The organism is Cupriavidus sp. GW823-FHT06D04 (assembly GCF_058795055.1).
Map to the genome: position 1 here is coordinate 55313 of NZ_JBXAHL010000013.1, position 111053 is coordinate 166365.

The 111053-nt window shown below is 65.7% G+C and carries 105 protein-coding genes and 4 pseudogenes (2 of these 109 running past the window's edge); 61 read left to right on the plus strand and 48 right to left on the minus strand.

The window, feature by feature from the left end:
- The 3 genes in view from AC1Q7H_RS17790 to AC1Q7H_RS17800 are tightly spaced (at most 32 nt apart) and all read left to right on the plus strand, a layout consistent with a single transcriptional unit that may run on beyond the window.
- Positions 1–236: the final stretch of a thiamine pyrophosphate-binding protein gene (locus tag AC1Q7H_RS17790; RefSeq protein WP_211981849.1), read on the plus strand. It extends 298 nt beyond the left edge of the window; 236 of the gene's 534 nt are visible here — the last part of the coding sequence; its start codon lies beyond the left edge, outside the window; its stop codon occupies positions 234–236.
- Positions 237–240: 4 nt separating this feature from the next.
- On the plus strand, positions 241–837 hold the full coding sequence (locus tag AC1Q7H_RS17795) for a thiamine pyrophosphate-dependent enzyme (RefSeq protein ID WP_013953415.1): 597 nt from the start codon (positions 241–243) through the stop codon (positions 835–837).
- Between the two features lie 32 nt (positions 838–869).
- A complete protein-coding gene (locus AC1Q7H_RS17800; protein WP_211981847.1) occupies positions 870–2339 on the plus strand; it encodes an aldehyde dehydrogenase in 1470 nt (489 codons plus the stop codon).
- A gap of 78 nt (positions 2340–2417) precedes the next feature.
- Here the strand turns inward: AC1Q7H_RS17800 and AC1Q7H_RS17805 are convergent, their stop codons facing one another.
- Positions 2418–3341, minus strand: coding sequence for a LysR family transcriptional regulator (locus tag AC1Q7H_RS17805; RefSeq protein WP_211981844.1), 924 nt, complete (start codon positions 3339–3341; stop codon positions 2418–2420).
- Positions 3342–3568: 227 nt separating this feature from the next.
- On the opposite strand from AC1Q7H_RS17805, the gene AC1Q7H_RS17810 reads away from it, so the two are divergent.
- From AC1Q7H_RS17810 to AC1Q7H_RS17820, 3 genes are all read left to right on the plus strand, one after another.
- Positions 3569–4747 carry a CaiB/BaiF CoA transferase family protein gene (locus tag AC1Q7H_RS17810; protein ID WP_492381514.1) on the plus strand — a complete coding sequence of 393 codons (1179 nt, stop codon included), beginning with the start codon at positions 3569–3571 and terminating at the stop codon, positions 4745–4747.
- Positions 4748–4869: 122 nt separating this feature from the next.
- Positions 4870–5718: an HTD2 family dehydratase gene (locus tag AC1Q7H_RS17815; protein ID WP_492381515.1), complete on the plus strand. Its 849-nt coding sequence runs from the start codon at positions 4870–4872 to the stop codon at positions 5716–5718.
- 30 nt (positions 5719–5748) lie between these two features.
- A complete protein-coding gene (locus AC1Q7H_RS17820) occupies positions 5749–6909 on the plus strand; it encodes an acyl-CoA dehydrogenase family protein (RefSeq protein WP_013953410.1) in 1161 nt (386 codons plus the stop codon).
- A gap of 78 nt (positions 6910–6987) precedes the next feature.
- Here the strand turns inward: AC1Q7H_RS17820 and AC1Q7H_RS17825 are convergent, their stop codons facing one another.
- On the minus strand, positions 6988–7935 hold the full coding sequence (locus tag AC1Q7H_RS17825) for a PDR/VanB family oxidoreductase (protein WP_492381535.1): 948 nt from the start codon (positions 7933–7935) through the stop codon (positions 6988–6990).
- Positions 7936–7939: 4 nt separating this feature from the next.
- A complete protein-coding gene (locus AC1Q7H_RS17830; protein ID WP_013953408.1) occupies positions 7940–8995 on the minus strand; it encodes an aromatic ring-hydroxylating dioxygenase subunit alpha in 1056 nt (351 codons plus the stop codon).
- A gap of 101 nt (positions 8996–9096) precedes the next feature.
- Between AC1Q7H_RS17830 and AC1Q7H_RS17835 the strand changes: the two genes are divergently transcribed.
- Positions 9097–10101 (plus strand): LysR family transcriptional regulator, encoded by a 1005-nt coding sequence (locus tag AC1Q7H_RS17835; RefSeq protein ID WP_249221306.1) that lies wholly within the window; start codon positions 9097–9099, stop codon positions 10099–10101.
- A 12-nt stretch (positions 10102–10113) separates the two neighbouring features.
- On the opposite strand, the gene AC1Q7H_RS17840 is transcribed toward AC1Q7H_RS17835, so the two are convergent.
- The 4 genes from AC1Q7H_RS17840 to AC1Q7H_RS17855 form a co-directional block, all read right to left on the minus strand.
- On the minus strand, positions 10114–11118 hold the full coding sequence (locus AC1Q7H_RS17840; RefSeq protein WP_153953407.1) for a tripartite tricarboxylate transporter substrate binding protein: 1005 nt from the start codon (positions 11116–11118) through the stop codon (positions 10114–10116).
- Between the two features lie 70 nt (positions 11119–11188).
- The gene (locus AC1Q7H_RS17845) at positions 11189–12271 is read right to left on the minus strand and encodes a hydroxyacid dehydrogenase (protein WP_249221305.1); all 1083 of its coding nucleotides are present in this window, start codon (positions 12269–12271) and stop codon (positions 11189–11191) included.
- Entirely contained in the window at positions 12268–12948 is a 681-nt protein-coding gene (locus tag AC1Q7H_RS17850; protein WP_211981836.1) for an RraA family protein, read from the minus strand. Before AC1Q7H_RS17850 ends, AC1Q7H_RS17845 begins: the two co-directional genes overlap by 4 nt.
- Positions 12945–14246, minus strand: coding sequence for an alpha-hydroxy acid oxidase (locus AC1Q7H_RS17855; RefSeq protein WP_492378088.1), 1302 nt, complete (start codon positions 14244–14246; stop codon positions 12945–12947). Before AC1Q7H_RS17855 ends, AC1Q7H_RS17850 begins: the two co-directional genes overlap by 4 nt.
- 133 nt (positions 14247–14379) lie before the next feature.
- On the opposite strand from AC1Q7H_RS17855, the gene AC1Q7H_RS17860 reads away from it, so the two are divergent.
- Entirely contained in the window at positions 14380–15282 is a 903-nt protein-coding gene (locus tag AC1Q7H_RS17860; protein WP_013953402.1) for a LysR family transcriptional regulator, read from the plus strand.
- 223 nt (positions 15283–15505) lie between these two features.
- Positions 15506–16006: a DUF6496 domain-containing protein gene (locus AC1Q7H_RS17865; protein WP_211982200.1), complete on the plus strand. Its 501-nt coding sequence runs from the start codon at positions 15506–15508 to the stop codon at positions 16004–16006.
- A 165-nt stretch (positions 16007–16171) separates the two neighbouring features.
- Here the strand turns inward: AC1Q7H_RS17865 and AC1Q7H_RS17870 are convergent.
- Positions 16172–16357 (minus strand): annotated as a pseudogene (locus AC1Q7H_RS17870) (biotin carboxylase N-terminal domain-containing protein); the annotation flags it as partial.
- Positions 16358–16437: 80 nt separating this feature from the next.
- Here AC1Q7H_RS17870 and AC1Q7H_RS17875 point away from each other — a divergent pair.
- The gene (locus tag AC1Q7H_RS17875; RefSeq protein WP_211981832.1) at positions 16438–17400 is read left to right on the plus strand and encodes a Bug family tripartite tricarboxylate transporter substrate binding protein; all 963 of its coding nucleotides are present in this window, start codon (positions 16438–16440) and stop codon (positions 17398–17400) included.
- A 48-nt stretch (positions 17401–17448) separates the two neighbouring features.
- Here AC1Q7H_RS17875 and AC1Q7H_RS17880 read toward each other — a convergent pair whose 3' ends face one another.
- From AC1Q7H_RS17880 to AC1Q7H_RS17925, 10 genes are all read right to left on the minus strand, one after another.
- On the minus strand, positions 17449–18264 hold the full coding sequence (locus tag AC1Q7H_RS17880; protein ID WP_211981830.1) for a shikimate dehydrogenase family protein: 816 nt from the start codon (positions 18262–18264) through the stop codon (positions 17449–17451).
- 24 nt (positions 18265–18288) lie between these two features.
- Entirely contained in the window at positions 18289–19278 is a 990-nt protein-coding gene (locus tag AC1Q7H_RS17885; RefSeq protein ID WP_492381516.1) for a 2-hydroxyacid dehydrogenase, read from the minus strand.
- A gap of 20 nt (positions 19279–19298) precedes the next feature.
- Positions 19299–20243, minus strand: a complete 945-nt coding sequence (locus tag AC1Q7H_RS17890) for a sugar kinase (protein ID WP_492381517.1) — start codon at positions 20241–20243, stop codon at positions 19299–19301.
- On the minus strand, positions 20240–21028 hold the full coding sequence (locus AC1Q7H_RS17895; protein ID WP_211981823.1) for a sugar phosphate isomerase/epimerase family protein: 789 nt from the start codon (positions 21026–21028) through the stop codon (positions 20240–20242). The genes AC1Q7H_RS17890 and AC1Q7H_RS17895 overlap by 4 nt, the downstream gene beginning before the upstream one ends.
- Positions 21025–21759 carry an amino acid ABC transporter ATP-binding protein gene (locus AC1Q7H_RS17900; protein ID WP_211981821.1) on the minus strand — a complete coding sequence of 245 codons (735 nt, stop codon included), beginning with the start codon at positions 21757–21759 and terminating at the stop codon, positions 21025–21027. The genes AC1Q7H_RS17895 and AC1Q7H_RS17900 overlap by 4 nt, the downstream gene beginning before the upstream one ends.
- Positions 21746–22396: an amino acid ABC transporter permease gene (locus AC1Q7H_RS17905; protein ID WP_211981819.1), complete on the minus strand. Its 651-nt coding sequence runs from the start codon at positions 22394–22396 to the stop codon at positions 21746–21748. Before AC1Q7H_RS17905 ends, AC1Q7H_RS17900 begins: the two co-directional genes overlap by 14 nt.
- Positions 22393–23151, minus strand: a complete 759-nt coding sequence (locus AC1Q7H_RS17910) for an amino acid ABC transporter permease (RefSeq protein WP_211981817.1) — start codon at positions 23149–23151, stop codon at positions 22393–22395. Before AC1Q7H_RS17910 ends, AC1Q7H_RS17905 begins: the two co-directional genes overlap by 4 nt.
- A 54-nt stretch (positions 23152–23205) precedes the next feature.
- Positions 23206–24009 carry a transporter substrate-binding domain-containing protein gene (locus AC1Q7H_RS17915; protein ID WP_211981815.1) on the minus strand — a complete coding sequence of 268 codons (804 nt, stop codon included), beginning with the start codon at positions 24007–24009 and terminating at the stop codon, positions 23206–23208.
- A gap of 241 nt (positions 24010–24250) precedes the next feature.
- On the minus strand, positions 24251–25306 hold the full coding sequence (locus AC1Q7H_RS17920; RefSeq protein WP_211981813.1) for a LacI family DNA-binding transcriptional regulator: 1056 nt from the start codon (positions 25304–25306) through the stop codon (positions 24251–24253).
- Between the two features lie 150 nt (positions 25307–25456).
- Positions 25457–26200, minus strand: a complete 744-nt coding sequence (locus AC1Q7H_RS17925) for an SDR family oxidoreductase (RefSeq protein ID WP_211981811.1) — start codon at positions 26198–26200, stop codon at positions 25457–25459.
- 98 nt (positions 26201–26298) lie between these two features.
- Here AC1Q7H_RS17925 and AC1Q7H_RS17930 point away from each other — a divergent pair, with 98 nt between their 5' ends.
- Positions 26299–27195 carry an AraC family transcriptional regulator gene (locus AC1Q7H_RS17930; RefSeq protein WP_492378091.1) on the plus strand — a complete coding sequence of 299 codons (897 nt, stop codon included), beginning with the start codon at positions 26299–26301 and terminating at the stop codon, positions 27193–27195.
- Between the two features lie 94 nt (positions 27196–27289).
- On the opposite strand, the gene AC1Q7H_RS17935 is transcribed toward AC1Q7H_RS17930, so the two are convergent.
- Positions 27290–27709: an organic hydroperoxide resistance protein gene (locus tag AC1Q7H_RS17935; protein ID WP_211981807.1), complete on the minus strand. Its 420-nt coding sequence runs from the start codon at positions 27707–27709 to the stop codon at positions 27290–27292.
- 33 nt (positions 27710–27742) lie between these two features.
- Positions 27743–28054, minus strand: coding sequence for a hydroxyquinol 1,2-dioxygenase (locus AC1Q7H_RS17940; RefSeq protein WP_211981805.1), 312 nt, complete (start codon positions 28052–28054; stop codon positions 27743–27745).
- Between the two features lie 414 nt (positions 28055–28468).
- Between AC1Q7H_RS17940 and AC1Q7H_RS17945 the strand changes: the two genes are divergently transcribed.
- The 8 genes from AC1Q7H_RS17945 to AC1Q7H_RS17980 all read left to right on the plus strand — a co-directional run bounded on the left by AC1Q7H_RS17945 (position 28469) and on the right by AC1Q7H_RS17980 (position 35885).
- Positions 28469–29404, plus strand: a complete 936-nt coding sequence (locus AC1Q7H_RS17945; RefSeq protein ID WP_492381518.1) for a dioxygenase family protein — start codon at positions 28469–28471, stop codon at positions 29402–29404.
- Between the two features lie 42 nt (positions 29405–29446).
- Entirely contained in the window at positions 29447–30196 is a 750-nt protein-coding gene (locus AC1Q7H_RS17950; protein ID WP_013953384.1) for an SDR family NAD(P)-dependent oxidoreductase, read from the plus strand.
- Positions 30197–30248: 52 nt separating this feature from the next.
- On the plus strand, positions 30249–31133 hold the full coding sequence (locus AC1Q7H_RS17955) for a beta-keto acid cleavage family enzyme (RefSeq protein WP_114130539.1): 885 nt from the start codon (positions 30249–30251) through the stop codon (positions 31131–31133).
- A 41-nt stretch (positions 31134–31174) separates the two neighbouring features.
- Complete coding sequence (locus AC1Q7H_RS17960; protein WP_211981801.1) at positions 31175–32152, plus strand: quinone oxidoreductase family protein; 978 nt, start codon at positions 31175–31177, stop codon at positions 32150–32152.
- Positions 32149–32490, plus strand: a complete 342-nt coding sequence (locus AC1Q7H_RS17965) for a cupin domain-containing protein (RefSeq protein ID WP_114130541.1) — start codon at positions 32149–32151, stop codon at positions 32488–32490. Before AC1Q7H_RS17960 ends, AC1Q7H_RS17965 begins: the two co-directional genes overlap by 4 nt.
- A gap of 92 nt (positions 32491–32582) precedes the next feature.
- Positions 32583–33686, plus strand: a complete 1104-nt coding sequence (locus tag AC1Q7H_RS17970; protein ID WP_211981799.1) for a porin — start codon at positions 32583–32585, stop codon at positions 33684–33686.
- An 88-nt stretch (positions 33687–33774) separates the two neighbouring features.
- Positions 33775–34758: a tripartite tricarboxylate transporter substrate binding protein gene (locus tag AC1Q7H_RS17975; protein WP_153953417.1), complete on the plus strand. Its 984-nt coding sequence runs from the start codon at positions 33775–33777 to the stop codon at positions 34756–34758.
- A gap of 92 nt (positions 34759–34850) precedes the next feature.
- Complete coding sequence (locus tag AC1Q7H_RS17980; protein WP_249221302.1) at positions 34851–35885, plus strand: LacI family DNA-binding transcriptional regulator; 1035 nt, start codon at positions 34851–34853, stop codon at positions 35883–35885.
- A gap of 19 nt (positions 35886–35904) precedes the next feature.
- Here AC1Q7H_RS17980 and AC1Q7H_RS17985 read toward each other — a convergent pair whose 3' ends face one another.
- Positions 35905–36216, minus strand: coding sequence for a hydroxyquinol 1,2-dioxygenase (locus tag AC1Q7H_RS17985; protein ID WP_211981785.1), 312 nt, complete (start codon positions 36214–36216; stop codon positions 35905–35907).
- 302 nt (positions 36217–36518) lie between these two features.
- Complete coding sequence (locus tag AC1Q7H_RS17990; protein WP_492378095.1) at positions 36519–37322, minus strand: SDR family NAD(P)-dependent oxidoreductase; 804 nt, start codon at positions 37320–37322, stop codon at positions 36519–36521.
- Positions 37323–37490: 168 nt separating this feature from the next.
- Between AC1Q7H_RS17990 and AC1Q7H_RS17995 the strand changes: the two genes are divergently transcribed.
- Positions 37491–38441, plus strand: coding sequence for a GlxA family transcriptional regulator (locus tag AC1Q7H_RS17995; RefSeq protein WP_114130546.1), 951 nt, complete (start codon positions 37491–37493; stop codon positions 38439–38441).
- A 147-nt stretch (positions 38442–38588) separates the two neighbouring features.
- Positions 38589–39053 (plus strand): RidA family protein, encoded by a 465-nt coding sequence (locus AC1Q7H_RS18000; protein ID WP_492381519.1) that lies wholly within the window; start codon positions 38589–38591, stop codon positions 39051–39053.
- Positions 39054–39071: 18 nt separating this feature from the next.
- On the opposite strand, the gene AC1Q7H_RS18005 is transcribed toward AC1Q7H_RS18000, so the two are convergent.
- The gene (locus AC1Q7H_RS18005; protein WP_492381520.1) at positions 39072–39983 is read right to left on the minus strand and encodes a LysR family transcriptional regulator; all 912 of its coding nucleotides are present in this window, start codon (positions 39981–39983) and stop codon (positions 39072–39074) included.
- Positions 39984–40254: 271 nt separating this feature from the next.
- On the opposite strand from AC1Q7H_RS18005, the gene AC1Q7H_RS18010 reads away from it, so the two are divergent.
- The 3 genes from AC1Q7H_RS18010 to AC1Q7H_RS18020 all read left to right on the plus strand — a co-directional run bounded on the left by AC1Q7H_RS18010 (position 40255) and on the right by AC1Q7H_RS18020 (position 43157).
- Positions 40255–40965 carry an SDR family NAD(P)-dependent oxidoreductase gene (locus tag AC1Q7H_RS18010; RefSeq protein WP_211981776.1) on the plus strand — a complete coding sequence of 237 codons (711 nt, stop codon included), beginning with the start codon at positions 40255–40257 and terminating at the stop codon, positions 40963–40965.
- 147 nt (positions 40966–41112) lie between these two features.
- On the plus strand, positions 41113–41856 hold the full coding sequence (locus AC1Q7H_RS18015) for a response regulator (protein WP_492381521.1): 744 nt from the start codon (positions 41113–41115) through the stop codon (positions 41854–41856).
- A complete protein-coding gene (locus AC1Q7H_RS18020; RefSeq protein ID WP_114130551.1) occupies positions 41853–43157 on the plus strand; it encodes a sensor histidine kinase in 1305 nt (434 codons plus the stop codon). Before AC1Q7H_RS18015 ends, AC1Q7H_RS18020 begins: the two co-directional genes overlap by 4 nt.
- 16 nt (positions 43158–43173) lie before the next feature.
- On the opposite strand, the gene AC1Q7H_RS18025 is transcribed toward AC1Q7H_RS18020, so the two are convergent.
- Positions 43174–44652 carry an efflux transporter outer membrane subunit gene (locus AC1Q7H_RS18025; RefSeq protein ID WP_492378096.1) on the minus strand — a complete coding sequence of 493 codons (1479 nt, stop codon included), beginning with the start codon at positions 44650–44652 and terminating at the stop codon, positions 43174–43176.
- Positions 44653–44774: 122 nt separating this feature from the next.
- Between AC1Q7H_RS18025 and AC1Q7H_RS18030 the strand changes: the two genes are divergently transcribed.
- From AC1Q7H_RS18030 to AC1Q7H_RS18050, 5 genes are all read left to right on the plus strand, one after another.
- A complete protein-coding gene (locus AC1Q7H_RS18030) occupies positions 44775–45263 on the plus strand; it encodes a winged helix-turn-helix transcriptional regulator (RefSeq protein WP_211981774.1) in 489 nt (162 codons plus the stop codon).
- 84 nt (positions 45264–45347) lie between these two features.
- Positions 45348–46454, plus strand: a complete 1107-nt coding sequence (locus AC1Q7H_RS18035) for an HlyD family secretion protein (protein ID WP_211981773.1) — start codon at positions 45348–45350, stop codon at positions 46452–46454.
- Positions 46454–48052, plus strand: a complete 1599-nt coding sequence (locus AC1Q7H_RS18040; RefSeq protein WP_371827404.1) for a DHA2 family efflux MFS transporter permease subunit — start codon at positions 46454–46456, stop codon at positions 48050–48052. The genes AC1Q7H_RS18035 and AC1Q7H_RS18040 overlap by 1 nt, the downstream gene beginning before the upstream one ends.
- Positions 48053–48065: 13 nt before the next feature.
- A complete protein-coding gene (locus AC1Q7H_RS18045) occupies positions 48066–48257 on the plus strand; it encodes a hypothetical protein (protein WP_211981772.1) in 192 nt (63 codons plus the stop codon).
- Positions 48258–48415: 158 nt separating this feature from the next.
- Positions 48416–49468, plus strand: coding sequence for an alpha/beta fold hydrolase (locus tag AC1Q7H_RS18050; protein ID WP_211981771.1), 1053 nt, complete (start codon positions 48416–48418; stop codon positions 49466–49468).
- A 209-nt stretch (positions 49469–49677) separates the two neighbouring features.
- On the opposite strand, the gene AC1Q7H_RS18055 is transcribed toward AC1Q7H_RS18050, so the two are convergent.
- The 3 genes from AC1Q7H_RS18055 to AC1Q7H_RS18065 all read right to left on the minus strand — a co-directional run bounded on the left by AC1Q7H_RS18055 (position 49678) and on the right by AC1Q7H_RS18065 (position 52314).
- The gene (locus tag AC1Q7H_RS18055) at positions 49678–50997 is read right to left on the minus strand and encodes an epoxide hydrolase family protein (protein ID WP_492381522.1); all 1320 of its coding nucleotides are present in this window, start codon (positions 50995–50997) and stop codon (positions 49678–49680) included.
- A 33-nt stretch (positions 50998–51030) separates the two neighbouring features.
- Positions 51031–51852, minus strand: coding sequence for an alpha/beta fold hydrolase (locus AC1Q7H_RS18060; RefSeq protein WP_492381523.1), 822 nt, complete (start codon positions 51850–51852; stop codon positions 51031–51033).
- A gap of 72 nt (positions 51853–51924) precedes the next feature.
- Complete coding sequence (locus AC1Q7H_RS18065; protein ID WP_211981767.1) at positions 51925–52314, minus strand: MAPEG family protein; 390 nt, start codon at positions 52312–52314, stop codon at positions 51925–51927.
- Between the two features lie 123 nt (positions 52315–52437).
- Between AC1Q7H_RS18065 and AC1Q7H_RS18070 the strand changes: the two are divergent.
- A pseudogene (locus AC1Q7H_RS18070) lies at positions 52438–53396 on the plus strand (GlxA family transcriptional regulator).
- Positions 53397–53529: 133 nt separating this feature from the next.
- A complete protein-coding gene (locus tag AC1Q7H_RS18075) occupies positions 53530–53964 on the plus strand; it encodes a MarR family winged helix-turn-helix transcriptional regulator (RefSeq protein WP_211981763.1) in 435 nt (144 codons plus the stop codon).
- A gap of 32 nt (positions 53965–53996) precedes the next feature.
- Here AC1Q7H_RS18075 and AC1Q7H_RS18080 read toward each other — a convergent pair whose 3' ends face one another.
- Positions 53997–54773, minus strand: a complete 777-nt coding sequence (locus tag AC1Q7H_RS18080; protein WP_492381524.1) for an enoyl-CoA hydratase — start codon at positions 54771–54773, stop codon at positions 53997–53999.
- Between the two features lie 292 nt (positions 54774–55065).
- On the opposite strand from AC1Q7H_RS18080, the gene AC1Q7H_RS18085 reads away from it, so the two are divergent.
- The 5 genes from AC1Q7H_RS18085 to AC1Q7H_RS18105 all read left to right on the plus strand — a co-directional run bounded on the left by AC1Q7H_RS18085 (position 55066) and on the right by AC1Q7H_RS18105 (position 59184).
- Positions 55066–55554 (plus strand): winged helix-turn-helix transcriptional regulator, encoded by a 489-nt coding sequence (locus AC1Q7H_RS18085; RefSeq protein ID WP_211981759.1) that lies wholly within the window; start codon positions 55066–55068, stop codon positions 55552–55554.
- 116 nt (positions 55555–55670) lie between these two features.
- Positions 55671–56858, plus strand: coding sequence for a thiolase family protein (locus AC1Q7H_RS18090; protein ID WP_211981756.1), 1188 nt, complete (start codon positions 55671–55673; stop codon positions 56856–56858).
- Between the two features lie 69 nt (positions 56859–56927).
- Entirely contained in the window at positions 56928–57401 is a 474-nt protein-coding gene (locus AC1Q7H_RS18095; RefSeq protein WP_114130565.1) for a MaoC family dehydratase, read from the plus strand.
- Positions 57398–58336, plus strand: coding sequence for a 2-dehydropantoate 2-reductase (locus tag AC1Q7H_RS18100; RefSeq protein WP_492381525.1), 939 nt, complete (start codon positions 57398–57400; stop codon positions 58334–58336). Before AC1Q7H_RS18095 ends, AC1Q7H_RS18100 begins: the two co-directional genes overlap by 4 nt.
- A 38-nt stretch (positions 58337–58374) precedes the next feature.
- Positions 58375–59184 carry an oxepin-CoA hydrolase, alternative type gene (locus tag AC1Q7H_RS18105; RefSeq protein ID WP_211981751.1) on the plus strand — a complete coding sequence of 270 codons (810 nt, stop codon included), beginning with the start codon at positions 58375–58377 and terminating at the stop codon, positions 59182–59184.
- Positions 59185–59221: 37 nt separating this feature from the next.
- On the opposite strand, the gene AC1Q7H_RS18110 is transcribed toward AC1Q7H_RS18105, so the two are convergent.
- The 4 genes from AC1Q7H_RS18110 to AC1Q7H_RS18125 all read right to left on the minus strand — a co-directional run bounded on the left by AC1Q7H_RS18110 (position 59222) and on the right by AC1Q7H_RS18125 (position 64286).
- Positions 59222–60223, minus strand: coding sequence for a tripartite tricarboxylate transporter substrate binding protein (locus tag AC1Q7H_RS18110; protein ID WP_211981748.1), 1002 nt, complete (start codon positions 60221–60223; stop codon positions 59222–59224).
- A 118-nt stretch (positions 60224–60341) separates the two neighbouring features.
- Positions 60342–62279: an acyl-CoA synthetase gene (locus AC1Q7H_RS18115; protein WP_211981747.1), complete on the minus strand. Its 1938-nt coding sequence runs from the start codon at positions 62277–62279 to the stop codon at positions 60342–60344.
- 2 nt (positions 62280–62281) lie between these two features.
- Positions 62282–63073: an enoyl-CoA hydratase/isomerase family protein gene (locus AC1Q7H_RS18120; RefSeq protein ID WP_211981746.1), complete on the minus strand. Its 792-nt coding sequence runs from the start codon at positions 63071–63073 to the stop codon at positions 62282–62284.
- A gap of 28 nt (positions 63074–63101) precedes the next feature.
- Complete coding sequence (locus tag AC1Q7H_RS18125; protein ID WP_211981745.1) at positions 63102–64286, minus strand: acetyl-CoA C-acyltransferase; 1185 nt, start codon at positions 64284–64286, stop codon at positions 63102–63104.
- 479 nt (positions 64287–64765) lie between these two features.
- Between AC1Q7H_RS18125 and AC1Q7H_RS18130 the strand changes: the two genes are divergently transcribed.
- From AC1Q7H_RS18130 to AC1Q7H_RS18145, 4 genes are all read left to right on the plus strand, one after another.
- Positions 64766–65245, plus strand: a complete 480-nt coding sequence (locus tag AC1Q7H_RS18130) for an SRPBCC family protein (RefSeq protein WP_011615257.1) — start codon at positions 64766–64768, stop codon at positions 65243–65245.
- A 121-nt stretch (positions 65246–65366) separates the two neighbouring features.
- On the plus strand, positions 65367–65858 hold the full coding sequence (locus AC1Q7H_RS18135; protein ID WP_492378100.1) for a (2Fe-2S)-binding protein: 492 nt from the start codon (positions 65367–65369) through the stop codon (positions 65856–65858).
- 1 nt (position 65859) lies between these two features.
- Positions 65860–68232 (plus strand): xanthine dehydrogenase family protein molybdopterin-binding subunit, encoded by a 2373-nt coding sequence (locus AC1Q7H_RS18140; RefSeq protein WP_492378101.1) that lies wholly within the window; start codon positions 65860–65862, stop codon positions 68230–68232.
- A complete protein-coding gene (locus AC1Q7H_RS18145) occupies positions 68229–69095 on the plus strand; it encodes an FAD binding domain-containing protein (RefSeq protein ID WP_211981736.1) in 867 nt (288 codons plus the stop codon). Before AC1Q7H_RS18140 ends, AC1Q7H_RS18145 begins: the two co-directional genes overlap by 4 nt.
- 15 nt (positions 69096–69110) lie before the next feature.
- On the opposite strand, the gene AC1Q7H_RS18150 is transcribed toward AC1Q7H_RS18145, so the two are convergent.
- From AC1Q7H_RS18150 to AC1Q7H_RS18160, 3 genes are all read right to left on the minus strand, one after another.
- On the minus strand, positions 69111–69815 hold the full coding sequence (locus AC1Q7H_RS18150; protein WP_211981734.1) for a TetR/AcrR family transcriptional regulator: 705 nt from the start codon (positions 69813–69815) through the stop codon (positions 69111–69113).
- A 78-nt stretch (positions 69816–69893) separates the two neighbouring features.
- Complete coding sequence (locus AC1Q7H_RS18155; RefSeq protein ID WP_211981729.1) at positions 69894–70340, minus strand: winged helix-turn-helix transcriptional regulator; 447 nt, start codon at positions 70338–70340, stop codon at positions 69894–69896.
- A gap of 33 nt (positions 70341–70373) precedes the next feature.
- Complete coding sequence (locus AC1Q7H_RS18160; RefSeq protein ID WP_249221300.1) at positions 70374–70988, minus strand: TetR/AcrR family transcriptional regulator; 615 nt, start codon at positions 70986–70988, stop codon at positions 70374–70376.
- 380 nt (positions 70989–71368) lie between these two features.
- Between AC1Q7H_RS18160 and AC1Q7H_RS18165 the strand changes: the two genes are divergently transcribed.
- Both AC1Q7H_RS18165 and AC1Q7H_RS18170 read left to right on the plus strand, forming a co-directional pair.
- Positions 71369–72736 carry an MFS transporter gene (locus AC1Q7H_RS18165; RefSeq protein ID WP_492378102.1) on the plus strand — a complete coding sequence of 456 codons (1368 nt, stop codon included), beginning with the start codon at positions 71369–71371 and terminating at the stop codon, positions 72734–72736.
- 90 nt (positions 72737–72826) lie between these two features.
- A pseudogene (locus AC1Q7H_RS18170) lies at positions 72827–73863 on the plus strand (XdhC family protein).
- A gap of 107 nt (positions 73864–73970) precedes the next feature.
- Here the strand turns inward: AC1Q7H_RS18170 and AC1Q7H_RS18175 are convergent.
- The 3 genes from AC1Q7H_RS18175 to AC1Q7H_RS18185 form a co-directional block, all read right to left on the minus strand.
- On the minus strand, positions 73971–77090 hold the full coding sequence (locus AC1Q7H_RS18175; protein ID WP_492381526.1) for an efflux RND transporter permease subunit: 3120 nt from the start codon (positions 77088–77090) through the stop codon (positions 73971–73973).
- Positions 77087–78211 carry an efflux RND transporter periplasmic adaptor subunit gene (locus AC1Q7H_RS18180; RefSeq protein ID WP_492378104.1) on the minus strand — a complete coding sequence of 375 codons (1125 nt, stop codon included), beginning with the start codon at positions 78209–78211 and terminating at the stop codon, positions 77087–77089. The genes AC1Q7H_RS18175 and AC1Q7H_RS18180 overlap by 4 nt, the downstream gene beginning before the upstream one ends.
- A 91-nt stretch (positions 78212–78302) precedes the next feature.
- On the minus strand, positions 78303–78920 hold the full coding sequence (locus tag AC1Q7H_RS18185; protein ID WP_492378105.1) for a TetR/AcrR family transcriptional regulator: 618 nt from the start codon (positions 78918–78920) through the stop codon (positions 78303–78305).
- Between the two features lie 95 nt (positions 78921–79015).
- On the opposite strand from AC1Q7H_RS18185, the gene AC1Q7H_RS18190 reads away from it, so the two are divergent.
- Entirely contained in the window at positions 79016–80461 is a 1446-nt protein-coding gene (locus tag AC1Q7H_RS18190; protein WP_492378106.1) for an efflux transporter outer membrane subunit, read from the plus strand.
- A gap of 12 nt (positions 80462–80473) precedes the next feature.
- Here the strand turns inward: AC1Q7H_RS18190 and AC1Q7H_RS18195 are convergent, their stop codons facing one another.
- Positions 80474–80797, minus strand: coding sequence for a putative quinol monooxygenase (locus tag AC1Q7H_RS18195; RefSeq protein WP_211981728.1), 324 nt, complete (start codon positions 80795–80797; stop codon positions 80474–80476).
- A 74-nt stretch (positions 80798–80871) separates the two neighbouring features.
- Positions 80872–81619 (minus strand): annotated as a pseudogene (locus AC1Q7H_RS18200) (SDR family oxidoreductase).
- 108 nt (positions 81620–81727) lie between these two features.
- Between AC1Q7H_RS18200 and AC1Q7H_RS18205 the strand changes: the two are divergent.
- Together AC1Q7H_RS18205 and AC1Q7H_RS18210 are read left to right on the plus strand one after the other, a co-directional pair.
- Positions 81728–82645 carry a LysR family transcriptional regulator gene (locus tag AC1Q7H_RS18205; RefSeq protein ID WP_211981727.1) on the plus strand — a complete coding sequence of 306 codons (918 nt, stop codon included), beginning with the start codon at positions 81728–81730 and terminating at the stop codon, positions 82643–82645.
- Between the two features lie 68 nt (positions 82646–82713).
- Positions 82714–84093, plus strand: coding sequence for an FAD-containing oxidoreductase (locus tag AC1Q7H_RS18210; protein WP_153953429.1), 1380 nt, complete (start codon positions 82714–82716; stop codon positions 84091–84093).
- 12 nt (positions 84094–84105) lie between these two features.
- On the opposite strand, the gene AC1Q7H_RS18215 is transcribed toward AC1Q7H_RS18210, so the two are convergent.
- A complete protein-coding gene (locus AC1Q7H_RS18215; RefSeq protein ID WP_153953430.1) occupies positions 84106–84738 on the minus strand; it encodes a malonic semialdehyde reductase in 633 nt (210 codons plus the stop codon).
- A gap of 496 nt (positions 84739–85234) precedes the next feature.
- On the opposite strand from AC1Q7H_RS18215, the gene AC1Q7H_RS18220 reads away from it, so the two are divergent.
- Both AC1Q7H_RS18220 and AC1Q7H_RS18225 read left to right on the plus strand, forming a co-directional pair.
- Complete coding sequence (locus tag AC1Q7H_RS18220) at positions 85235–86173, plus strand: S1C family serine protease (protein WP_153953431.1); 939 nt, start codon at positions 85235–85237, stop codon at positions 86171–86173.
- Positions 86174–86216: 43 nt separating this feature from the next.
- Complete coding sequence (locus AC1Q7H_RS18225) at positions 86217–86861, plus strand: response regulator transcription factor (protein WP_153953432.1); 645 nt, start codon at positions 86217–86219, stop codon at positions 86859–86861.
- Positions 86862–86895: 34 nt separating this feature from the next.
- Here the strand turns inward: AC1Q7H_RS18225 and AC1Q7H_RS18230 are convergent, their stop codons facing one another.
- Together AC1Q7H_RS18230 and AC1Q7H_RS18235 are read right to left on the minus strand one after the other, a co-directional pair.
- Positions 86896–87492 carry a DJ-1/PfpI family protein gene (locus AC1Q7H_RS18230; protein ID WP_492378108.1) on the minus strand — a complete coding sequence of 199 codons (597 nt, stop codon included), beginning with the start codon at positions 87490–87492 and terminating at the stop codon, positions 86896–86898.
- 86 nt (positions 87493–87578) lie between these two features.
- Positions 87579–88703, minus strand: a complete 1125-nt coding sequence (locus tag AC1Q7H_RS18235; protein ID WP_492378109.1) for an NAD(P)H-dependent flavin oxidoreductase — start codon at positions 88701–88703, stop codon at positions 87579–87581.
- A 538-nt stretch (positions 88704–89241) separates the two neighbouring features.
- Between AC1Q7H_RS18235 and AC1Q7H_RS18240 the strand changes: the two genes are divergently transcribed.
- Positions 89242–89880 (plus strand): hypothetical protein, encoded by a 639-nt coding sequence (locus AC1Q7H_RS18240; RefSeq protein ID WP_492381527.1) that lies wholly within the window; start codon positions 89242–89244, stop codon positions 89878–89880.
- Positions 89881–89960: 80 nt separating this feature from the next.
- Here the strand turns inward: AC1Q7H_RS18240 and AC1Q7H_RS18245 are convergent, their stop codons facing one another.
- Positions 89961–90629 (minus strand): GntR family transcriptional regulator, encoded by a 669-nt coding sequence (locus AC1Q7H_RS18245; RefSeq protein ID WP_492381528.1) that lies wholly within the window; start codon positions 90627–90629, stop codon positions 89961–89963.
- Positions 90630–90961: 332 nt separating this feature from the next.
- On the opposite strand from AC1Q7H_RS18245, the gene AC1Q7H_RS18250 reads away from it, so the two are divergent.
- The 4 genes from AC1Q7H_RS18250 to AC1Q7H_RS18265 are packed head-to-tail and all read left to right on the plus strand — an operon-like array spanning position 90962 to position 96499.
- Positions 90962–92215 (plus strand): MFS transporter, encoded by a 1254-nt coding sequence (locus AC1Q7H_RS18250; RefSeq protein WP_013953347.1) that lies wholly within the window; start codon positions 90962–90964, stop codon positions 92213–92215.
- A 42-nt stretch (positions 92216–92257) separates the two neighbouring features.
- Entirely contained in the window at positions 92258–93070 is an 813-nt protein-coding gene (locus tag AC1Q7H_RS18255; protein ID WP_153953435.1) for a putative hydro-lyase, read from the plus strand.
- A gap of 27 nt (positions 93071–93097) precedes the next feature.
- Positions 93098–94741 (plus strand): 5-oxoprolinase subunit PxpB, encoded by a 1644-nt coding sequence (gene pxpB / locus AC1Q7H_RS18260; protein WP_153953436.1) that lies wholly within the window; start codon positions 93098–93100, stop codon positions 94739–94741.
- Positions 94742–94768: 27 nt separating this feature from the next.
- Positions 94769–96499: an acetyl/propionyl/methylcrotonyl-CoA carboxylase subunit alpha gene (locus tag AC1Q7H_RS18265; protein WP_013953344.1), complete on the plus strand. Its 1731-nt coding sequence runs from the start codon at positions 94769–94771 to the stop codon at positions 96497–96499.
- 39 nt (positions 96500–96538) lie between these two features.
- Here the strand turns inward: AC1Q7H_RS18265 and AC1Q7H_RS18270 are convergent, their stop codons facing one another.
- On the minus strand, positions 96539–97342 hold the full coding sequence (locus AC1Q7H_RS18270; RefSeq protein ID WP_013953343.1) for a BPL-N domain-containing protein: 804 nt from the start codon (positions 97340–97342) through the stop codon (positions 96539–96541).
- Between the two features lie 287 nt (positions 97343–97629).
- Between AC1Q7H_RS18270 and AC1Q7H_RS18275 the strand changes: the two genes are divergently transcribed.
- On the plus strand, positions 97630–97815 hold the full coding sequence (locus AC1Q7H_RS18275) for a hypothetical protein (RefSeq protein WP_492378129.1): 186 nt from the start codon (positions 97630–97632) through the stop codon (positions 97813–97815).
- A 217-nt stretch (positions 97816–98032) separates the two neighbouring features.
- Positions 98033–98908 (plus strand): EamA family transporter, encoded by an 876-nt coding sequence (locus AC1Q7H_RS18280; RefSeq protein ID WP_492381536.1) that lies wholly within the window; start codon positions 98033–98035, stop codon positions 98906–98908.
- A 24-nt stretch (positions 98909–98932) separates the two neighbouring features.
- On the opposite strand, the gene AC1Q7H_RS18285 is transcribed toward AC1Q7H_RS18280, so the two are convergent.
- The 3 genes from AC1Q7H_RS18285 to AC1Q7H_RS18295 form a co-directional block, all read right to left on the minus strand.
- Complete coding sequence (locus AC1Q7H_RS18285) at positions 98933–99625, minus strand: GntR family transcriptional regulator (protein WP_013953340.1); 693 nt, start codon at positions 99623–99625, stop codon at positions 98933–98935.
- 120 nt (positions 99626–99745) lie between these two features.
- Complete coding sequence (locus AC1Q7H_RS18290; protein WP_013953339.1) at positions 99746–101359, minus strand: OpgD/OpgG family glucan biosynthesis protein; 1614 nt, start codon at positions 101357–101359, stop codon at positions 99746–99748.
- Between the two features lie 133 nt (positions 101360–101492).
- Positions 101493–102248: a TerC family protein gene (locus AC1Q7H_RS18295; RefSeq protein WP_013953338.1), complete on the minus strand. Its 756-nt coding sequence runs from the start codon at positions 102246–102248 to the stop codon at positions 101493–101495.
- 205 nt (positions 102249–102453) lie between these two features.
- On the opposite strand from AC1Q7H_RS18295, the gene AC1Q7H_RS18300 reads away from it, so the two are divergent.
- The 7 genes from AC1Q7H_RS18300 to oxlT form a co-directional block, all read left to right on the plus strand.
- Entirely contained in the window at positions 102454–103431 is a 978-nt protein-coding gene (locus AC1Q7H_RS18300; RefSeq protein ID WP_013953337.1) for a 2-dehydropantoate 2-reductase, read from the plus strand.
- A 276-nt stretch (positions 103432–103707) separates the two neighbouring features.
- Complete coding sequence (locus tag AC1Q7H_RS18305) at positions 103708–104427, plus strand: GntR family transcriptional regulator (RefSeq protein WP_011617427.1); 720 nt, start codon at positions 103708–103710, stop codon at positions 104425–104427.
- 358 nt (positions 104428–104785) lie between these two features.
- On the plus strand, positions 104786–106018 hold the full coding sequence (frc, locus tag AC1Q7H_RS18310; RefSeq protein ID WP_013953336.1) for a formyl-CoA transferase: 1233 nt from the start codon (positions 104786–104788) through the stop codon (positions 106016–106018).
- Positions 106019–106156: 138 nt separating this feature from the next.
- Positions 106157–106939: a fumarylacetoacetate hydrolase family protein gene (locus tag AC1Q7H_RS18315; protein ID WP_492381529.1), complete on the plus strand. Its 783-nt coding sequence runs from the start codon at positions 106157–106159 to the stop codon at positions 106937–106939.
- A gap of 37 nt (positions 106940–106976) precedes the next feature.
- A complete protein-coding gene (locus AC1Q7H_RS18320; RefSeq protein ID WP_492381530.1) occupies positions 106977–108539 on the plus strand; it encodes a Re/Si-specific NAD(P)(+) transhydrogenase subunit alpha in 1563 nt (520 codons plus the stop codon).
- Between the two features lie 15 nt (positions 108540–108554).
- On the plus strand, positions 108555–109952 hold the full coding sequence (gene pntB / locus AC1Q7H_RS18325; protein WP_492381531.1) for a Re/Si-specific NAD(P)(+) transhydrogenase subunit beta: 1398 nt from the start codon (positions 108555–108557) through the stop codon (positions 109950–109952).
- 357 nt (positions 109953–110309) lie between these two features.
- Positions 110310–111053 carry the 5' portion of an oxalate/formate MFS antiporter gene (gene oxlT, locus AC1Q7H_RS18330; protein WP_013953332.1) on the plus strand. It continues 600 nt past the right edge of the window, so 744 of the gene's 1344 nt are visible here — the first part of the coding sequence; the start codon lies at positions 110310–110312; its stop codon lies off the right edge, out of view.

A 111053-nucleotide genomic window follows, 5' to 3' on the forward strand; every position in this document is an offset into this window, starting at 1 on the left:
TCACCCTGGTGACCATGCGCGGCGAGTACGCCGAGTTCAATCCCTGGCAGAACCCCATGGGCCTGGCCACCCAGCGCGCGCTGGAGCTGATGGGCATCACGGTCTATCGCGTGAATTCGCCGGAAGAGGCCGCCGAGCTGGTCGACGCCGGCCTGGTTTCCGCCTTCGACGCTGGCAACCGCGTTGCCGTTCTCCTGTCCCAGAGCCTTATCGGCCGCAAAAAGTGGATGCGCTGATCCTATGACTACCTCTACCTCCAAGCCTGGCATCGACCGCCGCAAGTTCGTTGCCGAACTGCTGAAGCAATTTCCTGACGCGCTCGTAGTCTCGGGCCTCGGTTCGCCTTCGTACGACGTGTTCGCCGCTGGCGACCGTCCCGGCAACTTCTACCTGTGGGGCGCGATGGGCGGTTCCACCTCGCTGGCTCTCGGGCTTGCCATCGCACAACCCGAGAAGACCGTGATCGCCATCACCGGCGACGGCGAGCAGCTGATGGGCATCGGCAGCCTGGCAACGGCGGCGGCGCAACAGCAGAAAAACCTGAACATCGTGATTCTCGACAACGGCCACTTCGGTGAGACTGGCATGCAGCAAAGCCACACCAGCCTGGGTACCAACCTGGCCCAGGTGGCGAAGGCGGTCGGCGTGCCGACGACGCTCGAGATTTCCGATATCGAGGAGCTGGGCAATTTGGCGCAAGCCATCAGGAAGGCCGAGGGCATGACCGTGGCGCAGGTCTATATCTCGACCGACGAGCCGCAACGGGCCTTGCCTCCGCGCGATGGCACCTTTGTCAAGAACCGCTTCCGCGAGCATCTCGGCTTCGCACCGTTCTGATCTGCCAACACCAACACGGACAGCATCGCGCCATGAAGCAGTATCAAATGTTCATCGACGGCACCTTCGTCAATGCGAGCGACGGTCGCTGGTTTGAAACCCAGAATCCCTTTACCGGCAAGACCTGGGCCGAAGTGGCCCGCGGCACCGCAGCAGATATCGATCGCGCCGTGCAGGCGGCCGATCAGGCGTTCCGCTCGGGGCCGTGGTCGGAGATGACGGCGACGCAGCGTGGCGCCTTGCTGCGCAAGCTCGGCGACCTGATCGCCCGGGACGCGGAGCGGCTGGCCGAGTTCGAAGTGCAGGACAACGGCAAGCTGCTGGCGGAGATGGGCGCCCAGCTCAAGTACCTGCCGCAGTGGTTCTATTACTTCGGCGGGCTGGCCGACAAGATCGAAGGCACGGTCATTCCGCTCGACAAGAAGGGCTATTTCAACTACACGCGGCGCGAGCGGCTGGGCGTGGTGGCGGCCATCACGCCGTGGAACTCACCGCTGATGCTGCTGGCGTGGAAGATCGCGCCGGCTCTCGCGGCGGGATGTACCGTGGTGGTGAAGCCGTCGGAGTTCACTTCGGTGTCTGCGCTCGAGCTTGCGCTGCTGTTCGAGGAAGCCGGCTTTCCCGCGGGCGTCTTCAACGTCGTGACCGGGTTTGGCGTCGAGGTGGGCTCGCCGCTGGTGACGCATCCGCTGGTCAAGAAGGTGACCTTCACCGGATCGGACGCCACCGGACGCGTGATCAACCAGCAGTGTGCGGCGCAGTTCAAGCACGTGAGCCTGGAGCTCGGCGGCAAGTCGCCGAACATCGTCTTCAACGATGCCAACCTGGATGACGCCGTCAACGGCGCCGTCTCCGGCATCTTCGCCGCCAGCGGCCAGACCTGTATCGCCGGTTCGCGGCTGCTGCTGCAGGAAGACATTCACGATATCTTTGTCGAGAAGCTGCTGGCGCTGGCCAGCACGGCAAAGCTCGGCAACCCGATGAATGCCTCCACGCAGGTGGGGCCCATCACCACGCCCGCGCAATACGAAAAGGTGCTGTCGTATATCCAGATCGCGCAGGACGAAGGGGCGGAGCTGCTGCTCGGCGGCAAGCCGGCGTCCTGCGGCGACGGATGGTTTGTCGAGCCGACCATCTTTGCCAGGGTCTCGCCGAAGATGCGCATCGCGCAGGAGGAGGTGTTCGGGCCGGTGCTGTCCATCCTGAAGTTCAGGGACGAAGCCGACGCCATCGCGATTGCCAATGACAGTTGTTATGGGCTTGGAGCGGGGGTCTGGACATCCGACATCGGTCGTGCCTTCCGCATGTCGGAGAAGATCCAGGCGGGCACGGTCTGGGTCAATACCTATCGCGCGGTCAGCTTTATGTCGCCGTTCGGCGGGTACAAGGACTCGGGCCTCGGCCGTGAAAACGGCATCGCTGCCATCGAGTCGTACCTGCAGACCAAGAGTGTGTGGATCAATACGGGAGCGGCTACGGGTAATCCGTTCATGATCCGCTGATTGTGTTTTACCGAAGCCTGTGGCGGGGGCCGCTTGTTTTCTCCCCTCTCCCATTTATGGGAGAGGGGGGGGAACGCGTTATGACAGTGCGTTGTCAGGGCTCCCGCCCGCTGCCTGTGCCACCTCGATCAGTTCGTCGATCAGCGCCTTCGCGCAGCCGGGCAGGCCTTCCAGTTCCCGCACGATCACCGCACGCTCCCGCAGCGCCCACGGTTCGTGCAACTCGATGATCTCGATCTTCATCGTCTGCCGGTGGCGCAACGCGGCCGATAACGGCACCACGCCAATGCCGACGCCAGCCTCGATCATCCGGCACATGGCTTCAAAGCTGCGGATCTGGATGCGGATCTGCAGCTTGCGCCGCTGGTCGCGGACCAGCTCGGTAAGAAAGGCGTGCAGGGTGCTGCCTTCATGCAGGCTGACATGCTCATAGTCGAGCGTGTCTTCAAAAGCGAGGTTCGGCTTCTGCGTCAGCGGATGGCCGAGCGGTGTGGCCAGAACCAGCTTGTCCGTACTGAAATGGATGACCTCCAGCCCTTCCGAGTTCAGCGGTCCGGAGATGATGCCAAGGTCCGCGCTGCCGTCCAGCACGCCGCGGATGATGTCCCGCGTCAGGCGTTCCTGCAGGTCGACGGTGACGGCGGGGCGCTCTGACATAAAGCGCGCCAGCACCTCTGGCATGAACTCCGTCACGGCGGTGGTGTTCGCAAAGATGCGGATATGACCGACCGAGTCCTTGGCGTATTCCTCGAACTCGCTTTTGACATGCTCGAACTGGCGCTCGATCACCCGGGTATGCCGCAGCAGGCGCTCGCCGGCCGGGGTCAGGGCCAGGCCCTTGCTCTCGCGATAGAAGAGGCGGGTGCCTAGCTGGTCCTCCAGCGCCTTGAGCCGCGCGCTGGCTGCGGCGGGCGACAGAAATGCCTTGCGCGCCCCGCGCGACAGGTTTTCCTCCTCGGCGATGCGTGCAAACAGCCTCAGGTCGGCAAAGTCGAAATGCATATGTGCTCCTTCTGCTGAACTTTACCAAGGCGTCAAATTTGTCGCAAACCGGCAGGTCTTCGGTGTTTTCGGCGCAGACGAACGGCTGCTTCGAGAAAACGAGATTTACCCAAGCCAGCGTCGCTGCGAGACTTGCTCAGAGGCGAATTGCATCGCCAACTGAATCTCAGTCGTTCGTTGCCGCCAAGGCAGTTCGAACGCAATCCTCCCCCCCCGAAAAGGCTGCTATGCGTCCCCTCGATGGCATTACCGTGGTTTCCCTGGAGCATGCAATCGCTGCGCCATTCTGCACCCGCCAGCTCGCGGACCTGGGCGCGCGCGTGATCAAGATCGAGCGGCCCAAGGTCGGCGACTTTGCCCGCGGCTATGACGAAAGAGTGGACGGCATGTCCTCGCACTTTGCCTGGACCAACCGTTCGAAGGAAAGCCTGGCGCTGGACCTGAAGCACCACGAGGCCCCCGCCATCCTGCAGAAGATCCTGGACAAGGCGGACGTGCTGGTGCAGAACCTGGCGCCGGGCGCCGCCGACCGGCTTGGGCTGTCATATGAAGCGCTGTCCCAGCGCTATCCCGGCATCGTTGTCTGCGACATCTCTGGCTATGGCAACGACGGCCCGTATCGGGACAAGAAGGCCTACGACCTGCTGATCCAGGCGGAGTCCGGCTTCGTCTCGATCACGGGCACCCCGGAAAGCCCATCCAAGGCAGGCTGCTCGATCGCGGATATCGCCGCCGGCATGTACGCCTACACCAATATCCTGGCGGCGCTGCTGCAGCGCGGCAAGACGGGCAAGGGTGCCCATATCGATGTCTCGATGCTGGAAAGCATGGTTGAGTGGATGAGCTATCCGCTCTACTACGCCTTCGACGGCGCCACGCCGCCGCCGCGCGCGGGCGCCTCGCACGCGACCATCTTCCCCTATGGCCCGTTCACAGCAGGCGATGGCAAGACCATCATTCTCGGCCTGCAGAATGAGCGCGAGTGGGAGGCCTTCTGCCGGGTTGTGCTGGAACGGCCGGAGCTGACGAGCGACGAGCGCTTCGTCACCAACTCCCTGCGCGCCAGGAGCCGCGTCGAGTTGACGCAGATCATCACCGACGCCTTCGCCGCGCTGGACATCGACCAGGTGGTCGAGCGGCTGGAGCGTGCCCAGATCGCTAACGCCCGCATGAACGATATGCGCGAGGTCTGGAACCACCCGCAACTCAAGGCACGCGAGCGCTGGACATCGGTCCGCTCTCCCGTGGGCGTGATCCCGGCATTGCTGCCGCCCGGCATGCCGAATGCGTTCGAGCCGCGCATGGACGCCATCCCGGCGCTGGGTGAGCACAGCGAGCACATCCTGCGCGAGCTCGGCTACACCGGCGACGACGTGTCGCGGCTGCGCACGGAAGGCGCCATCTGACCTCATTCCGGAAGGGTACGTGCTTTCCGTCCAAGCGAATGGCTCGTTCCGAACTTTCGAATTGGAAGCTGCGGCGGCAGCGTGCATAGTGGAAGCCAGGCAATCAAGACTAGAGAGATGTGATGGACGTTGTGAAGCTGACGGAATGGATTGGCAGGACGGCGGAAAGCCAGGACGAGATCACGGCATATCCCGTCAAGGCGCTCGCAGCGACCCTGGACTACGATCAGCGGGCACCCGTTCGCGGCGATGCCATTGCGCCGCTCTGGCACTGGCTCTATTTCCTGCCGCTGCACCGGCAATCCGAGATTGGTGCCGATGGCCATGCCAGCCGCGGCGGCTTCCTGCCGCCGGTGCCGCTGCCGCGCCGCATGTGGGCCGGCGGCCGCCTGTGGTTCCACCAGCCGCTGCGCATCGGCGATGCCGCCTCGAAGGTGTCGCGCATCCTCGATGTCAGCGCCAAGAGCGGACGTAGCGGATCGCTCGCCTTTGTGACGGTCGAGCACAAGTACTACGGCGGCAATGGACTGGCGGTTACCGAAGAGCACGACATCGTCTACCGCGAGAGCGCATCGCCGAACGCGCCCGCACCGGAAGCGGTGCGGGCGCCGACGGGCGAAGAATGGGTGCACGAGGTGGCGACCGATCCCGTCCTGCTGTTCCGCTTCTCCGCGCTGACCTTCAACGGCCATCGCATCCATTACGACAAGCAGTACGTGACCGCGATCGAGCACTATCCGGACCTGATCGTCCACGGCCCGCTGCTGGCACTGCTGATGCTGGAACTGGTGCGCACGAACCTGCCGGACGCAGTGGTCAAGACCTTCTCGTTCCGGGGCGTGCGGCCGACCTTCGTGCCCCAGCGCATTTTCGTCTGCGGCAAGCGCAGCGAGGACGGCAAGACCGTCGAGCTGTGGGTCCGCCATGAAGATGGCGCCCTCGCGATGAGCGCGACCGCTGAACTGAACTGAACTAACCCCAAAGTTGCTGGAGACCAGGCTGTGCAGAACAGAATCGATGAATACCAGGAAATCCGTGAGGCCGTGCGCGATCTGTGCGGCCAGTTCTCATCGGAATACTTCCGAAAGGTTGACGAAGTACGGGGCTATCCCGAGGAATTCGTTAGCGCGCTGACCCAGGCCGGCTGGCTGGCCGCGCTGATCCCGGAGGAGTACGGCGGCTCGGGCCTGGGCCTGACCCAGGCGTCCGTCATCATGGAGGAAATCAACCGTGCCGGCGGCAATTCGGGCGCCTGCCACGGCCAGATGTACAACATGGGCACGCTACTGCGCCATGGCTCGGCCGAGCAGAAGAAGCTGTACCTGCCCAAGATCGCCAGCGGCGAACTGCGCCTGCAATCGATGGCCGTGACCGAGCCGACCACGGGCACCGACACGACCAAGATCAAGACTACCGCCGCGCGCAAGGGCGACAAGTATGTCGTCAACGGCCAGAAGGTGTGGATCTCGCGCGTCCAGCATTCGGACCTGATGATCCTGCTGGCCCGCACCACGCCGCTTGCCGAGTGCAAGAAGAAGTCGGAAGGCATGTCGATCTTCCTGGTCGATCTGCGCGAGGCCATCGGCAAGGGCCTGACGGTCCAGCCCATCATCAACATGGTCAACCATGAGACCAATGAGCTGTTCTTCGACAACCTGGAAATCCCGGCGGAGAACCTGATCGGCGAGGAGGGCAAGGGTTTCAAGTACATCCTCGACGGCCTCAACGCCGAGCGCACGCTGATTGCCGCCGAATGCATCGGCGACGGCTACTGGTTTATCGACAAGGTGACCAAGTACGTCAACGAGCGCGTCGTCTTCGGCCGGCCGATTGGCCAGAACCAGGGCGTGCAGTTTCCTATTGCCAGGGCCTTCGTCAACGTGGAAGCGGCCAACCTGATGCGGTTCAAGGCGGCGAAGCTGTTCGACGCGCACCAGCCCTGCGGCGCCGAAGCCAATATGGCGAAGCTGCTGGCCGCGGACGCGTCGTGGGAAGCGGCTAACGCCTGCCTGCAGTATCACGGCGGCTTTGGCTTCGCGGCGGAGTACGACGTCGAGCGCAAGTTCCGCGAGACCCGGCTCTACCAGGTGGCGCCGATTTCGACCAACCTGATTCTTTCCTACGTCGGCGAGCACATCCTGGGGATGCCGCGGTCGTTCTGAGGTTTTGCTTCCGTGGTCTCCTGGACCTTGCGACCCGCCTTCGAGCGGGTCGTTTTTTCTTCCGCGGTCTCCCAGTCGTCAGAGATCCAGCACCAGCTCTGCGCCTTGCGCCCGGGAAACACAGATCAGGATGGACCGGTTCGCGGCCCGCTCGTCCTCGCTCAGTACATAGTCGCGATGGTCCGCGGCGCCGGCAAGGAGCGGAACTTCGCAACTCCGGCACAGGCCTTCGCGACACGCTGAGGGCAGGCACAGGCCATTCGCTTCCAGCACGGACAGGATGCTGTCACCGGCGGGGATGGTGAAACGCCCGCCATGCCGCAGCAAGCTGACTTCGAACGCGCGGTCTGGCTTGTCGCTCCGGTCGGCATCGGCGCCGAAGCGTTCGAAGTGTACGGCGCCGGACTCGATCCCGGCCGCCCGGCCACAATCCGACACGGCGTTCATCATCGGTCCCGGGCCGCAACAGTACACGTGCCAGCCGGCAGGCATCTCACGCAGCGCAGCGCCCAGGTCGACCCGTTCGCCGCGATGCTCGTCATCGGCATGCACGACAACGCGATCGGCATGGGACGCAAGCCGATCGAGGTAGGCGGCGCCGCCGCGCGAGCGTACGCAGTACAACAGGCGCCACTCGCGTCCATGCTCGACGCACCAGCGGATCATGCTGAGGATCGGTGTGATGCCGATACCGCCGGCAATAAACAGATGCCCTGGCGCGGACGTTTCCAGGCGAAACAACGATCGCGGCGTGCCGACCTGCAGGCGATCGCCCACTCGCAGTTGCTCATGTGCATAGCGCGATCCGCCGCGGGATGCCGGCGCCAGGCCGATGCCAAGGCAATAGCGTCCGATATCGGCAGCCGAACTGGCAATCGAGTACTGCCTCGTCAGGCCGTTGGGAAGCGCCACGTCAACGTGTGCGCCGGGATCAAAGCCTGGCAGCGCTGCACGCGACGGGCAGCGCAACTCAACGCCCAGCACGCCCTCCGCTTCCGTGCGCAATCCGGTGACAACCAGTTCCATCACGTCATGCCTCCTTTAGTTGCCGCACCCGCCCACGCTGGGCGGCTTCTTCTTCCAGCCGGCGCGCGACCACCCAGCGGAACTGGGACAGGGCCGCGTCGATGGAGAACGGTATCATCTTGAAGTCGGGCGCGAGTGCCAGCGAGCGCTGCTGCGCGGTGATGATGTCGCGGTCCTCGTCGAACGCGGCCACTACGGCCTGGTGGATGGACCGGGTGACCTCCGGCTGGTCGATCGCGAAGTTATGCGGATGGGCAAAGAAGTAGTGCGTGGAGTTCTCGGTTTCCGGCGTCAGTGCCTGGCAGCCGCGAAATTCCGCGGCGTCGATGCGCCTGCCTTCCTGTGCCCCGGTCCCGGTCGGCGCCATGCCGGAGTCCATCAGCAGGATTGCCGGCAGCGTGAAGTTGTAGATGTTCCAGCGGTCGACCTTTCCCGGCCAGTCCTTGACCTGCTTCGCAAATGGCGGGGCCTCGGTATCGATGGTCCAGCGGGTAATGCGCACGCCATCTTCGAGACGCTCGACCGTCGGCTGCACGCCCGCGTAGTCCTCGCTGCCCCCAAGCGTGGTGGGATGCACGAACGGCAAGTGCGAGAAGTCCAGCAGGTTGTCTGCGATCAACAGGTAGTTGACGTCGTAGTGGATGTAGCCATCGAGGCTGCGCCACGCCGGGTCGTCCAACCAGTGGGTGTCAGGGATCAGCGCCGGATCAGCCGCTTCCGCGTCACCCATCCAGATCCAGATCCAGCTATTGCGCTCGACCACGGGGAAGGTCCGCACGCGCGCTTGCGGCGGGATCCGCTGCTGCGCCGGCGCTTCGATGCATTGGCCGGTTGGATCGAACTTGAGCCCGTGGTACATGCAGCGCACGCAGTCGCCTTCGCGCCGACCCACCGACAGCGGCGCACCGCGGTGGCAGCAGCGGTCTTCTATCGCCACCAGCGTTCCGTCTTCGGCCCGATACATCAGCACCGGGATGCCGATGATGGTCCGGCTGAACAAGTCGCTGGCCCCGACTTCCTTGTCCCAGCCCGCCACATACCAGGTGTTCCTGACAAACATCCTCTGTCTCCTGTATCGATTTTCGGCCTCTCTGGGGCCGCCTTGACAGGAGATTAGGCAGGGGCTCACTATGCGTCAATCGCATGCATAACATAGTAAGGATGTACGCCGTGCATAACGCTCCGTTCGACTACAACCTGCTTGCCGTGTTCGACGCCATGCTCCGCGAGCGCAATGTGACGCGTGCGGCCGAGCAGCTAGGCCTGACGCAAAGCGCGATGAGCCATGCGCTGAACCGGCTGCGCAGCTATTTCGATGACCCGCTGTTTGTCAAGACCGCGCACGGGATGACGCCGACGACCAAGGCCGAGGGCCTGGCCGGGCCGATCCTCGACGTCATGACGACCATGCAGACGCGCGTGCTGCCGCAGTCGAGCTTCGACCCGGCGACCATGCAGCGCACGTTCACGCTATGCATGACGGACATGGGCGAGCTTGTATTCCTCCCGCCGCTGATGCAGCGCCTGCGCGCCATCGCGCCGCGCTGCTCGCTGCGCACCTTGCAGGTACCGATGCCGCAGATCGAGGCGCTGCTCGCCTCGGGCGAGGCGGATCTGGTGCTCGGCTCAGTGCGTACCGCACCCGAGGCGTTGTTCCAGCAGCAGCTGTTCATGCATGGATTCGTGACCATCGTCAGCAGCCGCAACAAGACGGTTGGCGACACGCTGACTGTCGAGCAGTTTGAGACCATGCCGCACATTGCGGTCAGCCTGGCGGGGCGCTCGAGCCCGGCCTATGACGCCGCATTTGAGAGCCACGGACTGAAGCGGCGCGTCTATGTCTACACACCCCACTTCCTGAGCGTGCCGCTGCTGATGGACCGGGAGCCGGACCTGATCGCCACCGTGCCCGAGGAGCTCGCCAACGTCTTCAGCCGATATGGCGTGGTGCGCGTGGTGAAACCGCCGGTTGCCTTGCCACCGTTCGCGTTGAGCCAGTACTGGCACCCGCGCTTTCACCACGATCCCGCGATCGTCTGGTTGCGGCAGCTCGTCAAGCAGACCTTCGATCAGTATCCGGCGATCCCCGCATTGCCAGCAGATGACGCCTCGCTGAGGCCACGCAAGGATGCCGGGCGCAAGCCTGCAAAGAGCACTAACCGATAGCCGCCAGCACGCTCAGTTTTCCTGCCACGGCATCTCCTTCCACAGTTTCTGGAAGCCCGCCTCGCCGCGCTCCAGCTCCGCGCTGTAGGCCGCTGGCGCGAGGTAGCGCAGCGGCGCATACATCGCCTCGGCCTGCTGGCGGAACTGCGGATCGGCGACCACACGCGCCATGGCATCCACCAGCTTCTTCCTTACCGGCTCAGGCAGGCCCTTGGGCGCCGCCAGGCCGCGCAGCGAAGCCAGCTCGATGTCGAAGCCCTGTTCGCGGAAGGTGGGCACGTTCGGGGCCAGTGCTGCCCGTGTTGCGCCCATCTGGCCGATGAACTTGATCGGCGAGCCGCCTTTCTGGTACTGCAGCGCTTCGCCCACGTTGATGGCTCCGATGGTGAGCTGCTGCCCGACCAGCGCCGCGCGGACGTCGCCTGCGCCCTTGTAGCCGACATGGGTTAGCTTGACGCCCGCGGCCTTCTCGAACAGCAGCATGGCAAGGTGGTCGTCCGAGCCGACGCCGGTGGTGCCGACTGACACCTCTCCCGGATGCGCCTTGGCATGGCGCACCAGCGCGGCCAGCGAGTCAATGCGATTGCCGTTGTGTACCGTGAAGCCGCCCGGATCGTCGACCAGGTTGCCGATCAGGTCGAAGCTGCGCCAGGTGAAGGTGGTCTTGCGCTCGATGGGAATGGTTAGCAGGTTCGGCGTATTGATAAAGCCGATGGTGTAGCCGTCCGGCGCGGACCGTGCCAGTTCAGCGAAGCCGATGGCGCCGCCCGCGCCGGGCTTGTTCTGTACCACCACCGTGGCGCCGCCGAGTTGCTTCTCGAGGTGGCGGGCCAGCAGGCGTGCCACCAGGTCCGTCCCGCCCCCGGGACCGTAGGCCACGATCATCTGGATAGGGCGGTTGGGATAGGGCGCCTCTGCCCTGGCGCCGGCCGTGGCGGCGAGGCCGCACGCCAGTGCGAGCGCGCCGACCAGGCGAAGGGGAAAGCGCCGGCGCCATTGGTCTTGGGTCGGGTGCATGGTTGGTGTCTCCTCGCCGGTCTGGTATGCCAGCGTGTTATGTGTAAAGAATAGTCCGCGGAATTGCGGGCTAAGGTGTGACCGATGACACGGCGGCAGCCTGCAACGCTGCCGCGATGCGCTGTTGCGCACGCGGCCAGACTTCGGGGTTGACCAGCCGCTCGGGCCGCTCGCCACTGGCCAGCAGCGTGACGATTTGAGTGGCGGCCAGTTCGGCGTTCCTGCGTCGTGCCTCGTGAGTAACGCCAGCGGTGTGGAAGGTGGCGACGACGTTGTCCAGCGCGAGCAAGGGGTGGGAGCGTGGTGGCGGCTCCTGTTCCCACACGTCCAGACCGGCGCCGGCAAGATGGCCGCTGGCCAGCGCCGCATGCAGCGCGCCCTCATCGTGGATGCCGCCGCGCGCGGTGCTGACGAAGATGCTGCCCGGCCGCATCGCGGCAAAGGCGGCGCCATCCATCATGCGCAGCGTGGTGGCGTCGCGCGGGCAATGCAGCGAGACCACGTCGGCACTGCGCAGCAATTCCTCGAGCGACACCGCCTGTGCGCCGCGCGCGGCCAGCTCCGCTGCATCCAGCGCCGGGTCGCACCCGATCACGCGCATGCCGAAGGCGCGGCCGAGTGCGGCGACGCGGCGGCCGGCGTGGCCCACGCCGACCAGGCCGAGCGTGCGGCCGCGCAGTTCGTGGCCCATCAGGTCCTCACGGCTCTCGCAGTTGTGCGCGCGCAGGCTGCGGTCGGATTCGGCGATGCGGCGCAGTACCGCGAGCATCAGGCCCAGCGTCATCTCCGCCACCGAGTCGGCGTTGCCGCCGGCTTGGTTGAGCACCGCGACGCCGGCCTCGGTGCAGGCATCGATGTCGATGGTGTCGCAGCCGGAGCCGCTGGACGACACCGCCAGCAGGTTCGGGCAGCGCGCCAGCAGCGCGGCGTCGGCGAACCAGCGGCGCGGGATCTCGTCCTTGGCGGCCGAGATCTGGTAGACATGAGCGCCGGACAGCCGGTCCCAGGCGGCCGCGTCGGCGCCTTCGCGGGCGCAGGTATGCAGCGTCAGGCCTGGCGTGGCCGTAATGATGCGGTCAAAGGCCGCGTCCAGCCAGTGGTCGAAACGGACCACCGTGCCGGCGGCAGGCATCGGCAGGACGGGCGCGTTCATACGGCCACCCCCTTTTCGCGCAGCGTGCGCTCGACCCAGCTCCGATCGGCGCGACCTTGCGCGATCGACTCGAGCACCGCTGCTTCGGTGCGTTGTACGTTCTCCACGCGCGCGGCGATTTCCTCGGCATCCTCGGCCGCAACGACCAGCAGGCCGTCGCCGTCGCCCAGCACCAGGTCACCGGGGCGCACCACCATGCCGTCGATGCAGACGGGTACATGCAATTCGCCGGGACCGTCCTTGTAAGGACCGCGGTGCGAGACCCCGCGCGCATAGACGGGCAACGTCTCCTTGCCGATCGTATCGCTGTCGCGGATCAGGCCGTCGATGACGAAGCCCGCTGCGCCGCGCGCGATCGCCAGCGCCAGCATGATCTCGCCGATGATGGCATTGGGACCGGCGCCGCCGGCATCGACGACGATCACATCGCCGGGTCCGCAGAGGTCGAGGGCCTTGTGCACCATCAGGTTGTCGCCCGGGCGCGTGCGCACGGTGAGGGCGCGGCCGGCCATGACGCCATCGCGCCGGTGATGGGGCCGCAGCCGCGTGGTGCCGACGGTGCGGCTCATTGCGTCGCTGACATTGGCCACCGGGAAGCTGCCGTAGCGTTCCAGCAGCGCGTTGCTGACGGTCGGCGCCGGCTTGGGGTGGATGCGGAAGCCGTGAAGCGTGCTCATCGATAAGTCTCCGGGTGAGGGGGCATGTGGGGTAGTGAAGCGGCAGGACGGATGCAGGCAGGGCCGATGTCTGCCAGCCGGGGCAGGCCGAGCATCGCCATATCGCGCGAGATCTCGGCCTGCAACAAGTCGATGGCGTGCGCCACGCCGGGGGTGGACCCGACCGTCGCCGCATAGGCGAACGGCCGTCCGACAAAGACGCAACGCGCGCCGAGCGCGAGCGCCTTGATCACGTCGGTGCCGCGGCGTACGCCGCTGTCGAGTATCACCGGCAGATCGGGCACGGCGTGAACGATCTCGGGCAGGACGCGCAGCGGCGCGATGGCGCCGTCCAGTTGCCGGCCGCCATGGTTCGAGACGATGATCCCGTCCACGCCGTGGCGGCGCGCCAGCAGCGCGTCTTCCGCGGTCAGGATGCCCTTGACCACCAGCGTGCCTTTCCAGCGCCGGCGGATGCCTTCGAGGTGCGTCCAGGTGAAATGTGCGCGGTCGGAGAAGTCGCGCAGCACGCGCGACGACAGGATGGGCGCGCCGCGGTGCGCATAGGCGTTCTCGAAATGCGGCATGCCGTGCCGCAGCAGCGTGCGCGCAAAGGTGCCGAGCAGCCAGCGCGGGTGGGTGATGCCTTGCCATGCCAGGCTTGCGCTCGGGCGCAGCGGCGTCGAGAAGCCAGCGCGCACGTTGTTCTCGCGATTGCCCGCAACGGGCGTATCGACGGTGATCACCAGCGTCCCGACGCCTGCCGCCTCGACGCGCGACAACAGCCCGTCGATCTGCGCCATGTCGCCGGGCAGGTAGGCCTGGAACCAGGTGCCGGGCGCGGCTGCCATCACTTCTTCCAGCCGGATCAGCGATGAACCGCTCATGATCGCCGGCACCCCGGCCTGCTGCGCGGCCTGCGCCAGCACGATATCGCCGCGGTAAGCGAACAGCGCGGCAATACCCATGGGCGCAATGCCGAACGGGGCGGCATAGCGCCGGCCGAACAGCTCGAAGCCGAGTTCGCGCGTGGCCACGCCGGCAAGCACGCGCGGCCGCAGCGCGATCTTGGCGAAGGCGCGGCGGTTCTCCGCCAGCGAGACGCTGTCCTCCACCGCACCGCTGACATAGGCGTACAGCGGCCGGGGCAGGCGGCGGCGGGCGAGCGGTTCAAGGTCGTTTAGCGAAAGCACTTGCCTGCGCAAGGTGCCTGCGCCGCTTGCGGTCGCGGTCGTCACGCGCGGCGCGGAAGCGGTGCTGACGGCATTTGTGGCGCGGTCAGCGGCGTTGTCTGCAGCAGGGGCATGAAGAGCTGACATGATCGATATAGGGGGGCAGGGCGACGACGAGGCTTCAATCTAGCAACCGCAAGGAATCGATAAAAGCGAAAAATAACGAAGCTATAATTTCGCTTTTAGGAAACTGATAATCGCCGCCCGCGGCGCGGATTCCATGACCCTCAAGCAACTCGAAGCCTTCTACTGGGCCGCGACCTGCCTCAACTTCTCGGTAGCCGCCGAGCGCTGCCACCTGTCCGTGTCTTCGCTGTCCAAAAGGGTGGCCGAGCTCGAAACCTCCCTCGGCGTGCAGCTGTTCGACCGAAGCGGCCGCCGCGCCGAGCTGACGGCGCAGGGCGAGCAGATGCTGCCGCGTATCCGCGAACTGCTGCGGGTTGCCGCCGAGTTGCAGCAGTCAGCGGGGCAGAGCCGTGGCCTGCAAGGCCGTTGCCGCGTGGGCCTGGGCGAACTGAGCGGCCTGACCTGGCTGCCCCGGCTGGTACGGCAGACGGCCATCCGGCACCCCGAGCTTCAGCTCGAGCCTTACGTCGATATCGGTCAAGTGCTGGAGCAGCGCCTGGAAGATGGCGAACTCGACCTCGCGGTGATCGCCGGGCCGTCTTCGCGCAGCAGCCTTGCGTCGGAACGGATCGCACAGGTCGATTTTGTCTGGGTCGCGAGCGAGTCTTTTATCGACCAGACCGGCACCGACGATCCGCGGCGGCTGATGGCGGAGCAATTGCTGCTGTCCCTGCCGGTCGGCGCGGGCGGCACCCGGGTACTCGACCAGTGGCTGGCCACCCGTGGCATGGCGGTCAACCGTCGCCTGGTGTGCAACAGCTGGGGCGCCGTGGTCGGCATGGTGGCGGAGGGGCTGGGTTTCGCCTTCATGCCAAAGCAGTGGGCCGAAGCGCTGGAAGCGCGCGGGGTGTTGCAGATCCTGAAGAAGGGCGGCGCGCTGGAACCGCTGCACTATGTCGTGCAATGGCGTCGCGACGACGCGCGCGTGCTGATCACGGAGATGCGCGATGTCATCAAGGACGTAATCGAATTCCAGGCGCCGCGTTGCCTGGTGTAGACCGCGTCTCGCAGGGTAGATTTGGCCCAAGGTGTGCAGATTTCGCACGCGGCAGTACAACCGTCGCCTCTATGAGTGGCGGTGGCGCGCCTGTTGCACGCCTGGAACGACATTTGCGAGGGATTTTTTAACCCGCCGGCAGATGGCGGGCCCTGAACAGTGCCGCGGACATTGCATCTGCCATGGCCCGTGCCGGATGACCGCGGCTGCCATGGAGACGACCATGCCAAGGGCATCGAGCATTGCCCAAGCCAGGGCAGACAAGAGAGCAGGCAAGTCGCCGACCACCCAGGCCGGCCATTTCGTTCACGACGAGATCGAAGCCGTGCGAAAAGGTAAGCACGGCGTGCGCTCGGCCAAGCAGGCCATAGCGATCGGTTTGTCGGAGGCACGCCGCGCTGGCGTCGTTGTGCCGCCGAAGAAGGGTGCGACCAAGGCGGAAACCAAGGCTGCTGCCGCCAAGGCCGCACCGCGACGGGCGAGTTCAGAAAGCACGGCCAAGCGGTCCCAGGCTGCGCTCAAGGCACTCAAGCGCGAGAGCACCGCCGGTGCTTCTCCCAAGGCGCTGTCTGCCCAGGCCAAGAGCGCAGCAAGCAAGCGCACGGCGACCGATCGCTCGGCTGCCGCGAAGAAGGCCGCCAGCACCAAGGGAGCTGCCGGTCGCTCCGAAGCGGCCCGCAAGGCCGCTCGCACGCGTGCGGCAAGGAAGGAGTCAGCCCGTTAGCGAACCAGCGTACCGCTGTCGGCAAGCTGCGCGCCTGGCACGCCGCGCTCTCCGGCGTTCACCGCACTGAACCGACACGGAGGTAAGCAACCCACTCTCTCGCCGGCTTCGACGGTGCGGTCGACGAGCGCGCAGGTCTCTTCCATCAGGGGGGGCTGGCGTAGAATCTGTCGGTGCGCCCTCGGAGCCCGGAACGCCGGGGACACCGGCTTCGATCATGGCGCGTTTGGCGCTGACCTTGTCGCCCATGCGCCGGATCGAAGCCGCGGTAGGCCCGATGCATACCAACCCGTCCCTTCCAACGGTTTCGGCAAAATCCGCGCTCTCGGACAAGAGCCCATACCCGGGATGCGATAGTCTTTCACGTCGTGTGTCCGAGCCTTCCCCCCACGGAATCAACTTCTCCGCCCCCCCTGAATTGAGAGCCATAGATGCGATCGCCCCGCAAGCTGTTTCACATGGCCGCCCTGCTGGCCTCACTTGCCGTCGTCGGCCAGACGCGCGCGGCGCCCTACCCGGATCATCCTGTCGAACTCGTGGTCCCGAGCGCGGCGGGCGGTGGTACCGACACGGTTGCGCGGGCTTTCAGCGAAGCCATGCGAAAGTATCTGCCGCAGCCGCTGACTGTGGTGAACAAGCCAGGGGCCAGCGGTGCCATCGGCATGACGGATGTGGCCCGCGCCAAGCCGGATGGCTACAAGCTCGGCATCATCATCGCCGAAGCCGTGATCGTCCCGCATCTCGGGCCGACCACCCTCGACGCCGCCGAGCTGGTGCCGATCGCGCGCCTGAATGCCGATCCGTCCGCGATCACGGTCAAGGCCGACTCGCGCTGGAACACCATCGAGGCGTTCCTGGAATTCGCCAAGTCGCACCCGGGGGAGGTGCAGGTGGGGAATTCCGGCCCGGGCTCGATCTGGCACCTGGCGGCGACGGCGCTGGAGGACAAGGCGCACGTCAGGTTCACTCATGTGCCGTTCTCCGGTGCGGCGCCGGCCCTGGTGGCGTTGATGGGCGGGCATATCGACGCGGTGGCCGTCAGTCCCGCCGAGGTATCGGCCTATGTGGCCGCAGGCAAAGTGAAGACGCTCGCGGTGATGGCGGAGCAGCGTGTCAGGGGTTTCGAGAGCGTTCCGACGCTGCGTGAGCGTGGTATCGACCTTTCGATCGGCACATGGCGCGGGCTGGCCGCGCCCAAAGGCACGCCACCTGAAGTGCTCGAAACCCTTGCGGCCGCCAGCCGCAAGGCGGTGGCGGATCCTGTCTTCGTGGCGGCGCTGCGCCGGCAGAACCTGGGCATTGCCTATGCCGACGCGGCGACCTTCAAGGCGATGATCGCGGCAGACAACGCGGTGATGAAGGCACTGGTGGCCAAGACCAACCTCCGCAAGTGAGGCAGCGCGTCCGCATCGATCCAGAAGTGCCAAGGGCGGCAGGGGGGCTCAAGACAGGCGGGCAATCTCCTCAAGCAGCGCGGTCTCCATCGCATCGATCGGCGCGCGTGCGCAGCCGGTGTAGAACTCGACCTGGGCGCACGCCTGGTGCAGCATCATGCGCGTGCCGTCGATGGTGCGGCAGCCAAGTGCGGCGGCATCCCGGATCAGCTTGCTCCTGACCGGGATGAAGGCAGCGTCCATGACGATCAGGTGTGCCGCGAGCTGTCCGGCGACCGGGTTGACATCGGGTGCGCGAAAGCCCGCGGCGGTCGCGTTGGCGAGCATGTCGAAGTCCGCCGCGCGGAAGTCCGTCAATCCGCCCCCAAAGCGCAGGCCAAGTGAGGCGGCCAGTTCCTCGCCGCGCGCCGTGGTGCGGTTGAACACGGTCACGCTGGCGCCGGCCTCGCGCAGGCCATAGGCCATCGCCCGCGCCGCGCCGCCAGCGCCCAGCAGCGCAATGCGGCTGCCGGCCACTTCAGTCACTTCCTGGAACGCCCGGACGGCGCCGATGCAATCGGTGTTGTAGCCGGTCAGCACGCCATCGATATTGTTGATGGTGTTGACCGCGCCGATGGCGCGGGCGGTCTCGTCGAGATGGTCGAGATGCGCGATCACGGCCTGCTTGTGCGGCATCGAGACATTCATGCCGCGCACGCCGAGCGCGCGGATCGATTGCACGGCGCCGGGCACGTCCTGCACCCCGAAGCATACAAAGGTGTAGTCGATCCCGAGCGCCCGGTAGGCGGCATTGTGGATGCGCACATTGAAGGTGAAGGGCTCGCCCATGATCGAGCCGCACAGCGTGGGAATGGAACCGGGCATTGCGGGGTGTCCTTGCGGGGAAAATCAGGCGGCTGCCTGGACGGCAAAGGCCGCCAGGTCGAAGGGCGCGGCGGGCTGCCGCCCGGCGAGCGCGTCCAGCAGGTTGCGCGTGGCGAGTTCGGCCATGGCGCGCCGGGTCTCATGCGTGGCCGAGCCGATATGGGGCAGGGCTGTCACCCTGGGATGGCTGCGCAGCGGTGAATCCTGAAGCAGCGGCTCGGTGGCGAAGACGTCCAGCCCGGCCGCGCGCAGGTGGCCGCTGTCGAGCGCCGCGAGCAGCGCGTCTTCCTGCACGATCTGGCCGCGGGCGCCGTTGACGAAGATGGCGCCCGGCTTCATCAGCGCGAACTCGCGCAGGCCCATCAGGCCGCGCGTGCTTTCGGTCAGGGGCAGCGTGACGGCGATAATATCGGCTCGCTGCAACGCATCGTCGAGCTCCATCCGGGTGGCGCGTCCCACCAGGTCGGACGGCTCCGCGGCAGTCTCGTTGACGTAGAGCACCTCCATGCCGAAGCCGAGCGCCGCGCGGCGTGCCACGGCCTGGCCGATGCGGCCGAAGCCCAGGATCGCCAGGGTCTTGCCGTGCACGTCCCAGCCGAACAGGCTTTCGCCGATATTGGCGGTCCAGCGGCCTTCGCTCACATGGGCCGCCAGTTCGACCAGGCGGCGGCTCGTGGCCATGATGAGCGCGAAGACGGTGTCGGCGGTGGTCTCTGTGAGTACGCCGGGCGTATGGCACAGGGTGATGCCGCGCCGGTGCAGGCAGGGGAGGTCGTAGTTGTCGACGCCCACCGAAATACTCGAAATCACCTCCAACTGGCCCGCTTCGGCCAGTTCCGCCGCGCCCAGCTTCACGCTGGAGCCGATCAGGCCATGGGCGTTTGCCAGCGCGGCGCGGAAGGCCGGCCGTTGTGCCGGCTGGCGCGGGTCGGCCACGATCACGTCATGCTCCGACTCGATCCTGGCGAGCAGGTCGTCAGGAATCGGACGGAACACCAGTACCTTCTTGCGCATGGGAAATCCTTGCTTTGGCTTCACAAACTGGCAGCCGCCAGTTGGGCATGGGTCGGCAGGCCTTCGGTATCGCCCCGCACCTGCACAGCCCGCGCGCCGATCCAGGCGCCGCGCCGGACGGCGTCGCCCACCGGCCTGCCTTCCAGCAGCGCGCTGATCACGCCCACGGCAAAGCCATCGCCGGCGCCAACGGTGTCGACGACACGCTCGACGCTGAATGCCTCGACATGGCCGGTGCCGGCCTCGCCATCGAAGTAGGCGCCGTCGGCACCAAGCTTCACCACCACCAGCCTGGCGCCGCGCGCACGGTAGAAGGCGGCAATGCGTTCCGGCTCGGCATGGCCGGTGAGGAAGCGGCCTTCCTCGATGCCGGGCAGCACCCAGTTGCACTGTTGCGCGAGGTCGTTCAGCGTCTCGCGCATCAGCTCGGGCGAGGCCCACAGCGTGGGCCGCAGGTTGGGATCGAATGAGATCGTGCGGCCGGCGGCCTGCATGGTGGCGATGGCCTGGCGTGTGGCAGCCTGCGTGCCTGCGGCCAGCGCGGGGAACACGCCGGTGACGTGCAGATGCCGCGAGCGCCGCAGCCACCTGCCGTCCAGATGCTCCGGGTTCATGCGGCTGGCCGCCGAGCCGCGGCGGTGGTATTCGACGGGCGGATCGCTGCCGTCGTCGACCCGGCCCTTGAACTGGAAACCGGTGCGCTCACCGGGCTCGCACACCACCTGGCTGCAATCCACGCCTTCGCGCTGCATTTCCCCGAGCAGGTAGCGGGCCATCGAGTCGTCGCCCAGCCGGCTGGCCCATCCGACCTTCAGGCCCAGGCGCGACAGGCCGATGGCTACATTGGTCTCGGCACCGGCGGTGCGCTTGTGGAAGGTCTGCGCGGTTTCGAGCGGCCCGGCTTCGCCGGCGACCAGCATCAGCATCGCCTCGCCCAGCGTGACTACATCAAGATCGGTGCTCATGCGGGAATCTCCACCGAACGCAGTACTTCGACATGATGGCGCGTGACCTGCACCAGGTCTTCGCCTTGCAGCGGGAATTCGATCGCACGCGCAACGTGCGTGGGCAGGCGGCGCAAGACGCTGCGCCATGGTGCGGCCGACTGGTCAAGCGGCACCGCGATCCATTTGGCGGGCGTGCGCTGCACGCCTTTGCAGTGCACGTAGCCGACGCCGGCGCCGAAGACCTGCGCGGCGTCGAGCGGGTCTTCGCCGGTCCAGTGCCAGTTGCCCATGTCGAAGGTCATCGGCACGGACTGGCCGAGCGCGCTGGTACGCGCGAAGAAGTCGCGCAGCGGCGGCACGGTGCCGGCTTGGGCGGTCTGGTCGTTTTCCACGACGAGTTCGATGCCATCGTGCCGCAGCCAGGGAAGCAGTGCTTCCAGCGCCATGCCTTCCCGATAGCCGCCAAGCGACATCTTGACCCGGGTCGCACGGAGCGCCAGCGCGGTGGCGAAGGCGCGGTCGAGCGCGGCAGCATCGAGGCTGCCTGCGTCATTCCACAGGCCTTCCGGGCTGGACCACACCACGCTCAGTCCATGCTGCTGGGCGACCTCGCGCTGTTCAATGACTTCATCCTTGTGCCCGCGCTGGAGTTCGCCGCGGAATTCCACGCCGTCCGCGCCGGCTGCCGCGGCAATCCGTGCCAGTGCAGCCTGTCCGTCGCGCAGGGCGAGGTCGGCGCCATAGGCCGTCAGCGAGATCAGCACCGGCGGGCGCGAAGAACCATCTGCTTGCCACTGGCTCATTTCAGTGCTCCCGCGCTGAGGAATTGCTGCAGTTCCGCTGTCTGCGGCTGCGCGAACAGCGCCTTCGACGGACCCGCCTCGTGGACCTTGCCCTGGTGCATGAAGATGGTGGTATGCGCCATGCGGCGCGCGAACTCCATCTCGTGCGTGACCAGCACCATGGTCATGCCGGAGGCGGCCAGGTTCTCCATGACCCGAAGCACTTCCGCCGTCAGCTCGGGGTCGAGCGCGGAGGTGACCTCGTCGAACAGCATCACCTTGGGCTCCATCGCCAGCGAACGGGCGATGGCCACGCGCTGCTGCTGGCCGCCCGATAGTTGCTCGGGGTAGCAGTCCTTCTTGTCGAGCAGGCCGACCTGGGTCAGCACCTGGTCGACGATGCCGTCGATCTTGCCTGCGGCGAGCTTCTTCACGATGGATGGCGCCAGGGCGATGTTCTGGCCCACGGTCAGGTGCGGAAACAGGTTGTAGCTCTGGAACACCATGCCCACGTCGCGGCGCAGGTCGAGCAAGCGCTTCCGGTCGTGATCCAGCTTGTGCCCGGCGACGGTGATATTGCCGGCGTTGATCGTCTCCAGGCCATTCAGGCAACGCAGCATGGTGCTCTTGCCGGAGCCGCTGCGGCCGATGATGGCGACCACCTGGCCCGGCTCGATCGCAAACGAAACGCCCTTCAGGACTTCGACGGCGCCATACGACTTGTGCACGCCTTGTGCTTCAACGATTGACATGGAGCGTCCTTTCCATGCGCCGGGCTGCCGCCGACAGCGGGAAGCAGAGCGCGAAGTAGATAAGTGCGACGACGACGAAGACCGCGAAGGGCTGGAAGGTCGCGTTGTTGATCAGCTGGCCGGCGCGGGTCAGTTCGATGACGCCGATGATGGAAGTGATCGAGGTGTTCTTGACCAGCTGGACCGAGAACCCCACCGTGGGCGGCAAGGCCAGCCGCACCGCCTGTGGCAGCACCACGTAGCGCAGCTGCTGCCAGCGGGTGAGGGCGAGCGCTTCGCTGGCTTCCCACTGTCCTTGCGGCACGGCCTCGATGCAGCCGCGCCAGATCTCGCCAAGGTAGGCGCTGGCGTAGATCGACATCGCCAGCATGGCAGCGACCATCGGCGACAGCTTGAACCCGAGCACGGAGAGTCCGTAGTAGCTCAGGAACAGCACGATCAGCACCGGCGTCCCTTGCACGACCTGGATATAGGCCGTGCTGGCGAGGCGCAGCAGCGGGCTTCTGGAGGTACGCGCCAGTGCCACCAGGAAACCGGCCAGCGTACCGCCGATGAAGGCAAGCAAAGTCACCCACAGCGTCCAGCGCGCCGCCAGCAGCAGGATTTCAAGATGATTCCAGGAGAACTCGGTGATCATTTCGCGCTCCCTGCAACCGCTGCCGTCAGTTCCGTTTGCGCCAGCGGCGCGATCCGGGCCGTGCGGGCCAGCTTTCGTGCGCGCGCCACCACGCGGCGCCGCTTGAACACCACGTTGCCGATCAGGCCGAACATTGCGCGCAGCAGCAGTGCCAGCCCGATATAGACGAACATGACCAGGATGTAGCTCTCGAAGGTGCGGAAGGTCTGCGAATCGACATGGCTGGCAACTGCCGTCAGCTCTTCCACCGAGATCGTCGACACCACGCTCGACGTCAGCATCATCAGCGTGAACTGGCTGGTCAGGGCCGGATAGACCTTCTCGAAGGCCGGCACCAGCGCGACGTGGCGGATCAGCTGCCAGCGTGTCATGCCCAGCGCGGCGGCGGCTTCAAGCTGCGAGCGGTGCACCGCCTGCAGGCCGGCCCGGATGATTTCCGTCGAGTAGGCGCCGAGGTTGACGGTCATGGCAATCACCGCGGCGGTGACGGCATCGATCTGCAGGCCCACGGTTGGCAAGCCGAAGAAGATGATGAAGAGCTGGATCAGGAAGGGCGTGTTGCGGATCGCCTCGACGTAGGCCCGGGTGGCACGCTGCAGCCACGGACCGCCGAATGCGGCCGCAATGGCGCCGGCGGTGCCGACCACGGTACCAAGCAGGATCGAGCCGAAGCTGAGCGCCAGCGTCATCGCCGCGCCTTCCGCGAAGCGATCCAGCTGCGACAGCACCGGGGTCCATTCGAATTGATAGTTCATGCGGGTCTCCTGGCACGCCGGCTGGCGCCGGCGCGCAACCTCAGACGGCCTGGTTCAGAACGCTTGCAGCGCGGGCAGCGCCTTGCCGGTCCACTTCTGCGCAATGGCGTCGAGTTCGCCATTCAGCTTGACGTAGGAGATGGTGGTGTTGAGCCACTGGCGCAGCTCGAAGGCGTCGCGGCGCACGGCCATCGAATTGGGCTGCACCGAGAATGCGAACTTGGCGTCGAACTTGCCGGCGCCGCGCGCCTTCATGATCTCGTTGCCGGTGGTATTGGGCAGGGCAATGGCTTCGACCTGGTTGCTGATCAGGGCCTGCGCGCAGGTGGCATCGTCCTCGAAGCGGACGATGTTCATGCCGGGCACGGCCAGCCGGGTCAGCGCGGTGTCCTGCGTGGTGCCGCGCGTCACGCCTACCTTCTTCTTCCCGAGTTCCGTCAGCTTGGCGTACTTGGCAGCGACGGGAGCAAAGATGGTCAGCTCGAACGCGCTGTAGGGCGCGCTGAACATGATGGCCCGCGCGCGCTCGGGCGTCGGCGCCAGCGTGGCGACCAGGAAATCGACCTTGCCGGCCTCCAGCGCCGGAATCCGGCTGGGCGAGGTGAGGGGAACGATATCGACCGGAACGCCCAGGTACTTGCCGAGCAGGTTGGCTACGTCGACGTCATAGCCGGCGGGTTTGCCGGTGGCGTCGGTGGTGCCGAAGGGCGGCGCGCCGGTCACCACGCCGATGGTGACCTTGCCCTTCTTGACGATCTCGGCGACGGTCTGCGCCTGGGCGGTGAAAGCGGCGCTGGTCAGGACCAGCAGAGTCAGCACGGGCGCGGCTACGCGGCGCAACAAGCGTTGGACGTTCATCAATGTCTCCTGTTATGGAATGTGTCGCTGGCGTCGCAGCGTTTGGCAAGCACCGTCTTGAAACCGGTTTCAGAATTATAGGAAACCGGTTTCAGAGATCCAGCAGTGGAAACCCTTACGGGCAAAAACCGCGTTTGGCGGATGCGGAAACAGGCACGTCAGGCACCCGCTGGACGTGCGCAGCGGGTGCAGGCGTGGATCAGGCGGGCACGGCGGACGCCGGCGGGGAAGGGCTCTGCAATCAGGCGCGGCGGGTGGATCCGCGCGTGACCAGGGTGCCGGGCAACAGCACCCGGCGCGGCGGCAGTTGCGCGCCTTGCAGGCGCTCGATCAGGCAGTTGGTGGCGACGCGCCCGATATCGTCGGTGGGCTGGGAAATGGCGCTGAGGCCAGGGCCGACCAATGCGGCCCATTCCGGATCATCGAAGCCGATCAGGCCCAGGTCGGCGCCAAGTTGCCACCCCAGTCTGGCGGCGGATGCGGCCACGCGCAGCGAGATCACCGCGTTGGCCGCCAGCACGGCAACGGGTGCCTGTCCGGCGCCACGGCGCAGCGCGCGGAGCGCTTCATCCAGGGCATCGTCGTCACCCCGCTGGGCTTCAAAAACGGTCCCGCCAACCGTGTCCGCGTGTTCGGCGACAAAGGCCTGGAACGCGCGCGCGCGCTCATTGCGCGAGCTGATGGCCTTGATCGGCTCGCTGATGAACAGCAGGTGCCGGTAGCCGGCTTCGACCAGGTGGCCGGCGGCTTCCTGTACGGCGGTCAGGTTGTCCAGGGCCACCAGGTCGACTTCGGCATCACCGACCTTGCGGTCGACCAGTACCACTGGCTTGCCCAATTGCGCCGCATCGGCCAGGGCGCCGGCATCGTGGCCCAGCGTGTGCAGGATGAAACCCTCGACCCGGTACGCCGACAGCGAGCGAATGGCCTCACGCTCCAGTTGCTCGTCATTGCCGAGGTTGAACAGCATCACCATATAGCCGGCGTCGCGACAGGCCTTCTCAACGCCGCGCAGCACGGCCACCGAGAACGAATTGGAGACATCCGCAACCACCAGCCCGATCAGGCGCGACTTGCCGCGCTTGAGCCCCTGCGCCATCGGGCTGGGGCTATAGCCGAGCGCGCGGATGGCCGCGGCGACGCGCGCCTCGACGTCCGCGGACAACTGCTCGCCGCCCCGGTTCAGGTAGCGCGATACGGTTGCCTTGGAGACACCCGCATAGTCGGCAACGTCCTGGATGGTGAGCTTCTCTGCGGGTTTCTGGTCGGACACAGGTCGGATAACAGGGCGCGGCATAGGATTCGGGTCTCGGTGAAACCAGTTTCACGATTATGCCTCGGGCGTGTCGGGATATGCCAGCCTGCGGGCCATCCGATTGTGCGAGGCCGTAATTGGGCTCCGATACCTCGTGCGGCGAACCGGCGAAGGGCCAGACTCCCTTGCCGCTTATCCCGAATGAGCCAGCGCTACCGCATCGGCACCTGCCGGAAACCGAAGCAGCCCGGACCTGTCGTTGGCGGCACGCCAAACCGCTTCGGCCACCTCGGCCTCGGTCGTCACCGCTGCCGGTTGCGAGAGTGAAGCAAAGATGCGCTGCGCGAAAGACGCGTACGCCTCGGGGATCAGGCCCTCCATGCGCGGTCCCCCGTTGCTGGTAAAGCGCGTGGTCGGACCGTAGCCCGGCTCGACCAGCTTCACGCTCACCCTGAACGCTTCGAGCTCGAACGCGAGCGACGCGGTGAAGCCTTCGATGGCCATCTTGCTCGCGGTGTAGACGGCCACCATCGGCATCGGCGCCAGCGTAGTGCTCGAGGTCACGTTCACCACCACGCCCGACCCGCGCGCCCGGAACTGCGGCAGCACCGCCTGGGTCATCGCCATCACGCCGAAGGTGTTGGTCTCGAACACCTCGCGCGTCGTGGCCATCGGCGTGGCCTCAAAGGCGCCAAACAGGCCGATGCCCGCGTTGTTGACGAGCACGTCGATGGGCCCGCTTGCTTCAAGCGCGGCGGCGATGCTATCGGGCTTCGTCACGTCGAGCGCCAGCATGCGGATCTGGTGGGATCTGGGCAAGAGTTCTTCGTTCGGCGTTCGCATGGTGGCGATAACGTTCCAGCCCTGCGCGTGGAAGTGGCGCGCGGTTTCAAGGCCATAGCCAGAGGAGCAGCCGGTAATCAACACGGTTTTCATGGGAATTTCGGTGGTGGTTTTGATGTCGGCAACGATAGCGGGGCTGCGACGGACTGCCTACAATGAAAAGTCCAGATTTCATTTGCAATCGTCCGGCGATGAGCGATCCCCTGTCAGAAGTCATCTCACTGCTGCAGCCGCGTGCCGTGTTCTCCAAGTCCATCAGCGGCGCCGGCCGCTGGGGTGTTCGCTACGCTGACTTCGGCCAGCCAAGCTTCTGCGCCGTGCGCGAGGGCAGCTGTCGTCTCGCCGTCGACGGCCACCATGCCATCACGCTTGAGGCAGGCGACTTCGTGCTCCTGCCGGCAACGCCGGGCTTCACCCTGTCGGGTTTTGAGCCGGTGGCGCCCGAGCGCATCGACCCCAAGGTGACGTCTGCGCCGACGGGCGAAGTCCGTCACGGCAGGCGCGGTGGACGTCCCGATGTGCGACTGCTCGGCGGCTACTTTGTCTTTGACTCGTCCAATGCCGCGCTGCTGGTGTCGCTGTTGCCGGCGCTGGTGCATGTGCGCGGCGCCGAGCGGCTTTCGGCCATCGTTCGGCTCGTCGGCGAGGAATCGGGTGAACGGAGGTCGGGCCGCGAGCTCGTGCTCACGCGCCTGGTGGAGGTGCTGCTGATCGAAGCGCTGCGCTCAACGTCGGGGGAGGACGCACCCCCGGGCTTGCTGCGTGGCCTGGCCGATGCCCGACTCGCGTCAGCGATGCGGCAGATGCACGCCGATCCCGCGCGCACGTGGACGGTGGCCCAACTCGCAAAGAAGGCCGCGTTGTCGCGCTCGACCTTTTTTGAGCGCTTCACCCGCGCCGTTGGAATGCCACCGATGGAATACCTGATCGCCTGGCGCATGGCTGTGGCGAAGGACCTGCTCCGTCGCCATGACTTCGGGATCGCCGAGGTTGCCGAACGGGTCGGCTACGGCTCGGCAAGTACCTTCAGCACCGCGTTCAGCCGGCACGTCGGCCAGCCACCGAGTCTCTACGCGCGCAAACGTTAGAACGTCGCATGGAACGCGACTGCACCGGACAGAGGGCTCGCTTTGGTTGTGGAAAATGACCTGCCCGGTTGCCTCAGGCAGGTCACCGTGTGCGTCAGACCAGCCTGGTTTCGACGTGGATGCTGCCGTGCAGGGCCTTCGAGTACGGGCAGGTCCGGTGCGCGGTATCCACCAGTGCCTGGGCCACTTCACGGTCGATGCCGGGGATATGGACATTGAGCCGGGCCTGCAGCAAATAGGCCTCGCCAGCGCTGCCCAGATCAACCTCGGCGTCGACCGAAAGCTCGGCCGGCAGCTTCACTTTCATCTTGCCGGCGGCCAGCCCGATCGCGCCGATAAAGCACGCCGACCATCCCGCGGCGAGCAGTTGCTCCGGGTTCGTGCCCTGGCCTTTGGTGCCCGGCGAGGACAGTTGAAGGTTCAGCCGGCCGTCATCGCTGTGGGCTTCGCCGTCGCGTCCGCCTGCGGTGATGTGGACTTTGCCGGTGTACAGCACTTTTTCGATACGGGTCATGATGCGTTCCTTGGTCATTCAGAGAGTTGGGGCTCAGGCGTAGGCGCCGTCAAGATAGGGGTCGACACTGCGCGCCGGGTCCGCCGACACGCCGGTGCGGTCCAGGCCGGACAGGGTGCGTGCGCCGTCGTAGTACGGATCAACGTTGCGCGCACCGTCCGTGAACGGGTCGACGGCACGCGCGCCGTCGCTGTACGGGCTGCGTGCCTCTTGCACGGAGCGGGCACCGTCGGTGAAGGGGTCTCGCGCGCCCGGCTGGGGCAGTGCGGCGGCCTGCGCACCGGCAGCGGCGGCAACCAGGGCGATGGCGAAGACAAAGCGCTTGGCGATGTTGTGGGTAGTCATGATCGTCTTCCTTAAAGGTTTGGGTTCGGTATTGCGCGGCAGGGACTGGCTTCGTTGAGGTTCGCCGCCGGGCCACGGAATGCATTTAAGGCGATCGATGTATCTGGCCCGTAGCGCGTGAGAGGTGTCTCCGTCGAAACACGTATCGTTGCGGCTGCGTGATACAGACGGGTACAAATTCATGCGCGAACGGGCTGGGGAGCCGCATCGGCAGGGGACTCGGACAGGCCTATGCGCCACATTCTGCGCCTTGGCATGCACCTAGGGTTTCTCCCGAAAATCGTCCGTACTCCCTTGTTTTGATTGTGATTCTGGTTGAACGGCAGCCGTTGCAAGTCGTGGCGGTGACTAACTTCGACCTTGACCATCCGTCGAAACCGCCGATAATGCAAACGTTTGCAAAGGAGGCAAAACATGGAAACTTCCAGCGAGCGGCAGGCGCCACAAGGCGAGCGTCTGGCGCTGATCGAGGACGAACACTCGGTGACAGGCGTGGTCCAGGCGGCCATGGCCAATACCACCAATCCCCGCCTGCGCTTCATCATGGATTCCCTGGTGCGGCACCTTCACGGGTTCCTGTCCGAGGTGCGGCTGTCCGACGAGGAATTCGAGCTTGCCCTGGGGTATATCGCCAGCCTGGGCCATGCGACCAATGCCAAACATAACGAGGTTGTCCTGGCTGCCGACGTGCTGGGGCTGTCGACGCTGGTGACCGTCATGAACAACAGCACCAGGGACGGGCGCACGCCCGGCGCGCTGCTCGGCCCGTTCTATCGCGCCAACGCGCCGCGTTATGACTGCGGTGACTGCGTGGTGCAGGACGACGCGCCTGGCTTGCCGCTGCTGGTCAGCGGCACCGTGCGGGCGACCGATGGCACGCCGCTGCCAAGCGCGCTGGTCGAGATCTGGCAGGCGTCGCCGGTGGGACTGTATGACAACCAGGATCCGACCCAGCCCGACCGCAACCTGCGCGGCTGCTTCCATACCGATGAAAGCGGCGGCTATCACTTTCGCACGGTGCGGCCTGCCGGCTATCCGGTGCCGACCCACGGCCCGGTAGGCACGTTGCTGGCCGAGCAGCAGCGCCATCCGTACCGGCCGGCGCATATCCATTTCATCGTCGCGGCGCCGGGTTACCGGACGCTCGTCACCCAGGTGTTTGCCGACGCGCCGGACAAGCTGGAATCCGATGTCACGTTCGGCGTGCATCGGCAACTGGTTGGCGATCTCCGGCTGCACCACCAAGGCCCCAGCCCGTGGGGCGATGTGCCGGCGCCGTTTTACACGCTGGCGTTCGATTTCACGCTGGAGCCCGGCGAGCAGACCTTCCCGAAGCCGCCGATCGACTGAAGGCCGAATCGGCTTCCCCTGACCCATTCCCACATTGAAACCATGAGTGCTACTTCTCTTTCCGGCAAGGTGGCCGTGATCCTCGGCGGCACCGGTGCCATCGGCTTTGCCGCCGGTGAAACGTTGGCGCGCCTTGGCGCAAGCGTCGTGCTGACCGGGCGCGACGCCGACAAGGCGGCCAGTGCCGCGGCGGCCTTGCCGGCCGGCAACCATCTTGCCGCCGTGGCCGAGATTGCCGACAGCGCCTCGCTGCGCGCGCTGGCCGACGAGGTCAGCCATCACTACGGCCGCGTCGATATCCTGGTGAACACCGCGGGCTTTACGCGGGCGATCCCGCACGCCGACCTCGACGCCCTGGACGATGCGCTGATCGATGAACTGTTTGCCGTCAACTGGCGCGGTCAGTTTGCCGCGATCCGTGCGTTCGCGCCGCACCTGCGCGCCAATGGCGACGGGCTGGTGGTCAATGTCGGGTCGATCGCCGGCCGTACGGGGCAGGGCAGCAATGTTGCGTACTGCGCTGCCAAGGCCGGGCTCGATGTCATGGCGATGTCGCTCGGGCGCGCGCTGGCGCCGCATATCCGCGTGCTGAACGTTTCACCGGGCGTGGTCGATACCGCCTTCGTGCCGGGACGCGACAGCGGTTTCAACGAGCGCGCCGCCAAGTCGACGCCGCTCAAGCGCGTCGGCCAGGCACAGGACGTGGCCGATGCCATCGCTGCCTGCGCGACGTCACTGCGCTTTGCCACTGGCACCACCATCGTCGTGGACGGCGGCCGCCAGCTTGGATAGGCCAGGCCCCTCCATGTCTACCCAATAGCATTTCCATTACTGACCTTCGCTCATGCACGCACGCAAGACCATCATCACCTGCGCGGTGACCGGCAATATCGTCACCCCGGAGCAGCACCCCGGCTTGCCGGTCACGCCGGCCCAGATTGCCGACGCCGCGCTGGAAGCCGCCGAGGCCGGCGCAGCCGCCGCCCACATCCACGTGCGCGACCCTGAAACGGGGCGCCCGTCGATGTCGCTCGACTACTACGCCGATGTCATCGACCGCATCCGCAAGCGCAACCGCTCGCTGATCATCAACCTCACCACCGGACCCGGTGGCCGCTTCGTGCCGAGCGAGGACGAGCCGCGCGTGGCCGCGCCCGGCACCACGCTGCTGCATCCCTCGAAGCGCGTCGAACACATCGCGGCGCTGCGCCCGGACGTCTGCTCGCTCGACTTGAACACCATGAATTCAGGCGGCGACGTGGTCATCAACACGCCCACCAACGTGCGCAAGATGGCCAGCGTGATCCGCGCGGCCGGCGTCATGCCCGAGCTGGAGATCTTCGATTCCGGGGACCTGAACATGGCGCTCGACTTTATCCGTGAAGGCGTGCTGGACGGTCCCGGCCTGTGGACCCTGGTGCTGGGCGTGAAGTACGGCTTTGCGCCCACGCCGGAAACCATCTTCTACGCGCGCAACATGCTGCCCGCCGGCGCCCACTGGTCGGCCTTCGGCATCGGCCGCGCGGAGTTCCCGATCGTGGCCCAGGCATGGCTTGCAGGCGGACACGTGCGCGTCGGCATGGAAGACAACATCTATCTTGAGAAGGGCGTGCTGGCGCCAAGCAACGCGGCGCTGGTCGCCAAGGCGCGTGACATCGTCAGGTCGCTCGGCGGCGAGATTGCATCGTCGGCCGAGGCCCGGCGCACGCTTGGGCTGCGCGAAGCCTGATCCCCGCCATACAGAACTAAACATTTCAGGAAGGAATCACCATGAACACCATTCGAGTCAGCGAAAAAGCCGCCAATATCGATGTCCTGCAGCTGGAGCTGCTCGGCGTGCCGCGTCCGGAAGCGGCGCCGGGTCAGGTCATCATCGAAGTGGCCAGCGCCGGCGTGAACCCGAGCGACGTGAAGGCAACGCTCGGCATGATGCCGCATGCGATCTGGCCGCGCACGCCAGGCCGCGACTATGCAGGCCTGGTCGTCGACGGTCCCACCGAACTGCTGGGCCAGCAGGTCTGGGGCAGCGGCGGCGAGCTCGGCATCCGCCGCGACGGCACGCATGGCAAGTACCTGCGCATCCAGGCCAGCGCGGTGCGCGCCAAGCCGGCGTCGGTGTCGCTGCTGGAAGCCGGCGCCGTGGGGGTGCCGTTCATCACCGCCTATGAAGGGCTGCGCCGCGCGGGCATGCCGCAGGCTGGCAGCACCGTGCTGGTGTGTGGCGGCAACGGCAAGGTGGGGCAGGCAACGATCCAGATCGCCACGGCGCTCGGCGCGCGCGTCTTTGCCGTGGAGCGCACCGCCGAGGCGTATCGTGGCCATGCCAGCGGCGACGTGCGCATGATCGATGCCAGCAGCGAATCCATCGCCGCGGTGGTGCGCGAAGAGACCGACGGGCACGGTGCGGATATCGTCTACAACACGGTGGGAAGCCCCTACTTCGAACAGGCCAACCAGGCCATGGCGATCGGCGCGGCGCAGATCTTCATCTCGACCATCGAGAAGCCGGTGCCGTTCGATATCTTCGCCTTCTATCGTGGCCAGCACACCTATGTGGGCGTCGACACCCTTGCGCTGGACAGCAACGCCTGCGCGGGCATCCTTGACCAGCTCGCACCGATGTTTGCCTCGGGTGCGCTGCGGCCGTTCCCGGTCCTTTCCGACTACACCTATGCGCTCTCCAACGCCAAGGAGGCCTACCGGGCGGTCCTGCAGGGCGCGACCGAACGCGTGGTGCTGAAGCCATGAACACGACCCGGTTCGCAAAGGCGCCAGCCTACTTCCCGGCGAATCATGAAGGCATGCACTGCCTGCGCCTGCAAGGGCATGAAGCGGGACCGTCCGAAGCCTTGTGGATGGGGGTCTCGGTACTGCTGCCGGGCGGCCATACGTCGATGGATGCCTCGCCGGTGGAAAAGCACTACGTCGTGCTGGAAGGCGAAGTCCGCATCGCCACGCCCGACGAGGTCGTGACGCTGGCCCAGTTCGATTCCGTGTGCCTGGCGCCGGGTGAGGCGCGGCAGGTGTCGAACCCGGGTAACCGGCCGGCGATGCTGCTGCTGGCGATGCCGTATCCCAAGGGCTGATTTTCTCGGGCCGAACTGCAAACGATTGCAAAAAAGAGCGGAGCAGACGGCCCGCCGACAACAACCACGACAAACCAGGGGAGACAAAGCAAATGCAACCCATCAGAAAGCGCAGCCATCTGCTCGTGCTGGCCATGGCCGCAGGCTGTGGCGGTGAGGCCTGCGCGCAGTCAGCCGTGACCCTGTACGGGCGCATCAATACGGCACTGGAGTATTCCTATGCCAACACCGCGACCGACGGTTCCCGCCTTGGCGGCGTGGGGCGCCTGACCAACAACCGCTCGGTCTTCGGCATGCGTGGCGAAGAAGCCCTGGGCGGCAGCCTGAAAGCGATCTGGCAGATCGAAAGCAATTTCTCGCTCGATACCGGCCAGGGCCAGGTGGCCGGGCGCAATACGCGGGTGGGGCTGCAGGGCGATGCTGGCACGCTGTTCCTGGGGCACTGGCAGACGCCATACACCGAATCGACGCTGGCCTATGACCCGTACTATCCGACCACTGCCGGCTATATGGCGCTGATCGGCAACGGCTCCACGTCCAGTTCCGACAACGTGCAGGACACCAGCTCGTTCGACCGCCGGCAGAAGAACATCATCGTCTACAAGACGCCGTCGTTCGCCGGCTTCAGCGGCGCCGCGGCGTGGGGCGTGAACGAGGAGAAGACCACCGTACCGCGCAATCCCGGCTTGTATTCGTTCTCGGCCGCCTACGACAACGGCCCGCTCAACGTGGCGCTGGCCTATGAAGTCCACCAGCACTACCAGACCGCCGGCCGCAACGATGACGCGATGAAGGCGGGCGTCTCGTACAAGTTCCCGACCACCACCGTGGCGCTGCTCTATGAACGGCTCCACTACCGCACCGCGACCGGTGACCTGACCCGCAACGGGTACTACGCCTCGGTGGTGCAAAAGCTCGGGCCGGGCAGCGTGCGCGTCGGTTTTGGCCTTGCCAGCAATGGCGCGGGCAATGCGACCGAGACCGTGGGCTTCTTCCGCAGCGGCGCGGAAACGGGCGCCACGCAGATCACGGTCGGCTACGACTATCCGCTGTCCAAACGCACAGCGCTGTATGCGTACTACAGCCGCATCAACAACAAGCGCAATGCGATCTACGACTTTGCCATCAATGAACTGGGCGTGAGCGCGGGTGCAGACCCGCAGACGGTCGCGCTCGGCATGCGGCACTTCTTCTGAGGCAGAACGGCACGCCCGCATGGGCGCGCCGCATTCAACGGCGATGCGCGGTGCCCGCGCTCGCTTCTGAAGTGAGGAGACACACAGAATGATTCGATCCATCCAAGGCACCGTGCTGGCGCTGGCGTCATCGCTGATGCTGGCGGCCGCGCCCGCCGTCCACGCGCAACCGCAATACCCCAGCAAGCCGATCCGGCTGGTGGTGCCGTTCTCGGCCGGCAGCGCCACCGACATCCTGGCGCGCATCATCGGCAGCAAGATGGGCGAGGGCGGCACCTACCAGGTGATCGTCGACAACCGCCCCGGCGCTGGCGGCACCCTGGGCGCCACCGGCGTGGCCAAGGCGGCGCCGGACGGCTACACGCTGATCCTGGTTTCGGTCGGGCACGCCATCAACGCCACGCTGTATCCCAAGCTCTCGTATGACACGGTGAAGGACTTCGCACCGGTCTCGCTGGTGGCGACGGTCCCCAATGTGCTGGTGGTCAATGCCGGCAGCAAGTACAAATCGGTGCGGGACGTTGTCAACGCCGCCAAGGCGACGCCGGGAGCGCTGAATTTCGACTCGGCGGGTTCCGGCAGCTCTACGCACCTGAGCGGCGAGATGTTCAAGATGCAGGCCGGCATCGACATCGTCCATATCCCGTACAAGGGCACGGGCGAAGCGCTGACCGACGTCATGGCTGGCCGGGGCGACATGATGTTCGCGCCCAGCGTATCGGCCATGCCGTTCGTCAAACAGGGCAAGCTGCGGGCGCTGGCGGTCACCACGGCCAGGCGCGCCAGCGCGCTGCCGGATATTCCGACGGTGGCGGAGTCCGGCTTCCCCGGCTACGCGTTCGACTCCTGGTTCGGCGTGCTGGCGCCCGCCGGCACCCCGAAGGAAGTCGTCGATGCGCTCAATGCCGAGATCGGCAAGGCACTGGCCGCGCCGGATGTGCGCGAGCGCCTGGCCGCCCAGGGCGCGGAGCCGAAGCGCTCGTCGCCGCAGGAGTTTGCCGCCTATATCCAGGCGGAGATCGGCAAGCTGGCGCCGGTGGTCAGGCAATCCGGCGTGAAGGCGGGGCAGTAGCGCTAGCCCGAAGGCGAGCGGCGACGGCGCGGGGGTGGCTTAGAATGGCGTATTCCAACTCTCCCCGGGCTGCCGCCCCGCCAACTGCCGTCATGCCCGAGCGCAAGCGCCTCACCCTGAAAGACCTGGCTGCCGAGATCGACGTGCATTACTCGACCGTCTCGCGAGTGATGAACCCGGCCACGCGGCACCTGGTGGCTGAGGAAGTGGCGGCTCGCATCCTGGCGGTTGCCGAGGCCCGCGGCTTCCGCCCCAATCGCATCGCGGCGGGGCTGCGCACCCAGCGTTCCGGACTGGTGGGCGTGGTGCTGCCGGATATTTCCAACCCGGTGTTTCCGCCGATCCTGGCCGGGATTGAATCCGTGCTGGCGCAGCAAGGCTACGTGCCAATTGTGGTCAATGCCGGTACCGACAAAAGCCGGCAGCGTTTTGTCATCGACCAGATGATCGGCCAGCAGGTAGAAGGACTGGTGCTCGCCACCGCGGAACGGGACGATCCGATCCTCGCGTACTGCCTCAAGCAGCATATCCCCGTGGTCACGGTCAACCGCGGCGAAGACACGGGCCGGGTGTCCTGCGTGGTGAGCGACAACCTGCTGGCGATGCGGCAGACGGTCGACCACCTGGTCGGCCTGGGCCACCGCCGCATCGGGCATATTGCCGGGCCAGCCTCGCTGTCGACCGGCTTCCTGCGTCGCGAGGGCTTCCTTCAGGCGGTAAAGCGCCACCGCCTGCGCCGCGGCGAATGGCAAGTCATGGAAGCCGCCAGCTATTCGCGTGAAGCCGGCCGGCTCGCTTGCGAGCAACTCTTCGCGGCATTCCCGCAGATGACCGCCATCGCCGCCGGCAATGACCTGGTGGCGATGGGCTGCTACGACTTCCTGCGCGAGCGCGGCATGCGTTGCCCCGAGGACGTCTCGGTGGTGGGCCACAACGACATGCCTTTCGCCGACGCCCTGACGCCGCCGCTGACCACCGTGCGCATTGCCGTCCACGAAATGGGCGAGGAGGCTGCCCGCCTCCTGCTCAGGAAGATCGACAAGCCAGCCTCCGATGCCGTCACCGTGCAACTGACGCCGCAACTGATCGTGCGGGGTTCCACGGCAGCACCACGCGAAGAGGCATAGCCGAGGCCAAAGCCGGCAGTCAGGCGCGGGCGCCGTCCTGGTAGGGATCGAAGCTGCGCGCCGGATCAGCGGACGGACCCGTGCGGTCCCACCCGGCCAGGATGCGTTCACCCTTATCGTACGGATCGACATTGCGCGCGCCCTCGGTGTACGGGTCGCGTGCGTCCTGCACGGCGCGGGCGCCGTCGGTGAATGCGTTGCGTGCGTCCTGCACGGAACGTGCGCCTTCGCTGAACGGATCGCGTGCGCCGGGACCGGCGGCCTGGGCGCCGGCGGCGGCAGCTGCCAGGGCGAGGGCGAGAACAATGCGCTTGGTGAGATCGGTAATCATGGTCGGTTTCCTTGAGGTCTGGGTTGAACTGCGCGGCCGGGGGATCGTCTTGTTGACGCATGCCGTCGGTCCACGAGATGCATTAAAGGAAACCGGTGTATCTGCGCTATAGCGTGGAGACCCTGTTTCTGTCAGGGCACGTATCGTCCCCTGTGCCTGATACATAGCGGTACAAAAGGACCATGGGAGGCGCCTGCTGGCGTAGATGGCAGGGAGGAGGCGCGCGGCGGCCGGAGCGCTTCCGGATACCGCGCGCCCGGCGGAAGGTGGTGTAAAGGCCGCGCGCGTCCGCGAGCCGTCAGTTACCGGGCAACGCCGTACCGGGTAGCGGGCTGGTCACGCGAAAGATTTGGGCCGAGCGCGGCGCGTGCTGCCTCGAACGTGTTCCAGTCGGCCACGTCGGGCAACGACGGCACGGTAATCACCTCGCCCTGGTCCAGCCCTGCCAGGGCCGCGTCGACCAGGTCGTCGCCGCTCATGACTATCGCTTGCGGCAGGTTCTCGACCGGCTGGCCGGCGGTGTCCCAGAACTCGGTGCGGGTGGCCCCCGGCAGGACCGCCTGGATGCGCACGCCCTTGCCCGCAAGCTCATGTTGCAGCGACTGGGTAAAGGCCAGCACAAACGCCTTGGTGCCGCCGTAGACACCGTTCAGGATCTCGGGCGCGACCGCCACGACCGAGGCGATATTGATGATCGTGCCCTCGCCGCGCGCGACGAAGGCCGGGGCGGCGGCGTAGGTGAGCCGGGTCAGGGCCGTGACGTTGAGCTCGATCATTGCCTGCATGGTGTCGACATCCGATTCCAGCAGCGGTGCAGCGCCGCCGAAGCCGGCGTTGTTGACCAGCGTGGTGATGCTTGCATCCGTGCGCAGGATCTCTTCGATGCGTCGTACGTCGGCTGCCTGGCCAAGGTCCGCGGTCACGATCTCGACCGAGCGGCCGGTATCGTCGGTAATGCGGCGGGCCAGTGCTTCCAGCCGCGCGCGGTTGCGCGCCACCAGGATCAGGTCGTGGCCCCTGCGCGCCAGGCGCTCCGCATAGATGGCGCCGATGCCGGAAGAAGCACCGGTGATGAGGGCGGTGCCGGGATGGTTGTGCGTGGTCATGTCAAAGCTCCGGATTCAGTGAGGGAGGGAGATTCGTGGCGGTCGGCCCGGATCGGCCGGCTGCGTGAAACCAAGATTAGGAGCACAATGGCCATGACACCAATGTCATAGATGCCACCTTTTCTGCCGTGCGCGCAGAATGCCTTTCACTGCCATGAGGAGTTAGACATGCATCACGTGGCCCTTGCCCTCTATCCCGGCTTCCAGGTGCTGAACCTTGCGGTCTCGACAGTGCTGGAGTTCGCCAACCGCTCGCTCGGAGAGCCGCTGTACCAGGTCCACCTGCTGTCCGAGCATGGCGGACCGGTGTTGAGTTCCGGTGGCTTTTTCGTCAGCACCGAGCCGTTCGGCAGGCGCCGCTTCGATACCGTGCTGGTGGTGGGAGACAACGACGTGCTGCCCACGGCGCCCGCGCTGGTGAAGTTCCTGCAACGTGCGGCGCGGACTTCGCGGCGCATCGGCGCCACCTGCACCGGTGCCTTCAACCTGGCGGAGGCCGGGGTGCTGGATGGCCGCCGCGCCACCACGCACTGGTATTACGCCGAGCAGTTGCGGCGGCGCTTCCCGAACGTCGGCGTGGAAGAGGACCGCATCTTCATCATCGATGGCCCGGTCTGGACCTCGGCCGGCATGTCGGCCTGCATCGACCTGGCGCTGGCGCTGGTGGAGAAAGACGCGGGCGCCGCGGTTGCGCGCGATGTGGCGAAGTCGCTGGTCGTGTATCACCGACGCGCCGGCGGGCAGTCACAGTTCTCGGCACTGCTGGACCTGGAACCGCGCTCGGACCGCATTCGTGCCGCGCTGGATTTCGCGCGGCAGAACCTGCAACAGGAACTTTCGGTGGACCAACTGGCGGATGCGGCGCACCTGAGCCCGCGGCAGTTCGCGCGCGCATTCCGTGACGAGACCGGGCAGACCCCCGCCAAGGCCGTGGAGCACCTGCGCGTGGAGGCGGCCAGGCTGATGATGGAAAGCGGCCGCCATGCCATCGATGTGGTCGCGCGGGATACCGGCTTCGGTGACCGCGAGCGCATGCGGCGTGCGTTCCTGCGGGCGTTCGGCCAACCGCCGCAGGCAATCCGGCGCATGGCGCGCGGCGACGAATTGCAGACTGCGTAGGGGCGGCCGTGCCGACAGGGGCATGGAAGGCAGCCGGGCATCCGACTTGTTACCCCAGGTACCAATTCCTGTTCCGCGCCATGCCTTTATCCCAGGCCGGCGCGCACATAGAGTTGGTCGCGTGACCCTCACCTGATTGGAGCCAGCATGTCTGTGCAAGAACGTCTCGCAGCGCGCGGCCTGGTGCTGCCGCAGCCCCCGCAGCCCCTCGGCAGCTATACCGCGGTCAGCCAGGCCGGCGACCTGCTGTTCATTTCCGGGCAGTTGCCTTTGCAGGATGGCAAGGTGGTCTGGCAAGGCCAGGTCGGCAAGGACCTGGATGTCGGGCAGGGCAAGCGTGCCGCCCAGCTGGCGGCGCTCAACGTGCTGGCGCAGATCCATGCCTATCTGGGTGGCTTCGAGCGCCTGGACCACATCGTCCGCGTCGACGGGCACATTTCCAGCGCGCACGGCTGGTTCGGGCAGCCGGCGGTGCTCGACGGTGCCTCCGACCTGTTTGGCGAGGTGCTGGTAGAGAAGGCCGGCCACGCGCGAACCATTTCCTCGCACTTCCAGCAGCCGGCGAATGCGGCCGTGATCCTCGTGGTCATTGCCCAGATCCGGCCTGAATAAGCAGCGCGGCTTGTGCCGTTACGCTGAGAATTTCTCGACCAGGAAGTCGACGAACGCCCGTACCCGGCGCGAGACGTGGCGCGCGGACGGGTATAGCAGCACAAAGGGGCGCGTACTGCCGCCGTAGTCCTTCAGCACCTCCACCAGCGTGCCGTCGCGCAGGTCCTGTTCCACCACGAAGCGGTAGGTCTGGAACAGGCCCGCGCCGGCGCGCACCAGCGTGGCCCCGCCCAGGATGTCTTCTGACGCCGCATACGAGCCGGCGGTCACGATATCCGTGTCCTCGCCGTTGACCTGGAACGTCCATGGGATCCGCCGGCCGCTGCTAGGGCGCTCGAACTGGATGCACTCATGCCTGAGCAGGTCTTCCAATGACTGCGGCGTGCCGGCACGCCCCAGATAGCCAGGCGTTGCCACCACCACCAGCTCAGCGTCTTCCAGCTTGCGCGCGATCAGGTTCGAGTCATCCGGCGCACGCCCGCGCACCGACAGGTCATAGGTGTCATCGGCGAAATCCACATTGCGGTTGCTGATGTGCACGTCGATCTCGACTTCGGGGTAGCGCTCGCGGAATGCCGGCAGCACTGGCAGCACGCGATAGTGCGCGTAAGGGGTCGGCAGGCTGATCCGCAAGCGCCCCGCAGGGGCTGCCTGCTGGCCGCTGATCTGCCGCTCCGCATCCACCAGCTGCGCCAGTGCGACGCGGCTCTGCTCGAAATACACCCGGCCTTCGTCGGTCAGGCGGATCTGGCGCGTGGTCCGCACGAAGAGCCGCACCCCCAGGCGCTCCTCCAGCCTTTGCACAGTGCGGCTGACTGCGGGCGGTGTCACGCCCGCGGCCACTGCCGCCGCGGTGAAGCTGCCCAGCTCCGCGGCCAGGCAGAACAGCTCGATGCTGCCAAGCTGAAGGTCGTCGAATTGCCGTTTCATGTCTCGCACCGGATCAAGCGATGTATCCATCATATGTGCGCCATTGGCAGAAGTCGATGTCCGGGCTGTGGCTGGCGCCGAAGTGACCGCGAGGCTGCGTTTGCCATGGGCGCCGGAGGATTCGTCCCGCTCTATTTGTGCTTGTGGCGCAAGACTGTTTGTGCCGCCGAGGTCTTCGAATGCGAAAGGGAATTGCCTAGATTGGAACCCATCGGAGCCGCCGGCCCGATCGGCAAGCAAGCCGATTCAATCTACATCGAGGTTCAAGAAAATGAGCGCAGCACAGAAAGTCGTTGTCATCACGGGCGCATCGCAAGGCATTGGCGCTGAACTGGTCAAGGCGTTCCGGGAACGTGGCCATCGCGTTGTCGCCACCGCGCGCACCATCAAGCAGTCGGACGACCAGGACATCCTGGCAGTCGCCGGCGATATCGCCGATCCGTCCACGGCGCGCCGCGTCATCGCCGAGGCCGTGGCAAGGTTCGGGCGCATCGATACCCTGGTCAACAACGCCGGCATCTTCATCGCCAAGCCGTTCACCAGCTATACCGACGAGGACTACGCGGCCGCCACCGGCATCAACCTGACGGGCTTCTTCCATATCACGCAGCTGGCCATCGCCGAAATGGAGAAGCAGCGCAGCGGCCACGTGGTCAGCATCACGACCAGCCTGGTCGACCATGCGATCAGCGGGGTGCCGTCGGTGCTGGCCTCGCTGACCAAGGGTGGCCTGAACGCCGCGACCAAGTCGCTGGCCATCGAGTACGCCAAGACCGGCATCCGCGCGAATGCTGTCTCGCCCGGCATCATCAAGTCGCCGATGCATCCGCCCGAAACCCATGCGGGGCTGGGCGCGCTGCACCCGGTGGGTCATATGGGCGAGATGCGCGATATCGTCGATGCTGTCCTGTATCTCGACAGCGCACCGTTCGTCACGGGCGAGATCCTGCATGTAGACGGCGGCCAGAGCGCAGGGCATTGAGCGGACACCCCCGCGGCGCGCGCCGGCGCACCGCGGGTGGTTCCCGACGGCGCGACGGGGGAATACCCGTCGCGCCGTATTGCGTTAATCTTTCGGTGCCCGGCGCCGCGCCTGGCGGTTTTCAATCAATCTGCCAAGGTGACGCCGATGGACGCACACACCGACCACATCCTGATCGTGGATGACGACCGCGAGATCCGTGAACTGATCTCAACCTACCTCACCAAGAACGGCTTGCGCGTTACCGTGGTGCCTGACGGGCGGCACATGCGGTCGTTCCTGGACGTCAACAGCGTCGACCTGATCGTGCTGGATGTAATGATGCCGGGCGACGATGGCCTGGTGCTGTGCCGTGAACTGCGGGCAGGCAAGCACAAGGCCACCCCGGTGCTGATGCTGACCGCGCGCAGCGACGAGACCGACCGCATCGTCGGCCTGGAAATGGGCGCCGACGACTACCTTGCCAAGCCTTTCGCCGCACGCGAGCTGCTGGCCCGCATCAAGGCGGTGCTGAGGCGGACCCGGATGCTTCCGCCCAACCTGCAGATCACCGAGGCCGGGCAGCTGCTTGCATTTGGCGACTGGCAGCTCGACACCACCGCGCGCCACCTGATTGACCAGGATGGCGTCATCGTCGCGCTGAGCGGCGCGGAATACCGGCTGCTGCGCGTCTTTGTCGACCATCCGCAGCGCGTGCTTAACCGCGACCAGCTGCTCAGCCTGACGCAGGGCCGCGAAGCGGAAATGTTCGAACGCTCGATCGACCTGCTGGTCAGCCGCTTGCGCCAGCACCTCAGGGACGATGCGCGCGAGCCCCGCTACATCAAGACCGTGCGCAGCGAGGGCTATGTCTTCTCGACGCCCGTGGAGATCCGGGAGGCACGCCAGTGAATCTCCGTGCCTTGCCCTGGCCCCGTACGATGGGCTCGCGGCTGTTCCTGATCCTGCTGGCCGGGCTTATCGTCGCCCACGGCTTGTCGTTTGGCGTCCTGTTTGCCGAGCGCTACATCACCGCGCGCAAGATCATGCTCGGCACCCTGGAGACTGACGTCTCCACCTCGATCGCCATCCTGGACCGCTTGCCCGCGGCGGAGCGCCCGCAGTGGCTGCGCCACGTGAATCGCGGCGCCTACCAATACATCCTGGGGCCGGGCCTGCCAGGCGTGCCGGAGATGACCGCGCAGGCCACGGAAGTTGCCGACCGGATCATGGAAGCGAGCGGCGGCCGCTTCGCGGTCAGGGTCGAGTCCATCCCCGGCCAGGGCAAGCGCATGCAGGCCCACCTGACCCTCAGCGATGGCAGCCCGCTGACCATCGACGTGCATCCTAAGCCGACGCCGGTGGCGCAATGGCTGCCTTATGTGCTGGGGATCCAGTTGCTGCTGCTGGTCCTGTGCTGCTGGCTTGCCGTGCGCCTGGCGATCCGCCCCCTGGTGGCGCTGGCCAATGCCGCCGACGCGCTCGACCCGAATGCCAGGACCCAGCCGCTGGGCGAGACCGGGCCCACCGAGCTGGTGCGTGCCGCGCGCGCATTCAATGCCATGCGCGAGCGTATTGCCCGCTTTGTCGAAGAGCGCGTGCAGATCCTGGCCGCGATCTCCCACGACCTGCAGACGCCGATCACGCGGATGAAGCTGCGCGCCGAAATGACGGAAGACTCTGAAGACAAGCGCAAGCTGGTGCAAGACCTCACCGAGATCGAGACGCTGGTGAAGGAGGGGCTGGCCTACGCGCGCGCCATGCATGGCGATGGCGAGACGCGGTCGCGGATCGACATCGGCTCGTTCGTCGAGAGCCTGGTCTACGACTACCAGGACACCGGCAAGGCCGTCACCATCCTGCAGCGTGCCGGCGGTACCCTCGACACGCGCCCGCACGCCTTGCGCCGCATCCTGACCAACCTGACCGACAACGCGCTCAAGTTCGGCGGGGCGGCGGAGCTGAGCGTGCACCGCGAGGACGGCGGCGCGGTGACCATCAGCGTGCTCGACCGCGGGCCCGGCATCCCGGCTGAGCAGCTCGAGTCCGTGCTGCAGCCGTTTGTCCGGCTTGAGGCATCGCGCAACCGGGAGACCGGCGGCACCGGCCTGGGCCTGGCGATTGCGCACCAGCTTGCGCTGGCCATCGGCGGCTCACTGACGCTGCGCAATCGCGAGGGCGGTGGCCTGGAGGCGCGGCTCAGGGTGGGTTGAGCCGCCGCCCGCTACGTTACCAGCCGCCCCCCAGCGCACGGAACGTTGCCACCGCCGCGCGGGCATTGTCGGCGCCCACACGTGCCTGCTGGTCGCGCGCCGCCAGCAGCAGGCGGTCTTCCTCCAGCACTTCGAACAGGCTGACCGCGCCGCCCTTGTAGGCGTCCTCGGCGGCGCCGCGCGAGCGCGCGTGCGCAGCCACTTCCACGGTCAGCTCCTTGCCCTGCAACTCCAGCTGGGTCAGCGTAATGATCGCGTTCTCCACGTCCTCGGTGGCGCGCAGCATGGCCTTGCGGTAGGTGGCCAGGGCCTCGGCGTTGGCGCCCTTGGCCTGCGCCACTTCGGCGTCGACCCGGCCGAAGTCGAACAGGCGCCAGCGCAGTCCCGCGATCGCGGCGGGCTGGAAGGCGGACCCGGTGAACAGCTTGCCGGCGGAGAGGCTCTCGAAGCCGAGCAGCGCTGACAGCGACAGCTTCGGGTAGTACTCGGCAGTGGCCACGCCGATGCGGGCACTGGATGCCGCCAGCCGGCGCTCCGCGGCAATCACGTCCGGGCGGCGTTGCAGCAGGTTGGCCGGACCTTGCGCCACGGCGATCTGCGGCACGGCGGTGCGCTCGGTTGGCGTCAGGAGTTCGGCGGCATAGGTGCCCGGATGCGCGCCCATCAAGACATCGAGCCGATTCAGCTGTGTCTCCAGCTCGATCTGCAGCGGCGGGATGGTCACGCGGGTCTGTGCCAGCTGTGCTTCCGCCTGGGCCCGTTCCCGCTCGGCGCCAATGCCGTCGGCCAGCCGCAGCTGCACCAGTTCAAGCAGCTTGGCATTGGTCCGCACCTGCTGTTGCGCGATGGCGATGCGCTGCTGCGCGCCGCGCACACGGAAGTAGGCATCGGCCGCTTCGGCGGCCACCAGCACGCGCACGCCCATGTGCTCGGCTTCCGCGGCCTGGGCCTCCGCGCTGGCGGCCTCGGCGCCGCGCCGCAGGCCGCCGGCCACGTCGATCTCCCAGCTTGCCCCCACACCAGCGCTGTACACCGTCTTGTTGCGGTCAAAACCCGGCGCGTTCTTGCCGAGGCTGCCCAAAGGCCCCTCCAGCGACTGGCGCTGCGTGGCCACGCTGCCGGACAACGAGGCCTGCGGCAGCAGTTCAGCGCCGGCGTGGCTGGCCGCGGCGCGCGCCTGGTCGACCCGCGCAATCGCCGCCGCCAGGTCCAGGTTCTGCTCCAGCGCGCGCTGGATGACGCGCGTCAGCGCGGGATCGTCAAAGCCCAGCCACCAGCTGTCCAGTGACGGCGCGGGCTGCGGGGCCTCGCGGGCGTCCAGCGCCGCTGCGTGCGGGTAGGCCGCAGGCATATCCGAGGCCGGCATGTGGTAATCGGGGCCGGCAGCGCAGGCCACCAGGGCGGCCGCGGCGCTGGCCGCAAGCAGGGTGGGCAGGAGGCGGGCGATACCGGCGCGGGTGCGCCGGAGCGGGGGACGGAATGGACTTTGGGGCATGACGGACACCTTTCAACAGCGACGAATAAAGCACAAGCCAAAAACTAACTTGCATGATGATAGTTACTACTCTAGACTAACTTTCAAATTGATAGCAACCACATTTTCCGAGGAAGCCAGTCATGCACAGAAAGCCGCTTGCTGATACGCCTTGCCCCATCGCTCGCACGGTGGCCCGCGTTGCCGACAGCTGGAGCGTCCTGATCCTGCGCGAAGCGTTCTACGGCGTGACGCGCTTTGATGAGTTCCAGCAGAACCTGGGCATCGCCCCCAACATGCTGACCCGCCGCCTGCACTCGCTGGTGGAGGACGGCATGCTGGAGCGCCGCCCGTACTGCGACCGCCCGCCGCGTTCCGAGTACATCCTGACCGAGCGCGGCCATGACTTCCGCCCGGTCCTGCTGGCCATGCTGGCCTGGGCCAACAAGCATCTCGCGCCCGAGGGCCAAAGCGTGCAGCTGGCCAACCGACTCACTGGCGAGCGTGTCGAGCCGGTACTGGTCGATGCCGCCAGCGGTCGCCCCGTCACCGACCCCGATTTCCACATCGCCCCCGGGCCGGCGGCTACCGACGGCCTGCGGCGCCGGCTGGACCGCTCGGCCGAAGCCTGACCCGAACTCTCCCGAACCCTACCGAACCCTCCACCCATGCCGCCTCGCAGGCGGGATAAGTCCTGAAAGCAGAAAGGAAGTGCCATGAGCAGTAATACGCTGACTGAACGGGCGGGTACCGAACCCGTTCCCGCTTCGAAATCCAAGGCCAGCCCCAAGCGGCTGCTGGCGACCGGCGCGCTGGTTGTGGCCGGATTGGCCGCGATCGGATACGGCTACCACTGGTGGACATCGGCTCGCCACCTGCAGCGTACCGACGACGCCTACGTTGGCGGCGATGTCACGGTGATCGGCGCCAAGGTCGGGGGCTACATCGCGGAAGTCGCGGTGACGGACAACCAGACGGTCCACGCGGGCGATGTGCTGGTGCGCATCGACGACCGCGACTACCGCGCCGCACTGGCCAAGGCCGAAGGCGCCGTGGCGGCGCAACAGGCACTGCTGGCAAACCTGGATGCCACCGCGCGCCTGCAGGAGGCGGTCATCGCCCAGGCCAAGGCCGGCATCTCGGCGACTAATGCAGACACCGTACGGGCGCGCGACGACCAGGTGCGCTACGCCAGCCTGGTGGCGAAGGCGGCTGTCTCCATCCAGAGCTCGCAGAAGGCTGACTCGGACTACAAGCAGGCCCAGGCCAATGGCGAGAAGGCGCGTGCCGCGCTGCTGGCCGCGCAGCGCCAGCTGGACGTGATCGGCACGCAGAAGCAGCAGGCGCAGGCGTCACTGGCGCAGGCGACCGCCGAGCGCGACATCGCGAAGCTGAATCTTGGCTATACGGAACTGCGCGCGCCCGTGGATGGCACCGTGGGCAACCGGCGCGCCCGCGTCGGCGCCTTTGCCGGTGCCGGCAGCCAGTTGCTGTCCATCGTGCCGGCCAGCGGGCTGTGGGTGGACGCCAACTTCAAGGAAGGGCAACTGGCGCACATGCGCCCCGGCATGGCGGTCGAAATTGAAGCCGATGTGCTGCCGGGGCGGGTCTTCCATGGCCACGTCGCCAGCCTGGCGCCGGCCACCGGTGCGCAGTTCAGCGTGTTGCCGCCGGAGAATGCCACCGGCAACTTCACCAAGATCGTCCAGCGCGTGCCGGTGCGGATCCGCCTGGACGAGCAGGACGCCCGGCTTGGCGTCCTGCGCCCGGGGCTGTCGGTGATCGCCCAGGTCAACACGCAGCCAGGCAAGCAGGTGCAGTGATGACCACGGCCACCCTGACCACCCCTGCGTCCGCCGTGGCGATGCCGGACGAGATGTCCACTGCCGCCAAGGTGTTCGCCTTCAGCACGATGTGCGTGGGCATGTTCATCGCCTTGCTGGATATCCAGATTGTCTCCGCCTCGTTGCGCGATATCGGCGGCGCGCTCTCGGCCGGCGCCGATGAAACCGTGTGGGTGCAGACCAGCTACCTGATCGCCGAGATCATCGTGATTCCCTTGTCCGGCTGGCTGTCGCGCGTGATGTCGACGCGCTGGCTGTTCGCCGCCTCCGCGGCGGGCTTCACGGTGGCCAGCCTGCTGTGCGGGGTGGCGTGGGACATCAACAGCATGATCGTGTTCCGGGCGCTGCAGGGTTTCCTGGGCGGCTCGATGATCCCGATGGTGTTCACCACGGCCTTTGCCTTCTTCGTCGGCCCCCAGCGTGTCATCGCCGCTGCCACGGTCGGCGGGCTGGCCTCGCTGGCGCCGACGCTGGGGCCCACCATCGGCGGCTGGATCACCGATCACTATTCCTGGCACTGGCTGTTCTTCATCAACCTGGTGCCGGGCATCTTCGTCACCGTCGCCGTGCCGCTGCTGGTCAAGGTCGACCGGCCCGACTGGTCGCTGGTGCGCGGTGCCGATTACCTGGGCATGGTGCTGATGGCGCTGTTCCTGGGTTGCCTCGAATACACGCTGGAGGAAGGGCCGCGCTGGGACTGGTTCGGCGACGACGTGATCCTGGCCACCGCCTGGATCTCCGGCCTGTCGGGCGTGGGCTTCATCTGGCGCACGCTGACCTATGCCAACCCCGTGGTGGACCTGCGCGCGCTCAAGGACCGGAACTTCGCGCTTGGCTGCTTCTTTTCCTTTGTCACCGGCATCGGCATCTTTGCCACCATCTACCTGACGCCGCTGTTCCTGGGGCGCGTGCGCGGCTTCAGCGCGCTCGATATCGGGCTGGCGGTGTTTTCCACCGGCGTGTTCCAGATGGCGTCGATCCCGCTCTATGCCTTCCTGGCCAACCGGGTCGACCTGCGCTGGCTGATGATGATCGGCCTGGGGCTGTTCGCGGTGTCGATGTGGTACTTCGCGCCCATCACGCACGACTGGGGCGCGGCGCAGCTGCTGCTGCCGCAGGCGCTGCGCGGCATGGGCCAGCAGTTCGCGGTGGCGCCCACGGTGACACTGACCCTGGGCAGCCTGCCGCCGGCGCGGCTCAAGCTTGCGTCCGGGCTGTTCAACCTGATGCGCAACCTGGGCGGGGCCATCGGCATCGCGGCCTGCGCGACCGCCCTCAACAACCGCGGCAACATGCACTTCCTGCGCGAGGCAGAGCACCTGAACATCCGCAATGAAGCCATGGGCAACCTGTTGCAAGGGATCAGCGACCAGTTCGTGGCGGTCGGGCACGATGCCCTCGATGCGCAGACCGCGGCCCTCAGGCAATTGTGGGCGCTGGCCTGGCGCGAGGCGCAGACCCAGACCTTTGGCGACATTTTCCTGCTGATCCTGGTCTGCTTCGCGATCGCCACCGCCATGGTGCCGCTGATGCGCAAGGTTGGAGCGCCGAAGGGTCCGTCGGCAGACGCGCATTGATGAGGGAATGACCATGACAATCAGTCTGTGCAAGCGCTTCCTGTCTGCCGCGCTGATCGCGGCGAGCGCCACGGTGGCTTATGCGGGGGAGCGCCCGCGCGACAACGGTGTGGCGTGCGCTCGTGCAGGTAATGCTTATTGCAATCTTCCAGATCAGGGCAACAGGCCAATGCCGCAAGGCGTGCCGCAGGGAGAGTCCGCTTGACTGGCGTGGCAGTCCGTCAGCCGGGCTGCTTTGTATCCAAGTATGTCGCCATCGCGGATCAATACACAGCGATACAAATCCCCTGAAATCCGACACATGCCGCGTGCCGTGGCCGCCTAGACTCGTGCTCACATTGATCACGCAAACAGGAGAAGAAAATGTCGAAGACAGTCGATCTACCTCGTCGAGGCTTTCTGGGTGCAGCGGCAGTGACGCTGGCCTCCGCGCCGTTCGGGCTGCCGCAGGCCGCCCGCGCGCAAACCGGTGTGTCGAAGGCGCCGGCGCTGCCCTTGACCACGCCGGGCACCCATGCCAGCTTCGCGCCGGTCAAGCACGTCAACGCCGGCGTGCTCAATATCGGCTACGCCGAGGCCGGCCCTGCCACAGGGCCGGTCGCGCTGCTGCTGCACGGCTGGCCCTACGACATCCACAGCTTTGTCGACGTGGCACCGCTGCTTGCGGCCCGCGGCTATCGGGTGATCATTCCCCACCTGCGTGGCTTCGGCTCGACGTCCTTCCTGTCTGCCGACACCATGCGCAACGGCCAGCCCGTAGCGATAGCCGCCGACATGATCGCGCTGATGGACGCGCTGAATATCCGCAATGCCGTAGTGGCCGGCTTTGACTGGGGCGCGCGCACCGCCGACATCATGGCGGCGATCTGGCCGGACCGCTGCAGGGGGCTGGTCTCGGTCAGCGGCTACCTGATCGGCAACCAGGCAGCCGGCAAGCAGCCGCTACCGCCTGAGGCCGAGCTCCAGTGGTGGTACCAGTTCTATTTCTCCACCGATCGGGGCCGCGCCGGCTACCAGAAGTACACGCACCAGTTCGCCAGGCTGATCTGGAAACTGGCATCGCCGCAATGGCAGTTCGATGATGCGACGTTCAACCGCAGCGCCGCCGCCTTCGACAATCCCGACCACGTGGAAATCACCATCCACAACTACCGCTGGCGGCAGGGGTTGGCCAGCGGCGAAGCCAGGTTCGACGACTTCGAGAAGCGGCTCGCCACGGCGCCCGCCATCGGCGTGCCCACCATCACCATGGAAGGCGATGCCAACGGCGCGCCGCACCCCGAGCCGAGCGCCTATGCCAGCAAGTTCACGGGCCGCTACGAGCACCGGAACCTGACGGGCGGGATCGGCCACAACCCGCCGCAGGAAGCGCCCACCGCATTTGCGCAGGCGGTGCTCGATGTAGACAGGCGCTGACGCATGAGGGGCGCAATGCGCAGATTGCTGATACTGGCTGCCATGACGCTGTCGGCGCTGGCATCGGAGCTGGGTGGCGCAGGCCATCGGTGCGCATGGTCCGGCATGCCCCGGACCATGCGCCCGGATAAGCGGGCACGAAACAAGGGCGGCCCGGGCGCTGCGGGCATTGCCATGCCCCAGCACCCGCCGCCGCCCGCCTGCCGCGCTCAGCGCAGAGACCTGAACGCTGCGCGCAGCTCTTGAGCGAACAGCTGCGGCTCTTCCCATGCCGCGAAGTGGCCTCCCTTGTCGACCTTGTTGAAGTAGGTCAGCCTGGGGTAGGCGCGCTCGGCCCAGGTGCGCGGGGCTTGATAGAGCTCGCCGGGAAATACCGTCACGCCTACAGGCACCTTGATCTGTCCTGTCATCTGCTCCGCTGCGTTGAAGTTGTTGGTGTTGTTCTCCCAATATAGCTGCGCGGACGACGTGGCGCTGTTGGTGAGCCAGTAGAGCGTGATGTCGTCGAGCATCTCGTCCCTGGTCAGCGAGCGCTCGGGATTGCCTCCGCTGAAGGTCCAGGCGGCAAACTTGTCATACATCCATGCCGCCTGCCCTGCGGGGGAATCTGCCAGGCCATAGCCCACGGTCTGTGGGCGGGTCACCATCATCGCGGCATAGCCGCCGCCCAGCGTATACAACTTGTTCATCGACTCGAAGGCTGACTTTTCGGCGGCGGACAGGCCGGCCGGCGCCGCTTCGCCGTTCTTCAGCGCGCGGGCGACGTCCGCTGGCACGGTGGCGGGCATATTGACGTGAATGCCGAGCAATCCCTGTGGCGCCTGGCGGCCCTGCGCATGCGCCACGACCGAGCCCCAGTCGCCGCCCTGTGACACATAGCGTGTGTAGCCCAGCCGCTTCATCAACACATCCCACGCGCCTGCAATGCGGTCGGGGCCCCAGCCGGTGCCGACGGGTTTGCCGGAGAAGCCGTAGCCGGGCATCGACGGAATCACTACATCGAAGGCGTCCTCGGCACTGCCGCCATAGGCGGTGGGATCGGTGAGCGGGCCAATCACCTTCAGCAGTTCAAAGACCGAGCCCGGCCAACCGTGGGTGATGACGAGCGGCAGCGCATTGGGATGGCGCGATCGCACATGAAGGAAGTGGATGTCGAGTCCGTCGATCCTGGTAACGAACTGGGGGTAGGCGTTCAGCTTTTGCTCTGCCTTGAACCAGTCGTAGTCGTTGCCCCAATAGCGCACCAGTTCCTGGATCTTCGCCAGCTGCACGCCCTGCGATTGATCGGATACCGTCTCGCGGTCCGGCCAGCGCGTGGCGGCGATACGCTGGCGCAGGTCGGTCAGTGCCGCTTGCGGGAAGCTGGCGTGGAAGGGGCGAATGGATGCGTCTTCGGCCGCCGCGCGTTGCGGGATTGCGCCGCCTTCGGCGGCCGGCAACGCCTGGGCGTGGCTTGGCAAGGCCAATTGAGCCAGGCATAAAGCGAGCGTGGCGATGGCAGGTGCAGTGCGTGTTACGCGGAGTTTCATATCGATACCAGGTAGAGGGAAAGTGGAATCCGGTCAGCGGCGTGGTTTTGGCGGGTGCACGTCGGGTTTCGGCTGATACACCGCGGCGGCGTAGATGGCGTCCGCAACCTGCTTCGGCCTTGACAGCTGCGGTACGTGGCTCGTCGGTAGTGTCACGATGCGGGCGGAGATCTTCTGTGCCATCGCTTTCTGCAAGGCGGGCTGGATCATGTGATCCTGCTCGCTGAGGATGTACCAGGACGGCCTGGTCCGCCATGCGGCAACCGTGACCTTGTCCTCGAAGCTCTTGCCGCTGATGGGTCCCTGTGTCGCCGCCATGATCCGGGTCTGGGCCGCCGGCACGTCCTGGGCGAAGTGTTTGGACATCCCCTCGGGTGTCAGCGTCAGGAATCCGTCCTTGTCAGCGACGATGAAGTTGGATCCCTCGGGTTTCGGGTAGTCCTTGGCCAGGTCCGCCACCGACTGGTTTTCCGAAGGTGCAAACGCTGCGACATAGACCAGGGCCTTGACGCGCTCATGCTGTCCGACTTCAGAGATCACCGCACCGCCCCAGGAATGCCCCACCAGCACGACCGGTCCGGCCTGCATGTCGAGCGCGCGGCGCGTGGCGGCCACGTCGTCGGCCAGGGAAGACAGCGGGTTCTGGACCGATACAACATGAAGCCCCCTGGACTGGAGCAGGGCAATGACCTTGTCCCAGGCCGATCCGTCGGCAAAGGCGCCGTGCACGAACACCACCGTGGTAGTGCGGCTGTCCGCAGCCGGTGCGGCTGCGGCTGTGCTCGCAGCGGCTGCAAGGCTGCTGACGGTGGCAACAAGCGCTGCAGTCCTGATGAACGTTTTCAATGTCCTCATGCGATTCCCCCTTAAGGGTCAGGTACTAATGGAATTGGACGGTGGCCGCCCTGCCGGCATCGGCAGCCCGGGTCAGACGGTGAGGGCGGCCACGCAAAGGGCTGTCCCGAAGGCATAGGTTCCCAGGGCACCAACCGCGCGGGCCGGATTCGGCCGGGACATGGAGGGCCAGGCAAGCAGTGCAACCACCAGGAGCACGCGGCAGGCGGTTGCACCTGCCATGCACCAGACCGCCCAGCCAGGCGGATATTGAGTGCCGAGGTACAGGAAGAGCACCGCAAGGAACGGCGCGTACTCGGTGGTGTTGCCGTGAGCGCGAATCAGCCGTGCCAGCAGTTGATCAGGCTCGGATGGGTAGCCGCTCAGCACGCCGATCCTGGACCGCTGCACCGAGGTGGCGAGTCCGAGTGAGAACAGAAGCAGACCGAGGACAGCTGTGCAGGCCAACGCGATGATGTTCATTCGGTACCTTGTGCATGGTCGATAGCGCTCATTGGGAGAAGTCCATCGGGAGTGGATTGACAGTTTCAGCATAGGGTCCTAGCCTTTGTCCTGAACGACGAACTTCCCTCGTTTCAGGACAACATGAACCGAATCGGACTCGCCCTCTTCCCCGGCTTTCAGATGCTCGATATGGCGGCGGCGTCAGTCTTCGAGATGGCGAACCTCGAAGTGCGGGTTCCCGCCTACGAAATCCATGTGGTCTCGGAAAGCGGCGGGGCCGTGCAGAGTTCAATGGGCGCGGCGATCCAGACCACCGCGATGGATCCGCTGGCCTACGACACGCTGATGGTTGGGGGCGCTTCCTCCGTGCCGGCGGCATCGCCCAGGCTGCTGCGCTTGCTTGGCGAGGCACTCGAGCCGACCAGGCGCATGGCCAGCATCTGCACAGGGGCATTCATCTTTGCCGAGGCCGGCATCCTGAACGGCCGGCGGGCTACTACGCATTGGCTCTATGCCAGGACGCTCCAGCAGCGCTTTCCTGCGGTGCGCGTCGAGGAGGACCGAATCTTTGTTCGGGACGGAACGGTGTGGACATCGGCCGGCATGACGGCATGCATCGACCTTGCACTGGCGCTGGTGGAGCAAGACCTCGGGACCGATGTGTCGCGGGCGGTCGCGAAGAAGCTCGTCGTTCATCACCGCCGTGCCGGGGGCAGTCGCAGTTCTCGATGCTGTCGGAACTGGAATCGAAGTCAGACCGCATACAAGCGGCATTGACCTACGCCAGGAATCATCTGCACCAGGATTTGTCGGTGGAGCAGCTCGCCAGCGCCGCCAACATGAGCCCGCGACATTTCAGCCGCGAGTTCCGGCAGAGCACGGGCCAATCCCCGGCACGTGCCATCGAGCGCTTGCGCGCCGACATGGCCCGCGTGCTCGTGGAAGCCGACGCGCTGACAATCGAGCGCATCGCGAGCAAGACCGGCTTCTCCGACCCGGAGCGCATGCGGCGAGCGTTCCTGCGGATCTTCGGCGAGCCGCCGCAAGCCCTCAAGCGTGCCGCCCGTGCGCGGCGCATCGCGGAGTCGGCCGCCGTGTGACGGAGGGCGGCACGGCGACAGCTTCGCATCAATGCAAGTGCAGGCCGGGCGCTGCGCTTCACGCTATTCGGGACACCGGCGCATGATAATATTCGCATGCGAACGAAATCTCATCATTTATAGCGCACCAGACATGGAACATCGCCTCGTCTACCTGTTGAACGTGGGCCAGCGGCGCCTGCACCGCTGGTCACAAGCGCGCACTGCCGCGGGTGGCGTGACATCAGCCCAGGCCGGACTGCTTTTCTTCCTGGGCAGCAACGATGGCGCGCTGACGAGCGAGGCTGCCGCGGCGCTGGACCTGGGTGCGCCTGGGATGAGCGGCCTGGCGGAGCGGACCGAAAGGGCCGGCCTGATCGAGCGCCGGCCGGACGAGAACGATGGCCGTGCCTCGCGCCTGTGGCTGACGGAGGCAGGGCGCCTGGCGCGCCAGCGTTCCAAGGCGAGCATGAAGGTATTGAATGCCAGGCTGACCGAAGGTTTCACCGCCGCCGAGATCGACGTGGTGGCGCGCTGGCTGACCAGCCTGCAGACAAAGTTTCCGGCCGCGGACGAGGGCGAGGCGTAGCCTGGCAGCGGCCGGAAAGCGAGGCAGTCGACTTACTGCCCGGCAACCCTGGTGAAGTCTGGTTTGCGTTTTTCGGCGAAGGCCGAGAATGCTTCCCGGGCTTCCGCACTGGCCAGCCGCTCCTCGAACCTGGCGCTTTCGCTGTTCATCTGCGCAAGCAGTTTTTCCGCATCACGCATGAGCTGTTTCATTGCGCTCAGGGAGCCCGCCGGCCTGGCGGCAATCTTCTCGGCCATCCGGCGCGCATCCGTGCGCAGCTGGTCATTGGCGCAAACCTTGTTCGCAATGCCCCATGCCACGGCGGTTTGCGCGTCAAGCGGCTCGCCCAGCGCGAACATCTCGAAGGCCCTGACGTGTCCGATCCGCAGCGGGAGCAGGTAACTCGAAGCCGCTTCGGGAACCAGTGCGAGATTGACGAAAGGCGTGATCAGTTGCGCGTCCTGGCCGAGCACGACGTAATCACAATGCAGCAGCATGGTGGTCCCGACGCCGACGGCCTTGCCATTGACCGCGGCGACAATCGGTACGGTCGAATTGGCAAGGGCGCGCAGGAAACGATGCACGTGACGTTCGCTGGGGCCATTTCCCGAGGCGATCGCCGCGAATTCGCCGAGATCATTGCCGGCGGTAAAGGTGTTCCCGTCCCCCTGCAACAGCAATACCCGGATAGCCCGGTTCTGCTGTGCCTGCTCGATAGTATCGGCAAGTGCGCCGTACATCTCGTTCGTCAAGGCGTTCATCTTGTCCGGCCGGGCAAGCGTTAGGGTCAGCGCGCCGCCGGTGAGGTCAACGCGGATTTCCGGGGTCATTGGTCGGTCTCCAGGTGAGAGTTGCACGCCTGCCGTGCACGCATCGCGATTAAGTTCGCATGCGAAGTATATAGGTGGTTCGCATGCGAAGTAAATGGTTGAGGGCGCGCAGCGTGCGGAATCAGCACCTGGGGCAGCGTCCTCCACACAGACGGTGTGGGCAGACGCGTGCTTGCAGTGCCTGATAGGCGCGGAATACAGCACAAGCGGAAACCGGACTTGCATGCTGATAGTGACTACTCTAGACTAACTATCAAATCGATAGCAAGTAGGTCTTTCGAGGAAGCCAATCATGCAGAAGAAGCCACTGGGCGAAACGCCGTGTCCGATCGCGCGCACCGCGGCCCGCGTTGCCGACAGCTGGAGCGTATTGATCCTGCGCGAAGCCTTTTACGGCGTGACCCGGTTCGACGAGTTCCAGCAAAACCTGGCTATCGCGCCCAATATGCTCACCCGTCGCCTGAACTCACTTGTTGAAGAAGGCATGCTGGAGCGTCGCCAGTACTGCGACCGGCCACCCCGCTCCGAGTACATCCTGACCGAGCGCGGGCGCGATTTCCGCCAGGTGCTGCTGGCGATGCTGGCTTGGGGCAACAAGCATCTCGCGCCCGAAGGCGAGAGCGTGCAGTTGGCCAACCGGCGCACCGGCGCGCGCGTGGAGCCTGTGCTGGTCGACGCCGCCAACGGGCGCCCGGTCACCGATGCCGACTATTACCTTGCGCCCGGCCCCGCCGCCAGCGACCGCGTGCGCCAGCGGCTGTCGCGCTCGGCAGAAGCCTGAGCCGGATTTCCCGCGCAGCTAATTCTTGTTCCAACCTTCAAGGCCCGGCCACCGGGCGCATACCGCATGGAGTGCGTGCGGCCGATTGAAACTGGTTGTTTGGTAGGGAGAATGCGATGCATGCAAGAGATGTCGTGCTGTGCCAACCGGTGCGTACCGCCATTGGCGCCTACAACGGCTCACTGAAGGCCGTTCCGGCGGCTGATATCGGCGCCGCGGCGATACGGGCAACCGTGGCACGGGCGGGAATCGATCCAGGCGAGGTCGGCAGCGTGGTGTTCGGAAACGTGATCCAGGCCGGCAACCGCATGAACCCGGCCCGGCAGGCTGCCATCGGCGCAGGGCTGCCAGTTTCGGTTCCCGCGATGACCGTCAACCGCGTCTGCGGCTCGGGAGCGCAGGCGATTGCAACGGCCGCGGACGAGGTGCGGCTCGGCTATGTCGACATCGCTGTCGCCGGCGGCACGGAGAACATGGACCGTGCGCCTTACCTGATGCCGTCCGGCCGCTGGGGGCAGCGCATGGGCGATTCCGTCCTGTACGACAGCATGCTGCACGACGGCCTGTTTGACGCCTTCTCCGGTGAGCACTCCGGATGGCATACCGAGGACCTTGTCGCCCGCTACGCGCTGACCCGCGAGGCCCAGGACCGCTGGGCCGAGCGTTCGCAGCGAAATTTCGCGCTGGCGCAGGCGAATGGGCGATTCACCGGCCAGATTGCCGGGGTGACCATCAAGGGGAAGGGCGGTACGGCCATGTTCGAAGTGGACGAAGCCAACCGTCCTGATACCAGCCTCGATACGCTTGGCCGGCTCAAGCCGGCGTTTCGCCCGGACGGCACGATTACCGCCGGCAATGCGCCCGGGCTCAACAGCGGCGCAGCGGCCATGATCATTGCCGAACGTTCGCTGGCTGAAGCCAGGGGGCTGGAGCCGTTGGGACGATTGGTCGCTTACGGTGTCGGGGCCGTGGAGCCCGGCATGTTCGGGCTGGGCCCGGTCCCGGCGGTGCGGCAGGCGCTGCAACGCGCCGGCTGGGAGCTGGGCGACATTGAACGCATCGAGATCAACGAAGCATTTGCCGCGGTGCCGCTGGCTGTCGCGGTGGAGCTCGGATTGCCGCACGACATCATCAACGTCGACGGTGGCGCCATTGCCCACGGCCATCCGATCGGTGCGACCGGCGCGGTGCTGACGACTCGGCTGCTTCATGCCATGCGGGCCGACGGCATACGGCGCGGCATCGTCACGCTGTGCATCGGCGGCGGACAAGGGATTGCGCTGGCGCTCGAGGCGCTGGCCTGATCCGTCTGTTCCCGTAACGGGCGTGCATGCATCGGTGAGATCAGCGGCAAATCTTCTGGAGGAGCAAAAATGAACATTCAATACATTGAGGACCTCGCGGCGGGCCAGAAATACGGTTCGGGACGTCTGACCGTCGAGCCTGAAAGGATCAAGGCCTTTGCTGCCGAGTTCGACCCGCAGCCTTTCCATCTCGATGAAGCAGCCGCCCGCGACACGCTATTTCGTGGACTGGCTGCGAGCGGTTGGCATACCGCTGCGCTGACGATGCGCCTGCTGGTCGACGGCGAATTCCGGCCCGCAGGCGGCATCCTCGGCGCGGGCTTCGAGGAACTGCGCTGGCCAAAACCGGTACGCCCCGGCGATGAACTGCATATCGAGAGCGAGATACTGGAAGTGCGGATTTCGAAATCGCGCCCCGACCAGGGCATCGTGAAGGTGCGTACCACAACCTTCAACCAGGCCGACGAGCCAGTGCAGGTTTTCACCGCCAACCTGATCGTCCAGCGACGCCCCGCAGCCGCCGCGCAGGCAGAGGCATCATGAAGATCCTTGTACTCGGTGCCGGGGCCATGGGCGGCTACTATGGCGCGCGCCTGATCGAAGCGGGCGCAGATGTCACCTTCATGTTGCGGCCCGGCCGCGCGCGGGCACTGGAACGGGTTGGCCTGGCCGTGCGTAGCGAACTCGGCGACTTCCATCGCCCGGTAAAAATGGTCCTGTCCGGTCAGGTCGCCGCGCAGTTCGACCTGGTCCTGCTGGCATGCAAGGCCTACGACCTTGCCGACGCGATCCAGACCATCAGCCCGGCCGTTGGCCGGGACACTGCGGTATTGCCTCTGCTCAACGGCCTTGACGCCTATGACCGGCTCGACCAGTGCTTTGGCAGGCAGCGCGTGCTTGGTGGAGTCGCATACATCGCGACAACGCTGGCGGCGGACGGAACCGTCGTGCACGCCGGCCGCATGGACCAGCTGGTAGTCGGCCCGCGCGCCGCGCAGGCGTCGGCATTGGCCGCGGATTTCCATGCGCTGGTGTCCGGGGCGCCGGGTACGCGTGAGCTATCGGGCGCCATCGGGCAGGAGCTGTGGAACAAGTGGGTCATGATTGCCGCAGGCGCAGTGATGACATGCCTGATGCGCGGGACCGTGGCGGACATCATGAAGACCCAGGATGGCCGCCGCCTGATGCTTGACGCGATTGCGGAGTGCCGCACGGTGGCGCAACTGTACGGCCATGCCATCCCTGAACCCGTTGTCACTGCCATGCAGGCCCGACTGCTGGACGAAGCATCGACCTGGGCTGCCTCGATGATGCGGGATATTGCGCAGGGCGCCCCACGCATAGAAGCCGACGCCATCGTCGGCGACCTCATCAAGCGCGCAGCCGGGTACGGGCATGAGCTTCCATTGAGCCGTGCGGCATATTGCCACCTGCAGGTCTATCAGCGCCAGCGCGCTGCGCACCAGACTGCTGGCTGAGCAGTCTTCGCCCATTCATGGAAATCACGAATCACGACATGACTACCTTTTCCTCCCTGTTGCAGCGCACGGAAGGCAACGTGCTGGTCCTTGCCATCAACAATCCGGGCAAACGCAACGCCATCGCGGCGGATCTCTACGACAATATCCGCGCCGCACTGGCCAATGCCGCAGAGGATCCGGCGGTTGGCGCGATCGTGCTGACCGGGGCCGGCGACTACTTCTGTGCGGGCGGCGACCTGGAATTGATCAGCAAGCGGCGCGAACTGACCTACGAGGAACGCATCGAGAGGCTGGGGCATCTGCACGACGTGGTGTGCAAGCTGCGCGACTTTCCCAAGCCGATCGTCGCAGCGGTCGAAGGCGGTGCGGCAGGTGCGGGCTTCTCGCTGGCACTGGCCTGCGATTTGCTGGTGGCTTCCGCCGGCGCAGCGTTCTCGATCGCCTATGTGAAGGTCGGGCTGACACCGGATGGCGGCATCACCGGCCTGCTGGCGCAGAGCCTCTCGCGGCAGGTGCTGACGCAGTTGGCGTTGACTGGCGACCGCATCACGGCCGAGCAACTGCAGCACTTCGGCGTCGTCAATCAACTGGTTGAGGCGGGCCAGGCCGGCGCGGCGGCGATCGCGCTGGCGGTGCGGCTTGCCCAGGGCCCGCAGCAGGCACTGGGATCAATCAAGGCGCTGTGCCGCCATGCGCACGAGCGCTCGCTCGATGAGCAACTCGAGGCTGAAAGGGGCGCGATGGCCGTGGCCCAGGGCAGCGCCGAAGCCGCGGAGGGCATTGCCGCCTTCCTGGGGAAACGTCCTGCGGATTTTGCCAGCTTGCGCCGCGGCGATTCGGCATAGCCGCGGCACAGGCGGGCTGACCGCATTACTACCGGTCTTATTGCCCGGCCAGCTTGAGGCTCTTGGCAATGCGGGTCAGCTTGGCGTGTTCGTTGCTCAGGAAGGCTTGCGCCTGGGCCATGGTCATCGGCTCGATCGCGCGCTGGAGATTGACGGCGCGCCGGGTACGGTTTTCCGGGCTGCCCACCCACGCATTCATGGCCTCCACCACCCGTGCCATCACGGCATCCGGTGTATTCGGCGGAGCCAGCACGCCCGCCCACTGGCTGTACTCGAAGTCGGCCAGGTCCTTGTATTCCGACAGCGCCGGCACATCGGGCAACGACGGATGCCGGGCCTTGCTGGCGACACCGATCGGCCGGAAGCGGCCGGCCTTGATCATCCCGTAAGTCGGACCTCCCATGGGAATGAAAGTCAGGTCTACCTGTGCACCGGCGATGTCGCTGGTGACCGGCGCCGCGCCCTTGTAGGGGACTTCCAGGAAGCGCACGCCGGTGCGGGCCTGGAAGTCGGCCCCGACCAGGTGGGGTCCCGAGCCGGGGCCCCAATGCGCCAGCGACAGCGGGCGGTTCTTCGGGTTCTTCGCGTAGGCAATGACCTCGTCGACGTTCTTGAACGACAACGAGGGATTCGAGACCAGGATGAAGTCCGAAATCCCGCTGAAGCCTGCCAGCCTGAACTTCTCCGGCGAATACTTCGCCGATGCGATGGTAAGTGGCGCGACCAGGAAGTCGATGCCGGTCGTGCCCAGCAAGGTGTAGCCATCGTTGGCGCCGCGCAGCACGTTCATGGCGCAGATCGATCCGCTTGCGCCAGGGAGGTTGTCGGCAAGAACGTTCTGCCCCAGGCTCCTTTTCATCACGACGGCTGCCGCGCGGATCGATTCGTCCGCCGGACCCCCAGCGGGAAATGCGACCTTGACGACGATCGGCTTGCCCGGATAGGGCGCTTCAGCCCGCAGCAAGGACGGCACAAGCATTGCCGGCACGGCGCCGCACGCCGCCTGCAGCAGGCGCCGGCGCGAAAGCTGGATAGTCATGGTTGTCTCCATTATTGGTTCTGCAAGCCGGCAGCTCATACCCGTGGTGACGGATACGTCGGGGTGAGGCGCTACCGGCCTGCACTGCCTCTGGCGAGGCCCTGCTTCGGTGAACGGGCTATTCGTAGACCACCGCGTATTTGATGGTCAGCGTCGAGAACGCCTTGCCGATGGTTGCCACCGCGATCTCCCGGTCTTCGTTGCTCAGGGTGGCGGGCAGCACCAGCGTGGACAGGATGCCCTGGTCGCCCCGGTCTTCGATGCGGATATCAACCAGGGGCACCGGCGTATCCGCGTTGACCTCGGCAAGCATCTGCCGCTGCGCCCGCAGTACTGCGTCGCTGCGCAGCGTGTTCTTCTGGATCTTGCCGACGGCAGTCTTGGGGATGGCGTCGACCAGGTAGAACTGCTTGGGCACGGCGGCGCGTTCCGGGATCACCTCGTAGGCGTAGTGCTTGATGCGGCCGAGCGGGAAGGTGCTGCCCGGCTTGAGCGCGATGTACGCGACCGGCAGTTCCCCGGCATGCGCGTCAGGCAGGCCGACCGCGGCGGCATCGAATACCTCGGGGTGCCGATACAGCGCCTCTTCGATCATGCGCGGATCGATATTGTTGCCGCCGCGGATGATCAGGTCCTTGGCCCGGCCGGTCAGCCAGAAGTAGCCATCCTCGTCCACATAGCCCAGGTCGCCGGTATTGAACCAGCCGCCTTCGAACCAGATGCTCTTGTTCTGTTCGGGGTTCAGGTAGCCGCCGAAGACGTTGGGACCGCGCACCACCACGATGCCAGGTTCGCCCGGCTCGCATTCGCGCTGGATGTGTCCAGCGGCGACCTTGACGACCTTCATCTCCTGGTAGGCCATGGGCAGGCCGATGGAGCCGATGCGCCGCTGGCCATAGCGCGGGTTGGTTGCACTGAGCGCGGTGCCTTCAGTCAGCCCGTATCCCTCGAAGATCATCGCGCCAGTCTTTTGCTCGAACGCCTCGGCGACGGCCACCGACAGCGGCGCCGTACCGCAGCTGGCCGCCTTGAGGGAGCTGATGTCGGCGTCGCCGATCGGAATATTCAGCGCCATGTTGACCACGCTGGGGACCATGCCCAGCGCGGTGACCCCGAAGTGATCGACGATCTGCCAGAGATTGCGGATCACCGACGGATCACGCCAGCCGCTGGACGTCAGCAGCACCACCGATGCGCCACGGGCCAGCGGCATCAGGCAATTGGTAAGCACCCCTGTCACGTGGAACATCGGCACCCCGCAGACGCGTACGTCCTCAGGCTGCACGTCGATCTGCATCGCGCTGACCCATGCCATCGACACTTCGTTGCCATGCGTGTGCAGCGCCAGCTTGGGCGTGCCGGTGGTGCCACCGGTATGGAACATCGAAGCCGTATCCTGCGGCGAGAACACCCGTCTGCTGTCAAGCGCCTCGTCATCGAAACGGTCAACGCTGGCGTCGAGGTCGAAGATACCTTCCTCGCTTGCCTTACCGCCGCCCGCCTTGATCCAGTGCTTCACGTCAGGCAGTTCACGCCGCACCAGCATGGCCTTGTTCCAGGCTTCGATATCCGGGTCGGGGCCATAGGCGATCACCGCCTTGGCTCCGGCATTGCGCAGCAGCGCCGCAATAATCTCGGGCTCCAGCATCCAGTTGACCGGGCAGGCGATGCCGGTCGCTTCGCTGCCCCAGATCGCGTACTGCGACTCCGGCGTCACGGGCATCAGCACCCCGATGACGTCATCCGGGCCCAGGCCAAGCGAGTGCAGCAGGTTGGCGGTCTGCGTGATGCGTCCGAACATCTGCGCATGGGTGATGGTGACCGACCTGGCCAACTCGTCGCCGGAGGTGAAGTAATGCAGCGCCGGCGCCTCGGGCGCACGGTCGCGCGCCAGGCGCAGCAGCTCGTAAGTGCTGTCGGGCAGGCGCCGGTCGGAAAGCGGTGTCTGCTCGAAGCGCCGGATATCGGCAAGCGCGGTCACTGTCAGCCGGGGGCGGTAGGGGTCTGGTCGCGCGAGGGTGGCCGCAGCCTGCACACGTGTGTTGAGCTGGGTCATGGTTATACTCCCCGGTAGACCGGACGGCGCTTGTCCAGGAACGCTGCGCCGCCTTCGTGCATATCTTCAGTGCTGAAGAGCGTGGCAAAGGCCAGCTGTTCCAGCATCAGCGCCGTATCGAGCGTGGCATCCTGGCCGTTGTTGATCATCAGCTTGGCCATCGCGATCGAGTGCGGAGACTTCTCGGCAATACGGTGCACATAGGCCTTCGCCTCTGCCAGCAATTCGCACGCAGGCACCACCTTGTTGACAAGGCCGATGCGGTAAGCCTCGTCCGGTTTGATGATTTCGCCGGTAAAGATCATTTCCTTGGCGCGCGTCGCGCCAACCAGCCGGGTCAGCCGCTGGGTACCCCCGCGTCCCGGTATCAGGCCAACGTTGGTTTCGGTCTGCCCGAGCAGGGCGTTGTCCGCAGCCACGCGCAGGTCGCACGCCATCGCGAGCTCGAGGCCACCGCCAAAGCAAGGCCCGGCAATGGCGGCGATCACGGGGATGGTGCTGTGGTGGATCAGCGCCCACAGGTCGGGCGCGCCGCTGGTCGGGACGAAGGCTTCAATCGGGCGGCGCGCCAGCATTTCAGGGATATCGCCGCCGGCCACGAAGGCCTTGGTGCCGCCCCAGAGAACGATCCCGCGGACCGTCCGGTCGGTCATCAGCGACGACAGCGCCGCGTAAAGGTCGGTGCGCAGTCCGGTGTTGAGCGCGTTGTATTTTTCCAGCCGGTTCATGGTGACGACGGCGCATGGACCGTCGCGGTCGATAAACACGGTGTCGTATTCGGTGATGTCGGTCATCGGTGTCTCCGTTGTCGCTCTTGCATGCTTAGTGGATGAACTCGAACAGGCCTGCCGCGCCCATGCCGCCGGCGGCACACATGGTCACGACGCCATACTTGGCTTTGCGGCGGCGTCCTTCCAGCAAGATGTGGCCGGCCTGGCGCGCGCCCGTCATGCCATACGGGTGACCGACGGCAATCGCGCCGCCGTTGACGTTGACGCGCTCCAGCGGCAAGCCAAGCTGGTCAATGCAATACAGCGCCTGGCAGGCAAAGGCTTCGTTGAGTTCCCACAGGTCGATGTCATCGATGGAAAGCTCGTTGCGTTCCAGCAGGCGCGGGACTGCGCGGACCGGGCCGACGCCCATTTCGTCCGGCTCCACCCCAGCGGTGGCCAGGCTGACGAAGTAGCCCAGCGGTTCCAGGCCACGCCGTTCGGCCTCACGTTCGGACATCACCACCAGCGCCGCGGCCCCGTCAGACAACTGGCTCGAATTGCCGGCCGTCACCTGGTAACCCTCGCCCTTTACGGCAGGCAGCACGCTCAGTCCTTCCAGCGTGGTGTCGGCACGGACACCTTCGTCCGCCTCGAGCAGGAACTCCGCCGTCGAAGTCTCGCCGGTCACCTTGTCCTTCACCGACTTGACCGTTGCCAGCGGAACGATTTCGTCCGCGAAGCGGCCGGCCTTCTGAGCTGCCACAGTAAGTTGCTGGCTGCGCAGCGCGAACGCGTCTGAGCGCTGCCGCGACATGCCGTAGCGCTCGGCGAGGATTTCAGCCGTATCGATCATGTGCAGGTAAACATCGGGGCGATTCTTGGCCAGCCACGCTTCCTGCTGGGCAACCTTCAGCGTGACCGGTTGTGACAGGCTGATCGATTCGACGCCACCCGCCACCATTACCGGCACCTTGTCGATCAGCACACGCTGTGCGGCAAAGGCGACTGCCTGCAAGCCGGATGCGCAGAAGCGGGTCAGCGTCGTGCCACTGACGGACACCGGCAGGCCCGCGCGGATGCCGCCTTGCCGGGCGACGTTGCCACCGGTGGCGGCGATGGGCTGGCCGCAGCCGAAGATGATGTCCTCGACTTCCGCGCCGTCAATCCCCGCACGCTGGACGGCATGCTGAATGGCATGGCCCGCCATGGTGGCGCCATGGGTCATGTTGAAGGCGCCTCGGGTGGCTTTGCCGATCGGGGTGCGGGCAAATGAAACGATCACTGCACGAGACATGGGTTCTCCTTTGAGGTGGATGGGGCCGGCGTTCGAAGTCGGCTGAATCGAATATAGACAGTGGATACATTGGAGCGTGCGCCGGGGACTGGAACGAAGGTGGGCAGAGTTGAAAGGGCTGAACGCCTGGCCTGCCTTGCCGCGCTAGTCGCGTTCGCACTGGTGCTCGGTGTATCCACTGTCTACATCCTAGGATTGCGGTCTTGGCCGCGTCAAGAAGTCTTTGGGCAATTTCGGGTTTACCAGCTGTTCCTGTATGGGCACTGCAGTGCCAGCCAGATGAGCGAAACGGCTTTCGTTGCTAGGGTTACCACTAGGCGTAAACGGCTTCCCGTTCCTTGACGCTCGCCGACGCGCTCCCTACGATATAGACGCTGGATAGATTGGTGTTCGGCCATGCGGTGACGAAGCGGCGCGGAGCTTCGCGGTCCCGGGCCGGCCGCTGTGACGGAAGTAGCAGAAACCGAAAGGGGGAAACATTGGAATTCACTGGCGCACAGGTAATCAAGGCTTCCAGGGCAGAGGTCTGGAAACGGTTGAACGATCCGGCGACATTCCAGCGGTGTTTGCCGGGATGTGAGCAATACCAGCAGGGGGATGACGGTGACTATGACGCAGTCATCGTTGCGGCTGTCGGACCGATCAAGGCACGCTTCAAGGGCACGGCCCGATTTACCGGCCACCAGGAGGGCATCGGCTATCACATCGAAGGCAGCGGCAGCGGTGGCGTCGCGGGATTCGGCAAGCTGGGCGCCGATATCCGTCTGGAAGACGTCGAGGGCGGCACTTCCCTGCACTACGTGGCCGCAGCGCAGATGGGAGGAAAGCTCGCACAGATCGGGTCCCGTCTGGTGGGATCGGTGGCGAACAAGTTCCTGGCGGAGTTCTTTTCCCGCTTTGAAAAGCTGGTAAGCCAGGAGGCAAGTCCCGGTGGTTCGCTGGCAACTTCCGCTGAATGAGCTTCGGCAGATCTGGGAGGAGCATCGGGATTTTTTTTTGCCCCTTTAGTATGATGATCGTAATACTATAGGCACCACGGGTGCCTATGCTGAAGGCGCTAACGGAGACACAGAGGCGACTGTGAAAATAGAAAACACCATCAATGGCGTAACAGGTACCACCGAGATAGAGCCAAGGCGGCTACTGGTGCACTTGTTGCGGGACCAGAAACGCCTGACCGGCGTTCATATCGGTTGTGACACCTCCCAGTGCGGTGCCTGCACGGTGCTTGTGGACGGAACGACAGTGAAGTCGTGCACCGTACTTGCCGCCCAGACTGACGGCTGCGAGCTGCACACGATTGAAGGCATGGAGCACGACCACACGACAGCCGTGCTCAAGCAAGCTTTCAACGAACTTCATGGCTTGCAGTGTGGCTTCTGTACGCCGGGAATGCTGCTTGCGGCACGAGCGCTGCTTGCGCACCAGCCTGCGCCGGCCGAAAGCGATGTCAGGGAAGCGCTGCACGGCAACCTGTGCCGCTGCACCGGGTATCAGAACATCGTCGATGCTGTTCTTCTTGCCGCGACCAGGCTGCAGCGAACGCCGTCCGCCACACATGAGGAGGCCTGAGATGAGCGAAGCACTGAACGGAAGTGCAACGAAGTACATTGGAAAATCGGTCAGCCGCCGTGAGGACAAGCGCCTGATGAGCGGCCAGGGCAGGTTTACGGATGACCACCAGTTCCCGGGCATGGCCTTCGCGGCCTTCGTCAGATCGCCCTATGCTCATGCCGTTGTCAGCGAGATCGATACCTCGGCCGCACGCGCGCTTCCCGGCGTGATCGGTGTTCTGACCTATGCGGACATCCAGGGCAAGGTTGGCGACATCCGGCCGAACTGGGTCGTGGGCAATTCGAAGGTGCCGCCGCACCCTCCGCTTGCGGCCGAGCGGGTGCGGTACGTAGGGGAAGCCGTGGCGATGGTGGTGGCCCGGACCCGTGAGATTGCCGCGGACGCCGCGGAGCTCGTTGAAGTCGGCTACGAAGCGTTGCCGCCTGTCGTCGATGCGGAAGCAGCACTGTCAGACACCGCGCCCCAGCTTCACGATAACGTGCCCGGCAATCGCATCGGCACTTTCCGGCTCAAGGGCGGCAGCTACGAGGATGCATTGAAACGGGCCGACCGGGTAGTCTCGATCCGGCTGGTCAACCAGCGGCTGATTCCAAGCCCGCTCGAACCGCGCGCCTTGTGCGCGAACTTCGACCCGGTCGACGAGCGCCTGACGTTTATCGTCCCGACCCAGGTTCCGCATATGTCGAGACGCTGGCTGGCGGAGACCCTGCGCTGGCCCGAGCACCGGGTCCGGATCGTGGCGCCCGATATCGGTGGCGGATTCGGCGCAAAGATGCACTTCTATGCGGAAGAGGTGCTGGTGGCGTTCGCCTCCAGACATTTCGGGCTTCCGGTGAGCTGGACGGAGACGCGCAGCGAGAACTTCGTCGCGACCACCCATGGCCGCGCGCATACCGAGTATGTGGAGGCGCCCGTTACCAGCGACGGCAAAGTGCTGGGGATCCGCTTGCGGTCGTTCGCCAACCTCGGCGCCTACCTGTCGAACATGGCGACGGGGATCCCTACCATCAATACGGTCAACTACATCACGGGCAACTACCAGATAACGTCAGTCGACGCGGAAGTGAATCTGGTGACAACCAATACCACGCCGGTCGATGCCTATCGCGGCGCCGGACGGCCAGAAGCCGCATACATCATCGAGCGGCTGATGGACGCTGTAGCGGGGGAGCTGGACATGGATCCGGTCGAGTTGCGGCGCCGCAACCTGGTGCAGCCCGATCAGTTTCCCTATTTGCCGCATGACGGCGCGCGCGGCAAATGGGACTCCGGCGACTACGAAGCCTGCCTGAACAAGGCGACCGAGCTGATCGGCTACCGGCGCTGGCGTGAGGAGCAGGTGGCGCTGCGCGAGCAGGGCAAATACATCGGCATCGGGGTGACCTGCTATCTCGAGCTGGTCGGCATGGGCATTTCGCCGATGCTGGAAAAGGTCGGGTTCAACCGCGGCGGCTGGGAGAGCGCGCATATCCGCGTGCATTCCGACGGCAAGGTCACGCTGTTCAGCGGCTCGATGCCGCAAGGCCACGGCCATGCCACCAGCTTCGCGCAGATCGTTGCGGAAGCCCTGCAACTGCCGATGGAAGATATCGATGTCGTGCAGGGCGACACGGATCGCGTGCTGGCGGGTCATGGCACGTTCAATTCACGCTCCATGCCCGTAGGCGGCAGCGCTGCCTATGTGGCAGCGGGCAAGATTCTCGCCAGGGCAAGGCGGATCGCCGCCTTCATGCTCGAAATCCCGGAAGAGGACGTGCACTATGCAGATGGCCATTTCTCAAGCACGGCAAATCCGACCGTCATCCCGTTCTCGCAGGTCGCAAGGATGGCATACCTTGCGCACAAGCTGCCCCGGGATTTCGAAGCAGGGCTGGACGAGCGCGTCTTCTATGAGCCGGTCGCCCTGGGAGCGCCGAATGGCTGCCATGCCGTGGTCGTGGAGGTCGATGCGGAGACCGGGGTGGTGACGATCCTGGACTATGTGGCAGTCGACGACGTGGGTGTGATGATCAACCCGATGCTTTGCCATGGCCAGATGCACGGAGGCATCGCACAGGGCATCGGCCAGGCCCTGTTCGAAGAAGCCACGTACGACGACTCCGGGCAACTGCTGTCCGGCTCGCTGCTTGACTACGGCTTTCCGCGTATCGAGCAGATCCCTCGCATGCGTACCGGCTTCCATGTCTCTCCGGCGCCGTCGAATCCGCTCGGCGTCAAAGGCATCGGGGAGGCGGGCTGCGTCGGTGCGCCGCCCGCGGTCGTCGCGGCGGTATGCGATGCACTGAAGCCATTTGGCATATCCCATCTCGATATGCCGCTGACGCCGCCGAAAGTCTGGCGAGCCATCCAAGAGAGCCGGAGCGCGACATGATTCCGTACGAAGTCGAATACCTTAGGGCGAGCAGTGTGCAACAGGCACTTTCCATCCTTGCCCAGAACCCCGAGGCGAAGATCCTGGCCGGGGGTCATACGCTATTGCCGATGATGAAGCTCAGGCTGGCGAGGCCTGGACTGCTGGTGGATATCGGTCGCCTGCCTGAACTTCGTGGCATCGTGGTCCATGAGGACTCCGTTTCCATCGGCAGCGCCACGACCCACGCCGAACTGGAGGCGAGCGCGGAACTAAAGCGGCTGGCCCCGCTGTTCCCACTCGCCGCCACGGTGATTGCCGACCCGACAGTCAGGAACCGTGGCACGATCGGTGGCGCGCTGGTGCACGCCGATCCGTCGGCCGACTGGCCGGCGGTCGCGCTTGCGATGGATGCCGAAATAGAAGTGGCAGGCGGGCAAGGCAGCAGGCGCATTCCCGCGCACGAGTTCTTTGCCGGCTTCATGTCCACAGCCGTTGAGCCGGACGAGGTCCTTACGCGCATCCATGTGCCATTGCCGGCACCGGGCCGGGTCGCATACCGCAAGTTCCGTCATCCGTCGTCGGGCTATGCGGTGGCTGCGGCGGCCGTTGCCATCAACGTTGCAAAAGATGGCTATACCTGGGGACGGATTGCCATCACTGGCGTTGCGGATGCGGCATTCCGCGCCTGGGAGGCGGGGGCTTTGCTGGAAGGCAGCTTCGCCGACCTGCCGGACAAGGTCGATGCCATTGTCGAAGCCGCGTTCACCAACGTGACGCCGCTGGAGGACAACTTCGCCGATGGGGCATACCGGCTGCAGCTTGGCCGGGTGATGCTGAAGCGGGCGCTGGTCGATGCGCTGGAGCCGCGCCGCGGAGACTGAAACTCCGGGGGAGGCTTACGCCTGCGCTGCGCTGCGTGACCTCGCCTTCGGTTTGCTTGCGGCGGCACCGGCCGCCGCGGCCTTGTTCTGGCCTGCTGCCAACAGGCCGGTCAGCACGAATTGCTGTACGCTCTGCCGCCATTGGGCCAGCGCGACGCGTGGGCGCGGGCTGGGTCCGGTCGGCTTGGCACTGAAGAACATGCTCACACCGTGCATGGCCGACCACGCGCAGCGCACCATCATGTCGTCGAACTGCTCGGCAAGATTGTTTTCCCGGAAATAGTCCTGGACTGCACCCGACAGGAGCTGGTAAGACGCGCTGCCCGCCTCCAGCAGTTCGGGGTACCTCTCCTTGTCCTCGATCTGCGGCCCGAACATCAGGTAGAAAAGCGCGGGATGCTTGACGGCGAACTCGATATAGCCGTCCATGATCGTGAGCAGCCGCGCCTCGGCGCTCATCTCCGGCGAGAGCCGGGCCCGCCGCACCGCGACCAGTTCACGGAATCCTTCGGCGGCGATGGCGGCAAGCAGGCCCTCCTTGTCGGCAAACTGATTGCGCGGCGCGCCGTGCGAGACCCCGGCCAGCTTTGCCGCGGAGCGAAGGGTCAGTCCATGGACGCCCTTGAGGGCCAGGATTTCCCGGCCACAGCGGATCATTTCTTCCCGCAGGTTGCCATGGTGATAGCTTTGGCGTGCCGGGCGCGTGGTGGAGGTGGTCATGAAATGGCGGGTCGCGATGTCGTCAGGCCTCCATATTAGCGCTAACCCATCCGGTGACCCGCGGACGGCAGCTGGCAGCTACCGCATCTGGGCGTCGATGACCTGGACGTCTTCGAAGGGGATCGGCGATCCATCGGGGCGCGTCAATGGTGGCGCCACGATCTCGTTTCCCGTGTGCTTGTCCACGAAAAGCTTGGCGCGCCGCTTCGGTTCCGCCACCCATCGCTCTGCCCACGCCTTGAGGCTCAGGTAGGTCGGCAGGAAATCGCGTGCGCTGTCGCTCAGGAAGTAGGCGCAGCGTGTGCTGCCTTCGATCGGCCTGCGTATCAGCAGGCCGTGATCGGTCATTGCCTGAAGCCTGGCGCTCAGGATGTTGGATGCAATGCCGAGCCGGCGCTCGAACTCCTCGAATCGCGTCGCCCCGTAATACGCTTCACGCAGGATGAGGATGACCCAGCGCTCGCCCAGCACCGCCGAGGCATGTGCAACGGGACATGGCATCTTGAGGAAGCGGGATTGGCTCATATCGGCTCCGGCGCTGGTGCAAGGGCGGCCGCACTACAGGGAGGTCTGGAGTGCGTCCAGAATCTCGGTGGATAGCGCTTCCGAGCGCACGGAGCGCGCCAGCACCATGCCGCCGACCATGGCCGCCAGCGTGACAATGGCATCCTTGCGTGCTGTCTCATCATCGCCCCCTGCAATGGCTTCGATGAGCGATGTCACGCGCGCCTCGAAACGCCGCCGCGTCTTGGTATCCAGGCGCGACACATCGGCACCGAGCGCCGCGATGGCGCAACCCGATCCGGGATGGTCGCGGTGCCTTTTGTTCACATACGCCTGCACGACGGCTTGCCTGCGCTGCCTGGGCGATGCCACCGACGTCGCCTCTTGTAGGAGTTCCATGGTCTGGTCGAAGGCTGCGTCGATGGCCTCGGCAACCAGGGCGTCCTTGGACTCGAAGTGCGCGTAAAACCCTCCATGGGTCAGGCCGGCGCTTTTCATCAACTGGGCTACGCCGATGCCGTTGACACCGTGCTTGCGGAATTGCGTCGAGGCAGCCTTGACGATGTGCTTGTGGGTTTCAGCCTTTTGGTCGAGCGAGTAGCGCATGATCAGGTGACAGGAAGAGTCGGGCGTGTGTGTCTCTGCAATATATAACATTACGATCATCATTGCATCGGGTGCTTGCCGCGGGGGTTGTCGGCCGCGTCGTTACATGTGGGGGCCAACGGGCGCGCGCCACGTGATTCACTAGGGATAGCACCAAGGCAGCAGCAGCGTGTTCCTCCTTGACCATGCCGGTCCGCCTGACTAGCATGTAGACGCTGGATACATCGCCGGGCGGGGCAAACGCTTGACTAGGAGCGGCATGGGAGCGGCATGGGAGCGTCATGGCCACTGCGGCCGTTCGTCACGTGATATGACGACCGTCATTTTATAAGCGCCGCCTTGAAAGGGAGGGAGAGGAATGTGAGGGCGGCGCGCAAGGTTCACGAGCAGAGAAGACCATCAATGACATGGAGCCACGTGCTCAGATAACGGAGACAAAGCGCATGAAACCACAGCAATCCGGCTCGCCGGGGACCATAGATGTCCAGGCATTCATCGACAACCAGAGATTCTCGCCCTATCAATGGATGCTCCTCATTGTTTGCTTTCTGGTGGTGGCGGCGGATGGCTTCGACACGGCTGCGATCGGCTACGTGGCGCCATCGTTGACCACGGAGTGGGGCGTTTCGAAGCTGGTGCTGGGCAATGTGCTGAGCGCTTCGCTGGTTGGCCTTGCACTCGGCGCGCTGGTCGCCGGACCCTGTGCGGACCGGTTCGGACGCAAGCCTGTGCTCATCGTATCGGTGGCGGCCTTTGGTCTGTTCAGCCTCGCCACTGCGTCCGCTGTCTCCGCCGCAGAGCTGTCCTGCTGGCGCTTCCTGACGGGTATGGGGCTAGGTGCCGCGATTCCCAACGCGACCACGCTGCTGGCCGAGTATGCCCCCGCCAGGCGTCGGGCCTTCCTGGTGAACAGCATGTTTTGCGGCTTTACGCTAGGCGCCGCGGGCGGTGGCTTCCTGGCGGCGGTCATTATTCCCGCATTCGGATGGCGCAGCGTGTTCATCGTCGGCGGAATAGTCCCCCTGGTCCTTGCCATCATTGCGCTTGCACTGCCGGAATCGATCCGGTTCATGGTGCTGCGCGATTGGCCGGCGCAGAAGATCAAAAAGGTGTTGAGACGGCTGGCAGGTTCGGCGGAAGTCCACGCGTCGCGGTTCACCTTGCCGGATGATCAGGCCGACAAGTTGCGCTCGCCGCTCGGGCTCATCCTGTCGCAAAAGTATCGGATGGGAACGTTCATGCTCTGGACCACCTATTTCATGGGTGTGCTGGTCTTCTACCTGGTGACCAGCTGGATGCCGACCCTTGTCAGGGAAGCCGGTGCGACCCTGGCCGAGGCCTCCTTGATCGCTGCGCTGTTCCCGCTCGGCGGCACGCTGGGCGCCATGGCTTGCGGCTGGCTGATGGATCGCATCAATCCCCATTGCGTCATCGGCTTCGCCTATTTCTTCACCGCCGTATTCACGCTGGCGATGGGACACGCGACCAGTGGTGCATACCTGGTGCTGCTGACGCCGATCGCCGGGCTTTTCATGGGGGCCGGCCTGGTATCCATGCCCGCGCTGGCGGCTTCGTTCTATCCGACCCAGGGCCGTGCCTGCGGGGTAGGTTGGATGCTTGGTATGGGGCGTTTCGGTGGCGTTCTCGGAGCCGTTTCCGGTGGCACGCTGCTGCAGTTTGGCCTGGGCATGAGCTCGATCCTCAGCATCCTCGCCGTGCCATCCTTGCTTGCGGCCATCGCAGTCGCCGCGAAGGGAAGGGCGGGCGCGGCGAAGCCGTCGGAGCAGGCAACCGTTGCCAGCGAAGCGTGATCTGGCGCCTGGCCCCGGGTTATTGACTGGACCTCAGCCTGCTACGTTTGACCCGGGGCAGCGGATGCAGGCTGGACGGCAGGAAGCATCATGGAAAGCGTGGATCTCGAAGTCTTGAGAAGCAGTGTCCGCTGGGACGAGCAAGGACACCGTTGCCTGTTGGTGACGGTCGTCCATACCTGGGGTTCGTCGCCACGGCCGGCCGGCGCGATGCTGGCCGTGCGCGACGACGGCCTGGTAGTGGGTTCGGTGTCGGGCGGCTGCATTGAGGACGACATCATTGACCGAACCCGCCGCGAAGGCATTCGCTGCGGTAGTCCCGAGGTGATCCGGTACGGCGTCAGCGCGCCGAGGAAGCACACCGGTTTGGCTTACCCTGTGGCGGAACCATCGAATTGGTGGCGGAGCCGGTATCTGCGGCGAGCGGATTGCGCGAACTGCTGCAGGCGGTGGAGGGCGGCCGACTGGTGACACGTACGCTCGATATCGCCACCGGCATCGCGACGCTTGGGCCGGCGGCGGCCGCTGACGGCCTGACCTTTGACGGCAAGTCGCTGTCAACCATCCATGGGCCACGCTATCGCATGCTGGTGATTGGCGCCGGGCAGCTTTCGAAGTATCTCTGTGAGATCGCCGTCGGGCTCGGCTTCGATGTGACCGTGTGCGATCCGCGCGAAGAATATACCGAGTCCTGGGCCGTTCCCGGCATTACCATGGTGCGCACCATGCCGGATGACACGGTGGTGGAGATGGCCTTGGACGAACGCAGTGCGGTGGTTGCGCTGACACACGACCCCAAGCTCGACGACCTGGCGCTGATGGAGGCGCTGCGCACCCGGGCCTTCTACGTCGGTGCGCTGGGCTCGCGTCGCAACAACCAGGCGCGCCGCGAACGCCTGAAGGAATTCGACCTGACCAGCCAGCAACTGGCCCGTATGCATGGCCCGGCCGGCATCTATATCGGCAGCCGTACGCCGCCGGAAATCGCCATTTCGATCCTTGCCGAGGTGGTGGCAGCGCGCAATCACGTCCGCTTGCCCGATGACCTGAGGGTCGAACGCGCCAAGTCCGTACGGGAGGTGCCGGCAGATACCAGCGGCGCATGCGCGATATCGGTCAATGCGTAACGGCGCCGCGGCGCCTCGCTAGCAGTTGTGGGCGCGGTAGCGCCCACACTGCTTTTTGTCGCCACCAACCGGCCGCGGCCTCGCGCTGACGGCCGCGGCCTGTCGGATCAAGTGGTGGCCGCGGGCGTGTTCACGCCGCTGTCGTTCAAATCCGCGGGCGTCATCTCGTTCGCATTGGCAGGCATCCTGATCCGGTACCAGATGGCATACATCGCTGGCAGGAACACCAGCGTCAGCACCGTGCCGGCGAAGGTGCCGCCGATCAGCGTGTAAGCCAGCGTCCCCCAGAACACTGAATGCGTCAACGGTATAAAGGCCAGGATAGCCGCCAGCGCGGTCAGGATCACTGGCCGGGCACGTTGCACCGTGGCTTCGACAACAGCGTCGAACGGCGCCAGTCCCGCGCGCTTGTTCTGGTGGATCTGCCCGATCAGGATCAGCGTGTTGCGCATCAGGATGCCGGACAGTGCGATCAGGCCGACCAGGGCGTTGATGCCGAATGGCTGCCGGAACAGCAGCAAGGTCGGGACTACGCCGATCAGTCCCAGCGGACTGGTGGCAAGCACCATGACCATGGCTGAGATCGAACGCACTTGCAGGATGATGATCAGCAAGGTCAGGGCAAGCATGATCGGGAACAGCGGCAGCAGGGCCTTGGTGGCCTTGTCGGATTCCTCGGTGGCGCCTGCCTGCTCGATCCGGTAGCCGGCCGGCAGCCTGGCGATGATCGGCTGCAGTTGCTGCAGGACGGCCGCGGACACATCGGGTGGCTGCAGCCCCTCGGCGATGTCGCCGCGCACCGTAATGGTAGGTGTTCGGTCGCGCCGGCGCAGGATCGGGTCTTCCATGCGCACATCGACGGTGCCTACCTGCGAGAGCGGAATGCGCTGTCCTGCCGCACCGGTCAACGTGAAGCCGGAAATCTTCTCCGGGTCCAGGCGTATGTCTCCCGCGGCGCGTGCAAGGACCTGCACCGAGCGAATGTCCTCGCGGACTTCGGTGACCGGCAGGCCGTTGAGGAGAAGCTGCAATTGTTGGGCGACGCCGCTGGAAGTCAGGCCGACGGCCTGCAGCCGATCCTGCTGCAGCGTAAAGTGCAAGGCGGGCGCACGCGGTCCCCAGTCGGTATTGACGGTTCTCATCAGCGGGCTGGCATCCATCACCCGGCGCACGTCCGCCGCAATGCCACGCAGCTTGTCCGGATCCGGCCCGGCGACGCGGAATGCCACCGGGAAGGGCGAGTAAGGACCGAATACCAGTTGATTGACGCGCACGCGGGCCTCCGGCGCCAGTCCGGCGGCGATCGCCTGGCGCAGCCTGAGCTTCAGCGCCTCGCGTTCGTCCTGGTTCTCAGTCCGCACCACGATCTTCGCAAAGGAGGGATCCGGCAGCTCGGGCGACATGGCGAGATAAAACCGGGGCGCGCCCTGGCCGATGTAGGCCGTCACGATCTTCGCCTCTGCCTGCCTGGCGAGCCACGCTTCCACCTTGGACGTGGCCGCGCTGGTCTGGGCGATGGAAGTGCCATAAGGCATCTGGACTTCGACCAGCACCTCGGGGCGGTCGGAAGTCGGGAAGAATTGCTTTTTTACTATGCCCATGCCCAGCACGGACACCACAAAGCTGCCAACCACGACGGCGGCCACGATCCATTTGCGCTGGATGACGCGCCCTAGCAGGCGTCGGAAGCGGTTGTAGTTCAAGGTGCCGTAGATGGCATCGTGGCCGCCTTCGGCCCTGCCGATCTCAGGCAGCATCTTGACGCCCAGATAAGGCGTGAAGGCGACGGCGACGATCCAGGACACGACCAGTGCAATGCCCACGATCCAGAACATGTTGCTGGTGTATTCGCCGGCCGTGGAACGGGCAAAGCCGTTGGGCATGAAGCCCACCGCCGTCACCAGCGTGCCGGACAGCATCGGCGCGGCAGTGTGGCTCCAGGCATAGGCGGAGGCGGCAACGCGGCTGTAGCCTTCCTCCATCTTGACCACCATCATCTCGATCGCGATGATGGCATCGTCCACCAGCAGTCCCAGCGCAAGAATCAGCGCGCCCAGGGTAATGCGGTCAAAGTTCTTGCCAGTGGCCGCCATGACGACGAACACTGCGGCCAGCGTCAGCGGCACAGCCGCTGCCACGACGATGCCGACACGCCAGCCCATGCTCAGGAAACACACCGCCAGCACCACCAGCAGGGCGACAAAGAACTTGACCATGAACTCATCGACCGATGCGCTGATGTTGACGGACTGATCGGTCACTTTGGTCAGGCTCATGCCCAGCGGCAACGCTTCATTGATTGCAGACACTTCCGTGTCCAGCGCCTTGCCCAGGTCCAGGCCGTTCCAGCCGTCGCGCATGACGATGCCCAGCAGCAGTGCGGGCTCGCCATTGTTGCGGATCAGGAAGGTCGCCGGATCCTCATAGCCGCGTTCAACCGTGGCGACATCCGAAAGCTTGAGCGTCCGACCCTGCGCCACAACCGGCGTGTCGCGGATCTTCTGCAGTTTGTCGAAGGCGCCGTCGAGGCGAATGAAAACCTGGGGACCCGAGGTGTCGATCGAGCCGGCCGGCGTGAGGGCGTTCTGGCCGTTCAGGGCGGAGAAGATGTCCTGTGGCGAGATACCCAAGGTGGCCAGGCGATCATGGGAAAAGGAAACGAAGATGCGTTCGGACTGTTCCCCGATGATGTTCACCTTCTTCACACCCGCGACGTGCAAAAGGCGCTGCCGCAGCGTTTCGGCGTCGCGGACCAGCACCCGCTGTGGCTCGCCTTTTGCCTTCAACGCAAACAGCGCGAAGGTCACGTCCGAATACTCGTCGTTTACGATCGGGCCGATCACGCCGGCAGGCAGGCTACCCGACTCGTCCCTGAGTTTCTTGCGCGCCTGATAGAACTCTTCCTGGACCTCCGAAGGCGGTGTGCTATCGAGCAGGGTCACTGTGGTGAACGCCAGGCCAGGCCGCGTGTACGTTTCCGTGCGGTCATACCAGCGCAGTTCCTGCATGCGCTTCTCCAGCCTTTCCACCACCTGGTCCTGCATCTCCTGCGCCGTCGCTCCCGGCCAGGCCGTGATGACGGTCATGGTTTTCACCGTGAAGGCGGGATCTTCCGCCCGGCCCAGCTGGAAGAAGGCGATAACGCCTGCCAGCGACACCAGGATGATCAGGAACAGCGTGACAGACCGTTCACGGACAGCGAGTGCCGAAAGATTGAACCCACTCATTGCTGCACTCCATGACCAGGAATAGTGTTGGCTCCGCTTCCGTTTGCTGCGATGCGGACCTGTTCGCCTTCGTGCAGAAGATGGGCGCCAAGGGCAACGATCCGGTCCCCCACCCTGAGTTCACCCGCGACACGCGCGGCGTCGTCATCCAGACCGCGGACCTTCACCGGGCGCCAGGTGACGCGGTTGAGTTTTTCGTCCAGCACCCACACGCCAGGACCTTTGCCCGGATCGAAGAGGGCACCGATCGGTACTTGCAGATCGCCTTGCTTCGATGGGCGGATTTCCGGAATCTGGAGGGTAACGGTCGCGCCGAGCGGGGCCTCGGCCAGCGCGCCTTCGAGCACGTACCTTGCCTCGTAGGTGCGGGTCAGCCGGTCCGCCGAGTCGGAAAGCTGCCGGAGTTTCGCCGGCACGGTCAAGGTGTCATTGCCGTATAGCGTCGCCTGGCTTGCGGAACCCACCGGGGGCCGGAGGGTTTCCGGCAGGTGAACGATGGCTTCGCGGCGGCCGGCATGCGCCACGCGTACCACGACCTGGCCGGCGTTGACGACTTGTCCGGCATCGGCCAGCGTCTCCACGACTACGCCGTCGGCATCAGCGAGCAAAACCGCGTAGCCAGTTGCATTGCGTGCCACATCGGCCTGGGCTTCCGCTGCGTTGAGCTGTGCCCTGGCCGACTCCGCCGCGGCCTTGATCTGGTCATAGGACGACGCCGATACGGCGCCGGATCCGACCAGGTCGCGATACCGGGCCTCATCCTCCGCGGTTTGCCGGGCCCGCGCCCGCGCCGCGACGACTGCCTCCTGCTGTGCGTGCGCCGCCAGCTTCAGGTCGTTCGGGTCGATGCGCATGAGCGGCTGGCCGCGCTTGACGGTCTGGCCGGTATCGACCAGCCGCTCCAGCACTTTGCCGGAGACACGAAAGCCCAGGTCGCCCTGGACCCGGGCGGCAACGGTTCCCGTGAATGAACGTGTCGTGGCGGCCGGGTCCTGAACGGTCCCGATTCTGACCAGCGGCGGCTGGCTGCGCGGATCGGGGGGCGCTGTATCGCCGCAAGCGGCCAATACAAGTGGCAACACGCACGCGGCGGCGGATGAGGCAAATCGGCGCTGAAGCATAAGGTCCTCTCAAGCGAGACTGGACCTGGATTATTGTTCGTGTGACCAATTTAGTCAATGGTCACAAGCGAATCCGCTTGCGACGTGCGCCTTAAGGCGCGAGGCTGCGCAGTATCAGGCTGGAAAGCTGGACATGGGCTTCCGCGGCAAGATCGAGGTTGTGCTGTAGCAGCAGCGGATCAATATATGGACGCATGACGAGATAGATGCCCCTGGCAGTCTCGTCCAGTGGCGTCTTGCGCTCGAACTCCCCTGACTTGCGGCCTTCCAGAACAATCCGCATGACCACTTGCTTGATGTGGTCCTCATAGTTGAGAACAGGCTGCCACCGCTCCTGGGCTGCGGCCGAAGCAATGGCGTAGAGTTTGCGGTCCTGGAAGAAAAGGCGGGCGCCGGCCTCCACCAGGGTCTTGAACAGGCGCCGCAGACATTCCGACGCGGTTGGGACGTTGGCAATGGCTGCATCGACCTCGTCCGTGATGGCGCACAGGCAGTTCGCGCAGATCACTTCCCCGATCGCCTGCTTGGAATCGAAGAACTTGTAGATGTAAGCCTTGGAAAAGCCGATCGCCTTGGCCAGGTCGGAAACCGTCGTCTTCTCGTAGCCATACAGGCTGAAGTGCTCGGTGGCCGCCTCCAAGATCTGGGAGCGGACATTGTGGTCGGCGGGCCCTCGGGACGGCAGGGCAGTGGGTGTGGTCTCAGTCATGCAGCGAGCTTAACGCTCCAGATGGTTGTTGACAACCAGTGACCATTTTATAATATAGTCACAACTTCCTGTTTGCCTAGGCTTCCGTGATACCCATGCTTACCCATCGCTTTCTTGCCCTGCTGCTGAGTGTCGGCGTATCGACGGGTTGTGCCGTCGGCCCCGACTACAGACAACCGGACGCCCCGCTCCCCGACCGCTACCTGGGCCAGTCCGGCGTTGAACAGAGGCATGCGTCATCCTCTGCCGAGCTCGTCACGTGGTGGGAAGGATTCGGCGATCCGCTGCTGACCCGGCTGGTGTCAGTGGCATTGGATCAGAACCTGGACCTGGCGCAAGCGTCGGCGCGCGTCACCCAGGCACGCGCGGGGCTCGGCGTGGCCAATGCGGCCTTGCTTCCTTCGGGCAGCGCCAGTGCGCAGGTGGCCAGAAACTATCAGTCGATCGAGACGCCCCTTGGGAAGCTGCTCGATGCAACGCCTGGCTTTGACAGGTATGGCAACAGCTACGAGGCCAATCTCGGCGCCACCTGGGAACTGGACGTATTCGGTGGGCTGCGCCGTGGGCGGGAAGCCGCCCTGGCGGAATACCAGGCATCGACTGCGGGCGCGACCGCGACGCGTCTCGCTGTGGCCGCGCAAACTGCAGATCTCTATATCACCGTGCGCGGACTGCAGTCCCGCATTGCAATCGCCAGGCAGCAAGTGGAAACCCAACAGAAGCTGCTCTCGACGGTGAGCCTGCTTTACAGCAAAGGGCTTGCCGCCGAACTGGAGGTACGACAGGCCGAAGGCGCGCTCGCTCAGGTCCGCGCTACCGTCCCGGTGCTGGAGACAGGCCTCGATGCCGCGTTGAATGCGCTGGACGTAATGCTTGGTGTTCCGCCCGGCACGTATCGCGCTGAACTGGCCGGCCCTAAAGCGATTCCCGCCGCACCGCAGCTCGCCGGAACGGGCTCGCCGGCGGATCTGCTGCGACGCAGGCCCGACCTCATCGTCGCGGAGCGCCGGCTGGCGGCGGCGAACGCACGAATCGGTGTAGCCATTGCGGAGTACTACCCAAAATTCTCGCTCAGTGCCCTGTTGGGCAGCGCCACAACCGTAGCCAGCGGGAACCTCTTTTCCGCGGGCGCAAGCCAGGCAGCGGGCGTGCTTGGCTTGCGCTGGCGTCTGTTTGACTTCGGCCGCATCAATGCACAGATCGAACTGGCCCGAGGGCAGGAGGCAGAAGCGCTGGCGGCATACCGTCAGGCTGTGCTGCGCGCGACCGAGGATGTCGAAAATGCCTTCTCCGCGCTGATCAAGCGTGAAGATCAGGCAGGCACGCTGGCCCAAGGCGAGACCTCGCTGACCCAGGCGCGCAATGCCTCATTTGCCGCCTACCAGAAAGGCGTGGTCCGCTTGATTGAGGTCTTGCATGCTGACGAGAGTCTTCTGCGGACGTCCGACGCCAGAGCGCAGGCACAGACCGAATCAGCCCGCGCCGCCGTGGCGGCATTCAAGGCGCTCGGCGGGGGGTGGGAACCGGCAACTGCCTTATAGGGCAATACCGCTTCAGTTGCCGGCTTTCTGGTAGTCGCGCACTGGCGTCAGAAACTCCAGCGTGCGTGGTGCTTTCAGCAGATCGGCCAGCACCGCCTCGTATTCGCGCCGGTAGGACGCTTTCAGGTGGTGGTCCCTGAAATGCTGCTCGCTGCAGGCCCAGTTCTCATAGAGAACAAGCGTGTCAGGATCTTCGAGCGAGCGGTGCAGATACGTGTTGATAAAGTCCGGTTCCTTCGACATCTGGTCGAGGACATAAAGCAGCTTCGACTCGAGCTCGGCGCGCCGCTCGGGCTTGCCCGGCAGATGGACGATAAAGGCAATGGATTGGTTCATGGTACTGCTCCAGGCAGGATGGGCGACCTCATGCGCGGACCGCGCTCAACGCCGCGGCCCGCAAAGGCATTGACTTAAAGTTGGATCATGCCACCGTCGGCGATGATTTCGGTACCGACGATGAAGGCCGATTCCGGCGCCGACAGATGCAGCACCGTCGACGCAATCTCCGCCGGCAGGCCGAAGCGGCCCAGCGGGATCTGGCTCTGGATCTGCGCGGCAGTGGCCGACAGGGTGTCGGCTTCCAGGCCCAGCTTGCCGTACAGCGGCGGCGTCACCGGCCCGGGGCTGACCACATTGACCCGGATGCCCGAGCTGACCAGCTCACCCGACAGAGTCCTGGCCAGCGAGATCAGTGCTGCCTTGCTGGCGGCATACACGGAAGACATCGGCATGCCGATGCGCGCATTGATCGAGCCGTTCAGCACGATCGACGTGCCCGGGTTCAGCAGCGGCAGCAGCGCCTGTATCTGGAAGTAGGCGCCCTTCACGTTGGCGTTGAAGGTGGCGTCCCACAGTGCCTCGTCCACGTCGGCAACGGCGGCAAACTTGGCAATGCCGGCGTTGATGAAGACAGCGTCCAGGCGGATGCCGGCGTCGGTCAGCTGGCGAGCCAGGTCACGCGGCCTGCACGGTGCCGGTTTCGTTGCGGATGGCGATGGCCTCGTTGCCGAGCGTGGCGCGGGCGACTTCCAGTGCCGCTGCGTCGCGGCCGGTGATGACCACGCGGGCCCCTTCCTGGGCGAATGCCTGGGCAGCCGCCAGGCCGATGCCGCTGTTGCCGCCAGTGACCAGAACGGTCTTGCCTTCGAAGCGATTCATGTTGTCCTCCGGTTTGGAAAGTTGAACTTGAACAATCGCGTGACTGCAGTATGGGCGCTGCGCTTTGCCATACGATCAATCCGACGAACACGTTCGAAGGAGTCGCACATGTTGTCGGAAGACGAACTGGCCCTGCTGGAGGCCATCCGCGAGGCCGGCAGCCTGTCGCGCGCGGCGGCCAGGCTGGGCAAGGCGCCGTCCACAGTGTCGCACGCCGCGCGGCAGCTGGAGCAGCGCTTCGACGCACTCCTGTTCGACCGCCGCCGCTACCGCCTGCAGCTGACGCGTGCCGGCGAATTGCTGACAGAAGAAGCCGCCCGGCTCGCGCAGGATGTCGCGCGCGTCACACAGCGCGTGCGGCAGGTCGCCAACGGCTGGGAAGACCGGTTGTGGATCGTGACCGACGAGCTGATGGAATTCGAGACGCTGATGCCCGTCATGCACGCGTTCGACGCGCTGGAATCCGGCGTGGCGCTGCGCGTCACGCACGAAGTGCTGGCCGGCACCTGGGAAGCGCTGCGGGACGGCCGCGCCGACCTGGTCATCGGTGCCACCAACGAGCCGCCCGCCATCCCTAACCTGGGGTGGTTCGAGCTGGGCGTGATCGAATGGGTGTTTGCGGTCTCGCCCCGGCATCCGCTGGCGGCCGCCCGCCAACCATTGACGCGTGAGGAGATCGCCCGCCATCGTGCCGTGGTGGTGGCAGATTCATCACGCCTCACGGGCGGCCGCGCTTACGGCATGGTGGGCGGACAGCGCTTGCTGGCCGTGCCGAGCATGCGAGCCAAGACCCTGGCGCAGCGCGATGCCCTGGGGATCGGCTGGCTGCCCAGGCACCGGGTCGGCTCGCTGCTGCAGCGCGGCGAACTGGTAGAGAAGCGCACCGCCGACCCGCGCGAGCCCAACACGCTCTATGTGGGCTGGCGCGGCGATCACGAAGGCCGCGCCCTGCAATGGTGGCTGGAGCAGTTGCGACGGCCCCGGCTGGCCAGGCTGCTGGTGCGGGGCGTCGACACCTACGCGTAGCTGGCAGGGAAGCGTCCTACCACCTAAAGTAGCTTGTGGCTTTGCGGTACCAGGCAAGGAGAATCGTGATGGCCCAAGGATTCGACGCGATCATCATCGGCACCGGGCAAGCCGGCCCCGCACTCGCTGCGCGGCTGGCCGGCGCGGGCATGAAAACGGCCGTCATCGAGCGCGCGCGTTTTGGCGGCACCTGCGTGAACACCGGCTGCATTCCCACCAAAACCCTCATCGCAAGCGCGTACGCGGCGCAACTGGCGCGGCGGGCTGCCGAGTACGGCGTGACCATCGGCGGGCCGGTCGCCGTCGACATGAAGCAGGTGAAGGCACGCAAGGACGAGATCTCCGGCCGTTCCAGCAACGGAGTGGAACAGTGGATGCGCAGCCTGGAGAACGGCACGGTCTATCAGGGGCACGCCCGCTTCGAAAGCGCGCATGGTGTGCGGGTCAACGGCGAACTGCTGGAAGCCGACCGGATTTTCGTGAACGTCGGCGGCCGGGCCCTGGTTCCGCCCATGCCCGGGCTGGACCAGGTACCGTACCTGACCAACTCGAGCATGATGGCGGTGGATTTCCTGCCGGAGCACCTGATCGTCATCGGCGGCAGCTACGTGGGTCTGGAGTTTGGCCAGATGTACCGGCGTTTTGGCGCCAGGGTGACCGTTGTCGAAAAAGGCCCGCGCCTGATCCAGCGCGAAGACGAGGATGTGTCGCAGGCAGTGCGGGAGATCCTGGAAGCCGAGGGGATCGAAATCCGGCTCAATGCCAACTGCCTGAGCGCGCGCAGGGAAGGCGATCATGTTGCCGTCGGGCTGGATTGTTCGGATGGGGCGCGCGACGTCCACGGCTCGCACCTGCTGCTGGCGGTTGGGCGTGTGCCCAACACCGAGGACCTGGGGCTGGATCAGGCCGGGGTCGAGACCGACGCTCGCGGTTATATCCAGGTAGACGAACAGTTGCGCACCAACGTCCCCGGCATCTGGGCGCTTGGCGATTGCAATGGCCGCGGTGCGTTCACGCATACGTCATACAACGACTATGAGATCGTCGCCGCCAACCTTCTCGACAACGATCCCCGCAAGCTGACGGACCGCATCGCAGCCTATGCCATGTTCATCGACCCTCCGCTCGGCCGCGCCGGCATGACGGAAGCAGAAGCCCGGCAATCCGGCCGCAGGCTGCTGGTCGGCTCTCGCCCCATGAGCCGCGTCGGGCGAGCCGTGGAGAAGGGCGAGAGCCAGGGCTTCATGAAGGTCGTGGTCGACGCCGATACCCGCATGATCCTGGGTGCCGCGATCCTCGGCGTGACCGGCGACGAGGTGATTCACTCACTGCTCGACATCATGTATGCCAAGGCACCCTATACCACCATCAGCCGCGCGATGCACATCCATCCCACGGTGTCCGAGCTGATACCAACGCTGCTGCAGGAACTGCGGCCACAGGCCTAGGTACTGCCTCCTTCAGAGCAGTTTGCACGCCTCATCGAATTCCAGGCGGGGGCTGCGCGGAAACAGCTTGGCAGGGTCGCCATAGCCGAGATTGCACAGGAAGTTCGATTTCACGTGACTGTCCGGGAAATATTCGAGCTGGAAGGCATTGTCCTTGGGGTCCGCCGGAAAGAATTCGTGATCGACCTTGGCATTGTCGAAGCCGGACATCGGCCCGCAATCGAGCCCCAGCGAGCGGGCGGCGATGATGAAGTACGCGCCCTGCAGGGAACTGTTTCGCCTCGCAGTAGTTAGGGCGAGCTCCGGGGTATCGGCGAACCACGAGCGTGCGTCCGCGTGCGGAAACAGCTTGGGCAGAAGTTCGTAGAACTTGATGTCATAGGCGATGATGGCGGTGACCGGTGCGGCCATGGTTTTCTCGACATTGCCCGGCGCCAGCGCGGGCAACAGGCGCTGCTTGGCCTCAGGGGTACGCAGGAACAGAATGCGCGCGGGAGAGCAGTTGGCGCTGGTCGGCGCCCATTTCATCAAGTCATAGAGCTGCCGCAGGGTTTCGTCGCTCACGGGCTGGTTCAGCCATGCGCTGTGCGTGCGAGCCTCGCGAAAGAGCAGATCCATGCCTTCTTCACTCAAGCCCTTGTTCATGGTTATCTCCTGAAACGAAATCGGTACTACGCGGCTGCCCGGCCGGGTTGCCGCTTCTGTCTAGCATAGGCAGCGCCGCTCGTCGCCGCGCCGCCGGCTTTCGCATGGATCCGCAGGGCTTGTCCGCGCCATCGGCATGTGCCAGCGCGGCCAGGGGCCCAGGTATCCGAAAAGCCGCTTTGGCACGCCGGGCGAAACGCGAAGTGATCCGGTCGAAGTGACGATTGCCGGCCCTGGTGCTCGGGGCGATACTGGCGAACACTTGGCGCACCGGTGCGACGAAGAATGGGGAAGCAATGGACGAGAAGACAAAGGCTCGTACAAACACATACGCCGCGCGCGAGTCCCCCTGCACCAGCTACCCATCCGGGTGGTGCGCGGCCGTCGTGCGCCTGTCATTGTGAAACCACTCGTCTGCGCTTGCCTGCCTGGCTTCCTCAAGCTGGCCGGGCGCGCGACGCATCGGTTCACGTAGCAAATGGCAGGAGTCATCACCATGGAAACCTCAACCCCCAGCGGAAATCCCTTGCAGGATCTTTCCGCCAACTTGGCAGCCATTGCCGAGCGCGTCGGCCAGAGTGTCGTCGCGGTGCACGGGCGGCATCGCTTTCCCTCCAGTGGAGTCATCTGGCAACCCGGCGTGGTGGTCACGGCCGCGCATACGCTCAGGCAGGAAGACGGCATTGAAGTCACCCTGGCCGATGGCCGTACCGTGGCGGCCGTCCTGGTGGGACGGGACCCTGGCACCGACCTGGCCGTACTGAGGCTCGATGGCGTGGCGTCGAACCCGGTCGAGACCGGTGATGCGCGCTCCCTGAAGGCAGGCCATCTGGTGCTCGCGGTGGCGCGAGTGGACCGGCTTGGCACCAGCGCGGATTTCGGCGTTGTCGGCACTGCCGGCGGTCCATGGCGTACCTGGCGAGGCGGGCAATTCGACGCCTTCGTGCGGCTTGACGGCGGCCTGCGCCCCGGTTTCTCCGGAGCGGCCCTGGCGGATATGCAGGGGCGGGTCACGGGCCTGTGCACATCGGCGCTCGCGCCTGGCGCTGGCATCCTGATACCGGCAGCGACAGTGGCGCGCGTGAGCGGCGAACTGCTAAGCAAGGGACGTGTCTCGCACGGCTACCTTGGCGTGGGCACGCAGCCGGTGAGCCTGTCGGAGTCTTGGGTGACGAAGCTGAATCTGGCGTCCGGGCGCGGGCTACTGGTGGTATCGCTTGCGGCGGGCGGGCCTGCGGAGCAAGCCGGGGTGCTGATCGGGGATGTACTGATCGAACTGGATGGCAAGCCATGCCAAGACATGGACGACGTCCATGCCGCGCTGGGCGGCGACCGCATCGGGCAGTTGCTGAAGATCGGGCTGATCCGGGGTGGCGAGCGCAAGGAGTGCTCGATCACGGTGGGCGAACGCCAGCAACGGAAGTCGTGCGGCTGAGATTCATGCAAGCCGTCGCATGCCGGATGCCAGGATGACACCGATGAGCCCGGTCAGGGTCGCCGTGGTCGCCGTCTCGCCGCAGGCGCGGGCAAGCCTGCAGGCGCTTGTCGAGGCGGCGCCAGCGCTGGATTTCGCAGGCAGCGCGGCCGACACCGCAGGGATCGCCGACCGCTTTGCCGGCGACGTGCCGGATGTGGTCGTGATCGAACTTGAGCCGCAGGCCGGTGACCTGCCGGTGCCAGAGGCGGGCCGAGATTCCGCAGCGCCGGCGCTGGTCCTGCTCACCGACGAGGCGGACAGCGAATGGATCCATGAGGCGCTGGGAGCCAGCGCCACGGCACTACTGCCGCGTGGCGCGACGCCCAGCGAAATCATCTGCGCGATCGAAGCTGTGGCCGCGGGACTTTGCGTGCTGTCCCCGGAGATCCTCGCCAGGCTGCTGGCGGCGCGCAGGGCACCTCGCCAGACGGCATCCGCGGCTCTGACCGAAACGCTCACCCCACGCGAGCTTGAAGTGCTGGCCATGCTCGCCGAAGGGCTTGGCAACAAGGAAATCGCGCGCCAACTCGACATATCGGACAACACGGTGAAGTTCCACCTCTCCGCCATTTTCGGCAAGCTCGGCGCAAGCAGCCGCACCGAGGCTGTATTGCAGGGCATGCGGCACGGCCTCATCATGGTGTAGGAGGCTCAGCCCGGAGTCACATCACCAGCGCGCATCAGAGGAACGGCGAAATGTTCGCCATCGCGCGCGTCACGTAGGCCTCCTTCTCGCCCACTGGCGCCACATAGTCAATCGCGCTGCGTGCAGCCTCGACGCCTTCCAGACGGGCGATGAACCAGGCGGCCAGGTACTGCGACGCCAGGCACCCGCCGGCGGTTGCAACGTTTCCCTTGGCGACAAACGGCTGATCGAGCACGGCCACGCCGGCCTCCACTACCCATGGCTTGGTGGTCAGGTCCGTACAGGCCGGAACGTCGTTCACCAAGCCCAGTTTGGCGAGAATGAGCGTGCCCGAGCATTGCGCGCCCAGCATCTGGCGCGTCGGGTCGAAGCGGAGTTGCGACATCAGCGCAGCATCGGCGACGACGTCCCGGGTTCGGATCCCACTACCCACCAGCACAGCGTCCGCGTTGCATGCGTCCTCCAGCGATGCTTGCGCCTCCATCACCACACCATTCAGCGAACGCACCTTGGCCGCCGGACTGGCGATCGAAACCCGCCAGCCGGGCCGCCTGACCCGGTTGAGGATGGCGAGCGCGATCAGCGAGTCGAGTTCGTTGAAACCTTCGAAGGTCAGGATGGCGATGTGCATGGCGGGCCTCGTGGGAGTGGAGACATTGGGTTTGCGCCATCGTAGAGCCGACAGTCAGTACATTCAAATAATTGTTATAGATACGCTCAGGCTGCGTCCTGCGGGTCCGCAAACGTAGCCATGCGCAGGATCGCTTCCCTGAGCTCTGACCTGAGTTGCGCAACCAGCTCCGCGGCCGGCAGGGACCTGGCCAAGGGCGCTGCCTGCCCGGCCCACTGCGCTGCGTACTCAGCGCTCCCCGTGGCCTTGGCCGCGGCGTGAAGCGCCTTTCCCGCGTCATAGGCGATCGGGTAGTCCGGCACCGGAGGTGCGTCGGCGGCGATGCCGAGTGCCGTGAGCCGGTTGGTGAAGCCCCTGGCCGCGCGGCCCGATATGGCGCGGGTGAGTGTGGTCGGGCGCGGTTGGGGTGCGGTCAGCGCCGCGCGATAGGCGGCATCGGCAGATGACTCCGGGCAGGCGACGAATGCCGTGCCAAGCTGGGCGGCTTCCGCCCCGAGAGCCAGCACCGCGGCAATGCCTGCCCCGTCCATGATGCCGCCCGAGGCAATCACCGGAAGCTTCGTGCCCAGGACCAGAAGACGCACCAGAGCCAGCGTGCCGAGGCCTTCGTCGTAGCCATCGGTGTCGAAGGTGCCGCGGTGTCCGCCAGCTTCGATGCCTTGCGCGACGATGGCGTCCACGCCGGCGGCCTCTATCTGGCGGGCCTCCTGCAGGGACGTTGCACTGGCCAGCAGCACAATGCCGGCACCGCGTAGCGCATCAATTTTCTGCTGGGAGGGAAGGCCAAAATGGAAGCTCACCACCGCTGGCTTTTCTTCCAGCAGCATCTGGAACATGGCGTCGTCGGCCACGAAACTCTTGTAGATTTCCCGCAAGCTCGTGGGTGCTGTCCCGCCGTGCTCGGCAAACTGGGCGGCAAGGTAGGTGAGCCAGGCCTGCTCGCGCACCACATCGGCCTTGGCCGGGGCGTGGCAGAACAGGTTGACGTTGAATGGCTTGCCGGTCAGCGCTCTTGTCTCGCGGATTGTCTTTCGCGCGGCTTGCGCGTCCATTGCCCCGACGCCAAGCGAGCCCAGCCCGCCGGCCTCTGACACGGCGGCAGCCATGGCCGCTGTGCTGACACCGGCCATGGGCGCCTGGATGATGGGCGTGGCAATGCCCAGGATCGAAAGTAGGTTGCGGCGGTGGCTGGAAGGCGTGGAAGTGTCCATGAAAGTCTCTTTCTCTTTGAAGTGCAGAATTCCGCTCGGGAGATTATCGAAGGCGACGCTGTACCGGAGGGTATCGAGCATGCCATGAAATCTGGCAGCGTGAGATGTTGCTGCGGCTTCGCAATGCATTGTTCATCGCGCGACGCATCCGGAGCTGTCGGTGCGGGGCAAGGTGGCTTACCGCACGCGCCCCGCATTGCATGCTTGGGATACCCGGCAACTATCGACTAGCTTGGAAGCCTTGGGGCCGCTTCGATGGGGCATCATGATGAAGAGGATCACAGGGCGCCTGGTCACGATTGTTTCCATGGGCATAGCAGCAGGCCTTTCTGCCGCAAGCGGCGCGTGGGCCTCTGACATCGTCTGCAAATCAACTGCGCGCGAATCCCCCGTACGCTGCAACAACCCGGATGGCTCCGGGGTGAGATGCAACCTTGCGACGGACGAGGCCGGGCCGCGGGCGCGCCCGCGGCATCTGATCTGCGATTCGTCCAGGCTGTCAGAGCGCTACGAGCGCATCTACGCCGAGCAGCAAAGGATGCTGCGCAAGGGCAGGATCCAGGACTCGGACATCGCGGCGTGGCGCAGCCGGCGCGATGCCTGCGACTCGGTACGATGCCTGGAAAGCATGTTCGCCAAATTCTGGCGGGAGCGGGATTCGATGCGAATCGCACCGGGCCGGTCCGACTCCGCGAATCAGGCTGCAACGGCCAGGTCTACCCCGGCCAGCCAGGAGGCGGCACCGCCGCCCGCGGCGGCTTCCGCACAGGCCCCACAGGCCCCACAGGCCTCAACGCAGATCCCTGAGCCGACGCAGCGCGTACAAGAAGAGCCGCCGCCGGCAGTGCCGCTTGCCATGTCGGCCGGACCGGAACCCGTCGAACCAACACGGCCGACGGCTCCCGCTGTCGAAGCGCTGCCTGTCTGGCAAGGCACCACAGCGCCTCCGGTTGCCGGGAACAAGAACAGCAGCCCGGCCAAGCCCTATCCGGCAGCCCTTGCCGTGGAGAGCCTGCTTTCCGGACTTGCCGTGATGGGCGCGGGTTTCCTGTGGACGCGCCGTACCGCGCGCGCCCAGGATCGGACGCGTTTCGCCATCCCGGCGGCGGTGGTGGTGGTCTATGGCTTGCTGCTTGTGAATGCGCTGCTGCTGCCGTTTACGCTTGCCGTGAAGTGAGGGCACCACATCTTGAGCAGGCAGTGGCCATCGGGGCCCGGCGCGCAGCAGCTACGCATGGATACGCTCTGCGCCTGCGTTCAACGCCCCTTGAAAATCGGGTGCCGGGCGCAAACCGACAGCACGATGCGCTCGGACTGCGCCAGGTAGTCGTTGAGGGCCGCGGCACACTCTGCGAGCTTGCCCGACTCGAACAACTGCAGGATGTGCTGGTTCATCTCGACATATGGGCCATGCAGGAATTCCGGATCCTGCAGCATGCCGAACGCCAGGCGCAGCTCGGCGAGCAGGTGGGAGAACATCACGTTCAGCCGCTCGCTGTCGGCCAGTTCCACGATGGCCATATGGAACTCCATATTGGCGGTGCCCGCGCCTTGCCAGTCGCCGCGGTCGCGGCAGAGCAGTCCCGTTTCCACCGCTTCGCGCAGGTGCTTCCTGGCCGGATGGCTGGGGTAGGCCTGGGCGATGGCCTGGCACTCGATCATGCGGCGCACGCGGTAGATGTCGATGATGGCCGCGATGCTGGGAATCGCCACGGATACCCCGCGGTTGGGTTCGTGCTTGAGCAGGCCTTCCTTGGTCAGCACGCGAAAGGTCTCGCGCAAGGTATTGCGCGAGATCTGCAGGCTCTCGCTAAGCGCGGTTTCCGACAAGCGCTGCCCGGGCGCGAATTCGCCATGCACGATGCGCTGGCGAATCTGCTCCGTGACCCGCTCGGCCAGATTTCTTACGTCAGTACTGGATGTCATGTTGGCTTGCGTCGGGGCGACAGGTTCCGGCATGCCCCGTGCGGGGATGTTATCTCACTTTGTTGAACAATAGGCACAAGATTGGTGCGAAGGATGCCCTTAAACGTGAGTTAGGTGTATACCACGATCGAACAACAACCAATATTGTTCAACAATAAGTCATGGTGGTTGAGTCATACGTGCATATAAATGAACATGGCATGTGTTTTGCTAAACAGCGGTTGGGGTGCAGGGCCGCTGAATAGCGGTCTTGCTCGCTACCGAAACTTCGTCGTGAAGACAGCGCGACGAGCTTTGTCCACGCTTTGTCCTTATCCATAGTGAGCGCAACCATGTGGCTTAAAGAAACAAACCAGGCGGAGCGCAAGACGCTCTTTGCCGCCTTCGTCGGCTATGGGGTCGATGCCTTCGACTACATGATCTACACCTTCATGATCCCCACCTTCATCCTGGTGTGGGGCATGACCAAGGCCGAGGCGGGCTACATCGCGACGGGCGCGCTCATCAGCTCGGCCATCGGCGGCTGGCTGGCGGGCATCCTGGCCGACAAATATGGTCGCGTGCGGATCCTGCAGCTGACCGTGCTCTGGTTCAGTTTCTTTACGTTCCTGAGCGGCTTCACCCAGTCCCCCGAACAACTGTTCCTGACCCGCATGCTGCAAGGCCTGGGCTTTGGCGGCGAATGGTCGGTCGGTTCCTTGCTGATCGCCGAGATGATTCGGGCCCGCCACCGCGGCAAGGCGGTCGGACTGGTGCAAAGCAGCTGGGCCATCGGCTGGGGCCTGTCGGCGATTGCATTCTGGGCGGTCTATGCCATGTTCGAGCAGCAATACGCATGGCGCGTGCTGTTCTGGGCCGGCGTGCTGCCGGCGATCTTTATCCTGTATATCCGCCGCAATATCTCCGAGCCCGAGGTGTATCAGGAAACCAGGGCCAAGCTGGCCCGCACCGGGCAAAGCAATAACTTCATGCTGATCTTCAAGCCCGGCGTGCTGCGCGTGACGGTGCTGGCAAGCCTGCTGGCGACCGGCATGCAAGGTGCCTACTACTCGGTGACGACCTGGCTGCCCACCTACCTCAAGATGGAGCGCAATCTCTCCGTGCTCAACACCAGCGGCTACCTGATGGTGCTGATCGCCGGGTCCTTCGCCGGCTACCTGACCAGCGCCTGGCTGTCCGACCGCCTGGGGCGCCGGCGTTGCTTCATGCTGTTTGCGGTGAGCGCGGCCTTCCTCGTGATCTGCTATACGCAGTTGCCGATCACCGACGCTGCCATGCTGGTGCTGGGTTTCCCGCTGGGTTTCTTCCTGTCCGGCATCTTCTCGGGGATGGGGGCGTACCTGACGGAGCTGTATCCGAGCCATATCCGCGGCTCCGGCCAGGGCTTCTGCTACAACTTTGGCCGTGCGGTCGGTTCCATATTTCCGGCCATGATCGGGCATATGAGCGCATCGATGTCACTGGGTGTTGCCATCGGCTATCTCGCCGCCGGCGCCTATGGGCTGGTCGTCATTGCCTGCCTGCTGTTGCCGGAAACGCAAGGGCGCGAACTGCTCGCCGAAGCCGGGGCCGAGGCTGCGCATTGAGATTCGCGCGTTCGCCTGATCCAAGACACTGGAGCAACACTCATGCAAGATTCCGCACTGGAACGCGCCCGCATCGCCGCCGTGAATGCCGCGCGCGAAGCGCGCGCAAGCTACCGTGCCGGCACGGTACAGCCTACCGCCGGCATTGCACCGGGGATGACGCAAGCCAACATGATCGCGTTGCCGCGCGACTGGGCCTGGGACTTCCTGCTGTACGCGCAACGCAACCCCAAGGCCTGTCCCGTGCTCGACGTGATCGAAGCGGGTGCACAGCAGACCGTGCTGGCGCAAGGGGCGGATATCCGCACCGACATCCCGCTGTATCGCGTGTGGCGCGACGGCAAGCTGGTGGAAGAGGTGGCGGACGCCACGCCCCTGTGGACTGAGTACCCGGATCTGGTCACCTTCCTGATCGGCTGCAGCTTCACCTTCGAGACGCCGCTGCAAGAGGCAGGCATCGAGGTGCGGCATATTGCCGACGGTTCCAACGTGCCGATGTACCGCACCAACCGCCAGTGTCGCCCGGCTGGCCGCCTGCATGGCGAGATGGTCGTGTCCATGCGGCCCATCCCTGCGCACCGGGTTGCCGATGCGGTTTCCATCAGCGGACGCTTCCCGTCGGTGCACGGCTCGCCCGTCCATGTCGGCGACCCGGCCGCGCTGGGCATTGCCGACCTCGCCAGGCCTGACTTTGGTGACGCCGTGCGTATCGAGCCGGGCGAGATCCCGGTATTCTGGGCTTGCGGCGTCACGCCCCAGGCGGCCGTGATGGCGTCGGGCGTGCCGTTCGCCGTGACGCATGCGCCGGGCCACATGTTCATTACCGACGTGCCAGACAGCACGTATCACGTCTAGGACCCCCGGGTCATTGCGGAGCTCGTTTTGCGTTTTCTGCCCGTCACTTCGAATGCGCTGCTGGTGGAACTGGCCGACCTGGACCAGACCCTGGCCTTGCTGGCCTCGCTGCAGCGCGATCCCCTGCACGGCGTGGCGGAGTTGGTGCCCGCCGCGCGCACCATCCTCGTTTACTTTCGCCCATTGGCCACCAGCGCCGCCGCGCTGGTACGGGCCATCGCCGCGCGCGACCTGTCGCAGCGCGTCGAGCGCAGCAACATCCTGGTCGAGATTCCGGTGCGCTATGACGGCGAGGACCTGGCCGAGGTGGCCCAGCTGCTTGGCATCACGCCCGGGGAAGTGGTGCGCCGCCACACCGCCAGCGAATACACCGTTGCCTTTACCGGCTTTGCGCCAGGCTTTGCCTATCTCAGCGGCGGCCATCCCAGCTTCGACGTGCCGCGCCGCAGTACGCCGCGCACGCGTATTCCCGCCGGCGCCGTGGGCCTGGCTGGCACCTTCAGCGGCGTGTACCCGCAAGCCAGCCCGGGCGGCTGGCAGATCATCGGGGTTACCCCCGTGGCCATGTGGGACCTGGATCGCGAACAGCCCGCGCTGCTGCAGCCCGGCTATCGCGTGCGGTTCATCGACATCGCCACGCTCGATGGCGCGCTCGATGCGGGCAGCGGCATCGCCGCCGGCGCCCCGGCGGGCCAGCCGTTGCCGACGGACAAGGCGCCTGCTGCCGCGGCGCTGAAGGTGAAGGCCACCGGGCTGCAGACCGTGTTCCAGGACCTGGGCCGGCACGGCCAGGCTGGGCAGGGCGTCTCGGCCTCGGGTGCGATGGACCAGGCCGCCCTCAAGATGGCCAACCGCCTGGTCGGCAACCGCAGCGACGGCGCGGCGCTCGAGACCGTGGGCGGCGGCCTGCAACTGCAGAGCGTGGGCGAAACCGTGCTGGCTGTCACCGGCGCCGATGCGGCGCTGACGGTGCGCACTGCCGATGGCCGCCAATGGAGCGTCCCGAACCACCAGGCCGTGGCGCTGGCCGATGGCGACACGCTAAGCATCGGTCAGCCTCTTGCCGGCGCCCGCAGCTATGTGGCTGCACGCGGCGGGTTTGGCGTCGCGCCGGTCCTGGGCAGTTGTGCGACTGACACCCTGGCCAAGGTCGGCCCCGCGCCGCTGGCCGTGGGCGATGTGCTGGACCTGCTGCCCGCAGCGGCCGGCGCTGTCGTGGGCACCCCCGGCTTGCCTGCCGCCGACCTGCCCACGGTGGAGCAGGACGTCGTGCTGGACGTGGTGCTCGGTCCCCGCACCGACTGGTTCACTGCCGAGTCCGTGACGCGCCTTGCCGCGCAGCGCTGGCAAGTCACCCCACAATCCAACCGCGTGGGCCTGCGCCTGGCCGGCGAGGTGCCGCTGGAGCGCGCCATCACCGGCGAACTACCCAGCGAGGGCACCGCCCTGGGTGCGTTGCAGGTGCCGCCAAGCGGCCAACCCGTGCTGTTCCTGGCCGACCACCCGCTGACCGGCGGCTACCCCGTGATCGGGGCCGTGGCGCCTTACCACCTGGACCTCGCCGGACAGATTCCGGTTGGCGCCTGGCTGCGTTTCAACCCGGTCGGCGCCTTCGAAGAATTTCAACCGTCAGAACTGCAACCGTCGGCGCAGCGACCGTCTGCCGCCTGAGCGCACAAGCCCCAACCGAGATTTGCGATGAAGAAAGTCCTGATTGCCAACCGTGGCGAGATTGCCGTCCGCATCATCCGCGCCTGTGCCGACTACGGAGTCGGGTCGGTGGCGGTGTATGCCAATGCCGATATCGACGCGCTGCACGCGCGACTGGCCGATGAGGCCTACGGCCTGGACGGCGACCGTCCGGCGGACACCTACCTGAACATTCCCAAGCTGCTCGAAATCGCCCGACGCAGCGGGGCAGATGCCGTGCATCCGGGCTACGGCTTCCTCTCGGAAAGTGAAGCCTTTGCCAAGGCAGTGATCGATGCCGGCCTGGTCTGGATTGGCCCGTCTCCCGCCACGATTGCCCGGCTGGGCGACAAGGTGGAAGCGCGCAAGATCGCCTTGCAGGTTGGTGCGCCGCTGGTCGCCGGCACGGCAGACCCGGTCGCGGACGCCAGCGAGGTACTGGCCTTTGCCGAGCAGAACGGCCTGCCGATTATCATCAAGGCAGCCTTCGGCGGCGGCGGCCGCGGCATGAAGATTGCATGGCGCATGGATGAGGTTGAAGAGCTGTACGCCTCCGCCGTGCGCGAGGCTGTCACTGCCTTTGGCCGCGGCGAATGCTTTGTTGAGCAGTTCCTCGACAAGCCTCGCCATATCGAAGCGCAGGTACTGGCCGACCAGCATGGCAATGTCGTGGTGCTGGGCACGCGCGACTGCTCGCTGCAGCGCCGCAACCAGAAGCTGGTCGAAGAAGCCCCCGCGCCGTTTCTGACCGACGCGCAGCGCGCGCGTATCCACGCCGCCGCCCGCGACATCTGTGCGGCGGCCAACTACACCAGTGCCGGCACCGTGGAATTCCTGCTCAGCGCCAGCGGCGCGATCTCCTTCCTGGAGGTCAACACCCGCCTGCAGGTGGAGCACCCCGTGACCGAGCAGACCACCGGCGTGGACCTGGTGGTCGAGCAATTGCGCGTGGCGGATGGCTTGCCGCTCTCCATTACCGAAACCCCGGCGCCGCTGGGCCATTCGATCGAGTTCCGCATCAACGCCGAGGACGTGGGCCGCGGCTTCCTGCCCACGCCCGGGCCGGTGCTGCGCTTCGATGCTCCGTCGGGCCCCGGCGTACGCGTGGATTCGGGCGTGCAGTCGGGCTCGGTGGTCCCCGGCACATTCGACTCGCTGATGGCCAAGCTCATCGTGACCGGTGCCACGCGCGAACAGGCGCTGGCGCGCGCGCGCCGTGCGCTGCGCGAGTTCCGTATCGAGGGTGTGGCGTCGGTGCTGCCGTTCCACCGTGCGGTGATCGACCACGCAGATTTCCTCGGCGCGGATGGCTTCAGGGTCCACACGCGCTGGATCGAGTCCGACTTCGCCGAACCGCTGGCGGCGGCCACCCGTGCTGAGCCCCAGCACGATGCCAGCCTGGTGCGCACCGCCATCGAGATCGACGGCCGCCGCATGGTGCTGGGCCTGCCGGCGCAGCTGCTGCGCGGCCTCGCCGACGCGCCCGGGCAAGGCAGCGCCGCGGCGCCGGCCCAGGCCGCCGCTACCGACCCGGCCGACCTGCCGTCCCCGATCGCCGGCACCGTGCAGACCTGGAAGGTCGCAGTTGGCGACGAGGTCAAGGAAGGCGACTTGATCGCCGTGATGGAAGCCATGAAGATGGAGATGCAAGTCCATGCTCATCGCGGCGGCCGCGTAACGTGGCAGGCGGCCGCAGGCACTTTCCTGACGGCGGGGACGCGGCTGGTCAACATTGTGTGAATTCACTAAGAATGCCGGCCAAAGGGTAGGGCGCGCCGCTCAGTTCAGCACAAGCCCCGCGTGCGCCAGCAAGCGGCGAAACACCGCCAGGCGTGTATCGCCGGTCTCCGCCAGCCGGTCGCAGACATGGAGGTGTTCAGGCATATCGCTGTGTCCGCGCAGCGCATCCTTGCACTCCCGCTCGGAGATCTCCAGGTGGACACCGGCGAGCACCGCGCGGCCCTTGCCAACCCGTGAACTGACGATGGCGGGCGGCGTGCCATCGATATCCGCATAGACGGCCAGGACCTGAGTGTCGGGGCCGGGGGCGTCGCCGAAGTCAAAGCGGCAGCCGCCATGGTAGTGGGTGTATAGCGACATCGGGACATCGGTCAGGCTGTCCGTGGTGCGCAGTTTCACCGCGGCCGTGGTACGCGGCGTGCCGTCATACAGCATGCCGTCGGTAAGTTCTGGCAGCGAGCCCACTGCCACCGCGTCGACAAAGCTCAGCTCGCGCGGGCCGCAGATTGCGCCCCTGGTGCCGGCGTGAAACGCCAGTTCCCGGCATGCGTAGTAAGCGCCCGCGCAAATCCCGAGGTAGACGCCGCCCTGCTCGACGAAATGCCGGATGCGCGCGTTCGGGGCACCGTTCAGCATTGCACAGTAGGGAAGGTCGGCGCCACCCGGCATGACAAACAGCACCGCCCCATCGAACAGCGTGGCGTCGTGCCGGATGTCGTCTGCCATCACCGCACGGATCTCGTAGGTGCTGGCATGGAGTTGGTGCCCGATGGTCCGCATCAGGCATGCGGTCCAGTCGGAAGCCCCGGCGTCGACATAGGTCAGGATCTGGGGCCTTGGCATACCGGCATCCGTTTTTGAATAACGAACGGAAACTCACGGGACGGCTCCGGCACCGGTCTCGGAGAGGAGGTCGGGTGATCCAAGGTGCTCTTATTGTGCATCGACAAGGCATATCGTTGCCCTGAATGGATTCAAGCACAACGCTGCCGATCGGCAAGATTTCGGTGACATCGCCAACAAATTGTTGCTCTCCCACATACGTACTTTCACCTAATGCTGCATTGCGACAATTCTTTTGCTACAATCAGGGAAAACCCCATAAGGGTAATCCCGAAAGGAAGGACGCCATGAACACCCAATCCGATATCAAGCTGACTGACCAACTCGAACGCGACCTGATCGACCGTGAACTCGGTACGCAAAGCCTGGGCTTCGCCCACGACGTGAAGCGCGCCATCGCCTTCGTCCAGAACGCGATCGAGCGCCTGCAGACCCAGGCCCGCAAGGCCAAGGTGGTCTACGCCAACGGCTAAAGTGTTGTTTGCAGCATAGTAGTTGCGGCCCGTTGCGGGCTGCGTTGTAGAACCGGCCATACGTGCGCCCGCCCGGGCAGACGCGGCCGGTTTTGTTTTGCCCGCGGCTTTTTGCGTGCTTTGTGAAGAACTTTCGCAAGGCTTGCCAGACCTTTTCGTTTGGCCGGGACCCGGCAGGGGGCTATCGTGGATGCCTTCGCAATACGCCTTCCCGACCATGCCCCCGCTTGTCCTGCTGTGCCTGCTGATCACCTATGTAGTCTGGGGCACGACCTACCTGGCGATCCGCTTTACGCTGGAGAGCTTTCCGCCGCTGTTCATGATGGGCACGCGCTTCCTGTGCGCGGGCTTGCTGCTGGCCGCCTGGCTGGCGTGGCGGGGCACGCCGATGCCGCCGTGGCGGCTGTTGCGCAACTGCGCGGTGCCGGCGCTGTTCCTGCTGGTGGGCGGCATGGGCTTGACCGCGATTGCCGAGCAGACGATTTCTTCCGGCGCCACCACGGTGATGATCGGGTCGATGCCGATCTTCGCGCTGATCTGGAGTGCCTGCTTCGGCAACCGGCCGAAATGGTATGAGTACGTGGCGATCGCGATTGGCAGCCTGGGCATCCTGGTGCTGACCGCGGGGGCGGAATTCCGCGTCAGTACCGGGGGCGTGGTGGCGCTGATGCTGGCCGTGGCGAGCTGGTCGTTCGGCTCGCAGCTGGCGCGCCGGCTGGAACTGCCCCAGGGCGCCGCGGCATTTGCCGCGGAGATGCTGATCGGCGGCGCGGTGTTGATGGTGCTGTCGGCGCTGCGGCAGGAGCCGTGGCCGGCATCGGTCAGCGCGCAGGCCGGATGGGCCTGGATCTACCTGGTAGTGGCGGGGTCGCTGGTGGCGTTCTCTGCCTATATGTACCTGGTGTCCACGGTCAGCCAGACGCTGTCGGCCAGCTATGTCTATGTGAACCCGCCGGTGGCGCTGGCGATGGGCGCGTGGCTGGGCGGCGAGCAGATCGCCCCGCAGACGCTGGGTGCGGTGATGCTGATCCTGGTGGCGCTGGCCGTGCTTAGCCTGGGCACGCTGCGCACGGCGCGGACTCAGGCGGCCTGATACTGCCGACTGCCACCGGGCAGATCAACTGCCCGACTGTTCCTGGATCCAGAGCGACAGCCGCACCTTGTAGGCCTGCTGGATATGCCGGCGCGCGATCTGCTCGGCCAGTGCCGGGTCGCGCTTTTCCAGCGCCTCGACCAGCGAGATGTGTTCTTCGTAGGAGCTGCGCGCGCGCCCCGGCACTGCCAGCGTGGTGCGTCCCAGCAGTGCCATCGACTCATGCAGCGAGCGCAGCGTCTTCAGCAGGTAGCGGTTGTGGGCGCAGCGGTGCAGGGTTTCGTGGAAGAGCCGGTTGTTCAGCGCGAGCCGGTCGGGATCGTCGGCGATGGCCAGGTCGCGCTCGACGATATCGCGCAGCAGCGAGATCTCCACGTCGGTGGCGTGGCGCGCGGCCAGCGCGGCGGCGGTGCCTTCCAGCACTTCGCGCATCACGTACAGCTCGCTGACCATGCTGGCGTCGAGCTGGGTGACCATCATGCCGCGGTTGGGCTCGTTGACGACCAGCCCTTCGGACTCCAGCCGCGACAGCGCTTCACGCACCGGCGTGCGCGACAGGCCCAGGGATTCGGCCAGTTCCACCTCGCGCAGCCGCGTGCCGGGGGACAGCTGGCCGGCCTGGATGGCGGCGCGCAGTTGCTGGTAGGCGCGCTCTGAGCGCGGGAGCGATGCGGCCTGGCCACTCTCGGCGGCGCCGGCGAACTCTTGAGAAATCATGTGAGGCTGGCTGATGCGGTTGGACTGTCGTAGCCAGCCATCATACCCGCTCGTGCGCGGCTGACATCACGGCGACGCAATATGGGGTAAAGGGCCCGGCGCGCGGCCGTGCCGGGCGCTTCAGCCCGCCGGTGACTGGAACGGATGGTATTGATAGAGCCAGGTCTCGGACAGCGGCTTGCCGTTCATCCTCAGGAACAGGCGGATATCGACCGGCTGGTTGCCGTCGGCGGTCAGGTCGAACTGGGCACGCCAGTGGCCCGGCACGCCGTTGGGAACGGCCTCGGTGAAGACGTAGGAGAAGGTGCCGCGCGAGGCGGTCAGCACGGCCTCGGGTTTGACGCCGAAGGGCAGTTTTTCCAGCGGCGCGCCCTTGAACTCAACCATGAACTTGCGCACGCCCTTTGGCCGCGGCTGGCCCGGCTGGCCGCCATTGCCCAGGCGCGTGGCCACGCATCGCGCCAGCGGCGAGGGGAAGGGCTCGTCGGCCTGCCAGTGCAGCCGGTAGCGCAGGCGGTAGGTGCTGCCGGCCTTGGCCGGGGCCTTGGGCACCCACATGGCGACGATGTTGTCGTGGATCTCGTCATCGGTGCGCAGCTCAACCAGCTGCACCGAACCGGCGCCCCAGCCGTCGCGCGGCTCGACCCACAGGCTCGGGCGGCGCTCATAGTTGACGCCGTCCTGGTAGTGGTCGAACAGGCGGTCGCGCTGCAGCAGCCCGAAGCCCTTGGGGTTGTCGTCGGAAAACGCCGAGGCCGTGGTCTGCGGCGGGTTGTTCAGCGGGCGCCAGATATGCTCGCCGGCGCCGTTCCACAGCGCCAGGCCGTCGGAGTCGTGCACCTCTGGGCGCCAGTCGACGGCGGTGCCCTTGATGCCTTCAGAGAACCAGAACATCGAGGTCAGCGGCGCCAGCCCCAGCCGGCCCACATCCTTGCGCAGGAACAGCGCGCATTCCACATCCATGATCACGGCCTTGCCACGCTGCATGACGAAGCGGTAGGCGCCGGCGATGCTGGGGCCATCCAGCAGGGCATAGACCGTGACGGTATCGCCGTTGCCCTCAGGCGTTTCGAACCAGAAATGGGTGAAGGCCGGGAATTCCTCGGACTTGCCGGCTTCGGCCACGTCGATGGCAACGCCGCGCGCGGACAGCCCGTACTGGTACAGGTCGCCGATGGCGCGGAAATACGATGCCCCGAGGAAGGCAACCCAGTCGTTCTTGCGCCAGTCGCGCGTTTTCTGGTCGCCGAGGCGGCTTTCCTGGAAGCGGAAGCCGGCAAAGCCGCTGCCCGGCGGCAGCTTGTGCGCGGGGCTGTCGGCCGGCATGTCGAAGTAGGCGTCGTCGTAGACGATCTCGCGGGCCTTGGCGGGGCTGCCCTTGGCGCGCTCGATCACGTGCATGCGCACCGGCGTGCGGAAGTACGTGCCGAGGTGAAAGAAGGTAACCGGGAACTGCCCGGGGCCACTGGCAAAGAGCGCGTCGTCGGTGCGGAAGCGGATCTTGCCGTGGGCGTCGTAGTCGATGCGGGACAGCACGTCCGCGGGCGGCGACGGCGGCGGCGCGTAGGGCTTGCCGGCCAGCGCGCGGGCCCGTTCGATCAGGGCGTCGAAACCGAATGGCTGGGCCTCGCCGAGCTTGATCCGGCTGGCTGCCAGCACCGACGGGGTAATGCCCAGTGCGGCGAGCGCGGCGGACGCAGTGGCGGAGACCAGCAGGGTTCGGCGGTTCATCATGTGGCGAGAGCGTCCTTTTATTGTCCGGGGGTTGTGCAGAACTGTAAGAGACGCCGCCGTCCGCGAAAAGTTCGGACACCCTCTGTTACAGGCAGCCGCCCGCAGCCTGACTGCAAGCGGCCGCCGCCGCACATCAGTGCGCCTGCCCGCCGGCCCGGCGCCGCTGGCGCCGTTGCCGCGCCAGCATATTCAGCCCCTCGACCGCGGCCGAGAACGCCATCGCCGTATAGATATAGCCCTTGGGCACATGGGTGCCGAGGCCCTCCGCGACCAGTGTCATGCCGATCATCATCAGGAAGGCCAGCGCCAGCATCACGATGGTCGGGTTGCGGTTGATGAAGTTGGCCAGCGGTGTGGCCGCGAACAGCATCGCCATCACCGCGGCGATCACCGCCACGAACATGATCTGCACATGCTCGGTCATGCCGACCGCGGTAATGATGCTGTCGATCGAGAACACCAGGTCCAGCACCAGGATCTGGCCGATGGCCGAGGCAAAGCTCTGCACCGCCTTAGCCGTGCCGCCTTCCTCGGCTTCCTCGTCCGCCGAGACATGGTGGTGGATTTCGCGCGTGGCCTTCCAGACCAGGAAGGCGCCGCCCGCAATCAGGATGATGTCGCGCCACGACAGCCCCTGGCCCAGGATGGTGAACACCGGCTCGGTGAGCTTGACGATGAAGGCGATGGTGGCCAGCAGGCCCAGGCGCATCACCAGCGCCAGGCTGATGCCGATCTTGCGCGCCTTTTCGCGCATGGCTTCTGGCAGCTTGTTGGTCAGGATCGAGATGAAGATCAGGTTGTCGATCCCAAGCACGATTTCCATGGCCACCAGGGTGGCCAGTGCCGCCCACGCGGCGGGGTCCTGCAGCAATGCCAACGACGCTTCCATGAGGGCTCCGGGTGTCAGGTTGCAGGCTGGCGCCGGACGGTGGTCCGCCCGGGGCACATGCACGCGTCATGTTAGCGCAGCGCCGCTTGCACGCGCAGTGTGATCCGGAAAGATAAAGGTTGTTTGACGCGGTTGCCATGCGCCTCTATGGAATATAGTATGTGATATATCAAATCATCTAAATCGGGCCATCAAGGAGACAGCAATGAAAGTGTGTATCTACGGTGCAGGCGCCATCGGCGGCTATGTCGGGGCGCAGCTGGCGCGCGCGGGGGCGGAGGTCAGCTTCGTCGCGCGCGGCCCCCATCTCGCGGCAATGCAGGAACATGGCGTCAAACTGCAGATCGACGGCGAGGAGCGTGTGGCCAAGGTGCGATGCACCAGCGACCCGCGCGAGCTCGGGCACCAGGACTATGTGTTCATCACCCTCAAGGCGCATTCCGTGCCGGGCGTGGTGGACCAGATGCAGCCGCTGCTGGGGCCGGAAACCGCGGTCGTCACCGGCGTCAACGGCATTCCGTACTGGTACTTCTACAAGCATGGCGGCGAACTGGCCGGCAGCACGCTGGAAAGCGTCGATCCCGGCGGGCGCCAATGGAAGGGACTGGGGCCGGAGCGGGCGATCGGCTGCGTGGTATATCCCGCGGCCGAGATCGTTGCGCCCGGCGTGATCAAGCATGTCTACGGCAAGAAGTTTCCGCTGGGCGAGCCGGATGGCAGCCGCTCCGCGCGCGTGACCCGGCTGAGCGAAATGATGATGGCCGCCGACCTGGACGCCCCGGTGCGCGACAACATCCGCGACGAGATCTGGCTCAAGCTGTGGGGCAACCTGTGCTTCAACCCGATCAGCGCGCTCACGCATGCCACGCTCGACGTCATCACCGCCGACCCGGCCACGCGGGCGCTGTCGCGCCAGATGATGGTGGAGGCGCAGGGCATCGCCGAGCGCTTCGGGGTGAAGTTCCGCGTCGACGTGGAGCGGCGCATCGACGGCGCCGGTGCGGTGGGCGCGCACAAGACCTCGATGCTGCAGGACCTGGAGGCCGGGCGGGCCATGGAAATCGACCCGCTGCTGACCGTGGTGCAGGAAATGGGACGCCTGGTCGCGCAGCCCACGCCGATGTGCGACGCCGTGCTGGGGCTGATCAAGCAGCGCGACACGATGGCCAAGCTGGCCGCCTGAGCGCGGCTGGAAACAGGGGATACCGCCGGGTCAGGTATCCCCTGGCGCACGCCAGGCGCGCCAAGATGGCGTGCGCCGGGCTTGCGAAGCGAGAAAGGCAGGGCGATAGTGATATACCATATACGACAGACCGCGCACCGCTACTGTGCCGATGCATGACAACAACGCATTGTTTGATGCGTTTTCGTTATGGGTCAGGCGTTTTTGCTAAGCTGTGCGGCAATGCGGGGGTAGCCATTCCGGCCACCCTGCCGCTGGTCTCACACGAGCTCATTCATGTCTGCGCAAAGCCAATCCATCGTCCAGCCCAACGGGCTGGCCTTGTCCGTGCAACCGATCAACGCCGGCGCAAGCCTGCGCGACCAGGCCTACGCCATGTTGCGCCAGGCCATCGCCGACGCTGACATCTACCAGTCGCGCGACGAGATCCGCCTCGATGAGCGGGTGCTGAGCGAGGCCATGGGTGTCAGCCGCACGCCCATCCGCGAAGCCATGACGCTGCTGGAGCAGGAAGGCTTCCTGCGCACCGTGCCCCGGCGCGGCATCTACATCATGCGCAAGACCAAGCGCGAGATCGTGGAGATGATCCAGATGTGGGCCGCGCTGGAAAGCATGGCGGCGCGGCTGGCCACGGAGAACGCCACCGATGCCGAGATCGCCCAGCTGCGCAGCATGTTCGACAGCTTCCGCGATTCCACCCCGGCCGAGCATATCGAAGAGTATTCCGACGCCAATATCGCGTTCCACCAGGCGATCGTGCAGCTGTCCAAGTCGCACATCATCATGGACACGATCCGCAATATCTTTATCCACGTGCGCGCGATCCGGAAGATGACGATCTCGCAGAGCGACCGGGCGGCACGCTCCATCGTGGACCACCTGCGCATCATCGAGGCGCTTGAGAAGCGCGATACCGAGCTGGCCGAGCGCCTGGTGCGGCAGCATTCGCTGGACCTGGCTGACTACGTGGAACGGCACTGCGACTTCCTCGACTGAAGGCGTGCGGGGCAGGGCGGCAAAACGGCGGACCTGGGTCCGCCGTTTTGCTTTTGTGCGTTTCCGGATGGCGGGCGAGCGTTTCGCGCTATGGTATGTGATATATCAGTGCGAAAAAAATACTGGCTGATTGATTCAGGTTTTCCCTGGGTTTCCCACTTCCGACAGGCGAAACCGGCCGATTGCTGCATTGCATCGTCGAAATTTGTGTAGCACCGGGCAAACTCCTCTTGCTCTCTTCTGATATATCACATACCGTATGTCATCAAGAGGCCGGAACGGACTCAAGTGAGTACGCGCCGAGCACCAGGAATCAGACCATATACAAGTGAAACCATCGCCCGAGGAGACATCCGAAATGGAAACCAAGGCACTGCAAGGCGTTCGCATCCTGGACATGACCCACGTCCAGGCGGGCCCCTCGGCCACGCAGCTGATGGCGTGGCTGGGCGCGGACGTGATCAAGGTGGAAATGCCCGGCCGCGGGGACATTACCCGCAGCCAGCTGCGCGACGTGCCCAATGCCGACAGCCTGTACTTCACCATGCTCAACAGCAACAAGCGCAGCCTGACGCTGAACATGAAGACGCCCGAAGGCAAGGCGCTGCTCGAAGACCTGGTCCAGCGCTGCGACGTGCTGATCGAGAACTTCGGGCCGGGCGTGCTGGAGCGCGCCGGCTTTGACTGGGACCACCTGCAGGACCTGAACCCGCGGCTGGTCTATGCCTCGATCAAGGGCTTCGGCCCGGGGCCGTACGCGGACTGCAAGGCGTATGAGAACGTGGCCCAGTGCATGGGCGGGTCGGCCTCCACCACGGGCGATGCCGAGGGCGTGCCCACCGTCACCGGCGCGCAGATCGGTGATTCAGGCACGGGCGTGCATTGCGTGGTCGGCATCCTGGCCGCGCTGCTGCAGCGCGAGCACACCGGCCGCGGCCAGCGCGTGGAAGTGGCGATGCAGGACGCGGTGCTGAACCTGTGCCGCGTCAAGCTGCGCGACCAGCAGCGCCTGTCCAACGGCCCGCTGCGCGAGTACCCCAACGAAGAGTTCGGCGACCACGTGCCGCGCGCCGGCAATGCCTCGGGCGGCGGCCAGCCGGGCGCGGCGCTGCGCTGCGCGCCGGGCGGCCCCAACGACTATGTCTACGTCATCATCCAGCCGCAGGGCTGGGAGCCGCTGATGCGCCTGTGCGGGCGCGAGGACCTGATCACCAATCCGGACTACGCCACGCCCGAGGCACGCCTCAAACACCTGGCCGACTGCTTCGCCGTGATCGAGAAATGGACCGGCGGCCGCAGCAAGTTCGACGTGATGGCGGCGCTCAACGAGGTCGATGTGCCGTGCGGCCCGATCCTGTCGATGAAAGACCTGATCGAGGACGAGTCGCTGTACCAGCGCGGCTACCTGAAGGAGCTGGAGCACCCGCAGCGCGGCAGCTACGTGCAGCTGGGCTGCCCGATCACGCTCTCGGCGTCGCCGGTGGAGATCGAGCGCTCGCCGCTGCTGGGCGAGCATACCGAAGAGATCCTCGAGTGGCTGGGGCGCTCGCCCGCGCAGATCGCCGCGATGAAGCTGGCCGGCGCGGTATGACGCAAGCCTGACGTCATTCCCGCCCGTGCGGGAATGACGATTCCGGGCGCGAGCCGCCCGCGATCCCATTTCTTCCAAGATCCTGCAACCGACATCCGAGCAGGCAGGGTCTCCCTTTGCCTGCGCAAGGAGCATGCTGTGCAAACCTGGATACGATTTCGCCGCGCCGACGGCAGCATCGGCCATGGCCGCATCGACGAAGCCGATGGCAACCGTGTCATCGAATATGACGGCGACGGTTTCAACGACCCCGCCCCCACGGGGGCCGTGCATGACCGCGCGTTGCTGACGCTGCTCGCGCCCTGTGCGCCGGGCAAGGTGGTGGCGCTGTGGAACAACTTCCATGCGCTCGCGCGCAAGCTGGAAAAGCCTGTGCCCACGCATCCGCTGTTCCTGCTCAAGCCGGCCTCGTCGCTGGCCGGGCCGGGCGATGCCGTGCTGCGCCCCAAGAGCTACGACGGCAAGATCGTCTATGAGGGCGAGTTGGGCATCGTGATCGGCAGCAAGGCGCGCAATGTGTCGGTGGCCGAGGCCGGCGCGCATATCTTCGGCTACACCGTCGTCAACGACGTGACCGCGGCCGAGCTGATCACAGCCGACCCCAACTTCCCGCAGTGGACGCGCGCCAAGGGCTTCGACACCTTCGGCTGCATCGGCCCGGCCATTGTCTGCGGCTTCAACTGGACAGCCGCCAGCGTCATCACGCGGCTCGATGGCGTGGAGCGGCAGAACTACCCGCTGTCGGACATGATCTTCTCGCCCGAGGAACAGGTCAGCCGGATCTCGCAGGACCTGACGCTGATGCCCGGCGACGTGATTGCGTGCGGCACCTCGATCGGCGTGGGGTCGATGAAGGACGGTGCGGTGGTCGAGGTGGCGATCGCGGGCATCGGCTCGCTGGTCAACCACGTGCGCGGCTGAGCTGGCGCCCGATTCCTTCCATAAAACGGTGAATGCCATGCCAATGACGATCGGTGTGCCACGCGAAGTCCACCCGGGCGAGCGGCGCGTTGCCGCCACGCCCGACTCGGTCAGGGAACTGCTCAAGCTGGGCTACCAGGTGGTGGTGGAGACCGGCGCCGGCCAGGAAGCGTCGTTCTCCGACGCTGACTACAGTGCCGCCGGTGCGGCCATTGTCGACGCGGCCAGCCTGTGGGCCTCGGTCGATGTAGTGATCAAGGTGCGCCCGCCGCAGGTCCATCCCAGCCTGGGCGTGGAAGAGGCGGCGCTGCTGAAGAAGCATGCCACGCTGATCGGCTTTGTCTGGCCGGCGCAGCAGATGGCGATGCTGGAGCGGCTGACGCAGCGCGGCGCAACCGTGCTGGCGATGGACTGCGTGCCGCGCATCTCGCGCGCGCAGAAGCTGGACGCGCTCAGCTCGATGGCCAATATGGCGGGCTACCGCGCGGTGATCGAAGCCGCGCATGCGTTTGGCCGGCCCTTTGCCGGGCAGATCACGGCCGCGGGCAAGATCCCGCCGGCGCGCGTGCTGGTGATCGGCGCGGGCGTGGCGGGGCTGGCGGTCATCGGCGCGGCGCGCAGCCTGGGGGCGGTGGTGCGCGCCTTCGATACGCGGCCGGTGGTGCGCCAGCAGATCGAAAGCCTGGGCGCCGAGTTCCTGACCGTCGAGATCGAAGAGGACGGCAGCGGCAGCGGCGGCTATGCCAAGGAGATGAGCCCGGCCTTTATCGAAGCCGAGATGCGCCTCTTTGCCGAACAGGCGCGCGAGGTCGACATCATCATCACCACCGCGCTGATTCCGGGCAGGCCCGCGCCCAAGCTGCTTGAGGCCGGCACGGTGGGCCTGATGCGCGCCGGCAGCGTGGTGGTCGACCTGGCCGCTGAGCAGGGCGGCAACTGCGTGCTGACCGTGCCGGGCGAAGCGGTGCGCCAGCACGGCGTGACCATCATCGGCTACACCGACCTGCCCAGCCGCATGGCCGCGCAGGCCAGCCAGCTCTATGGCACCAATATCCGCCACCTGCTGACGGAGCTGACGCCGGGCAAGGACGGCCAGCTCGTGGTCGACATGGACGACGAGATGATCCGCGGCGCCACGGTGCTGCACCAGGGCACGGTGACCTGGCCGCCGCCGCCACTGACGGTGGCGATCCCGCAGCAGCAGGCGCCGGCCGCGACGCCGCCGCTGCAGGCCGAGGCCGAGCCGCCGCGCAGCCGCACCGGCGCGACGCTGCTCGCGCTGGTCATCGCGGTGGCTGCATTGCTGGGCCTGGGCGCGGTCGCGCCGCCGGCTTTCATGGCGCATTTCACGGTGTTCGTGCTGGCGATCTTTGTCGGCTACCAGGTGGTGTGGAACGTCACCGCCGCGCTGCATACGCCGCTGATGAGCGTGACCAATGCCATCAGCGGGATCATCGTGGTGGGGGCGCTGGTGCAACTGGGCAAGCCGTCGCTGGTGACGGCGGTGATTGCCGGCAGCGCGGTGCTGCTGGCCACCATCAATATCGCCGGCGGCTTCCTGGTGACGCAGCGCATGCTCAAGATGTTCCAGCGGGACTAGAGGGGGGAGACAGGGATGCCATCCGGAATCAGCAATATCGCTTACCTGGGCGCCAGTGCGCTCTTCATCCTCAGCCTGAGCGGGCTGAGCCACCCCGGCACCGCGCGCCGCGGCAACCTGCTCGGCATCGCCGGCATGGTGATCGCGGTGCTGACCACCGTGCTGGCGGGCAGCCCGGACGGCATCGCCATCATCATCGGCGCGATGCTGGTGGGCGGCATCGCCGGCGCCATGCTGGCCAAGCGCGTGGAAATGACGCAGATGCCGCAGCTGGTGGCGGTGCTGCACAGCTTCGTCGGCCTGGCCGCGGTGCTGGTGGGCTACGCCAACTACCTGGATACCCATGCGCTGACCGGAGCGGAGAAGGCCATCCATGAAGTGGAGACCTACCTTGGCATCCTGATCGGCGCGGTCACGTTCACGGGCTCGATCATCGCCTTCCTGAAGCTGCAGGGCACCATGGGCGGCAAGCCGATGCTGCTGCCCGGGCGGCATGCCTTGAATGCCATCGCGCTGCTGGTTTGCGTGTGGCTGGGCTATGCCTTCCTGAGCGCGCCCGACGCGCAGCAGGGGCTGGTGCCGCTGGCGATCATGACTGGGATCGCGCTGCTGGTCGGCGCGCACCTGGTGCTGGCCATCGGCGGCGCCGACATGCCGGTGGTGGTGTCGATGCTCAACAGCTACTCCGGCTGGGCCGCGGCGGCTACCGGCTTCATGCTCGGCAACGACCTGCTGATCATCACCGGCGCGCTGGTGGGATCGAGCGGCGCCATCCTCAGCTACATCATGTGCAAGGCGATGAACCGCAAGTTCCTGTCGGTGATCCTGGGCGGCTTCGGCGCGGTGCAGGCGCAGGGCGCGGCGACCGAGCAGGGCGAGGTGCTGCCGGTGTCCAGCGAGGAAGTCGGTAACCTGCTCAAGGACGCCAGCGACGTGATCATCGTGCCTGGCTACGGCATGGCCGTGGCGCAGGCCCAGGGCACCATCAGCGAGATCGCGCGGCGGCTGCGGGCGCAGGGGGTCAATGTCCGCTTCGGCATCCATCCGGTGGCGGGCCGCCTGCCCGGGCACATGAACGTGCTGCTGGCCGAGGCGCGCGTGCCGTACGACATCGTGCTGGAGATGGAAGAGATCAACGACGACTTCGAGAAGGCCGACGTGGTGCTGGTGGTGGGCGCCAACGATATCGTCAACCCCGGCGCGCTGGAAGACCCAGGCAGCCCCATTGCCGGCATGCCGGTGCTGGAGGTGTGGAAGGCCCGCACCGTGGTGGTGTCCAAGCGCAGCATGGCGGCGGGCTACGCCGGCGTGGACAACCCGCTGTTCTACAAGGAGAACACGCGGATGTGGTTTGGCGACGCCAAGGGCAGTGTCGACGCCTTGCTGCGGCAGTTGGAGGAAGCCCCGGCCTGAGGTGAGCATTCCGGATCCGTTCGCGCTTTGTTCAACCCAGCGTCGCCCCCTGCTCTTGCGGGGCGACGCTGGCTTTTGTTGCTGGTACGGATCGAAGGCATCTGGTCGGGCGCCGGACCAGGGACGAGCCGCGATGGAAGCTCGCGAGGCGATTCATGCCGGTTCAGTCATATATAAATGATCGTGAATAGATACGATAAAAAACTTTAAGACCTGTCAAATTAAGCTTCAGGTAGCATGAATCCACGACTTCATGTGCCGCAATGCCAGGCGCCGGTCTAGATGTGAGAAGGGCAACCCACAAAGCCCTGATGTGCCCGTCGAGGCACAAACAAACGGTACCAGGAGACAAGACAGATGGCGCAATTTGAAGCATCGGCCTCGGCCGGTCACGGCAACGTGAACGGCCGCGGGCTGCAGAACCGTTGGATCCAGCTTGCAATCGGAGTGGTGTGCATGGGGCTGGTGGCGAACTTGCAGTACGGCTGGACCCTCTTCGTGTCACCGATGGACGCCAAGCATCACTGGGGCGCGTCCGCTATCCAGGTGGCATTTTCCATTTTTATCGTGACTGAAACCTGGCTGGTGCCGCTGGAAGGCTGGCTGGTGGACAAGTTCGGCCCGCGCCCGGTGGTGGCGGGCGGGGCCATCTGTGCGGGACTGGCCTGGGTGATGAATTCCTATGCGACCACGCTGCCGGAGCTGTATGCGGCCGCGGTGATTGCCGGCATCGGCGCGGGCGGCGTCTACGGGACCTGCGTCGGCAACGCGCTGAAGTGGTTCCCGGACAAGCGCGGCCTGGCAGCGGGGCTGACGGCGGCGGGTTTCGGTGCCGGCTCGGCCATCACGGTGATCCCCATCGCCAACATGATCCAGAGCTCGGGCTATGAAAAGGCCTTCCTGACCTTCGGCATCCTGCAGGGCGTGTGCATCTTCGTGCTGGCACTGCTGCTGGTGAAGCCCAAGGCGCCCAAGGGCGCGGTGGCGGCCAAGGCGGTGCTGACCAATCCGGTCGAGTTCTCGCCGGGGCAAATGGTGAAGACGCCGGTGTTCTGGCTGATCTACGTCTGCTTCGTGGCCGTGGCAGCGGGCGGGATCATG

What these genes read in the sequence shown, in the direction of transcription:
- AC1Q7H_RS17795 (WP_013953415.1), top strand. Translation starts at nt 241, where the DNA reads ATGACTACCTCTACCTCCAAGCCTGGCATCGACCGCCGCAAGTTCGTT.
- AC1Q7H_RS17800 (WP_211981847.1), top strand. Translation starts at nt 870, where the DNA reads ATGAAGCAGTATCAAATGTTCATCGACGGCACCTTCGTCAATGCGAGC.
- AC1Q7H_RS17805 (WP_211981844.1), bottom strand. Translation starts at nt 3,341, where the DNA reads ATGCATTTCGACTTTGCCGACCTGAGGCTGTTTGCACGCATCGCCGAG.
- AC1Q7H_RS17810 (WP_492381514.1), top strand. Translation starts at nt 3,569, where the DNA reads ATGCGTCCCCTCGATGGCATTACCGTGGTTTCCCTGGAGCATGCAATC.
- AC1Q7H_RS17815 (WP_492381515.1), top strand. Translation starts at nt 4,870, where the DNA reads ATGGACGTTGTGAAGCTGACGGAATGGATTGGCAGGACGGCGGAAAGC.
- AC1Q7H_RS17825 (WP_492381535.1), bottom strand. Translation starts at nt 7,935, where the DNA reads ATGGAACTGGTTGTCACCGGATTGCGCACGGAAGCGGAGGGCGTGCTG.
- AC1Q7H_RS17830 (WP_013953408.1), bottom strand. Translation starts at nt 8,995, where the DNA reads ATGTTTGTCAGGAACACCTGGTATGTGGCGGGCTGGGACAAGGAAGTC.
- AC1Q7H_RS17835 (WP_249221306.1), top strand. Translation starts at nt 9,097, where the DNA reads ATGTACGCCGTGCATAACGCTCCGTTCGACTACAACCTGCTTGCCGTG.
- AC1Q7H_RS17840 (WP_153953407.1), bottom strand. Translation starts at nt 11,118, where the DNA reads ATGCACCCGACCCAAGACCAATGGCGCCGGCGCTTTCCCCTTCGCCTG.
- AC1Q7H_RS17845 (WP_249221305.1), bottom strand. Translation starts at nt 12,271, where the DNA reads ATGAACGCGCCCGTCCTGCCGATGCCTGCCGCCGGCACGGTGGTCCGT.
- AC1Q7H_RS17850 (WP_211981836.1), bottom strand. Translation starts at nt 12,948, where the DNA reads ATGAGCACGCTTCACGGCTTCCGCATCCACCCCAAGCCGGCGCCGACC.
- AC1Q7H_RS17855 (WP_492378088.1), bottom strand. Translation starts at nt 14,246, where the DNA reads ATGTCAGCTCTTCATGCCCCTGCTGCAGACAACGCCGCTGACCGCGCC.
- AC1Q7H_RS17860 (WP_013953402.1), top strand. Translation starts at nt 14,380, where the DNA reads ATGACCCTCAAGCAACTCGAAGCCTTCTACTGGGCCGCGACCTGCCTC.
- AC1Q7H_RS17865 (WP_211982200.1), top strand. Translation starts at nt 15,506, where the DNA reads ATGCCAAGGGCATCGAGCATTGCCCAAGCCAGGGCAGACAAGAGAGCA.
- AC1Q7H_RS17875 (WP_211981832.1), top strand. Translation starts at nt 16,438, where the DNA reads ATGCGATCGCCCCGCAAGCTGTTTCACATGGCCGCCCTGCTGGCCTCA.
- AC1Q7H_RS17880 (WP_211981830.1), bottom strand. Translation starts at nt 18,264, where the DNA reads ATGCCCGGTTCCATTCCCACGCTGTGCGGCTCGATCATGGGCGAGCCC.
- AC1Q7H_RS17885 (WP_492381516.1), bottom strand. Translation starts at nt 19,278, where the DNA reads ATGCGCAAGAAGGTACTGGTGTTCCGTCCGATTCCTGACGACCTGCTC.
- AC1Q7H_RS17890 (WP_492381517.1), bottom strand. Translation starts at nt 20,243, where the DNA reads ATGAGCACCGATCTTGATGTAGTCACGCTGGGCGAGGCGATGCTGATG.
- AC1Q7H_RS17895 (WP_211981823.1), bottom strand. Translation starts at nt 21,028, where the DNA reads ATGAGCCAGTGGCAAGCAGATGGTTCTTCGCGCCCGCCGGTGCTGATC.
- AC1Q7H_RS17900 (WP_211981821.1), bottom strand. Translation starts at nt 21,759, where the DNA reads ATGTCAATCGTTGAAGCACAAGGCGTGCACAAGTCGTATGGCGCCGTC.
- AC1Q7H_RS17905 (WP_211981819.1), bottom strand. Translation starts at nt 22,396, where the DNA reads ATGATCACCGAGTTCTCCTGGAATCATCTTGAAATCCTGCTGCTGGCG.
- AC1Q7H_RS17910 (WP_211981817.1), bottom strand. Translation starts at nt 23,151, where the DNA reads ATGAACTATCAATTCGAATGGACCCCGGTGCTGTCGCAGCTGGATCGC.
- AC1Q7H_RS17915 (WP_211981815.1), bottom strand. Translation starts at nt 24,009, where the DNA reads ATGAACGTCCAACGCTTGTTGCGCCGCGTAGCCGCGCCCGTGCTGACT.
- AC1Q7H_RS17920 (WP_211981813.1), bottom strand. Translation starts at nt 25,306, where the DNA reads ATGCCGCGCCCTGTTATCCGACCTGTGTCCGACCAGAAACCCGCAGAG.
- AC1Q7H_RS17925 (WP_211981811.1), bottom strand. Translation starts at nt 26,200, where the DNA reads ATGAAAACCGTGTTGATTACCGGCTGCTCCTCTGGCTATGGCCTTGAA.
- AC1Q7H_RS17930 (WP_492378091.1), top strand. Translation starts at nt 26,299, where the DNA reads ATGAGCGATCCCCTGTCAGAAGTCATCTCACTGCTGCAGCCGCGTGCC.
- AC1Q7H_RS17935 (WP_211981807.1), bottom strand. Translation starts at nt 27,709, where the DNA reads ATGACCCGTATCGAAAAAGTGCTGTACACCGGCAAAGTCCACATCACC.
- AC1Q7H_RS17940 (WP_211981805.1), bottom strand. Translation starts at nt 28,054, where the DNA reads ATGACTACCCACAACATCGCCAAGCGCTTTGTCTTCGCCATCGCCCTG.
- AC1Q7H_RS17945 (WP_492381518.1), top strand. Translation starts at nt 28,469, where the DNA reads ATGGAAACTTCCAGCGAGCGGCAGGCGCCACAAGGCGAGCGTCTGGCG.
- AC1Q7H_RS17950 (WP_013953384.1), top strand. Translation starts at nt 29,447, where the DNA reads ATGAGTGCTACTTCTCTTTCCGGCAAGGTGGCCGTGATCCTCGGCGGC.
- AC1Q7H_RS17955 (WP_114130539.1), top strand. Translation starts at nt 30,249, where the DNA reads ATGCACGCACGCAAGACCATCATCACCTGCGCGGTGACCGGCAATATC.
- AC1Q7H_RS17960 (WP_211981801.1), top strand. Translation starts at nt 31,175, where the DNA reads ATGAACACCATTCGAGTCAGCGAAAAAGCCGCCAATATCGATGTCCTG.
- AC1Q7H_RS17965 (WP_114130541.1), top strand. Translation starts at nt 32,149, where the DNA reads ATGAACACGACCCGGTTCGCAAAGGCGCCAGCCTACTTCCCGGCGAAT.
- AC1Q7H_RS17970 (WP_211981799.1), top strand. Translation starts at nt 32,583, where the DNA reads ATGCAACCCATCAGAAAGCGCAGCCATCTGCTCGTGCTGGCCATGGCC.
- AC1Q7H_RS17975 (WP_153953417.1), top strand. Translation starts at nt 33,775, where the DNA reads ATGATTCGATCCATCCAAGGCACCGTGCTGGCGCTGGCGTCATCGCTG.
- AC1Q7H_RS17980 (WP_249221302.1), top strand. Translation starts at nt 34,851, where the DNA reads ATGCCCGAGCGCAAGCGCCTCACCCTGAAAGACCTGGCTGCCGAGATC.
- AC1Q7H_RS17985 (WP_211981785.1), bottom strand. Translation starts at nt 36,216, where the DNA reads ATGATTACCGATCTCACCAAGCGCATTGTTCTCGCCCTCGCCCTGGCA.
- AC1Q7H_RS17990 (WP_492378095.1), bottom strand. Translation starts at nt 37,322, where the DNA reads ATGACCACGCACAACCATCCCGGCACCGCCCTCATCACCGGTGCTTCT.
- AC1Q7H_RS17995 (WP_114130546.1), top strand. Translation starts at nt 37,491, where the DNA reads ATGCATCACGTGGCCCTTGCCCTCTATCCCGGCTTCCAGGTGCTGAAC.
- AC1Q7H_RS18000 (WP_492381519.1), top strand. Translation starts at nt 38,589, where the DNA reads ATGTCTGTGCAAGAACGTCTCGCAGCGCGCGGCCTGGTGCTGCCGCAG.
- AC1Q7H_RS18005 (WP_492381520.1), bottom strand. Translation starts at nt 39,983, where the DNA reads ATGAAACGGCAATTCGACGACCTTCAGCTTGGCAGCATCGAGCTGTTC.
- AC1Q7H_RS18010 (WP_211981776.1), top strand. Translation starts at nt 40,255, where the DNA reads ATGAGCGCAGCACAGAAAGTCGTTGTCATCACGGGCGCATCGCAAGGC.
- AC1Q7H_RS18015 (WP_492381521.1), top strand. Translation starts at nt 41,113, where the DNA reads ATGGACGCACACACCGACCACATCCTGATCGTGGATGACGACCGCGAG.
- AC1Q7H_RS18025 (WP_492378096.1), bottom strand. Translation starts at nt 44,652, where the DNA reads ATGCCCCAAAGTCCATTCCGTCCCCCGCTCCGGCGCACCCGCGCCGGT.
- AC1Q7H_RS18030 (WP_211981774.1), top strand. Translation starts at nt 44,775, where the DNA reads ATGCACAGAAAGCCGCTTGCTGATACGCCTTGCCCCATCGCTCGCACG.
- AC1Q7H_RS18035 (WP_211981773.1), top strand. Translation starts at nt 45,348, where the DNA reads ATGAGCAGTAATACGCTGACTGAACGGGCGGGTACCGAACCCGTTCCC.
- AC1Q7H_RS18040 (WP_371827404.1), top strand. Translation starts at nt 46,454, where the DNA reads ATGACCACGGCCACCCTGACCACCCCTGCGTCCGCCGTGGCGATGCCG.
- AC1Q7H_RS18045 (WP_211981772.1), top strand. Translation starts at nt 48,066, where the DNA reads ATGACAATCAGTCTGTGCAAGCGCTTCCTGTCTGCCGCGCTGATCGCG.
- AC1Q7H_RS18050 (WP_211981771.1), top strand. Translation starts at nt 48,416, where the DNA reads ATGTCGAAGACAGTCGATCTACCTCGTCGAGGCTTTCTGGGTGCAGCG.
- AC1Q7H_RS18055 (WP_492381522.1), bottom strand. Translation starts at nt 50,997, where the DNA reads ATGAAACTCCGCGTAACACGCACTGCACCTGCCATCGCCACGCTCGCT.
- AC1Q7H_RS18060 (WP_492381523.1), bottom strand. Translation starts at nt 51,852, where the DNA reads ATGAGGACATTGAAAACGTTCATCAGGACTGCAGCGCTTGTTGCCACC.
- AC1Q7H_RS18065 (WP_211981767.1), bottom strand. Translation starts at nt 52,314, where the DNA reads ATGAACATCATCGCGTTGGCCTGCACAGCTGTCCTCGGTCTGCTTCTG.
- AC1Q7H_RS18075 (WP_211981763.1), top strand. Translation starts at nt 53,530, where the DNA reads ATGGAACATCGCCTCGTCTACCTGTTGAACGTGGGCCAGCGGCGCCTG.
- AC1Q7H_RS18080 (WP_492381524.1), bottom strand. Translation starts at nt 54,773, where the DNA reads ATGACCCCGGAAATCCGCGTTGACCTCACCGGCGGCGCGCTGACCCTA.
- AC1Q7H_RS18085 (WP_211981759.1), top strand. Translation starts at nt 55,066, where the DNA reads ATGCAGAAGAAGCCACTGGGCGAAACGCCGTGTCCGATCGCGCGCACC.
- AC1Q7H_RS18090 (WP_211981756.1), top strand. Translation starts at nt 55,671, where the DNA reads ATGCATGCAAGAGATGTCGTGCTGTGCCAACCGGTGCGTACCGCCATT.
- AC1Q7H_RS18095 (WP_114130565.1), top strand. Translation starts at nt 56,928, where the DNA reads ATGAACATTCAATACATTGAGGACCTCGCGGCGGGCCAGAAATACGGT.
- AC1Q7H_RS18100 (WP_492381525.1), top strand. Translation starts at nt 57,398, where the DNA reads ATGAAGATCCTTGTACTCGGTGCCGGGGCCATGGGCGGCTACTATGGC.
- AC1Q7H_RS18105 (WP_211981751.1), top strand. Translation starts at nt 58,375, where the DNA reads ATGACTACCTTTTCCTCCCTGTTGCAGCGCACGGAAGGCAACGTGCTG.
- AC1Q7H_RS18110 (WP_211981748.1), bottom strand. Translation starts at nt 60,223, where the DNA reads ATGACTATCCAGCTTTCGCGCCGGCGCCTGCTGCAGGCGGCGTGCGGC.
- AC1Q7H_RS18115 (WP_211981747.1), bottom strand. Translation starts at nt 62,279, where the DNA reads ATGACCCAGCTCAACACACGTGTGCAGGCTGCGGCCACCCTCGCGCGA.
- AC1Q7H_RS18120 (WP_211981746.1), bottom strand. Translation starts at nt 63,073, where the DNA reads ATGACCGACATCACCGAATACGACACCGTGTTTATCGACCGCGACGGT.
- AC1Q7H_RS18125 (WP_211981745.1), bottom strand. Translation starts at nt 64,286, where the DNA reads ATGTCTCGTGCAGTGATCGTTTCATTTGCCCGCACCCCGATCGGCAAA.
- AC1Q7H_RS18140 (WP_492378101.1), top strand. Translation starts at nt 65,860, where the DNA reads ATGAGCGAAGCACTGAACGGAAGTGCAACGAAGTACATTGGAAAATCG.
- AC1Q7H_RS18145 (WP_211981736.1), top strand. Translation starts at nt 68,229, where the DNA reads ATGATTCCGTACGAAGTCGAATACCTTAGGGCGAGCAGTGTGCAACAG.
- AC1Q7H_RS18150 (WP_211981734.1), bottom strand. Translation starts at nt 69,815, where the DNA reads ATGACCACCTCCACCACGCGCCCGGCACGCCAAAGCTATCACCATGGC.
- AC1Q7H_RS18155 (WP_211981729.1), bottom strand. Translation starts at nt 70,340, where the DNA reads ATGAGCCAATCCCGCTTCCTCAAGATGCCATGTCCCGTTGCACATGCC.
- AC1Q7H_RS18160 (WP_249221300.1), bottom strand. Translation starts at nt 70,988, where the DNA reads ATGATGATCGTAATGTTATATATTGCAGAGACACACACGCCCGACTCT.
- AC1Q7H_RS18165 (WP_492378102.1), top strand. Translation starts at nt 71,369, where the DNA reads ATGAAACCACAGCAATCCGGCTCGCCGGGGACCATAGATGTCCAGGCA.
- AC1Q7H_RS18175 (WP_492381526.1), bottom strand. Translation starts at nt 77,090, where the DNA reads ATGAGTGGGTTCAATCTTTCGGCACTCGCTGTCCGTGAACGGTCTGTC.
- AC1Q7H_RS18180 (WP_492378104.1), bottom strand. Translation starts at nt 78,211, where the DNA reads ATGCTTCAGCGCCGATTTGCCTCATCCGCCGCCGCGTGCGTGTTGCCA.
- AC1Q7H_RS18185 (WP_492378105.1), bottom strand. Translation starts at nt 78,920, where the DNA reads ATGACTGAGACCACACCCACTGCCCTGCCGTCCCGAGGGCCCGCCGAC.
- AC1Q7H_RS18190 (WP_492378106.1), top strand. Translation starts at nt 79,016, where the DNA reads ATGCTTACCCATCGCTTTCTTGCCCTGCTGCTGAGTGTCGGCGTATCG.
- AC1Q7H_RS18195 (WP_211981728.1), bottom strand. Translation starts at nt 80,797, where the DNA reads ATGAACCAATCCATTGCCTTTATCGTCCATCTGCCGGGCAAGCCCGAG.
- AC1Q7H_RS18205 (WP_211981727.1), top strand. Translation starts at nt 81,728, where the DNA reads ATGTTGTCGGAAGACGAACTGGCCCTGCTGGAGGCCATCCGCGAGGCC.
- AC1Q7H_RS18210 (WP_153953429.1), top strand. Translation starts at nt 82,714, where the DNA reads ATGGCCCAAGGATTCGACGCGATCATCATCGGCACCGGGCAAGCCGGC.
- AC1Q7H_RS18215 (WP_153953430.1), bottom strand. Translation starts at nt 84,738, where the DNA reads ATGAACAAGGGCTTGAGTGAAGAAGGCATGGATCTGCTCTTTCGCGAG.
- AC1Q7H_RS18220 (WP_153953431.1), top strand. Translation starts at nt 85,235, where the DNA reads ATGGAAACCTCAACCCCCAGCGGAAATCCCTTGCAGGATCTTTCCGCC.
- AC1Q7H_RS18225 (WP_153953432.1), top strand. Translation starts at nt 86,217, where the DNA reads ATGAGCCCGGTCAGGGTCGCCGTGGTCGCCGTCTCGCCGCAGGCGCGG.
- AC1Q7H_RS18230 (WP_492378108.1), bottom strand. Translation starts at nt 87,492, where the DNA reads ATGCACATCGCCATCCTGACCTTCGAAGGTTTCAACGAACTCGACTCG.
- AC1Q7H_RS18235 (WP_492378109.1), bottom strand. Translation starts at nt 88,703, where the DNA reads ATGGACACTTCCACGCCTTCCAGCCACCGCCGCAACCTACTTTCGATC.
- AC1Q7H_RS18240 (WP_492381527.1), top strand. Translation starts at nt 89,242, where the DNA reads ATGCTGCGCAAGGGCAGGATCCAGGACTCGGACATCGCGGCGTGGCGC.
- AC1Q7H_RS18245 (WP_492381528.1), bottom strand. Translation starts at nt 90,629, where the DNA reads ATGACATCCAGTACTGACGTAAGAAATCTGGCCGAGCGGGTCACGGAG.
- AC1Q7H_RS18250 (WP_013953347.1), top strand. Translation starts at nt 90,962, where the DNA reads ATGTGGCTTAAAGAAACAAACCAGGCGGAGCGCAAGACGCTCTTTGCC.
- AC1Q7H_RS18255 (WP_153953435.1), top strand. Translation starts at nt 92,258, where the DNA reads ATGCAAGATTCCGCACTGGAACGCGCCCGCATCGCCGCCGTGAATGCC.
- AC1Q7H_RS18265 (WP_013953344.1), top strand. Translation starts at nt 94,769, where the DNA reads ATGAAGAAAGTCCTGATTGCCAACCGTGGCGAGATTGCCGTCCGCATC.
- AC1Q7H_RS18270 (WP_013953343.1), bottom strand. Translation starts at nt 97,342, where the DNA reads ATGCCAAGGCCCCAGATCCTGACCTATGTCGACGCCGGGGCTTCCGAC.
- AC1Q7H_RS18275 (WP_492378129.1), top strand. Translation starts at nt 97,630, where the DNA reads ATGAACACCCAATCCGATATCAAGCTGACTGACCAACTCGAACGCGAC.
- AC1Q7H_RS18280 (WP_492381536.1), top strand. Translation starts at nt 98,033, where the DNA reads ATGCCCCCGCTTGTCCTGCTGTGCCTGCTGATCACCTATGTAGTCTGG.
- AC1Q7H_RS18285 (WP_013953340.1), bottom strand. Translation starts at nt 99,625, where the DNA reads ATGATTTCTCAAGAGTTCGCCGGCGCCGCCGAGAGTGGCCAGGCCGCA.
- AC1Q7H_RS18290 (WP_013953339.1), bottom strand. Translation starts at nt 101,359, where the DNA reads ATGATGAACCGCCGAACCCTGCTGGTCTCCGCCACTGCGTCCGCCGCG.
- AC1Q7H_RS18295 (WP_013953338.1), bottom strand. Translation starts at nt 102,248, where the DNA reads ATGGAAGCGTCGTTGGCATTGCTGCAGGACCCCGCCGCGTGGGCGGCA.
- AC1Q7H_RS18300 (WP_013953337.1), top strand. Translation starts at nt 102,454, where the DNA reads ATGAAAGTGTGTATCTACGGTGCAGGCGCCATCGGCGGCTATGTCGGG.
- AC1Q7H_RS18305 (WP_011617427.1), top strand. Translation starts at nt 103,708, where the DNA reads ATGTCTGCGCAAAGCCAATCCATCGTCCAGCCCAACGGGCTGGCCTTG.
- frc (WP_013953336.1), top strand. Translation starts at nt 104,786, where the DNA reads ATGGAAACCAAGGCACTGCAAGGCGTTCGCATCCTGGACATGACCCAC.
- AC1Q7H_RS18320 (WP_492381530.1), top strand. Translation starts at nt 106,977, where the DNA reads ATGCCAATGACGATCGGTGTGCCACGCGAAGTCCACCCGGGCGAGCGG.
- pntB (WP_492381531.1), top strand. Translation starts at nt 108,555, where the DNA reads ATGCCATCCGGAATCAGCAATATCGCTTACCTGGGCGCCAGTGCGCTC.